The 115,343-nt window shown below is 55.7% G+C and carries 100 protein-coding genes and 1 pseudogene (2 of these 101 only partly in view); 23 read left to right on the top strand and 78 right to left on the bottom strand.

Features of this window, described 5'->3' with window-relative positions; translation table 11 throughout:
* From E0E37_RS15970 to trmL, 17 genes are all read right to left on the bottom strand, one after another.
* Nucleotides 1–121, bottom strand: partial view of a branched-chain amino acid ABC transporter permease gene (locus E0E37_RS15970; protein ID WP_130863974.1) — the 5' end (the start) only. 836 nt of this gene lie to the left of the window's left edge; 121 of the gene's 957 nt are visible here — the first part of the coding sequence; the start codon lies at nt 119–121; its stop codon lies off the left edge, out of view.
* 3 nt (nt 122–124) lie between these two features.
* Entirely contained in the window at nt 125–1,003 is an 879-nt protein-coding gene (locus E0E37_RS15975) for a branched-chain amino acid ABC transporter permease (RefSeq protein ID WP_130863975.1), read from the bottom strand.
* Between the two features lie 82 nt (nt 1,004–1,085).
* Nucleotides 1,086–2,303 carry an ABC transporter substrate-binding protein gene (locus E0E37_RS15980; protein WP_130863976.1) on the bottom strand — a complete coding sequence of 406 codons (1,218 nt, stop codon included), beginning with the start codon at nt 2,301–2,303 and terminating at the stop codon, nt 1,086–1,088.
* A 283-nt stretch (nt 2,304–2,586) separates the two neighbouring features.
* A complete protein-coding gene (locus tag E0E37_RS15985; RefSeq protein WP_246019761.1) occupies nt 2,587–3,864 on the bottom strand; it encodes an aminotransferase class V-fold PLP-dependent enzyme in 1,278 nt (425 codons plus the stop codon).
* 17 nt (nt 3,865–3,881) lie between these two features.
* Nucleotides 3,882–5,183: a dicarboxylate/amino acid:cation symporter gene (locus E0E37_RS15990; RefSeq protein ID WP_130863978.1), complete on the bottom strand. Its 1,302-nt coding sequence runs from the start codon at nt 5,181–5,183 to the stop codon at nt 3,882–3,884.
* A gap of 18 nt (nt 5,184–5,201) precedes the next feature.
* Nucleotides 5,202–6,236, bottom strand: a complete 1,035-nt coding sequence (pdxA, locus tag E0E37_RS15995) for a 4-hydroxythreonine-4-phosphate dehydrogenase PdxA (RefSeq protein ID WP_130863979.1) — start codon at nt 6,234–6,236, stop codon at nt 5,202–5,204.
* Between the two features lie 18 nt (nt 6,237–6,254).
* Nucleotides 6,255–7,418 (bottom strand): iron-containing alcohol dehydrogenase, encoded by a 1,164-nt coding sequence (locus E0E37_RS16000; protein ID WP_130863980.1) that lies wholly within the window; start codon nt 7,416–7,418, stop codon nt 6,255–6,257.
* Nucleotides 7,405–8,667, bottom strand: a complete 1,263-nt coding sequence (locus tag E0E37_RS16005) for a four-carbon acid sugar kinase family protein (RefSeq protein ID WP_165445404.1) — start codon at nt 8,665–8,667, stop codon at nt 7,405–7,407. The genes E0E37_RS16000 and E0E37_RS16005 overlap by 14 nt, the downstream gene beginning before the upstream one ends.
* A gap of 240 nt (nt 8,668–8,907) precedes the next feature.
* Entirely contained in the window at nt 8,908–10,980 is a 2,073-nt protein-coding gene (locus E0E37_RS16010) for a sigma 54-interacting transcriptional regulator (protein WP_130863982.1), read from the bottom strand.
* Nucleotides 10,981–11,322: 342 nt separating this feature from the next.
* Nucleotides 11,323–13,350, bottom strand: a complete 2,028-nt coding sequence (locus tag E0E37_RS16015; protein ID WP_130863983.1) for a sodium-translocating pyrophosphatase — start codon at nt 13,348–13,350, stop codon at nt 11,323–11,325.
* 131 nt (nt 13,351–13,481) lie between these two features.
* A complete protein-coding gene (gene secG, locus E0E37_RS16020) occupies nt 13,482–13,712 on the bottom strand; it encodes a preprotein translocase subunit SecG (RefSeq protein ID WP_130863984.1) in 231 nt (76 codons plus the stop codon).
* Nucleotides 13,713–13,933: 221 nt separating this feature from the next.
* The gene (eno, locus tag E0E37_RS16025) at nt 13,934–15,226 is read right to left on the bottom strand and encodes a phosphopyruvate hydratase (protein WP_130863985.1); all 1,293 of its coding nucleotides are present in this window, start codon (nt 15,224–15,226) and stop codon (nt 13,934–13,936) included.
* A 176-nt stretch (nt 15,227–15,402) separates the two neighbouring features.
* Nucleotides 15,403–16,149, bottom strand: coding sequence for a triose-phosphate isomerase (tpiA, locus tag E0E37_RS16030; RefSeq protein WP_130863986.1), 747 nt, complete (start codon nt 16,147–16,149; stop codon nt 15,403–15,405).
* 11 nt (nt 16,150–16,160) lie between these two features.
* On the bottom strand, nt 16,161–17,348 hold the full coding sequence (locus tag E0E37_RS16035) for a phosphoglycerate kinase (RefSeq protein WP_130863987.1): 1,188 nt from the start codon (nt 17,346–17,348) through the stop codon (nt 16,161–16,163).
* A gap of 99 nt (nt 17,349–17,447) precedes the next feature.
* Nucleotides 17,448–18,935, bottom strand: a complete 1,488-nt coding sequence (gene rpoN, locus E0E37_RS16040) for an RNA polymerase factor sigma-54 (protein ID WP_130863988.1) — start codon at nt 18,933–18,935, stop codon at nt 17,448–17,450.
* A gap of 101 nt (nt 18,936–19,036) precedes the next feature.
* Nucleotides 19,037–20,674, bottom strand: coding sequence for a Na/Pi cotransporter family protein (locus E0E37_RS16045; protein ID WP_165445405.1), 1,638 nt, complete (start codon nt 20,672–20,674; stop codon nt 19,037–19,039).
* A 31-nt stretch (nt 20,675–20,705) separates the two neighbouring features.
* Nucleotides 20,706–21,176, bottom strand: coding sequence for a tRNA (uridine(34)/cytosine(34)/5-carboxymethylaminomethyluridine(34)-2'-O)-methyltransferase TrmL (gene trmL, locus E0E37_RS16050; RefSeq protein WP_130863990.1), 471 nt, complete (start codon nt 21,174–21,176; stop codon nt 20,706–20,708).
* A 345-nt stretch (nt 21,177–21,521) separates the two neighbouring features.
* On the opposite strand from trmL, the gene E0E37_RS16055 reads away from it, so the two are divergent.
* Both E0E37_RS16055 and E0E37_RS16060 read left to right on the top strand, forming a co-directional pair.
* Complete coding sequence (locus E0E37_RS16055; protein WP_130863991.1) at nt 21,522–22,829, top strand: homoserine dehydrogenase; 1,308 nt, start codon at nt 21,522–21,524, stop codon at nt 22,827–22,829.
* Nucleotides 22,830–22,984: 155 nt separating this feature from the next.
* Nucleotides 22,985–23,485, top strand: coding sequence for an SEC-C metal-binding domain-containing protein (locus E0E37_RS16060; RefSeq protein ID WP_130863992.1), 501 nt, complete (start codon nt 22,985–22,987; stop codon nt 23,483–23,485).
* A 92-nt stretch (nt 23,486–23,577) separates the two neighbouring features.
* On the opposite strand, the gene E0E37_RS16065 is transcribed toward E0E37_RS16060, so the two are convergent.
* From E0E37_RS16065 to E0E37_RS16170, 22 genes are all read right to left on the bottom strand, one after another.
* Nucleotides 23,578–23,841, bottom strand: a complete 264-nt coding sequence (locus tag E0E37_RS16065; RefSeq protein ID WP_130863993.1) for a hypothetical protein — start codon at nt 23,839–23,841, stop codon at nt 23,578–23,580.
* Between the two features lie 225 nt (nt 23,842–24,066).
* Nucleotides 24,067–24,483 (bottom strand): MaoC family dehydratase, encoded by a 417-nt coding sequence (locus E0E37_RS16070; RefSeq protein ID WP_130863994.1) that lies wholly within the window; start codon nt 24,481–24,483, stop codon nt 24,067–24,069.
* Between the two features lie 98 nt (nt 24,484–24,581).
* Entirely contained in the window at nt 24,582–24,830 is a 249-nt protein-coding gene (locus E0E37_RS16075) for a BMC domain-containing protein (protein ID WP_165445406.1), read from the bottom strand.
* Nucleotides 24,831–24,843: 13 nt separating this feature from the next.
* Nucleotides 24,844–25,341 carry a EutP/PduV family microcompartment system protein gene (locus E0E37_RS16080; protein ID WP_130863996.1) on the bottom strand — a complete coding sequence of 166 codons (498 nt, stop codon included), beginning with the start codon at nt 25,339–25,341 and terminating at the stop codon, nt 24,844–24,846.
* A gap of 4 nt (nt 25,342–25,345) precedes the next feature.
* Nucleotides 25,346–25,696: a BMC domain-containing protein gene (locus tag E0E37_RS16085; protein ID WP_130863997.1), complete on the bottom strand. Its 351-nt coding sequence runs from the start codon at nt 25,694–25,696 to the stop codon at nt 25,346–25,348.
* Nucleotides 25,697–25,710: 14 nt separating this feature from the next.
* Entirely contained in the window at nt 25,711–26,256 is a 546-nt protein-coding gene (locus E0E37_RS16090; RefSeq protein WP_130863998.1) for a BMC domain-containing protein, read from the bottom strand.
* A gap of 8 nt (nt 26,257–26,264) precedes the next feature.
* Nucleotides 26,265–27,605, bottom strand: a complete 1,341-nt coding sequence (locus tag E0E37_RS16095; RefSeq protein WP_130863999.1) for a 4Fe-4S dicluster domain-containing protein — start codon at nt 27,603–27,605, stop codon at nt 26,265–26,267.
* The gene (locus E0E37_RS16100; protein ID WP_130864000.1) at nt 27,602–27,895 is read right to left on the bottom strand and encodes a EutN/CcmL family microcompartment protein; all 294 of its coding nucleotides are present in this window, start codon (nt 27,893–27,895) and stop codon (nt 27,602–27,604) included. The genes E0E37_RS16095 and E0E37_RS16100 overlap by 4 nt, the downstream gene beginning before the upstream one ends.
* Before the next feature lie 22 nt (nt 27,896–27,917).
* On the bottom strand, nt 27,918–28,565 hold the full coding sequence (pduL, locus tag E0E37_RS16105; protein ID WP_130864001.1) for a phosphate propanoyltransferase: 648 nt from the start codon (nt 28,563–28,565) through the stop codon (nt 27,918–27,920).
* A 15-nt stretch (nt 28,566–28,580) separates the two neighbouring features.
* Nucleotides 28,581–30,014, bottom strand: coding sequence for an aldehyde dehydrogenase family protein (locus tag E0E37_RS16110; protein ID WP_130864002.1), 1,434 nt, complete (start codon nt 30,012–30,014; stop codon nt 28,581–28,583).
* Nucleotides 30,011–30,568: a cob(I)yrinic acid a,c-diamide adenosyltransferase gene (locus E0E37_RS16115; RefSeq protein WP_130864003.1), complete on the bottom strand. Its 558-nt coding sequence runs from the start codon at nt 30,566–30,568 to the stop codon at nt 30,011–30,013. Before E0E37_RS16115 ends, E0E37_RS16110 begins: the two co-directional genes overlap by 4 nt.
* Before the next feature lie 15 nt (nt 30,569–30,583).
* Nucleotides 30,584–31,234: a hypothetical protein gene (locus tag E0E37_RS16120; RefSeq protein ID WP_130864004.1), complete on the bottom strand. Its 651-nt coding sequence runs from the start codon at nt 31,232–31,234 to the stop codon at nt 30,584–30,586.
* A 62-nt stretch (nt 31,235–31,296) separates the two neighbouring features.
* The gene (locus E0E37_RS16125; RefSeq protein WP_130864005.1) at nt 31,297–31,566 is read right to left on the bottom strand and encodes a BMC domain-containing protein; all 270 of its coding nucleotides are present in this window, start codon (nt 31,564–31,566) and stop codon (nt 31,297–31,299) included.
* Complete coding sequence (locus E0E37_RS16130) at nt 31,563–32,132, bottom strand: BMC domain-containing protein (protein WP_165445407.1); 570 nt, start codon at nt 32,130–32,132, stop codon at nt 31,563–31,565. Before E0E37_RS16130 ends, E0E37_RS16125 begins: the two co-directional genes overlap by 4 nt.
* Nucleotides 32,133–32,171: 39 nt before the next feature.
* Nucleotides 32,172–32,447 (bottom strand): BMC domain-containing protein, encoded by a 276-nt coding sequence (locus E0E37_RS16135; RefSeq protein ID WP_130864007.1) that lies wholly within the window; start codon nt 32,445–32,447, stop codon nt 32,172–32,174.
* An 89-nt stretch (nt 32,448–32,536) separates the two neighbouring features.
* Nucleotides 32,537–32,989: a cupin domain-containing protein gene (locus E0E37_RS16140; RefSeq protein WP_130864008.1), complete on the bottom strand. Its 453-nt coding sequence runs from the start codon at nt 32,987–32,989 to the stop codon at nt 32,537–32,539.
* A 21-nt stretch (nt 32,990–33,010) separates the two neighbouring features.
* Complete coding sequence (eutL, locus tag E0E37_RS16145; RefSeq protein WP_130864009.1) at nt 33,011–33,670, bottom strand: ethanolamine utilization microcompartment protein EutL; 660 nt, start codon at nt 33,668–33,670, stop codon at nt 33,011–33,013.
* Nucleotides 33,671–33,693: 23 nt separating this feature from the next.
* Nucleotides 33,694–34,608 carry an ethanolamine ammonia-lyase subunit EutC gene (gene eutC, locus E0E37_RS16150; protein WP_130864010.1) on the bottom strand — a complete coding sequence of 305 codons (915 nt, stop codon included), beginning with the start codon at nt 34,606–34,608 and terminating at the stop codon, nt 33,694–33,696.
* Nucleotides 34,609–34,662: 54 nt separating this feature from the next.
* Nucleotides 34,663–36,027: an ethanolamine ammonia-lyase subunit EutB gene (gene eutB, locus E0E37_RS16155; protein ID WP_130864011.1), complete on the bottom strand. Its 1,365-nt coding sequence runs from the start codon at nt 36,025–36,027 to the stop codon at nt 34,663–34,665.
* A 19-nt stretch (nt 36,028–36,046) separates the two neighbouring features.
* Nucleotides 36,047–37,486: an ethanolamine ammonia-lyase reactivating factor EutA gene (locus tag E0E37_RS16160; RefSeq protein ID WP_165445408.1), complete on the bottom strand. Its 1,440-nt coding sequence runs from the start codon at nt 37,484–37,486 to the stop codon at nt 36,047–36,049.
* A gap of 155 nt (nt 37,487–37,641) precedes the next feature.
* Nucleotides 37,642–39,117 (bottom strand): sensor histidine kinase, encoded by a 1,476-nt coding sequence (locus E0E37_RS16165; protein WP_130864013.1) that lies wholly within the window; start codon nt 39,115–39,117, stop codon nt 37,642–37,644.
* Nucleotides 39,114–39,689 (bottom strand): ANTAR domain-containing response regulator, encoded by a 576-nt coding sequence (locus tag E0E37_RS16170; RefSeq protein ID WP_165445409.1) that lies wholly within the window; start codon nt 39,687–39,689, stop codon nt 39,114–39,116. Before E0E37_RS16170 ends, E0E37_RS16165 begins: the two co-directional genes overlap by 4 nt.
* Nucleotides 39,690–40,284: 595 nt before the next feature.
* Here E0E37_RS16170 and E0E37_RS16175 point away from each other — a divergent pair.
* Entirely contained in the window at nt 40,285–41,802 is a 1,518-nt protein-coding gene (locus tag E0E37_RS16175) for an MFS transporter (protein WP_130864015.1), read from the top strand.
* A gap of 102 nt (nt 41,803–41,904) precedes the next feature.
* Here E0E37_RS16175 and E0E37_RS16180 read toward each other — a convergent pair whose 3' ends face one another.
* A complete protein-coding gene (locus tag E0E37_RS16180) occupies nt 41,905–43,053 on the bottom strand; it encodes an ethanolamine utilization protein EutH (protein ID WP_165445410.1) in 1,149 nt (382 codons plus the stop codon).
* A gap of 837 nt (nt 43,054–43,890) precedes the next feature.
* Between E0E37_RS16180 and E0E37_RS19265 the strand changes: the two genes are divergently transcribed.
* Entirely contained in the window at nt 43,891–44,247 is a 357-nt protein-coding gene (locus E0E37_RS19265) for an SEC-C metal-binding domain-containing protein (protein ID WP_130864017.1), read from the top strand.
* A 139-nt stretch (nt 44,248–44,386) separates the two neighbouring features.
* Here the strand turns inward: E0E37_RS19265 and E0E37_RS16190 are convergent, their stop codons facing one another.
* The 12 genes and pseudogenes from E0E37_RS16190 to nth all read right to left on the bottom strand — a co-directional run bounded on the left by E0E37_RS16190 (nt 44,387) and on the right by nth (nt 60,527).
* On the bottom strand, nt 44,387–44,629 hold the full coding sequence (locus E0E37_RS16190) for a hotdog family protein (RefSeq protein WP_130864018.1): 243 nt from the start codon (nt 44,627–44,629) through the stop codon (nt 44,387–44,389).
* A gap of 181 nt (nt 44,630–44,810) precedes the next feature.
* A complete protein-coding gene (locus E0E37_RS16195) occupies nt 44,811–46,217 on the bottom strand; it encodes an amidohydrolase (RefSeq protein ID WP_130864019.1) in 1,407 nt (468 codons plus the stop codon).
* Nucleotides 46,218–46,233: 16 nt separating this feature from the next.
* A complete protein-coding gene (locus E0E37_RS16200) occupies nt 46,234–47,643 on the bottom strand; it encodes an amidohydrolase (protein ID WP_130864020.1) in 1,410 nt (469 codons plus the stop codon).
* A gap of 42 nt (nt 47,644–47,685) precedes the next feature.
* A pseudogene (locus E0E37_RS16205) lies at nt 47,686–49,305 on the bottom strand (sodium:solute symporter family protein); the annotation flags it as partial.
* A gap of 538 nt (nt 49,306–49,843) precedes the next feature.
* Entirely contained in the window at nt 49,844–51,361 is a 1,518-nt protein-coding gene (locus E0E37_RS16210; protein ID WP_165445411.1) for a sigma-54 interaction domain-containing protein, read from the bottom strand.
* A 336-nt stretch (nt 51,362–51,697) separates the two neighbouring features.
* Nucleotides 51,698–53,593: an S-layer homology domain-containing protein gene (locus E0E37_RS16215; RefSeq protein WP_165445412.1), complete on the bottom strand. Its 1,896-nt coding sequence runs from the start codon at nt 53,591–53,593 to the stop codon at nt 51,698–51,700.
* A 49-nt stretch (nt 53,594–53,642) separates the two neighbouring features.
* Complete coding sequence (locus E0E37_RS16220) at nt 53,643–54,818, bottom strand: ABC transporter permease (protein WP_130864024.1); 1,176 nt, start codon at nt 54,816–54,818, stop codon at nt 53,643–53,645.
* Nucleotides 54,815–55,612, bottom strand: a complete 798-nt coding sequence (locus E0E37_RS16225) for an ABC transporter ATP-binding protein (protein WP_330548595.1) — start codon at nt 55,610–55,612, stop codon at nt 54,815–54,817. Before E0E37_RS16225 ends, E0E37_RS16220 begins: the two co-directional genes overlap by 4 nt.
* Nucleotides 55,602–57,350: an efflux RND transporter periplasmic adaptor subunit gene (locus tag E0E37_RS16230; protein ID WP_130864025.1), complete on the bottom strand. Its 1,749-nt coding sequence runs from the start codon at nt 57,348–57,350 to the stop codon at nt 55,602–55,604. Before E0E37_RS16230 ends, E0E37_RS16225 begins: the two co-directional genes overlap by 11 nt.
* A gap of 53 nt (nt 57,351–57,403) precedes the next feature.
* The gene (locus E0E37_RS16235; RefSeq protein ID WP_130864026.1) at nt 57,404–58,837 is read right to left on the bottom strand and encodes a sensor histidine kinase; all 1,434 of its coding nucleotides are present in this window, start codon (nt 58,835–58,837) and stop codon (nt 57,404–57,406) included.
* Entirely contained in the window at nt 58,834–59,700 is an 867-nt protein-coding gene (locus E0E37_RS16240; RefSeq protein ID WP_130864027.1) for a response regulator transcription factor, read from the bottom strand. The genes E0E37_RS16235 and E0E37_RS16240 overlap by 4 nt, the downstream gene beginning before the upstream one ends.
* Before the next feature lie 188 nt (nt 59,701–59,888).
* Nucleotides 59,889–60,527 carry an endonuclease III gene (nth, locus tag E0E37_RS16245; protein WP_130864028.1) on the bottom strand — a complete coding sequence of 213 codons (639 nt, stop codon included), beginning with the start codon at nt 60,525–60,527 and terminating at the stop codon, nt 59,889–59,891.
* Between the two features lie 295 nt (nt 60,528–60,822).
* Here nth and E0E37_RS16250 point away from each other — a divergent pair, with 295 nt between their 5' ends.
* From E0E37_RS16250 to E0E37_RS16260, 3 genes are read left to right on the top strand one after another with little or no spacing between them, the layout of a single operon-like run.
* Nucleotides 60,823–62,004, top strand: a complete 1,182-nt coding sequence (locus E0E37_RS16250; protein ID WP_130864029.1) for an efflux RND transporter periplasmic adaptor subunit — start codon at nt 60,823–60,825, stop codon at nt 62,002–62,004.
* 15 nt (nt 62,005–62,019) lie between these two features.
* The gene (locus tag E0E37_RS16255) at nt 62,020–65,178 is read left to right on the top strand and encodes an efflux RND transporter permease subunit (protein ID WP_130864030.1); all 3,159 of its coding nucleotides are present in this window, start codon (nt 62,020–62,022) and stop codon (nt 65,176–65,178) included.
* A gap of 2 nt (nt 65,179–65,180) precedes the next feature.
* On the top strand, nt 65,181–65,861 hold the full coding sequence (locus tag E0E37_RS16260; RefSeq protein ID WP_165445413.1) for a TetR/AcrR family transcriptional regulator: 681 nt from the start codon (nt 65,181–65,183) through the stop codon (nt 65,859–65,861).
* A 294-nt stretch (nt 65,862–66,155) separates the two neighbouring features.
* Here E0E37_RS16260 and E0E37_RS16265 read toward each other — a convergent pair whose 3' ends face one another.
* Together E0E37_RS16265 and E0E37_RS16270 are read right to left on the bottom strand one after the other, a co-directional pair.
* Entirely contained in the window at nt 66,156–66,938 is a 783-nt protein-coding gene (locus E0E37_RS16265; RefSeq protein WP_130864032.1) for an MTAP family purine nucleoside phosphorylase, read from the bottom strand.
* 4 nt (nt 66,939–66,942) lie between these two features.
* Entirely contained in the window at nt 66,943–67,299 is a 357-nt protein-coding gene (locus E0E37_RS16270) for a hypothetical protein (protein ID WP_130864033.1), read from the bottom strand.
* A 542-nt stretch (nt 67,300–67,841) separates the two neighbouring features.
* Between E0E37_RS16270 and E0E37_RS16275 the strand changes: the two genes are divergently transcribed.
* Both E0E37_RS16275 and E0E37_RS16280 read left to right on the top strand, forming a co-directional pair.
* Nucleotides 67,842–69,389 (top strand): NCS1 family nucleobase:cation symporter-1, encoded by a 1,548-nt coding sequence (locus E0E37_RS16275; RefSeq protein ID WP_130864034.1) that lies wholly within the window; start codon nt 67,842–67,844, stop codon nt 69,387–69,389.
* A 152-nt stretch (nt 69,390–69,541) separates the two neighbouring features.
* A complete protein-coding gene (locus tag E0E37_RS16280) occupies nt 69,542–71,260 on the top strand; it encodes a DEAD/DEAH box helicase (RefSeq protein WP_130864035.1) in 1,719 nt (572 codons plus the stop codon).
* Between the two features lie 197 nt (nt 71,261–71,457).
* Here E0E37_RS16280 and E0E37_RS16285 read toward each other — a convergent pair whose 3' ends face one another.
* A complete protein-coding gene (locus E0E37_RS16285; RefSeq protein WP_130864036.1) occupies nt 71,458–72,321 on the bottom strand; it encodes a DMT family transporter in 864 nt (287 codons plus the stop codon).
* Nucleotides 72,322–72,545: 224 nt separating this feature from the next.
* Here E0E37_RS16285 and E0E37_RS16290 point away from each other — a divergent pair, with 224 nt between their 5' ends.
* On the top strand, nt 72,546–73,814 hold the full coding sequence (locus E0E37_RS16290) for an HD-GYP domain-containing protein (RefSeq protein WP_130864037.1): 1,269 nt from the start codon (nt 72,546–72,548) through the stop codon (nt 73,812–73,814).
* A gap of 208 nt (nt 73,815–74,022) precedes the next feature.
* Here E0E37_RS16290 and nrdJ read toward each other — a convergent pair whose 3' ends face one another.
* On the bottom strand, nt 74,023–76,377 hold the full coding sequence (nrdJ, locus tag E0E37_RS16295) for a ribonucleoside-triphosphate reductase, adenosylcobalamin-dependent (RefSeq protein ID WP_130864038.1): 2,355 nt from the start codon (nt 76,375–76,377) through the stop codon (nt 74,023–74,025).
* Nucleotides 76,378–76,791: 414 nt separating this feature from the next.
* Here nrdJ and E0E37_RS16300 point away from each other — a divergent pair, with 414 nt between their 5' ends.
* From E0E37_RS16300 to E0E37_RS16310, 3 genes are read left to right on the top strand one after another with little or no spacing between them, the layout of a single operon-like run.
* Entirely contained in the window at nt 76,792–78,714 is a 1,923-nt protein-coding gene (locus E0E37_RS16300) for an aconitate hydratase (protein ID WP_130864039.1), read from the top strand.
* Nucleotides 78,715–78,770: 56 nt separating this feature from the next.
* Nucleotides 78,771–79,922: an isocitrate/isopropylmalate family dehydrogenase gene (locus E0E37_RS16305; protein ID WP_246019763.1), complete on the top strand. Its 1,152-nt coding sequence runs from the start codon at nt 78,771–78,773 to the stop codon at nt 79,920–79,922.
* Between the two features lie 4 nt (nt 79,923–79,926).
* Nucleotides 79,927–80,595 carry a GntR family transcriptional regulator gene (locus E0E37_RS16310; RefSeq protein ID WP_130864041.1) on the top strand — a complete coding sequence of 223 codons (669 nt, stop codon included), beginning with the start codon at nt 79,927–79,929 and terminating at the stop codon, nt 80,593–80,595.
* Nucleotides 80,596–80,715: 120 nt separating this feature from the next.
* Here E0E37_RS16310 and E0E37_RS16315 read toward each other — a convergent pair whose 3' ends face one another.
* From E0E37_RS16315 to E0E37_RS16340, 6 genes are all read right to left on the bottom strand, one after another.
* On the bottom strand, nt 80,716–81,369 hold the full coding sequence (locus E0E37_RS16315; RefSeq protein ID WP_130864042.1) for a ribonuclease HII: 654 nt from the start codon (nt 81,367–81,369) through the stop codon (nt 80,716–80,718).
* 78 nt (nt 81,370–81,447) lie between these two features.
* Nucleotides 81,448–82,314, bottom strand: a complete 867-nt coding sequence (ylqF, locus tag E0E37_RS16320) for a ribosome biogenesis GTPase YlqF (protein WP_130864043.1) — start codon at nt 82,312–82,314, stop codon at nt 81,448–81,450.
* A gap of 282 nt (nt 82,315–82,596) precedes the next feature.
* A complete protein-coding gene (gene rplS / locus E0E37_RS16325; protein WP_130864044.1) occupies nt 82,597–82,944 on the bottom strand; it encodes a 50S ribosomal protein L19 in 348 nt (115 codons plus the stop codon).
* 192 nt (nt 82,945–83,136) lie between these two features.
* Nucleotides 83,137–85,251 (bottom strand): stalk domain-containing protein, encoded by a 2,115-nt coding sequence (locus E0E37_RS16330; protein ID WP_165445414.1) that lies wholly within the window; start codon nt 85,249–85,251, stop codon nt 83,137–83,139.
* 213 nt (nt 85,252–85,464) lie between these two features.
* On the bottom strand, nt 85,465–86,349 hold the full coding sequence (locus tag E0E37_RS16335) for a site-specific tyrosine recombinase (RefSeq protein WP_130864046.1): 885 nt from the start codon (nt 86,347–86,349) through the stop codon (nt 85,465–85,467).
* 320 nt (nt 86,350–86,669) lie between these two features.
* Entirely contained in the window at nt 86,670–88,094 is a 1,425-nt protein-coding gene (locus E0E37_RS16340) for a sigma-54 interaction domain-containing protein (RefSeq protein WP_165445415.1), read from the bottom strand.
* 347 nt (nt 88,095–88,441) lie between these two features.
* On the opposite strand from E0E37_RS16340, the gene E0E37_RS16345 reads away from it, so the two are divergent.
* Nucleotides 88,442–88,810, top strand: coding sequence for a cupin domain-containing protein (locus E0E37_RS16345; protein WP_165445416.1), 369 nt, complete (start codon nt 88,442–88,444; stop codon nt 88,808–88,810).
* Nucleotides 88,811–88,963: 153 nt separating this feature from the next.
* Nucleotides 88,964–89,584, top strand: a complete 621-nt coding sequence (spoIIM, locus tag E0E37_RS16350; RefSeq protein WP_130864049.1) for a stage II sporulation protein M — start codon at nt 88,964–88,966, stop codon at nt 89,582–89,584.
* On the opposite strand, the gene E0E37_RS16355 is transcribed toward spoIIM, so the two are convergent.
* From E0E37_RS16355 to purB, 4 genes are all read right to left on the bottom strand, one after another.
* On the bottom strand, nt 89,550–90,086 hold the full coding sequence (locus tag E0E37_RS16355) for an NUDIX domain-containing protein (RefSeq protein WP_130864050.1): 537 nt from the start codon (nt 90,084–90,086) through the stop codon (nt 89,550–89,552). The two genes, spoIIM and E0E37_RS16355, sit on opposite strands and share 35 nt — an antisense overlap.
* Nucleotides 90,087–90,153: 67 nt before the next feature.
* Complete coding sequence (gene proC, locus E0E37_RS16360) at nt 90,154–90,975, bottom strand: pyrroline-5-carboxylate reductase (RefSeq protein ID WP_130864051.1); 822 nt, start codon at nt 90,973–90,975, stop codon at nt 90,154–90,156.
* A gap of 148 nt (nt 90,976–91,123) precedes the next feature.
* On the bottom strand, nt 91,124–91,921 hold the full coding sequence (gene proB / locus E0E37_RS16365) for a glutamate 5-kinase (RefSeq protein ID WP_130864052.1): 798 nt from the start codon (nt 91,919–91,921) through the stop codon (nt 91,124–91,126).
* 34 nt (nt 91,922–91,955) lie between these two features.
* On the bottom strand, nt 91,956–93,389 hold the full coding sequence (purB, locus tag E0E37_RS16370) for an adenylosuccinate lyase (RefSeq protein ID WP_130864053.1): 1,434 nt from the start codon (nt 93,387–93,389) through the stop codon (nt 91,956–91,958).
* A gap of 416 nt (nt 93,390–93,805) precedes the next feature.
* Between purB and E0E37_RS16375 the strand changes: the two genes are divergently transcribed.
* Nucleotides 93,806–94,723, top strand: coding sequence for a DUF4300 family protein (locus E0E37_RS16375; RefSeq protein ID WP_130864054.1), 918 nt, complete (start codon nt 93,806–93,808; stop codon nt 94,721–94,723).
* Between the two features lie 1,234 nt (nt 94,724–95,957).
* On the opposite strand, the gene E0E37_RS16380 is transcribed toward E0E37_RS16375, so the two are convergent.
* From E0E37_RS16380 to E0E37_RS16390, 3 genes are read right to left on the bottom strand one after another with little or no spacing between them, the layout of a single operon-like run.
* Nucleotides 95,958–97,337 carry an FAD-binding oxidoreductase gene (locus E0E37_RS16380; RefSeq protein WP_130864055.1) on the bottom strand — a complete coding sequence of 460 codons (1,380 nt, stop codon included), beginning with the start codon at nt 97,335–97,337 and terminating at the stop codon, nt 95,958–95,960.
* Entirely contained in the window at nt 97,334–98,434 is a 1,101-nt protein-coding gene (locus E0E37_RS16385) for an electron transfer flavoprotein subunit alpha/FixB family protein (protein WP_246019764.1), read from the bottom strand. Before E0E37_RS16385 ends, E0E37_RS16380 begins: the two co-directional genes overlap by 4 nt.
* Nucleotides 98,431–99,318, bottom strand: coding sequence for an electron transfer flavoprotein subunit beta/FixA family protein (locus E0E37_RS16390; protein WP_130864056.1), 888 nt, complete (start codon nt 99,316–99,318; stop codon nt 98,431–98,433). Before E0E37_RS16390 ends, E0E37_RS16385 begins: the two co-directional genes overlap by 4 nt.
* Before the next feature lie 627 nt (nt 99,319–99,945).
* Between E0E37_RS16390 and E0E37_RS16395 the strand changes: the two genes are divergently transcribed.
* Nucleotides 99,946–100,647 (top strand): FadR/GntR family transcriptional regulator, encoded by a 702-nt coding sequence (locus tag E0E37_RS16395; protein WP_130864057.1) that lies wholly within the window; start codon nt 99,946–99,948, stop codon nt 100,645–100,647.
* A 412-nt stretch (nt 100,648–101,059) separates the two neighbouring features.
* On the opposite strand, the gene E0E37_RS16400 is transcribed toward E0E37_RS16395, so the two are convergent.
* Both E0E37_RS16400 and E0E37_RS16405 read right to left on the bottom strand, forming a co-directional pair.
* Complete coding sequence (locus E0E37_RS16400) at nt 101,060–102,049, bottom strand: NAD(P)-dependent oxidoreductase (RefSeq protein WP_130864058.1); 990 nt, start codon at nt 102,047–102,049, stop codon at nt 101,060–101,062.
* Nucleotides 102,050–102,639: 590 nt separating this feature from the next.
* Nucleotides 102,640–102,900 (bottom strand): stage V sporulation protein S, encoded by a 261-nt coding sequence (locus tag E0E37_RS16405; protein WP_130864059.1) that lies wholly within the window; start codon nt 102,898–102,900, stop codon nt 102,640–102,642.
* Nucleotides 102,901–103,439: 539 nt separating this feature from the next.
* Between E0E37_RS16405 and E0E37_RS16410 the strand changes: the two genes are divergently transcribed.
* The 4 genes from E0E37_RS16410 to E0E37_RS16425 all read left to right on the top strand — a co-directional run bounded on the left by E0E37_RS16410 (nt 103,440) and on the right by E0E37_RS16425 (nt 107,491).
* Nucleotides 103,440–104,432, top strand: a complete 993-nt coding sequence (locus E0E37_RS16410; RefSeq protein ID WP_130864060.1) for a ribonuclease H-like domain-containing protein — start codon at nt 103,440–103,442, stop codon at nt 104,430–104,432.
* A gap of 502 nt (nt 104,433–104,934) precedes the next feature.
* The gene (locus tag E0E37_RS16415; protein WP_130864061.1) at nt 104,935–105,915 is read left to right on the top strand and encodes a metallophosphoesterase; all 981 of its coding nucleotides are present in this window, start codon (nt 104,935–104,937) and stop codon (nt 105,913–105,915) included.
* Between the two features lie 12 nt (nt 105,916–105,927).
* Nucleotides 105,928–107,271: a glutamate-5-semialdehyde dehydrogenase gene (locus E0E37_RS16420; protein ID WP_130864062.1), complete on the top strand. Its 1,344-nt coding sequence runs from the start codon at nt 105,928–105,930 to the stop codon at nt 107,269–107,271.
* Between the two features lie 55 nt (nt 107,272–107,326).
* Nucleotides 107,327–107,491 carry a protein CrcB-like protein gene (locus E0E37_RS16425; RefSeq protein ID WP_130864063.1) on the top strand — a complete coding sequence of 55 codons (165 nt, stop codon included), beginning with the start codon at nt 107,327–107,329 and terminating at the stop codon, nt 107,489–107,491.
* 88 nt (nt 107,492–107,579) lie between these two features.
* Here E0E37_RS16425 and arcC read toward each other — a convergent pair whose 3' ends face one another.
* Genes arcC through argF form a run of 6 tightly spaced genes read right to left on the bottom strand, consistent with a single transcriptional unit; the run spans nt 107,580 to nt 112,762 of the window.
* Complete coding sequence (arcC, locus tag E0E37_RS16430) at nt 107,580–108,518, bottom strand: carbamate kinase (protein ID WP_130864064.1); 939 nt, start codon at nt 108,516–108,518, stop codon at nt 107,580–107,582.
* A 24-nt stretch (nt 108,519–108,542) separates the two neighbouring features.
* Nucleotides 108,543–108,887, bottom strand: coding sequence for a cupin domain-containing protein (locus E0E37_RS16435; protein WP_130864065.1), 345 nt, complete (start codon nt 108,885–108,887; stop codon nt 108,543–108,545).
* 43 nt (nt 108,888–108,930) lie between these two features.
* On the bottom strand, nt 108,931–110,211 hold the full coding sequence (locus E0E37_RS16440; RefSeq protein WP_130864066.1) for a TRAP transporter large permease: 1,281 nt from the start codon (nt 110,209–110,211) through the stop codon (nt 108,931–108,933).
* Nucleotides 110,208–110,687, bottom strand: coding sequence for a TRAP transporter small permease (locus tag E0E37_RS16445; RefSeq protein ID WP_207302978.1), 480 nt, complete (start codon nt 110,685–110,687; stop codon nt 110,208–110,210). The genes E0E37_RS16440 and E0E37_RS16445 overlap by 4 nt, the downstream gene beginning before the upstream one ends.
* A gap of 24 nt (nt 110,688–110,711) precedes the next feature.
* The gene (locus tag E0E37_RS16450; RefSeq protein ID WP_130864067.1) at nt 110,712–111,740 is read right to left on the bottom strand and encodes a TRAP transporter substrate-binding protein; all 1,029 of its coding nucleotides are present in this window, start codon (nt 111,738–111,740) and stop codon (nt 110,712–110,714) included.
* A 32-nt stretch (nt 111,741–111,772) separates the two neighbouring features.
* Nucleotides 111,773–112,762 carry an ornithine carbamoyltransferase gene (gene argF / locus E0E37_RS16455; protein ID WP_130863187.1) on the bottom strand — a complete coding sequence of 330 codons (990 nt, stop codon included), beginning with the start codon at nt 112,760–112,762 and terminating at the stop codon, nt 111,773–111,775.
* 497 nt (nt 112,763–113,259) lie between these two features.
* On the opposite strand from argF, the gene E0E37_RS16460 reads away from it, so the two are divergent.
* Nucleotides 113,260–113,982 carry a manganese efflux pump gene (locus E0E37_RS16460; protein ID WP_130864068.1) on the top strand — a complete coding sequence of 241 codons (723 nt, stop codon included), beginning with the start codon at nt 113,260–113,262 and terminating at the stop codon, nt 113,980–113,982.
* A gap of 28 nt (nt 113,983–114,010) precedes the next feature.
* Here E0E37_RS16460 and E0E37_RS16465 read toward each other — a convergent pair whose 3' ends face one another.
* Complete coding sequence (locus E0E37_RS16465) at nt 114,011–114,844, bottom strand: hypothetical protein (protein WP_130864069.1); 834 nt, start codon at nt 114,842–114,844, stop codon at nt 114,011–114,013.
* 258 nt (nt 114,845–115,102) lie between these two features.
* Here E0E37_RS16465 and E0E37_RS16470 point away from each other — a divergent pair, with 258 nt between their 5' ends.
* Nucleotides 115,103–115,343 carry the 5' end (the start) of a glycosyltransferase family 2 protein gene (locus E0E37_RS16470; RefSeq protein WP_130864070.1) on the top strand. It continues 560 nt past the right edge of the window, so only the first 241 of its 801 coding nucleotides appear in the window; the start codon lies at nt 115,103–115,105; its stop codon lies beyond the right edge, outside the window.

Genomic DNA, 115,343 nt, shown 5'->3' on the forward strand with positions numbered 1-115,343 from the left:
CCAGCGTGATCTGGTAGTAGGCTGTGATGATATTCGCCTGAATGAGGACCTCCACCACGACGAAGGATACCGCCATGAGGATCAGTGTAATCAATGCGTTTCTCGTAAACAGTTTCTTCATCTCTTACACCTTCTCTCTCGTATTCTTCCCCAGGATACCGGAAGGTTTCACAAGCAGCACGATGATCAGGATCGCAAATACCACGGCGTCCTTGATCAGCGACCCGCCGTAGCCGGATACCATGTTCTCGATGACGCCGATGGACATACCGCCGATCATGGCTCCCGGAATACTGCCGATCCCGCCCAGTACGGCGGCGACGAAAGCCTTCAGTCCGGGCATGATGCCCATCAGCGGATTGATGGAATTATAATAAATACCCACAAGAACGCCCGCGGCCCCGGCCAGAGCCGAGCCGATGGCAAAGGTGTAGGATATGGTCTGGTCTACCTTAATGCCCATAAGCTCCGCCGCGTCGCGGTCGATGGATACGGCCCGCATGGCCTTTCCAACCTTGGTCCTATGGACGATATACTGCAGAAAAACCATCAGCAGTACGGTGGTGATAAGTATGTAGATCTGCTGCATCTTTATAATAACGCCGCCGATCTCAAATGAAGCGTTTGACAGCACGTCCGGATAAGACCGGACATCGGCGGTGACAAAAAACATCATAACGTATTCCATTAACAGCGACACTCCGATGGCAGTGATCAGCACCGCGATCCTGGACGCGCTTCTCAATGGCTTGTAGGCCACTTTTTCCGTGACCACGCCCAGCGCCGAACAGGCGATCATGGCTATGATCAGGGCCGGAAAAAAGCCCAGATTTGTGTAAGTCACCACGGCAAATCCCGTGTAAGCGCCTATCATATAGATATCGCCGTGAGCAAAGTTTATCAGTTTGATGATACCGTATACCATCGTATACCCGAGAGCAATGAGCGCGTAGATACTACCCAGTGAGATTCCGTTTACGATCTGCTGCATCAATTGTTCCAAGGCATCCACCCCCCATCTATCAGATAAAACAGGCCGGAACCGAGTCCGGCCTGTTTCACTGTCTGCAATTTTTCAGTATCGATTACATGCTGACACGTTCGGAGGAAGCCTGAGCTCCGTTCTCCAGCTTGATCACCACAACGGCCTTCACAGGGTTGTGATTTTCGTCCATGTCGAAGGAGCCTGTTACTCCGGAGAATCCGGTAGTGGAAGCCAGGGCGTCCTTGATCTTTTCACCGTTCGCTTCGCCCGCTCTCTCGATGGCGTCGGCGATCAGGTAAGCGCAGTCGTAACCCAGAGCGTTGAACGCGTCCGGATCCTTTCCGTACTTGGTCTTGAACGCTTCGATGAACGCCGCTACGGATTCGTCCTTATCCAGCGCGGAGTAGTGATTGGAATAGTAAACGTCGTTCAGAGCGTCCGCTCCCGCCAGTTCGACCAGCTTGGGAGAGTCAAAACCGTCGGCTCCCAGGATAGGAGCGGTAATGCCCAGATCCCGCGCCTGCTTGATGATGAGGCCGGCTTCCTGATAATATCCGGGAAGGAAGATCACATCGAAATCCTTGCCCTTGATCTTTGTCAGGATCCCGCTGAAATCCGTGTCTTTCGCAGTGTAGGCCTGCTCGTCCACGATGGTTCCGCCGCCCGCCTCGAAGGTGGATCTGAAGTTCTTGGCAAGTCCCGCGGCGTAGTCGCTGGAATTATCCTTGATGATGACGGCCTTTGTCGCGCTCAGATTGTTGGCCGAATACTTGGCCATAGCCGTTCCCTGGAAGGAATCGCTGAAGCACAGACGGAAGGTGTAGTCCTTCACCGCCTTGACGTTTCCGTCTTTATCGAAGTCCACGGTCACGTCGTCAGCCGTGGCAGAGCCCGACAGGATCGGGATCTTGTACTGATCGGCCAGAGGTACCTGAGCCTTAAAGTCTCCCGACGTAGCAGGTCCCAGAACCGCGCATACGCCTGATTCGGACATGAGCTTGGTAGCCTGCAGAACGACCTCGGATACGTCGGACTTGTTGTCCACCTTCACCAGCTCCACCTGTTTGCCCAGCACGCCGCCGTTGGCGTTGATCTCTTCAAAAGCCAGCTCGATGCCGTCCACAGAGCTCTGTCCATACGTTGCCACATCTCCGGAAAGCTCGTAGTTGACTCCTACCTTGATGGTATCGCCGGAAGCTCCGCCGTTATCGGCACCGCCTGCATCGCCGCCGCTGCCGCTGTCTCCTCCGCAGCCTGTCAGCGCGCCTACCGCCATCAGAGACGCCAGAGCGACTGCCATCCACTTTGTCTTTTTCATTTCAATGCACCACCTTTTCTTTTTGCAATATAAAGCATTGATAATATCTTAATCCAGCCGACTGTTTATGTCAACATATTTTCCCATATTTTTTTGTTGCCAAGATACAATATACATTATTCTCCCTATTTTCATGTTTTCTCTATCTTTTCCGAGTAAACGGAACGTCGCGGACGGGTCGGACAGCGGCGGGATCCAGCCGCTTTTCCGCGCAAAAAAACGCCGGAGCGCAGCTTTCTTTCAAGCCCGCTCCGGCCCAAGCCGTTGTGGTATTTTTTCCTGTCTATCTCAGAGACTCCGCGATCTCTTTCGTGATCTTCAGGTATTCGTCAATATCCTCCGCTCCGTGACAGTGGAGCGGCGATACTCTCAGCGCGCCGTCCATGCCGAAAGATCCCAGGATGCGGTCAAAGAACATGCTGGACATGGGCGTCTCTCTCAGAATGACGCCCCGCCGCTCGTATTCTTTCACGATCTCCCCGTGATCCGCACCCTCGAAGACCACCGGCACGATCAGATCGCGGTTCGTCAGGTCCCTGCAGTCCGGGCACACCTTCACGCCGGAGATATGACGAAGTCCGGGAACGCTCTCCGTGCCGTCCAGCATCCGCTCCAGCAGTCCTTTCTCGTGAAGGCCGATCCGCTTCATCCCCTCCTCAAAAAGCTCCCGCCGTCCCTGGGACTGCGTAAACCGGCTCCCCAGCCAGCAGACGTAATTGACGATCTCCGTGATCGAGGCCATCTGCATGGGGACCGGGCTGCCCAGCCGCCACTCGTTTTGCGGCTTGCGGATCACCTTGTGGTGCGGCAGATTGGCCAGCCGGTCGGAGAGATACCCCACGCCGATGCCGCGGCATCCGAAAAATTTGTAGGGGCCGAAGTTCATGCCGTCCACCGGAGCTTTTTCCACGTCGAAGATCCCGTGGGCCGCGTGCTGGACGCCGTCCACCACAATGTACAGATCCGGTTTGATATCCCGTGCCATCCGGACGATCTTTTCGATATTCATAGCCGCGCCGCTGAAATTGGAGGCGTGCATGACGCTGAGCAGCACCGTGTCCCTGTCGATGAGCTTCACGATGTCCTCCGCCTCCACGCCGCCGGTCTCATTGCTGGTGTCCGCCACCCGCAGTTCCTTGCCGTACTTGTCGGCGTAGTAGTTCACCGCGTCGAAGGCGGAGGGGTGCTCCAGAGCCGTGGTGACCATGTTGGTCCCCTCCACGTTCTGAACGATGGTGCGGACCATGTTGAACATCACCTGAGTGGCTGTCAGATCCGTGGCGATGACGCCGCTCTTCGCGTTGAAGATCACGCGGATATCCTCCATGCCCCTGTTCAGGATATCGTTGAGCCACCTGGCCGAATGGTGATCCCGGTCGGGACAGTCGGGGTACGCGTCTTTGTCCGATCCCGCCTCCACCGCGGCCTTCAGGCGGTAGGAGCCGCCGGCGTTTTCAAAAAACAGCCGCTTCGCTCCGATGTGCGGATCGCAGTCTACATAATAGAAGCGATCTTTTATCTCCTTCTGCAGTTCTGCAGAAAACAATTCTTTTTCATACATATTCATTCATCCTTCCGTTAGTCATCCAGAGCCTTCATCGCCATGGGATCCACATCGCTGTAGCAGACGTCGTAATCCAGCTCTTTCTCGGTCTTGGCGATGACGATGCTACAGACGGAGTCGCCCATGACATTCAGCACGGTCTTAAACATATCCGTGAAGCGGTCGATGCCCACGATCAGCGCGATAGCCTCCAGCGGGAATCCAACAGACTGAAGAACCACCACCAGAGTGACCATGACCACCCCCGGCATACCCGGAGAACCGATGACGGCCAGAGTGGCCGTGATGCAGATGGTCAGCAGCATGGGGAAGGTCAGGTCGATATTGTAGAGCTGAGCCACGAAGACCGCGGTCATGCCCTGCATGATGGAACTGCCGTCCATGTTGATGGTGCAGCCCAGCGGGATGGTAAAGCCTGCGATCTTGTTGGACACGCCCATGCTGCGCAGGAACCCGATGGAATACGGGATCGTGGCGTTGGAAGAGGACGTGGAGAACGGGATGATGGCGATCTTTGAATACTTCTTCAGGAAGGCCGAGGGCTTCACGCCGGCTCCGAAGTAGAGCAGCGGCAGATAGATCACAGCGGCGAAGAATACGAACAGGCCGATCTCGCAGACTGCGTACTTGGCCAGAGCAAAGATGACCTCATAACCCAGGTTGACCACGGTCTTGGCCATCAGGCAGAACACGCCGTAGGGCGTCACTTCCATGACGATGTCCACGATGCGCAGCATCACGTGACCCAGGGAATCGATAAAGTTTCTCATGGGCTCCGCCTTCTTTCCCACAAGGCTGATGGCGATGCCGAAGAAAGTGGCGAAGATGACGATATGGATCATGCTGCCGTTTGCCATGGACTGCACGATGTTGGAGGGGATCATGGAGAGCAGCGTGTCGGCAACGGAAACGTCCGTAGCCTCAGCCACGCTCTCCAGTTCCATGGAACCCACGTCAAATCCCACGCCCGGTTTGAGGACCATTCCTCCCACGATGCCGATGATAGTCGCAAATACAGAAGTACATAAATAAATTCCGATTGATTTGGATCCGATCCTTCCCACCTGCTTCACATCCGAAGCGGAAGAAATACCCATGACCAGGGTGGCGAACACGAAGGGAACGATGGTCATTTTGATCAGTGTGAGATAACCGTCTCCCACAAAGTGAAACAGGCCGCCCACCAGCACGTCGTCACGGAAGCCTCCTTCCGGAACCAGCATCAGGATCACTAATCCGGCGATCAGTCCCAGCAGTACGCCTAAGATCGATTTTGCGCCCAGGGACATCTTTTTGTTGTTTTCCAGCGTTGTCATTTCAGATCTCCTTTCATTTTACTTCCCTTGATTTTCAGCGAGTGTTATCGCGTAGTCTATTGCGTTTACCAGGCTGATCTCGTTCTGCACTCCCTGTCCGGCGTGGCCGAAGGCCGTGCCGTGGTCCACGGAGCTTCTGATGATGGGCAGTCCCAGCGTGATGTTCACGCCGCTCACCGCCCCCCACTTTCCTTTTTCTTTATCGTATACAAAGCCCAGCACCTTCAGCGGAATGTGCCCCTGATCGTGGTACATGGCCACCACGATATCGTACCAGCCGCCCCGGGCTTTGGAAAACAGAGAATCAGGAGGGATCGGTCCCTCCGCTGCAATACCCTCGGCCCTGACCTGCTCCAGAGCGGGTATGATCTCCTCGATCTCCTCTCTGCCGAAGAGACCGTTCTCCCCTGCGTGGGGATTCAGACCGGCCACCCCGATCCGCGGCGACTGAATGCCCAGACGCAGGCAGGCGTCCCGGGCGATGCGGATCACGTCGCAGACCCGGTCCTTCTTCACTCTGTCGCAGGCTTCCCGCAGAGAAACGTGGGTGGAGACGTGGACCACCCGAAGATCTTCGTGGGCCAGCATCATGGTGTATTTGTCCGTCTTCGTAAGATCCGCATAGATCTCCGTGTGCCCCGAATAATGATGGCCAGCCAGGTTGATGGCTTCCTTGTTCAGCGCGTTCGTCACCGTGGCGTCGATCCTGCCGTCCATGGCCAGTCCGATGACGGTCTTCACACACTGAAAGGCCGCTTCCCCGCACATGGCGGAGACCCTGCCGTATTCAAATCTGCTCATGTCCACCAGATCCAGGTGATAGACGTCGATGGTACCCCACCGGTACGCTCCCTCTTCCGGATCGCTCACCCGGTTGACCTTCAGCTCCTGGGCGCCGAGGATGCGGATCGAGTCCTCGATCATCTTCGCGTCGCCTACCACCAGCGGCCTGCAGCGCCGGTACAGCTCCGGATCTCTCAGAGCCTTCACCGTGATCTCCGGCCCGCAGCCTGCTGGATCTCCCATGGTGATTCCAATTAACGGCCGTTTCATCGCCTTCCTCCTCTCTGTCTATATGACCTTTTCATAGATAGCCCTGATATCTTCCGCAGAGAGCTCTTTGCAGTTGTTCACCAGCAGTCTCTGCTGCTGTCCCGCCGCTTCCACCAGAAAATCCAGATCCCCGGGCGTAATGCCGAACTCCTGCAGACTTACAGGAATATTGGTGCCGCTGACGATCTCCGCGATCCGGTCGATCATACGCTGCGCTTTCTCTTCCACCGCTTTCTGTGAGAGTTCAGGTTCCACCGCGTCGCACAGCGCCGCCAGCCGATCCGCGCAGCCGTCCTTGTTGAACGCCATCACGTGAGCGAAAAGAATGGCGTTGGACACGCCGTGGGCGATGTGATACTTCCCTCCCAGCGGATAAGACAGCGCGTGAACCGCCGTAGTGCCGGAACCGGTGATGGCTGCTCCGCCGTAAAAGGCCCCCAGAAGCATGGCGTTTTTCGCCTCCATGTCGTCGGGATCCGAGTATGCCTTCTGAATGTTATTCATGATCAGCGCGGCGGAAGCCAGCGCGTAGGTATCGCTGAAGGGCGTGGCTTTCTTCGAGGTGTAGCACTCCACCGCGTGAGCCAGCGCGTCCACGCCGGTGGCCGCCACGATGGCTTTCGGAAGCCTGGCGATCATATCGCCGTCCAGGATGACGTAGTCGGGGATCATCTGCGCAGATACGATGCCTTTTTTCGTGTCCTCCTCGGGGATGGCCACGATAGCGTTGCAGGTAGCCTCCGATCCCGTTCCGCAGGTGGTGGGGATCATGACGGTCTTTCTCTGCTTTTTTGCCAGCTCCGGCGATTCCAGCAGATCCTTTACATCATATCCGGCCCCCAGAATGACGCTGCACAGCTTCGCCGCGTCCATGACGCTTCCGCCGCCCACAGCCAGTATCAGGCGCTGTCCCGCCCCCTCCGCCGTCCGGGCCTCATCTGCCACCCGCTGCACATCCGCTGCGGCGGGCTCGGCGGTGAGATCGTCGATGACGGCGCAGTCCGCCCCTTCTTCCCGTATCATGTCCAGGACGCCGTCGCACAATCCTGCTCCGCGCACGCCCCTGTCGGTAAACAGGAGGACGCCCTCCCGCCCGTGGGAGCGGACGAGCTCCCTGACTTTGGAAATACTTCCGCACCCGCCGTAGACCGCGGAGGGGATCTTTATCTCATACGTGCTCATTTTCCTTCTCCTTTTTCTGTCCTTCAATGTGATCCAATATTTCAAGCAGCGTCTCTTCGCCGCCGAAGCCGCCCGACTTCGTAATGATGCAGATGCCGGCTCCCTGACCGCCGATCAGTCTGCCTGCGGGCACCCCCGGCATGATCTCGTACAGGATCTCGATCCCCGCCGCGCCCACCGCCTGGCATATCTGCTGGGAGGTATCGCCGCCTACGGAGATGATCACATCGGCCCGGCGCCGGGAAAAGACCTTTCTGATCACATTTCCCAGACTGTCCGCGATCTGTTTCGCCCTGCCGTATTCCTGCTCCTTTTCCTTGAGCACGAATCCGCTCTCTCCAAAGAGACTGTCTACGGCAGTGATCACGGCGCAGCTTCCCTCCTGCCATTTGCGCAGGATCTGCTCCGCGCACCGGTCTTCTGCCTCCCGGGCTCCTCCCTGCAGGATCTCCTGCGTATCCAGCAGCACCAGAGGAAGCCCCTTTTCCACGGCTCTTCTTACCTGGGCCGCAGTCTCCTGACACCTGGACCCCACCACCGCCAGAACATCCGTTCCTGAGGGAATATCAGCCGCCGCCCGGTCCCGCTGGCGCGGCCGCAGCTGCTTGGCCAGTCCCGCGGAACCGCACATCACACAGCGCTCCCCCGCCGCCTCCGCCTCTTCCGCTGCCTCCGCCACGATCCTCAGATCCTCGTCTGTCTCAGAATCCAGCACGAATACCTGAACCCCGCTCTGCCTGCGGGCCTTTATGTAATCGTAAAGGCTTTCCGCACCGCTCCTCACCCGGCCGATGCTCACAGCTTCCACCTTTCGCTTCATCGTGGCGGAAAATAGCTCCGGTACGGAAAATTCACGATCCCCTACCCGCAGGATCCCATCTACGATCTTTCTGCCGGTCTCCGGAAAACTGGGAGCCGCCAGAGCTACGTCGAATCCCGCCGCGTCCATGACCGCCTCCAGCTCCGGCCCCGGGTTTCCCCGGAGCACCGAGTCCATTTTCTTATATATCTCAACTCCGGGCCGATACAGTTCCTTCGTGATCCGATAGACTTTGTCGTATGCCGATGGGCCGCACAGCGGCCGCGTGTCTGAATTCACCGATACTACGTCGTATTCCTCAGGCATGTGCTCATCGGCAGCGGGAACTGCTCCGGGACAGGAGACACACACCATAGCAGAATATCCGTTCTTTCTGTACTGCACCGCGGTGTCGCTGGCCCCCGTCAAATCATCCGCTATGATTAACAATACGATACCTCCTTTCAACCAAACTGATTGTTACTAACGCAAGAATCGCGCCAACTCTGCGCTCTTCGACATTATTTCGGGCAGTTTATGAATATACGGATATTTTGGCTGCGTCCCGCTTTTAGCGCAGAAAAAAAACAGGTGCTTTTCCTATTACACTTACAAAAGCTGATCACACCTGTTTTTCTCCGGCCAACACGTTTTATTTCATTATAGTTTCAAAAAGAAACTTTTGATGTATTACTTTGAAACATCAGTTTGATCCGTTCCAGTTTGCAACATATCAGATCTGTGCTCCGTCTCTTCGCTGCCTTCCTGCTCCCCCGCTCCGGCGGCGCCGCGGTACTTTCTCAGTTTCCTCCATAATGTGGATCGATTGATCTTCAATATGGCGCAAGTCTCTCCCGTGGATCCGCCGGTGGCTTCATACACTTTTAATATATAGCGGCTTTCCACCTCTTCCAGACTGGAAAGTCCGGATCTGCAGACTGCGCCGTTCTCTCCGCCGTCCCCGCCGGTCTCCCCCCGCTCAAGATCCCCGCCCCCTGCGGGTCCCGCCCCGGCCGGATCTCCGTCTTTTCTCCCCCGTCCCTGCGCGTCTGATTCCGCGCCTTCTCCTTTCCGGCTGATCTCCGCCAGCCGGATGGTCCTGTCGTCGCAGAGGATCACCGCCCGCTCGATCATTCCCTTCAGTTCCCGCGCGTTCCCCTCGTAATCATAGGAAGAGAGATAGGTCATGGCTTTTTCGCTGAATCCCTCGATCTGTTTGGAATAGCGCCGGCAGAAGATCCTCAGAAAATGAAATGCCAGGACCTCAATGTCCTCCCTGCGCTCATTCAGCGGCGGCACATAGAAAGACAGTGGATTGATCCGGTAAAGCAGATCCCGTCGGAACGTTCCCTCACGCACCATCTCCGTCAGTTCCCGGTTGGTGGCGCAGACGATGCGCACATCCAGAGGAATGATCTTGTCGTCCCCCAGCCTCATGATCTCCCGTTCCTGAATGACGCGGAGCAGCCGCCCCTGCAGCGTTGTAGGCAGCTCGCTGATCTCGTCCAGAAATATGGTGCCGCCGTGGGCCAGTTCAAACACGCCGGCCTTTCCGCCGGGCCGGCTTCCCGTAAACGCGCCCTCCACATAGCCGAACAGTTCGCTTTCTATGATGGTCTCAGGCAGGGCCGCACAGTTGATCGCCACAAAAGGCCCCGTTCGGCGGCGGCTTTCGTTGTGGATGCTCTGGGCAAAGAGCTCCTTTCCCACCCCGGACTGGCCCTGGATGAGAATGTCGGAGTCGTAACGGCTGAATTTCTTCGCCATGGCGATACAGCGCCCCACCTGTTCGCTGCGGTAGATGATCGAATCGAAGGTGTATTTTGCCACAAAGCCCTTTTCCATCAGCTTTGCGCGGACTTTCTTCTCCATGCTCTGCAGGGATGCCACTTCCTGAAAAACCGCCACCGTCCCCCTGTCTTCGTTGTTGACGGAGACGGGAACCAGACTCACCGTCGTCTGCCTGTTGTTCAGCTGCCGCAGCTCGTCGATCTGCGTCTGTTTCTCACGCAGCTTCGGAAACAGCGGCTTCAGCACTTCGATCTCATCCGCCCGGCGGTCGATGATCTCTTCCTTTTTTACCCCCAGTATCTTTTCGGCCACGGAATTGCAGACCAGGATCCGATTGCTCTCATCCGTGGATACCACGCCGTCGTGCACGTAGTCGATGACCGCCATGTTGCGCTTCGCCCGCTCCTGCTCCAGATTGGAGGCCATGAGAATACGCTGGGCTTCCTCGATGGCGTTGCGGATCACCTCTTCCCCGCTCTCAAGCAGATAACACGGATAGCCGGATCTTTCACAGATCCGTTCGACCACCGCGTCGCCCACAAAGGTACGGATCCCTTTGTCGACGCATTCCTGTATCCTGACCCGGGGATCCTCCCCCTGTTCCAGATTGACCTGCGTCACGTTCTTTCTGACGGCTTCGATCATCTTATATCCAAATATGACATTGTTATAGCCGATAATGGCCACAGGTTCGTCTCGCCCGATGATATTCTTCATATTGTCCAGAATATCGTAGGCGCTGATCTTTATCTCCACAGCCGGGGCTTTGACCGCGCTGCTGATCTCCGTGAAGGTCCCGCCCCGGGAGATCAGTACCCTCGCGCCTTCCTCCACCGCCTGGACGGCCAGCTGCACCCCTTCCTGCAGATCTCCCCGCACCACCTGGACATTCTCGTATTTTTCTTTCCCGATGATCTCGTTTGCCAGCAGCACCATAGCCTTATACGGCGCGATGAGAACGATATCTTTCATTTGAATTATCCTCTTATCTATTTTATTTCCTTACGTTCTGCAGACAGACTCCTATATCCTGTACGGCTGTGATCTCAGGGACGCCCGTGAACGCCTGTGAACGCCCCGCCGCGGATCCTGTTCTTTCATTTTACATCTCCGGGGCGCAGGCATCAAACAGTTTTCTCAAAATTTCAGCGCCCGCGCTCTTTTCCGCAGGAACCGCGATCAGAGGAACCGCGATTAGAGGAACCGCGTTGAAAATGCAAAGAGAGCGGGCTTGACGCCCGCTCTCTCAGATCTGTTTATACTGTTTTAACATAGCCTGACGGCCAGCCCTGATCCTCCGCGTCCCGCAGTGGATTACAGCAGTCCTCCGAACTGTACGAACAGAGGTGCGAATACCACGGCAACGATGGTCATGAGCTTGATCAGGATGTTGATGGAGGGACCGGAGGTATCCTTGAAGGGATCGCCCACCGTATCGCCTACAACGGCCGCCTTATGGGTCTCGCTGCCCTTGCCGCCGTACACGCCGCTCTCAACATACTTTTTCGCGTTGTCCCAGGCGCCGCCTGCGTTGGCCATCATGATAGCCAGCAGTACGCCGGAAGCCAGCGCTCCGGCCAGCATACCGCCCAGAGCTGCGGTTCCCATGATGAAACCGACGGCCAGCGGAGCGATAACGGCCAGGAGACCGGGAGCGACCATCTCGCGAAGAGCCGCGCCGGTGGAGATATCTACGCATCTGGCATAATCAGGCTTGGATGTACCAGCCATGATGCCTTTGTCTTCTCTGAACTGTCTTCTTACTTCTTCGATCATCTGGTTTGCCGCCTTGCCCACGGAGTTCATGGTCATCGCGGAGAACGCGAAGGGCAGCATGGCACCGATGAAGATACCCGCGATAACGGCCGGGTTCAGCAGATCGATGTTGGTCAGGTTCGCTACCTGGGAATAGGATGCGAACAGCGCCAGGGCCGTCAGAGCGGCGGAACCGATGGCAAATCCTTTTCCGATAGCAGCCGTGGTGTTTCCTACGGAGTCCAGCGTATCGGTGATGTTTCTCACTTCGTGGGGCAGCTCCGCCATCTCGGCGATGCCGCCGGCGTTGTCGGAGACCGGACCGTAAGCGTCCACGGCAACGGTCATACCGGCTGTGGAAAGCATACCCACCGCAGCCAGAGCGATCCCGTACAGACCCGCGGAAGCGTTAGCGATCAGAATACCCACTGCGATGATCAGGATCGGCCATACGGTGGAAAGCATGCCCACGCCCAGGCCGCTGATGATGGTGGTAGCGGCGCCGGTCTGAGACTGCTCCGCGATCCCTTTTACATATTTGTAATCGGCGGAAGTATAGATCTCCGTGATCTTTCCGATGGCAGTACCTACGATCAGACCGGAGATGACAGCCACCGCACAGTTAAAGTTCTTGAAGAACACGTTGCTCAGCACCAGAGATACCACGATGACCAGCGCTGCGCTCAGATAAGTTCCCATATTCAGCGCTTTCGCAGGGTTTGATTTCTCGTCGCCCTTGACGAACATGATCCCCACGATAGAAGCCAGAATGCCTACGGCGGAGAGAACCAGCGGGAATACGGAACCCTCCAGCGGGGGAAGCTCGAAAGCGTCTCCGAACATCGGCGTGATGTTGGGGATGATGACCGCCAGCGTGATGGCGGAGATGATGGAACCTACGTAGGACTCGAACAGGTCGGACCCCATGCCGGCGACGTCGCCTACATTGTCGCCCACGTTATCCGCGATAACGGCCGGATTTCTCGGGTCGTCCTCGGGGATCCCCGCTTCGACTTTACCAACCAGGTCTGCGCCCACATCGGCCGCCTTGGTATAGATACCGCCGCCCACACGGCCAAACAGCGCCATGGAGGAAGCTCCCAGTCCAAAACCGGTGATGTATTCCGCAGTCATTTCAACGCCCAGGAATGCAAACGCCGCGCCGACGCCCAACAGTCCCAGACCAACCACGCACAGACCCATAACGGCGCCGCTTCTGAAAGCAACTTTCAGCGCCTTGTTCATGCCGCCTTCTCTGGCTGCGTTGGCTGTTCTGACGTTGCCCTTTGTGGCAACTCTCATGCCGCAGTAGCCCGCCAGCACGGAGAACAGAGCTCCGACCAGATACAGAGCCGCGGTGATGGGATGGATCCCGATCGCCAGAATTACGACCAATACTACGATAACGATGATCATCGTCTTGTACTCTCTTCTCAGGAAGGCCATTGCACCTTCACGGATGTACCCGGAAATTTCTTTCATGCGATCATTTCCTTCGTCAACCTTCGTGATCCAGGACGAGAGTGCATAGGCGACGATCAGAGCAATTATGCCGACTACAGGTGCGACAAATGCCATACTTTCCATAATAGTTTTCGTCCTCCTTCGCATTTCCACCAATCAAATATTAAGAGGCGTATCCACAACACCTCTTAATCAATTAACCGGTTTTCAATTAATAAATGTATAAATCAGTTCATTGAGCATGGCGCGCCGCATTACTCAATAGCAACCAAAATCAGGGAGCAGATAATAAACACGATCGCTCCGCCGGCTGTGATCTTGCTCAGGATCGCCTCGTAACCCTGGCTCTTTTTCTTTCCGAACAGCTGCTCAGCGCCGCCGCTGATGGAACCGGACAGTCCCGCGCTGTTTCCGGACTGAAGCAGAATACTTGCGATCAGCACAAGGCTTGCAACAGCCAGCAATATCATTAACGCCATTTTCATCGTTACACCTCCTCTGCCGGACGAACGCGAAGCCGCAAACAACGCATCCGTTTAATTAACTTCTAGAGTTTACCACAATCATGTCCAAAAATCAAGAAAAATTTCAGCCTGCGGCTCCGAAAGGCCCTGAAATTTCGGGCCCTGAGGTTCCGCAGGCTGTGAAAGGCGCCCGGCGGGCGCCATCCATGTCTTCCCCCGTCTGACGCCGGAAGGATTCCACGCTATTTTCTGAGGTTATAGAACGCCTTTTCACCCGCGTACTGAGCGGAATCGCCCAGCAGTTCTTCCAGGCGGAGCAGCTGGTTGTACTTCGCGATACGGTCGGTTCTGGAAAGCGAACCGGTCTTGATCTGGCCCGCATTCAGACCTACGACGATGTCGGCGATGGTCACGTCCTCCGTCTCGCCGGAGCGGTGAGACACCACGGCGGTGTAACCGGCTTTCTTGGCCATCTCGATGGCGTCGAAAGTCTCGGTCAGCGTGCCGATCTGGTTCACTTTGATGAGAATGGAGTTGGCCACGCCCATCCGGATCCCCTCTTCCAGACGTTCGGTGTTGGTGACGAACAGATCGTCCCCCACCAGCTGGACCTTATGGCCCAGGCGTTCCGTCAGCAGCTTCCAGCCTTCCCAGTCGTCCTCCGCCAGACCGTCCTCAATGGAGATGACGGGATATTTTTCCGTCAGCATCTCGTAGTAGGCGACCATCTCTTCGGCCGTGCGGGAAACGCCCTCGCCCTTCAGATTATAGATCTTCTTTTCCCCGTCGTACATCTCGGACGCCGCCACGTCCAGCGCCAGTTTTATGTCCTCGCCGGCTTTGTAGCCCGCTTTTTCAATGGCTTCCAGGATCACGAGAATGGCCTCCTCGTTGGTGGCCAGATTCGGTGCGAAGCCGCCCTCGTCGCCCACCGCGGTGTTCAGTCCCTTGGCCTTGAGCACGGCTTTCAGGCTGTGGAACACTTCCGCGCCCATGCGCAGCCCTTCACGGAAGGATCCGGCTCCCACCGGCATCACCATGAATTCCTGAATATCCACGGTGTTGTCCGCGTGCTCGCCGCCGTTGAGAATATTCATCATGGGCGTGGGCAGCACCTTTCCGTTTACGCCGCCCAGATACTGAAACAGCGGAAGTCCCAGGCTGTCTGCCGCCGCGTGGGCCGTGGCCATGGATACGGCCAGAATGGCGTTGGCTCCCAGCTTCCCTTTGTTGGGCGTGCCGTCCAGCTCGATGAGGGTCTGATCCAGTCCCACCTGATCGAAAGCGTCCATTCCGATGATCTCCTCGGCGATGATATCGTTCACATTGTCCACCGCCTTTGTGACGCCCTTGCCCAGATAGCGGCCCTTATCGCCGTCCCGCAGCTCCACCGCCTCGTGAACGCCTGTGGACGCCCCGGACGGAACGATCGCTCTGCCGGACCCGCCGTCGTCCAGAAACACTTCCACCTCTACGGTGGGATTGCCCCTTGAATCAAGAACCTCTCTCGCCAGTACATCTTCAATAAAAGCCATTTCGTTTCCCATCCTTTCTCTATACCTTTTCCTAACGATTCCTTACCGAACAGTTCCAAACATTCCAAAATGCCGCCGAAGCTCTCTCAAAGCCCTGGATAGCCCTTATCCTTACTCCGATACGTCTCCCATGGACGCGCCTCCGACCGGGCCCGCCGGTCCGCCCCAGCGCGCTTTTAAAAATTCACGATCCGGATAAAGTCCTCCGGCTTGAGACTGGCGCCGCCCACCAGGGCCCCGTCGATCTCCTCCATGTTCATGATCTCTTCCGCATTGTCCGGCTTCACGCTGCCGCCGTACTGGATCACTACTTCTTCAGAGATCTCGTCCCCATAGATATCCTCCAGTACCTTGCGGATATAGCCGCACATCTCGTTGGCCTGCTCCGGCGTGGCTGTCCTGCCCGTGCCGATGGCCCACACGGGCTCATAGGCGATGACCAGCGATTTGATCTGATCCGGGCTCAGTCCCTTCACCGCAGCTTCCGTCTGCGCCTTCACTACCTGGGGAGCCTTTCCGGCGTCTCTCTGCTCAAGGACCTCGCCCACGCAGAGGATGGGGATGATCCCGTGCTCAAAGGCCTTGCGGAGCTTTTTATTTACGGTCTCGTCCGTCTCCGCAAAATACTGCCGGCGCTCGGAATGACCGATGATGCAGTAATCCACGCCGATCTCCTCCAGCATGCCGGCGGAGATCTCGCCTGTAAACGCTCCGCTCTCCTCGAAGTGCATGTTCTGAGCGCCCAGCTTCACGCCGCTGGTCCCGAAGGCTTCTTTCAGGGCCGCAAGCTGTGTAAAAGGCGCGCAGACGGCCACGTTCACGTCGGACTTTTCATAGAGCGCGAGAAACTCTCCCGCGAAAGCCCGGGCCTCCGACGTGTTCTTGAACATTTTCCAGTTCCCTGCGATGAATGGTTTACGCATTTTGTCCTCCTCTATTTATCCATCAATACCGCCACCCCCGGCAGCTCTTTTCCCTCCAGAAATTCCAGAGAAGCGCCGCCTCCGGTGGAGATGTGCGTCATTTTGTCCTCCAGCCCGAACTGCTTCACCGCAGCGGCGGAATCCCCGCCGCCGATGATCGTCACCCCGCTGCTGGCGGCCATGGCCTCCGCCACCGCTCTCGTTCCCTTCGCGAAATTCTCCATCTCAAAGACGCCTACAGGGCCGTTCCAGATAATGGTCTTCGCCTTGGCGATCTCGTCGCAGAACAGCCGGATGCTCTTGTCTCCGATGTCCAGTCCCTGCATGTCGGCAGGCATTTTATCCCTGTCGCAGACGAAGTTTTCCGTGTCGTTTTTAAATTCCTTTGCCACTCTGACGTCCACGGGCAGGATCAGATCTACGCCCTTTTCCCTGGCCTTTTCCAAAAGTCCCGCGGCCAGATCCGTCTTATCCGCCTCCAGAATGGAGGTCCCTACCTCCAGGCCCATGGATTTATAGAAGGTGTAGGCCATACCGCCGCCGATGATCAGACTGTCTACCTTTTCCAGCAGGCTTTCGATGACAGTGATCTTATCGCTGACCTTGGCTCCGCCCATAATGGCCAGGAAGGGACGCTGGGGAGCTTCCACCGCTTCGTCCAGAAATTTCAGCTCCTTCTCGATCAGAAAGCCCGATACCGCCGGCAGAAACGCCGCGATGCCCGCCGTAGAAGAATGGGCCCTGTGAGCCGTTCCGAACGCGTCGTTCACGAAGATCTCGGCCAGTTCCGCCAGTTCTCTGGAAAAACCTTCGCCGTTCTTCGTCTCTTCCTTTCTGAACCGCACGTTTTCCAGAAGCATGACCTGCCCCGGCTCCAGCGCTTTGGCCGCCGCCCTGACTTCGTCGTTCACCACTTCGGGAACGCTCTCGAAGATCACCGGTTTTCCCAGCAGGCAGCCAAGGCGGTCCGCCACCGGCTTCAGGCTGTACTTGGGATCCGGCTGGCCGTCCGGTCTGCCCAGATGGGACATGAGTATGATCTTGGCCTGATTGTCGATCAGATACCGGATCGTCGGCAGCGCCGAGGTGATGCGGATATCGTCGGTAATATTGCGGTCCGCGTCCAGCGGCACGTTAAAATCGCATCTGACGATAACGGTCTTCTGTTTCACGTCGATGTCTCTGACTGTCTTTTTCATAATAAACCTCCCTAAACTAACTCTCCAACGCAAGAAAGGCCGGCTGAGACATTTGTATTTTCACCGTCCGTCCGCGCGACCTCCCTGTACATTCTGTTATTAATACCGCTTCCTCTTTGAGGAAGACGGAACATTCATCTCATCCCGATATTTTGCCACCGTGCGCCGGGAAATATCGATCCCCCGCTCCGCCAGGATCTCGACCATGGCCTGGTCGCTCTTGGGCGCCTTGGGATCCTCGTGATCCACGATCTCTTTGATGATCGTCTTAATGCTCTCCGACGCGATGCCCTCGCCGGTGCTGCCTGAGACTCCGCTGGTGAAGAAATACTTGATCTCAAACACGCCCCGCGGACTCTGCATATACTTTCCGTTGATGGAACGGCTGACCGTGGATTCGTGGATCCCCACCTCGTCCGCGATCTGCTTCAGCGTCAGAGTTTTCAGATATTTCGGCCCGTAGTCGAAGAAGTCCGCCTGATATTTGACCACGGCGCTGACCACGTTGTAGATGGTCTGCCGCCGCTGCTCGATGCTTTTGATCAGCCACAGAGCGGAATTCAGCCTCCCTGTCAGGAATTTTGAGATATTGGACTCTTTATCCGCTTCGATGAGCACCTTCTGGTAATAGGGGCTCAGCGTCAGTCTCGGGGTGCTGCTCTCATTCACCATGACCACGTACTGACCGTCCACCTTTTCCACCGTCACATCCGGAATGATGTAACGCGTCTCCGAGGCGGAGCCGAACTGCCGGCCTGGCTTGGGCTCCAGAGAACGGATCAGGTCGCAGATCTCCTGGGCTTCCTTCACCGTGATATTCATCGCCCTGGCAATGCTGCTCAGACGATTGTTTGCCAGATCCTCCAGATGATGATCCACCACCTCCAGCACGACCTCGTCGTCCCGGCCGCTGTGGACCAGCTGGATCTTCAGGCATTCCCTGAGGTCCCGCGCCCCTACGCCGGTGGGGTCGAAACCCTGAATGATCTGCAGGACCTCCTCCGCCTTTTCCGGGGAGATGCCGAACTGCTTCGCCATCTCAGGAAGGGATTGAGTCAGATACCCGTTTTCATCCAGCGCCTCGATCATGTAGATGGCGACCTGCCTGCAGCTTCGCTTCATGGTCACGAACTGCAGCTGGAACATCAGGTGTTCGGTGAGCGTAATATCTGGGCTGACCACCTGCTCGTAGGAATAATCGTTCTGATTGGGATCGTACTGCCACTGCTTATAGCTGATGTCGTCGTACTCTCGCTCTTTGAAATGCTCCGCCCAGTCGAAGGGCTCGTCGGGCTTTTCCTTATTCGGCTCCAGCTTGTTGGCGTATTTTTCCTCGAAGCTTTCCTCCGACTTCGTATTATCGTACTTTTCTTCGAATTTGTCTTCGTACTTCTCGCCGTCTGAGGAACTCTGCTCTCCCTGTCCGCCGCTGTCGATATCCAGGATCGGATTCGTCAAAAGCTGTTCTTCTACATAGTTTTCCAGTTCCTGTGTGTTAAACTGCAGGATCTGGATCGCCTGGATCAACTCCGGCGTCATAACCAGTTTTTGTGATTGTTCGATTGTCAAATCATAACCAAGTCTCATAATCCTCGCCTCTCTGAACAATTGTCACTGCAGCACTCAAACACTAAGAGTAATTATAACACATTTTTGCCCACATCGAAAGCAGAATTCATTCGTGGAATTTAATATTTGTCGTTGTCGATCACATAGAAGCAGATGCGCCTCATGTAGTCCACCACTCGTTCCATGTGGCCCACCATATCCAGAAACAGCACGCCGGAACCGGGATTGCAGACTCCTTGATTCAGCCGTTCCACATGGGACTCCCGCAGGGTCTCCTCCATGTTGCCCAGCTTGATCTCCGCGGACAGAAGGCGGTTGGCCTTCTGCGCATCGCCGTTCCTGATGGTCGGGATCAGCCCTTCCGCCACATTCATGATGAGTTCCTGGAGATCCGTCAGTTCCTTCTTTGCGTCCTCGCTCAGATGGATGCCGTTCTTCTTCTTAAAGGTAGCCAGCTTGGATATGGTAAAAGCGGCGTCGCTGATCCGCTCCACGTCTCCCGTGACCCCCAGCATCAGATTGAGGCTCCTGTGCTGCGCTTCGGAGATATTTCTCCGGGACAGCTTCACCAGATAGACCTCGATCTCTTTCTGCATGCGGATCACGTTGCTCTCTTCCTCCTCCACCCGCGTCACATATTTTTCCGCCCCTGTGAGCACCGCTTTGCAGCTGCAGTCGAACAGCTCAAGAGAAAGTTCCGCCATCACGGCGATCTCGTTATTGGTCTGAGCCAGCGCCAGCCCCGGCGTCTCCAGCATCCGCACGTCCAGGCTGGACGTGTCCGCCTTGACCTCCTGTTTTCTGGCGGGAACGATTTTTCCCGACAGTCCCACCAGCCTGCCCACCAGCGGCAGACAGATGACGGCCGTGCCCAGGTTGAACAGCGTGTGGGCGTTGGCGATCTGCCTGCCCACGTTGACCGGAGACAGGAAAAACAGCAATTCCTCGAACCAGCCCCGGAAAAACAATACCACCAGCACTGCGCCGAAGGTGTTGAACAGCAGATGGATCACCGCCGCCCTCTTTCCGGTGCGGGTGGCGCCTCTGGCCGCCAGAACGGCCGTCAGGCACTTTCCGATATTGATGCCCAGGATCAGGGCCAGTCCCGCGTCCAGGTTCAGAAGACCTCTGGCCGACATGGCGATCATGATGCCCGTGATGACGCTGCTGCTTCTGAGCACCGCCGTCAGCAGGAATCCCACCAGAATGATGAGAATAAAACCGCCCTGGGAAAGATTTTCACTCCAGCGTATAAACTGCTGCACGGAAGGATATTGGAGCAGCGGCAGCAGAGCGGACTCGATGAAGATCATCCCCACGAACATTATGCCCGCTCCCACAAAAATTCCAGCTAATTCTTCGATTTTTTTGCTTTTGGTATATTTCCAGAAAAAAACTGCCACGCCTACGATGCAGGGTGCCAGCAGTTCAACGCGAAACGCCAGCAGCTGAGCCGTCACCGTGGTTCCGATATTGGCCCCCATGATGACTCCCGCAGCCTGGACCAGCGACATCATGCCCGCGTTTACCAGGCCCACCACCATGACTGTGGTCGCCGTGCTTTTCTGATTGATCATCGTCACGATCATACCCGCAAAAATGCTTTTCAGCGTGCTCTTTCTGGACATTTCCAGCAGCCGCAGGGTCTTTCCTTCTGTGACGAGCTCAAGGGAATCTTTCATCACTTCGATTCCGTAAAGAAGCAGACCGGATCCCCCCAGGATCTGAAACGCTATGAGCAGATTTGCAAACGACATTTGACTCATTCCTTCTTTCTTACTATATTAGCTATTCCAGATCAGGAAACCCCGCCTGACGCAGAGCTTCAAACAAAATAATATTTACCGAGTTGGCCAGATTCAGCGAGCGCAGCCTGGTGTCCGCGCTCATGGGGACCCGAACGGTCCGTTCCTGATGGGCCTGTACAAAGTCCCGGGGAAGTCCCGCCGTCTCTCTGCCGAACAGGATCATGCACTCGTCCTCATAACGCACATCCGTGTATTTCCGGGTGCCCTTCGTGGTGGCCAGATAGAGCGCCCTGTCCCCGTACTGTTCCATAAACGCTTCCAGACTCTCGTGTACTTCCAGTTTTACAAAGGGCCAGTAATCCAGACCTGCACGCTTCAGCTGCCTGTCCTCGATGGAAAAGCCCAGGGGCCTGACCAGATGGAGCACGCTGCCGGTGGCCGCGCAGGACCGGGCGATATTTCCGGTATTGGGCGGGATCTCCGGCTCCACCAACACGATGTGAAATGCCATGTCAAACTTCCTTTCTGTCATGCGCCTGTCACGCGCCTGTCGCGCCTGCCTCCTGCGCCGGCCTTACGGCCAGACCCACGGATGTGCGCGCCTGTTTCTTCCTCTTCTCAACAGGACGCCTGTCCGCCGCCCTTTCATTCTCTAATGTAATCATAACACAGAATGTCCGGATGCGTGAACAAAATCGGCCTGTGCCAGTGTCAGACGCTATTATAATAAATTTTTGCAACTTTAGGAAGACATTTTTTCAAGAATATTATATAATGTACCTACTATTGAATTTTTGCCTTCGCCTGTACATCTTTCGTCTGAAGGCAGTGAAAAAATCTCGGAGGTCAGATACAAATGAATAAACAGAAGATAAAGATCGGTATGCTGGGCTTTGGCACTGTAGGCGGCGGCACTTACCGCATGCTTGCCAGCAACGGCAAGATCATTGAAGACAGCACCGGCGTGGAATTGGAGATCTCCAGGATCCTCGTCCGGGACAAGTCCCGTAAGAGAGATGTGGACGCCCCTGCAGAGCTGTTCACGGAAGATCCCGACGACATCCTGAAAAATCCGGATATCGACGTGGTCGTGGAAGTGATGGGCGGGCTTCAGCCGGCCACGGACTATATCGCTGAGGCGATCCGGTCGAAAAAACACGTGGTGACGGCCAACAAAGCGGTCATAGCCAAGGACGGACCCGGCCTGACGGATCTGGCTGTCCAAAATAAAGTCATTCTCCGCTACGAAGCCAGCGTGGGCGGCGGCATCCCCATTTTGAACGCCCTCTCCACCTCTCTGCAGGCCAATGAGTTTACGGAGGTCACCGGCATCGTCAACGGAACCACCAACTACATTCTGTCTCAGATGACAGACAACGATATGAGTTATGAGGACGCCCTGAAGGACGCACAGGCCAGAGGCTTTGCGGAAGCCGACCCCACCGCTGACGTGGAAGGCTACGACGCCGTAAACAAACTGTCCATTCTGATCTCCACCGCTTTCGGCGTGCGCGTGGCTCCGGAAGATATTCCGCGGGAAGGCATCACCAATATTACAAAGGAAGACATCGGTTTCGCCACCCAGTTTGGATATAAGATCAAACTTCTGGCCCAGGCCAGAAGATACCGCTCTACCCTGGAATGCCACGTGCAGCCGGCCATGGTGCCTATGGGCCATCCTCTGGCCACGGTAAACAACGAGTTCAACGCTGTGTTTGCCAAAGGAAACGCCGTGGACGACGTCATGCTGTACGGCAAAGGCGCGGGAGCCATGCCCACGGCCAGCGCTGTTGTGGGCGACCTCTTCGAGATCGCCAGAGCTTACGCCACCGGCACCACGGAGCAGAGCATTCCCACCGCAGTCAACGACAATACCAGTCTCACCTTTGACGGGGAGGGACAAAACATGTATTATGTTAACCTGATCGCCGAGGATATGCCCGGCGTTCTGGGAACCATCGCCACCACCTTCGGCAACTACGGCATCGGCATCGACACCTTCCTGCAGCGCAGCAGAGGCAGAAAGACCGGCCGCCACGTGCCCCTGATCTACATCCTCCACGAAGTCACCCGCGACCGCCTGAACGAGGCGCTGGAGGAGATCGTGAAGTTTACCTTTGTAAAGGAAGTAAAAAGCATCATCAGCGTGGCCTGTCTCGACTGAGACCGGCCCAAGGGACGGAACCACCGGCCCGGCCGCGCCCAGAACGTTTGACTGCGCCCAGAATGTTTGACTGCGCCCAGAACGTTTGGCCGCGCCCAGAACGTTTGCCTGCGGCAGAGCCTTGTTAACAAATGAATTAAAGGAGCTAATAAGAAATGAGTTTATACGAACAGTGGCAGGAGCTTATCGGAAACCAGACCGAAGCCACCTTCCCCGAATTCTGGGAAAAGTACAGTTCTACAGAAAAAAACATCTACAGCGCCGTTCTGGACGATTACCAGACCCCTGTAAAGGGGAGCTTCCGGGAGCTGGCTGAGAAATACGAAGCGGACCCCGTGATCTTCATGGGCTTCCTGGACGGGATCAACAGCAGCATCGAGACAGAGCAGGATCTTGCTGAAATGTCGGAGGATTCCCCCGTGGAACTGGTCATCGACATGGAAAAGCTGTACTTCAACATGCTGTCCGCCGGCGCAGATTACCTCTACGGCCTGCCCCAGTGGGAGACCATCCTCACCGCCGAGAAGCGCCAGGAGATCGAAAAGGCGTACAAGCGTTCCAAGACCGTGGTCAAAGAAAAAGAACCCGGCAGAAACGACCCCTGCCCCTGCGGCAGCGGAAAGAAATACAAAAAGTGCTGCGGAAAAGATAAATAGAACGGCCTTGCCCCTATGCAAAAGAGAGACCGAAGACGCTTCACGTCTTCGGTCTCTCTTTATTACTATTTATTGCTATGCAATGCGGATCATCAGCCGGCCTGACACAACATTGGGACCCATTTTTTCTTTTTGGCTCCTATCAACACCTGAAAAAGAAAAAAACAGCGGATATCACAGGCATTTTCATCGCTCACCTTGTCGTTTTGTGTCGTTTTTTTCTTTATCAAACGATTCTGTGTTGAATACGGAAAAATATTTTCCATATTTTGATCAAAAGGTATATTCTGACCATTTATTTTTCGTTTTTGGTCGTCTTTTTCCGCCAAAAAGAAAAAATCCAGGAAAGGATCCATAGATCCATCCACAGGGCTATAGTGCCGCACAGCCATCGGGCTACGCAGCCATAGGGCCGCACGGCCATCGGGCTACGGCGGCTATACGGCCATCCGGCGCATACGCCGGGCGATGAGCCGGGCGGGACGCGCAGCGCAGGATGAGACTGGATCAGGAATCCGTGTGGGCCATCGTGCTGTCGGCGTGACGAGCCGGGCGGAACCCGCAGGAACCTCTCGGCATCCTTAACAACAGGGAGGGATCACCGTAGCCTCTCCGTCCACCACAACGACCCCCTCCTGATTCAGACAGGTCGTCTTCAGTGTGACGCGGTTTTTCCTCTCGTCTTTTCCCACCACCTCCACCACCGCTGTGATCGTATCCTCAAAGTGTACGGGGCGCAGAAATGTTACCTCCTGCCGCAGGTATATGGTCCCTTTGCCCGGCAGTTCCGTTCCCAGAACCGTGGAGATCAGGCTGGCCGAAAGCATGCCGTGGGCGATCCGCTTTTTGAATACGGTATCTTTTGCATATTCCGTATTCAGATGGGCCGGATTGGTATCCCCGGTGACCCCCGCGAACAGATAAACGTCGCACTCGCTTATGGTTTTGGAAAACCGGGCCTTCTGGCCGATCTTCAGTTGATCCATGGTGTAACTCATACAGTCTTCACTCCCCTCTGTATGGATGATGGATATGCCGGAGACCCGTCCGGTTTTCGGACAGGACAGTTCATAGGTCAGCCCCAAAGCAGGACGGCTCATCGAGCCGCCGCGATGGCCTCCATGGCCGCGGCCACGGCGGATGTTTTGCCCAGCACCACAAGACAGGTCATGTGCTGGGGGCAGCTGCCGTTCAATTCGCAGGCGGTCACGTCCGCTGTCTTTTCCGCGATGTCGCCTGCCACGATTATCTCAAGGACAGAACCCTGGCAGATCCCTATGGATTCGACGCCGCCATTGTTCAGCGCATCCCGCGCCGACTTATCGGAAATCCGTCTGGTTATCATCGATAAGACTGCCTCAGAGGGCCGGTGTATCGCAGCGAATTTCATTTTCATCCTCTTTTCCTGACCCTGCGGGTCCTCCATCCAGCTTTGCGATGTAGGCGAGAAGCTCTCCGATCCCCGTCCCGTCCGTGTTGGAGACTTCAAACACCCGCTCCGCCCCGGCGGAGAACAACGCGTCCGCCGCAGATTCGATCTGTCTTCTGTCTGCGAGATCGATCTTCGCCACAACGCCTATGACTCTGGCGTTGAACATGGACGCCTGGCCGGGAGAATACCACCGCTCTCCGCTGGCCGCGTCCTGCACGAAAACGATCACGTCGGCGTCGCAGGCGGTCACCGTGAGCGCCGACAGATACTGTCTGTTTTCCATGTATTCTCCGGGCGTGTCGATCACCGCGTCTTCAAACTCTACGGCCTGTGTTTTTCTGTAGCGCAGCTGCTCTCCCCTCATCCTCTGTATCAGGGAGGTCTTGCCAGAGGCCACAGGCCCCATCATCATCAGTCGTTTCATAGGATCACGTCCGCGTTATGCTTGTCTGGGCAAATCCCATCTGAGCGCACAACACATCCAAAACGCCGCTCAGCGCCGCCTCCACGCTGGTGACGTCGCCGCACACCACCAGAGAACCGGAAAACCGGTCCACGAAGACCAGCTGCACGTTTCCCGCCTTCGTGGCGATGTCCGCGGCGATAATAGCGCCCTCGGCAGGCGTGATGGTAAGGATGCCCAGCGCGCTCTCCCGGTCTGTGGCCGCTCCCAGCTTTTTATATAGCGTCGGGTCCGGATTGGCGATCAAATGGGCCAGCGTCACCTGCTTTCCCGGCACAAACTCCTGTATGATCCTCTGTTTTTCCTGCATTTCCATCCTCTCACCCCGTTTCAGTAAAGTGATTTCAACAGTTCGGCGTCGGGTCCGGGGATGACCGCGCTGTGGATCAGCATGCCCCCGGCGTTCTCCTCTGTGATCCCCGCCCTGACGGCTTCCTTCACGGCGGAAACCGTTCCCGTCAGCGTCACATAGGACTTGCCTCCGATCCCGATCCCCATCCTCACCTCGATCAAATGGACGTCAGCCGCCTTGGCCGCTGCGTCCGCCGCGTAAATCGCCGCCGTCACGCTGAAGAATTCCATCACGCCGAGAGCGCCTTCGAGAGAGACCTCGGTGGACATGGCCATGGCCCGGATCACATCCTCATGGATGCTTGGGATCAGGGTGCTGTCCACGATGTTTTCTTTTCCCGCTTCCGCGGCCGCTTTCATGGCGGCCTCCACCGCCGAGGTATATCCTCTGAACAGGAAGTAAAACTTTCCCGGACAGCCCGCGTGACAGGAGATCACCTCAATATCAGATGTTTTCAAAGCCGTGTCCGCGGCTTCATAGCCCCTGGCAATGCTGTTTAATTCAATAAATCCGATCGCATTCATGTTCAACCTCATCCCCTGATTCTAATGACGTCAGATACTTCCACTACGGTCCCTTCGATGCTGGCGTGGAGATTCGATCCCAGAGCGCCGGCGGGAATGGAGGCGATGAGCGTTCCGGGTGAGACCCTGTCGCCGGCCGCCACCACCGGCTGGGGAAGCACGCCCGGACCCTGTCTCAAAGCGATGGCCACTTCCTCCGGTCTGATCTCAATGAGGGCATCCTCCTTGGTTCCGCCGTAATCCGCCGTTCCCACCCTGCGGCTTATCCTGCCTGTGGGTACCTTTCTCCACTCTCTGTCAGGCAGCGGGACCGTGGTCTCCTTCCCGCTCCGCCGGATCCCCCGCCTGGCCATTTCCTCCTTCAGGAAGGCGTTTAATTTGCTGGGCTCAAGCCCCATGGGACAGGCGTATGCCGTGCACACCCCGCACAGGGAACAGAGAGAAGCGTTCCTGACGGGCCCGTCGCTCTCCAACAGCTGGTCCAGATCCTCGGAAAAGGCCGCGGCCCGCATGATGCGATGGGGTTCCAGGGGATGACCCAGCAAATGCCTCGGGCACAGCATGGTGCAGTAGCTGCACTGGATGCAGGCGGAACGCGCTCTCTTCTTCAGCGCCTCCAGATCCATATCCCCTTTATACTCTTCCATAAATCCGCCCTTTGGCAGGACCAGTATCCCCGAGGTGGTCTTTGTGACCCTGCCGCTTACTGCATCGCAGGCTATCTTTTTTCCCATCATCGGTCCGCCCGAGACGACGAAACAGTCGTCCGCCGCAGCGCCGCCCGCCGCCTCGACGCATTCCGAAACGGAGGTCCCCAGCGGCGCCCTTATGACGGCGGGGCTGTTGACCGCGCCGGCCACGGTGATATATTTCATGATAAACGGTTCTTCCTTCATGGCGTCAAAGGCGGCCGCAAGGGTGGCCACGTTGGATACCACCACGCCCACGTCAAGGGGGATCCCGCCGCAGGGAACCGTCTTTCCCGTCACCTCGTATACGATCACCTGCTCGTCTCCCGCGGGATAGAAACTGTCCATCCTGTGGATCCTGACCGCCGCGCCCGCCGTCTCCACCGCTTTCTCAAGAGCGGCGATCTCTTTTCCGTAGGCTCTCTTGACGGCGATGACCGCGTTCTGCGCGCCGATCATCTCCGCCGCCTGGCGGCAGGCGTATACGATATCGTCCGCCCTGTTTCTCATCAGATATTGATCCGTCTGCAGCAGGGGCTCGCACTCCACCGCGTTTACGATAAACCAGTCCGCCTTCGCGTTCCACTTTATATGCGTTGGAAAGCCGGCTCCGCCGCATCCTGTCACGCCGGCTTTCTCCACCAGTTCAAGAAGATTCATGCGTCAACCTCCGCCTCGTTTCCCATTTCATTTTTCGGCATCTCAATGGAATCGACGATTCCCACAATGGAAGCGTCGATGGGAGCGCCCTCCTTACCGGAGGCATATCTGGCCGTGCTTCCCGTGACGACCAGGACCTTCTCGCCGATCCCCGCTCCCACGTAGTCCGCCGCGACCATGGTCTCCTCTGCGTTTCCGTAGAGCGGCGCGACGATCATCAGCTTCGCTCCGGAAAGCTTCGCGTCTTTCTTCGTCGCCCAAACGCTTCCGACCACCTTGCAAATCTTCATAGTCAATCACCCCGTCGGCCGCTCACTTTCTGATCACGGCTTTCTTTACCCCTTCATATCCACTGGCGTTTGCTTCGTCCATATCGATGTGCATCATGGCGTGCATGCCCGGATCCACCCGCACCATCACATTGTTCATGGTCAGCGTCCGGGTCCCAAGCAGTTCTGCCTTCACGATGTCTCTGTTTGCAAACCCCATCTGCACGGCTTCCTCCGGGCTCATATGTATGTGCGCCTGAGCGATGATCGCGCTGTTCTCTGCACAGATCATGCCACGGGGGCCAACCAGATACACATCCTCGGCTCCCGTATAATCCCCGGAAATATTCACCGGCGGCCTGATCCCCAGGGAAAAAGCGTCCGTGGCGGAAAGCTCCACCTGGGTGTGGCCGCGCACCGGTCCCAGTACCGCTACGTTCTTGAAGCTGCCCTTCGCCGTCACGATGCTGACCCTCTCCTCCGCCAGAAATCCGGGGAGGGACAGACTGCGCTTGAAGGTAAGCTCCGCGCCCTTTCCAAAGAGAGCCTCCACATCCCCGGCGGTCAGATGGACGTGCCGGGCCGACATCTCCACCGGGACCGTCAGCTCCTCCGACCTCTCCACCACATCTCTGACGATCTCCGTCACGATACGTTCCAGATCCCTTTCTTCCGTATTTGTCGTATTCACCCAATCGTCCTCTCTTTACCTGATATTGAAGCTGTCGACCATGACGATCTTGCGCTTTCTCGTAAATGTTCTGGGCGTGGTCGGTCCCTCTCCCGTGGGCCCTGCAATGGTCAGGGCGTTTGGCCCGATACCGCCGTTAAAGCCCAGTCCGTTAAAACACGAACCGTTCACGACGAATATGGTGGTCTGGATCCTCCTGGCCAGCTCGGTGACCACATCCATATTTTTCGAATGACATAAAGCGGTGTGTCTTCTTCCGTGCTCCGCCTCGCAGGATACCGCTATGCCTTCCGCCGCGTCCTTCACCCTGACCACGGGAATGATCGGCATCATCTGCTCGTTCATCACCAGCATATGATCCGCCGGCGCCTCAAAGATGGCGATGCGCGTATCCTCCGGGATGCGGATCCCGATCTTGCTTAAGATGTACGCCGGGGACCTTCCGATCAGCTCTTTATTGGGGCTGTCTTCCTTTGGCATGCAGAGCCTGGTGAGTTTATCAACAGCGGCCTTGTCCTCGATGAGATACGCCCCTGCGTTTACCATATTGCGGATCAACTCGTCCGCTATGGAATCCACGGCTATGATCTCCTTTTCTGTGATACAGGGCGTGTTGTTTTCATAGCCCGCGCCGGCGACGATGTCTCTTGCGGCCTTGGGTATATCCGCGCAGGAATCCACGAATACGGGAGGATTTCCCGCTCCCGCTCCGATCCCCTTTTTTCCGCAGCTCAGGATGGACTTGACCACCCCCGGACCGCCGGTGGCGCAGAGCATCGTGACCCTGGGATGGTTCATCATTTCCTGTGTGCGCTCCATGGTGGGGTTGTTCAGCGAGACAACTAAGTTTCTGGGACCGCCCGCCGCTTCTATGGCCTCCGTCACAAGCTCCACAGCCCGGGCGGAAGACTGAAAGGCTCCGGGATGGGTGCTGAATACCACCGCGTTTCCCGCGGCGATCATCATGATCGAGTTGGCGATCACCGTCTCGGGAGGATTGGTAGACGGCGTGAGAGCGCCGATGACCCCAAAGGGCGCGTGCTCGTACATGGCCATGCCGCCGTCGTTGGCGTTGATGTCCGCCGTCAGGTCTTCCACAGAGGGCGTCATCGAAATGGCCCCCTTCATTTTCATGAGCTTGTCCGGATAGTTGCCATAGTGAGTTTCCTCAAGCTCCATTCTGGTCATCTCCTCCGCGTGGGCCATGCAGACGGTCTTTATGCTGTCGGTGATGCGCTTTCTGTCTTCCAGCTTAAATTTCAGGAATTCCTTCTGCGCTTCATAGGCGGCGTTTACCGCCTCGTCGATATCGTCGTACAGGTATTTGATCTCCCCATGAGCCGCCCCTGCCTTCCGGGGGGAAGGGGAACTGCCGTCTCCGGCTTTCCCGCCCAGCTCCTGCGCCACTTTTTGTACGATGCGTTCTATGATCTTTTCATCTACTGTCATAGGATCGATTCCTCCTCACCCTTTGTTTCTGCGAAAATATTCAATTCGTCCACCACTCTCGACAGGATAAACAGGAAGTCCGACAGACGATTCATGTAAATGCACACATCCTGACTGACTCTGGCTTCCTCTCTGATTCCCACGATCTGCCTTTCCGCTTTTCTGACCATGGCTCTGGCCACGTGCAGATAGGCGGATCTCGCCGACTTTCCAGGAATGAGAAATTCCCTGGACGCAGGCAATTTTGCGGCAAACACATCGATCAGCCGCTCAAGCTGGGCCGCGTCATTGGGAACGATCACCTCCGTCAGCGCCCGGCGTCCTCTGTCGTCGGAAGCCAGCTGCGCCCCGATTATGAACAGCTTTCTCTGACACAGGCGCAGGAGCGCTTCCAGGTCCTCGTTTCCGATGTGGGACGCAGCCAGTCCGATAAAGGAATTGGCCTCGTCCACCGTTCCGTACGCGCCCACGCGGCTGGAAGACTTCCGCACCTTGCTCCCGCCGTAAAGGGTGGTCATACCCTTGTCCCCGGTCTTTGTATATATTTTAGTCATTTCACCATCTCCAAATCACTGATTCTGACAGCGGACTACCTTTATCCCTCTCTTGTCCAGCAGATCCTTTGCCGTGGTGGTCACCACCGCGTCCTCTCTGATCGCAAGCTCCCCCGAATGCACATTCTTCAGATCCTGCTTTGCAATGACCCGCTTATCTATTCTGTTTTGATCCAAACAGCGGCCGTCTTTTTTGTTCTCCCTTTCGTCCACAAAGGCGATCCCGTAGGTACTCAGATCTTTCTTTATCTCATTTATCCTGCGGACGAAAGCCGGGGCGGCGCTCCTGGTATTCAGCCATTTTGACAGTACGCTCACCGGCTTTCCCATCCGCAGGGCTTCCGCGACCAGCTCCGCGGCGGGATCTTCCATCTGCAGGCCGTGTATGTTCATCAGCTGCTTTAAGGTCAGACCGGCCGCCAGCAGGGCGCAGTGCTCCTCCATCAGAGACTGGATATTGAACAGGGATCCGTCGATCTGCCCTTCGCCGTTCATCCATATCCGATCTATTGTATACGGCCCCTTTTCTGTTTCCCGCAGATGCCGCTGGACGGCCTCCTCATCCGCCGACGGGCCTGCGAGCACCAGGATCTTTTTCCCTGCGCCCGCCAGACCCATTCGTCTGATCACCTCTTTCACGATGCTCTGTATTTCATGTTCCATCATGGCGTTCTACCTCTGACCGAAGGAGACGCCGTCTCCTCCGGCCATCCTCTCAACAGTCGTTCTTACTTCTGAAGCAATTCGTCTACGCTGGGATTCGGTCTGGGGATCACGTGGGTGGATACCACTTCACCCACGTTTCCCGCGGCCACATTTCCGGCTTCCACCGCGGCCTTCACCGCGCCGACGTCGCCCCGCACCATCACGGTCACCAGTCCGGATCCGATCTTCTCATATCCGCACAGTTCCACGCTGGCGGCCTTTGTCATGGCGTCCGCCGCCTCGATCGCTCCGACTAAACCTCTTGTTTCGATCATTCCTAATGCTCCGCTCATCTTTCTTCCTCCTGTTTTCTAATGATATCTTTGTAATGCATACATTTCGTCCTTGCTTCTCCGCGGACCCTGGGGCACCGGGGATCCAGACAAAGATTGCAGACCGTTTGTTTTTCGATTCCTTCTTCTGCCGGCTCCTGGTCTTCCGCGGGGATCTGAGCAGCTTCCGCCCCATCGTCCTCTGCTTCTGCCGGCTCCACCTTCTCCGCTTCCTCTGCTTCCGCCGCTTCCATCACATCTTCTTCTGTTTTCCGCGGCGCGCGCCATCCTATGTCTCCCCGCCTGCCCATTGTCTGGGACAGCATGATCCCAAGCTCATCGCTGGGACTGGGAATGACCTTGACTGCAAAGACAGCTCCTCCCATATCTTCCACTGAGCGGACCGCCGCTTCCACAGCCATTTTGACCGCGCTGACCCCGCCCTGAAGCTTCACCGTCATGCGGCCGCCGCCCCGGGAGCTTTCCAGCCCCGCCAGCGCCACGTCCGCCGTCTTTATCGCCGTGTCCATCGCCACTACGGCAGCGGCCTTGCCGACCAGCTCAATGAGTCCCAACGCTTTTTCCATCCGCATCCCTCCCTTCGCGAATCGCCGGCCTCAGGGGTGTTATTCCGCGCCCAGCATCTGATTGACGCCTGTATGAGGTCTGGGGATCACGTGGCAGGATACCACCTCACCCACGCTTCCGGCGGCGGCGCCGCCGGCTTCCACAGCCGCCTTCACCGCGCCTACGTCCCCTCTGACCATTACGGTCACCAGTCCGGATCCGATTTTCTCCATGCTCTCCAGCTTTACGCTGGCCGCCTTGACCATGGCGTCGGCCGCTTCCACCGCCGCGATGAGTCCTCTTGTCTCGATCATTCCTAACGCTTCTGAATTCATAATCTACCTCTTTCTGAACGATTTAACGAGTGTACTGACCCGTTCATATTTGGATAAATAGCCTGCCGAATCGTAAGCGGGGCAGTACGCTAAAGCTCCGCGTTTGCCCAGTCCGCCGGATACGTATAATATACGGCCCGGCACGTTTCAGGCGATGAAAAGCAGATGGACGTGCCTTTTGGAATATGCATGATATCGCCCTTATAGCCCAGATTGTGTCTCCCCTCGACGATGATGTCTAAAACGCCGTCCACCACGTAGTAAAATTCGTCGTAGGTCAGCGTCCACGGATAGGTGCTGTGGTCGATTTCAAGGATGCCGCAGCCCAGTCTCGGGCTTTCCTCCAGTGTCACCACGTCCATCAGCCGGACCTTTGCCGGCACGCCCACGTCAAAGGGCTGACATTTTACCGTTTCCGTCTTGATACAGATCACGCCGGACGGATCGGTCCGCTTCTCAAAAACAGCTTCCTCATTCTTTTCCGCTCCTTCCTCCAGGACCTCCTTCACGATCCTGTAGATGAGCTCGCGATTCACTTCCATTTATAAACCTCCCTCACAAATTTATCGTCCGTAGATCGGATGATCCGCGATTTCCTGCACGGCCGCGCCGAAGGCTTCGCAGCAGATCACGCATTCCGACTGGCTGCCCGTAAAAATAGCTCCGCTGCAGTTGGTCTCCGTGGGCGGCGTGTAGAATTTGACCATCCTGGCGTTGGAAGCCTTGTCCGCCGCGTCCGCGCCGAAGATGGATTCGATGGGCGGTCCCACCAGATACGCCATGGCGCAGCCGGGAGGAATACCCATGGTACTGGAAAAATACGTGCCCACGCTGGCGGCCGTGTAGGTCAGGTACGCAATGCTGTCGTCGTCGTTGCAGCTGACCGCGTACACCTGCTTACTGTCGTAAAATTCGTTGATGGCGTCCATGGCCGCCTGGACGCTTGACACCGTTTTCCCGGCGAATATGCCGATGCCCTCGCCCTGCAATTTGGAAGAGGAATTGGCGTTGCCGCCGTAGAAGGACCCTGTGTAGGTCACGTCCACGTCCGCTTTCTTGGTGGCTTCATCCAGCGCCAGGAAGACAAAGTCGTCGATGGTGGCCGTCAATACGGCGCAGCTGGTATGCTCCGGAGAAAGCCGCAGTTCCTCTTTTAATACCTCGCTCACCTGAGATATGAGCACCATGCTCAGGATCTCAGGATATATCTTGTCGTTTCTCATTTCTGTCTCTCTTTCCGAAACCCTTAAATAATCAGATCCACGCCGCTTTTCTGTTCCTTGAGAATGCGGGCGATCAGATCTGAAATGTACGCGCCCGCCTCCGCGGGAGGCGTTCCTCCATTATCCTGAATGTTGGACACGCAGGTGCGCTTCGATTCCAGAATACCGACCTTCGGTCCATACGTGATATAGCATCCCAGGCCGTCCCAGGAAAGCAGTCCCGGCCGTTCCCCCAAAATGACGCACACTACCTTGGCGCCTACCTCCTGTCCGATCAGATCCCCGATCCCCACCCTGGTATATTCCACAAAGCACGGGGTGCCGTAATCGATCTTATTTGCCTGGAGTCCCTGGAGCAGCGCCGGCAGCAGCTCCGGCATGCTCTTCTCCAGGCCCTGATTGCTCTGTCCCTCGCCGATGACGATCTGCACATCCGGATTTTTCTTGAGCTGGGTCCTGACGATATTCATATTTGCGTCGTCCAGAAGGACTCCCAGGTCCGGCCTCATGAGATACTCCTCCTTGGAGGACGGCATGCTCTTCAAGACCGGATATCCCAGAGAGCCGACAAATTCTTTATTGAGCGGCGTCCACACCGCGTCCACCGCCGCCGAAAGGTTTGCCATCTTTCTGATGTTTATCATCGTCTTTTCTCTGTCTCCGGCCCTGCCCGTGGCCGTTCTGGCAGGCGTGGAACGTTTCAGTCTCATGAGAGCTTCTTTATTTTTCGGATTTTCAACGAGACAGATCTCTTCTTCCGGTATCATCGCGATATCCACCAGGCTTTCATCGCTTACCGAAGAACGGTCCGCCTGTCCTGCTCTCACCGCCGCCCCGCTGCCCGCCGTTGAAGATCCGTCCCCCGGCAGCTCCAGATCACCTAACGCTTTTATCACCGCCTGGATGATCGCTTCTTCATTTATATTCTGATTCGCCATTTCAAGCCTCCATTCTAAACAATCAAAACGTTACCATCGAGCGTGTCATTCCGCCTAGAGGAAGATCGACGCGTCGCCTGCATTTTCTCCCAGATTTCCCTCCTCGTCTAAAATGCCCCACTTCTGACACCATCTCTCGAATTCGGGAATGGTGCGGAGCCCCAGCATTCTGCGCATGGTCGCACAATCGTGGAAGGATGTGTCCATGTTGTACGTGGTGACGTCCTGAGCGCCGGGAACGCCGATCCAGAACTGCGTGCCCGCAAGACTGGCTGTCATCATGACCACGTCGTTGTCGTTGTAGTCCGCCTTCACATGACTGGAAAACGCAATGTCCGTTCCGATGGGGATCCCCGACATCTTGGCCATGAACACATCCTCCAGCATGGATCTGGTGCACTGCTTGGCGTCGTACTGCACCTCAGGCCCCACAAAGCCCACCACATCGTTTACGATAAAGGGAGCGAAGCGCTTGCCAAACCCGTAGGTACGGGCCTCAAGGGTAGCCATATCGGCTCCGTAATGCATATTGCCCGCGTTTTCCGGACCCTGTCCCGTTTCAAAGTACATGACGTTGGGCCCTGTGGAAGTCCCGTATCTCAGGGCGGTCTGCCTGGCCTCCTCCAGGATCTCCACGCTTACGCCGAAGGTCTCGTTGCACTTCTGCGTTCCCGCGATGCTGGCAAAGATCAGGTCGGAAGGCGATCCGCTCTTCATCGCTTCCATCATGGTGGTGACGTGGACCAGATAGCACACCTGGGTGGGAATTTCATATTTTTCCTTCAGTTCCTGCAGCATGTTCATGATCCTGCGGGTGGTATCCAGATTTGTGGTGGCCGGATTGATCCCGATCACGCAGTCGCCGCTGGCGTAGCTCAGTCCCTCGAAGATGGACATCCTGATCCCATTGGGATCGTCGCTGGGATGATTGGGCTGAAGTCTGGTGGCCAGGATCCCCGGCTGGCCGAGCGTGGTGTTGCAATGGGTGATGTTTCTTATTTTCCTCGCCGCGTAGACCAGGTCCATGTTTCCCATCAGCTTCGACACTCCTGAGATCGTCTCCGAGCTCAATCCCCGCATGATCCGCTTCAGATCATTTTCGCTGGTTTTGTCGCTGAGGATGTACTCTCTCAGCTCTGATATGGACCAGTTCCTGATGCTGTCGTAGATCTGTTCATTCAGATCGTCCTGGATCACCCGCGTCACTTCGTCCTCTTCATAGGGGACCACCGGATTTTCCCGCAGGTCCGACACCAGCAGGTCGCCCAGCACAATTTTTGCGGCCAGTCTTTCCTGCTCAGACTCGGCGGCGATCCCGCAGAGTACCTCGCCGCTCTTTAAATCGCCGGATTTGGCGAGGACCTCTTTGACAGAGTTAAATTGATACACTTTACCAAAAAGTTTTGATTTTAATAACATGTGTCTCTCCTCTCGACTCTCAATAATTAAATGCGATCGTTTTTATCACCACGGGCACCGAATCTGCAACGCCCACAGGTCTTCCAATATCGATGTAATCGCCGTCGCCCACGTCCACGGAATCAATGCAGATCACTTCCTTCCCCGGGGGCAGGCGCATGGAAAGACTCTGTCCCAGGACCTTTCCATAGTCCCCGTAAAGGATGACCACCAGCAGCTGCTGAGCCGCCATCAATTCTCTTGTTGCACCGATCACTCTCTCAGCCAGATCCACCACATCTTGAAACCCCATCTTTTTATCCACTTTCAGGTTCAGCGCTATGGTCTGATCTCCGTCCAGACCCTGCAGCCACTCTGTTTTCTTTTTCACCTGATCCGTGAATTCTTCCGGGGGCAGGTGAAGGGGATCTTCAATGGCCAGTATGGGAACATTCTTCAGCGGCAGCAGTTCCGGCCGGGTGACGGCGATGGTCCCGCCGCTCACATCCACGGAATGACTGCCGGCCCCGATCACGGTGGCGCTTATGGTCTCCTTCGGCTTCACCACCCGAAGGGAATGCTTCTCTATGGCTTTTTTCAGCGAATCCGCAAGGTATACGCCGATATCGCCGTATTTCAGCTTGTCTTTTTCTTCCGGCTCGTAGACCAGTTTCCCGACTCCGCCGGAAAACGACACCACGTCGATCTTTTTGACCGGACCCCGGTTTTCTCCCTTCTCCGTGCGGAGAAACAGGTAATGTTCATTGGTCTGCGACGGTTCCAGCTTTCCCATGACCGCCTCCGCCATGGCATCGGTGATCTGCGTGATCTCCGATGCGTTTAAAACGGCGCCCAGCTCTGCGGAGACGCCCAGCCGCCGCCCCATCTCCGCGATCTTCGGAAAGACGTATTCGATCCTCGTAGAGCCCCGGCTGAACCGGATCAGCCGTCCGCCCACATCCAGACAATCGGCGTCGATGCAGTTTCCATCGTAGAAGGCCGCCGTGTTGGTGGTCCCGCCTCCGATATCCATATTGCAGATGGTCTCTACCTGATCCACGGAATACTGCTGTGCTCCGCTGCCCTTGCCGGCCAAAATGCTCTCCAAACTGGGCCCCGCGGCGGCTACCACGAAGTCTCCCGCGAACCTGCTGATCTCCCCCAGGACTCTTTCGGCGTTGACCTTCCTTGCGGTATCCCCCGTTATGATAACGGCCCCTGTCTCAACGTCGCCCGGGTCTACGCCGGCGGCGCTGTATTCCTTTTCGACGATCTCTCTGATCCCCTCCGCGTCCAGCTCTACATTGGATCTCAGAGGCGTAAAATAGACGGGACTTCGATAGATCACACTTCTGTCTGTGATCTCCGTCCTCGGCATGTACATATCGCCTGTCATCTTTTCGATGGTCAGACTGCTAAAGACCAGCGAAGTCGTTGAGGTTCCAATGTCGATACCCACGCTCAATATTTTTTCCGCCACCTCCTGACGCTCCTTTCCCCGTTCTGCCGTCCCACAGAAGGCCGAATCAAACGCGGCCTTTCTGATCGAAAAAAAAAGCTTATCGACACAGAACACCACATGTTCCTTTACCGATAAGCTTCAGCGCTTACATACCTGCTTCTCTGCAGATAAACCTATATTGTATTATTTTCTATGCAGCGGAAGGTGAACACAACGGAGGTTCCCGTCGAGTCCGATAAATACGATATCTGACCCTTCAGCTTCTGCTTCACGATATTTTCCGCGATCTGATGTCCCAGACCTTCATCAGCCTTATCCATCTTCTCGCAGTCAAACCCTCTTCCGTCGTCCGTCACCATGATCTCCGAGTACAGCGGACGCTTCAGCACGACCACCCTCACCCGTCCGTAAACACGGCCGTAAAACGCGTGTTTAAATGTGTTCTGCAGGAGTTCGTTCACCACCAGGGAAATATCGGTGGCGTCGTCCATGGTGACGTACGCGTTATCCCCCATCACTTCTATTTGAAGTCCGATATCCGAACTGCTGTCCACTAATCTCTTGAAATTTACCGTGATCTTTCTCAGAAGATCCAGTAAATTCACGACCTCCGTTCCCTCCTCCGAAAGCAGCTCGTAAGCGCTGGCAATGCTTAAAATACGATTCATCGCCTCGCTGAGAGCCAGCTTGATCCGTTCCTCCGGCAGCCTTCTTCTCTGCATATCCAAAAGGTTGTATACCGTTTGCAGATTATTCTTTATGCGGTGATGGATCTCTCTCACCACCACGGATTTATGGATCAGGTTCTCTTCGTTCTCTTTTTCCTGGGTCACGTCCTTAATGACGATGATGTAGTAATATCCATTCTTGGAGTAGCAGTATTCTCCGATCTCAAAATAGTTGCCCGCGCACCGCAGCGCCGTGTGATTCTCCGAGTTCTCGATCCCCGGCCCGACGGTTATGGGCCCGTGGAAGGAAAGATCATCGTAATGCTTACCGTAGATATCGTGGATATAGCCATAGCCCTGATATACCCTCTGGGCCCGGTCGTTGCGGAAGATCACCGTCCTGCTCTCGTCCAGGACCACCACGGCGTCGTTGACGCATTCGGCCAATTCCGCAAGGTTGTTCAGAATGGGATATTTCTCCGTATCGATCTCGTGATAGACCACCTTTTTCCATTCTTCAGCGTCTTCCCGGGTCATATCCCGCTCCGAAACGATGGCGCCGATTATTTTTCCATTGTTTTCTATGGGAACGCAATCCTGGATGATGCTGTTTCCTTCTGTGGTCGTGTAGGACACGGCGTGGATCTCACTGGTGGGAAGACCGTATCGCAGGGTCCGCAGGACAGCCGGCTCGTCCACATCGCTGACAATGGCGCCTATGGTGATGTAATTATACAGCGAATTGTCCGCGTAAGCCGCCGCAACGGTTATCGTATCGTTTCCCGAGGCCCTCACGCAATTGATGAAGCAGTCCCTTTGCCGCTTCTTCGCCATATCCACCAGCTCGACGGCCTTCTTATGTATGAGCGCCACATCGCTTTCATCTAAGATCGTGTGTTTTTTGCAGATGGAATCGATATCCTCGCAGAATCCGATCCGTTTATCTCTCTTCTCTTTTATAAAATTTCCTTCTATTATCATTTTTCATCCAACAGGCAGTCGAGAAGGATCTCGGCTACAAACTCCATAGAGATACTGTTTTCCTTGCTGATTCCCCTGATATAATTGTAGGCTTCCTGCTCGCTCAGATTGAGCTTGTCCATGACCAGACCCTTGGTCCGCTCCAGCTTCTTTCTGGCCTCTATATTTTTGTTGACTTCGATGACCTCGCTTCTGAGACTTCTCAATTCCTTGCTTCTCACCGTGGCCACCTTTAAGGTGGACACCAGTGTTTTGGCGTCGATAGGCTTCACCATAAACGCGGACACCCCGTATTTTCCGGCCTTCTGGACGAATTCCTCGTCGTCGAAGGCGCTTTCGATCACGATGGTATCCACATAGCCGCCTTCGTGGATAAACTTGGCGGTCCGCAGCCCGTCCAGACCCGGCATGCGGATATCCAGTATCAGAATGTCCGGCCTGTGTTCTTTGCACAGATCGATGGCAGCAAACCCATTCGAGGCGGTGCCCACGATCTCATAGCCGCTGTCCTCCAGTATTTCTTTTAGATTCATTACAATGATAGGTTCGTCATCCGCTATAACAACTCTCATATCGCTTCTCCCGTTCATAAAAACCATAAAAAGCGGCTGCACCGTTCCGCCAGGGGACCTGAGGTCCCCTTCGGCGCCTGCTCTGCAGGCAGCGCCCGCCTGAATGCGGCGGGGCATACACTGCTCCCCCTTTTTATGTACCGGGATGATCAAAAGATATTTCCCTGTGCATAAAAAAAAGCAACAACAAAATATGTACTTATTACATATGCTTTGTTGTCACTTCAGCGTGGCAGGTTCTGCAATACCGTCTGCAGAACGGTTATCATGTAATTACATTATCATAAAGACGAGATACGTGTCAATAGGTAATTTAAAATGACGGCTTTTGAAATTTATCTTGACAAATCTTGTCGAATACGATAGCTTAAAAGATAATTAAACATATGGCCCATAGGTGCATTATGGACCCGTTGCGAAGCAGTGACGACAAAAATCGACATATTCGATTCTTGTCGTCTTTTGTTTTTTTGTCGGACATTTTCTTCTTCCGCGGCGATCACTGTACAGGTTTTCGTGATCCCGCGGGCAGCAGGCCGGTCGCACCTGAAGCCATAGCATCTATCTTGCTGTTTTAGAAAGGAGAGACATCAATATGTCAAAATTCGTAGAGCGTATTGTAATGGAAAGCAAAGAAAAGTACGATGCTGTCGACTTTTCGCCCACGGCAAAGCTGCCAAGGCTTGATTTCCATTTCAACTGCGCGGGCGCCAGTATCGGAACCATGCTTCCATTCAATGTGTTCGGGTATTATCTGCTGTATTTCTACACCGATATTTTAGGCATCAGCCCTTTGACCGCCGCAAATATCATCATCTTCGCCAGAGTCTTCGATACGTTTACGGACCTGATGATGGGACACGCCATCGACCGCTCACACTTCAAGGCCGGAAAATACCGGGGCTGGGTCCTCATCTCCATCCTGCCGCAGTTCATCATGTTCCTGGCGGTATTCTTCGTGTGGCCCACGGGACACAGCACGCTGCAGATCTTCTGGTGCTGGATCACCTACGGCGCGTACGGCGCGCTCTGCGCCACGCTGGGCTACATTCCGCAGAACTGCCAGACGCAGAATATGACCCGCAACGAGAGCGAACGTGCAAAAGCCGCTTCCTGGAAAGGGATCTACGAAAACATCTCGGTATTGATCGCAGCCACCTGTTTCCTTCCGGTCTCAAGGTTCTTCTGTGATATCACGGGAAACACGACCCTGGGATTTTTCGTATCCTGTCTGATCTTTGCAATCATTTCCTTCTTTGCGCCCACGCTTTCCGGACTTCGTTTCACCCGTAAGTACGAGCTTACCTATGAAGGTGAATACCGTCCGCAGCTTCTCGTGGAGGAGGCCCCGGAAAAGAAGGTGTCCATCTGGGTATCCCTGCGGGATTTCGTTACCTGCCGTCCCGCCATCTTCACCATTTCCGGCATCGCCATCATGTTCGCCCTTGCCAATGTGCGCAGCTCCATGGCGGTATATCTCTTTGAATACTATTTTGAGCTTCCCGAAATGACCTCGATCAGCCTGGGCTTTAACATTTCCCTCGCCATCGTGGGCGCCTTCCTGGTCCCGTACATCATCCGTCTATTTAAGGACACGGCCAGAGCGTTTATCATCATGGCTTTAGTGAACGGCTGTGCGTACGGTCTCCTGTTCCTGTGGATCAAGACTTCCCCCATCGAAGTGGTCCAGCAGTCCATGCACTTTGGTCCCATGTTCTTCCTCTACGCCGGGTGCGGATTGTTCCAGGGCATTTACGCCACCTTCCCCATGGCTATCGTGCCTCACACCGTAGACTATGCGCAGCTGCGGTATAACAGAAATATGTCCGGCTTCATCTATGGAATTTACGGCGTCATGCTCACTGCCGGCGGAGCCATTGGAAACTGGATCTCCGGCAAGATGCTCGCAAGCTCCGGCTATGTGGCGGGAGCCGTACAGAGCGAGACAACGCTGTCCACCATCCTCTTCTGCGGCATGGCCATCCCCGCTATCTTTGCAGCCGTGCACGCGGCTTTCCAGCTTCTTTCCGGCGTATCCGACAAGAAGCATCTGCAGTGGCTGGAAGCCATCGCCGCACGCGATCAGGCGGAATTGGAAGCGATCAAAAAATAATCGCAGACGGCCATTCATCTTCGTCAATATCGCTTTGCGATATATAAAAAACGGGCGGGAGGATCCACAGGGATCCCCCGCCCGTTTTTTTATGCGCGGCTATCAGGAACGGCCTTTCGTCGGATGCTTTACGGTGTATTTCCTCTTGCCTGAACTTTCTTCACAGACAGCAGGCAGCCGCATTTTTCTGCAGACGATCATGGCGATGGGGAGCGCCGCGGCGGCGGCGGTAATATTGGATACGATCATGGGCACGATCATGGTGGAGTCCACGCCCGCCACGAATCCCAGGAAATCTCCCAGCATGCTGTTTGCTCCCACACAGAAGGCCAGAGAAACCACGATCCCCGCCGGCGACATGCGATTGCACGAATGAAGCAGCGGCATCACATTGGCCGTACAGGAAAGCATGGACAGGACCGCCGTCTCGTCGATCCTCATCAGCCGCCCCATCCTCTTCAGCGTACCTGCGAAGAGCCTGCTGATGATATCCACCATGGGAAACGCTCCGCAAAGCACGATGGCGATACCGCCCACGATCCTGATTCCGTCCAGCACAGAGGGCAGGTCTTCAACGATCACCAGCGGCGTAAGCTCCTGAACGATGCCCAGGGCAAACCCGAGGGTAGAAAGGCCCACTACGATATAGCCCAGTATATTGAATATTTTAACGCAGGTATCCAGCGCTTTCCAGAGACCCAGGGCGACGACGGCGGAAAAGATCAGCACCGGCAGAGTATTGCGCGCCACCATGGACAGAGAGTATCCCGCCGCCAGTCCCCCCGCCATCAGCCCTACGGGGACCGATATGATACCTATCATGATGCCCAGAGCATAGTAGCCCCGGTATGCCCTCTTTACAAAGGTCATGCCCACCGGGATCATAAATGTTATGATGCTGCCCAGTAAGGTTCCCAGTATGCACCCGGCAAACTGAGCGCCCTGCTCCGTATCCGCTATGGCATAGGCCAGGGAATAGCCTCCCATGTCGCACGCCAGTATGGAAGTCGCGGCCATGGCCGGATCCGCGTGCAAAAGATGAAACAGGGGCGTTACGATGGGGGTCAGGATCTTCCCGATCAGGGGGGAAAGAACGATCATTCCCACCATTGGAATGCATAACGCGCCCATGGCGGCGATCCCCTGGTCCAGTTTATCCCCAAGACCCAGGGGCGAGCCTATGATCCGGTCCACCGCGGCTATGGTCATAAACAGCACCATTACGTAAATAATAATCTGATTCAAAGCCATTTGTATTCCTCCTTCTTTTCCCCCGGCGGGCCTCCGTATGGCCGCACCCCGACCTGTGTCCATCCAAGGGTTCTACGAGCTCTTTTCCCCCGGCGGGTCTCCGTATGGCCGCTGACCGGCTGCTGAAAGGCCGCTGTCCGACTGTCGAAAGGCCGCTGTCCGACTGCCAAAAGGCTGCTGTCCCGCTGCCGAAAGGCTGCTGTCCGACTGTCGAAAGACTGCTGTCCCGCTGCCGAAAGGCCGCTGTCCGACTGTCGAAAGACTGCTGTCCCGCTGCCGAAAGGCCGCTGTCTGTCAAAATCAGCTCCGCCGGCCGGACGTCACCGCGTAATAAAAGTGTCTCCTTCGAAAACTTATTCGCCCAGCGGGCGCACTCTCAAAATGTTGACTTTTTTGTTATTCCGTCCATATCGCTGGCGATATTTCCTTCATAATAAAAAAAACAACACAAAAAGAGATGTCTCAATTCATGTTGTCACTTCATCGTGATAAGCATTGCAATTCGTCTGCATGCGAAACTAAGATAAATTTATCACATTTTATCAGCGGAGGTCAATTAAAACTTTCCCGGCCTGCCGGACTGCTGCCTATCGGCAAGCTGCATACCCGCGACCTTCATGGCTTCCGGACCGGATCAACAGCAGCGTCGAGACAGAGCAGGATCTTTCTGAAATGCAGAAAGATCCCCCGTGAAACTGGCAATCCACATGGAAACGCTCCACTTCAACATGCTATCCGCCGGCGCCGGCTATCTCTACGGCCTGCCCTAGCGGGGGGGCCATCCGCACCGCTGAGAAACGACTGGAGATCAAGTAAGCATGCAAAGCTTCCAAGACCGTGGTCAAAGAAAAAGAACCCGTCAAAAACGTTCCCTGCCCCTGCGGCAGCGGAAAGAAATACCCATTTTTTCTTTTTGCCCTCTATCAACACCTGAAAAAGAAAAAAACAGCGAAATTAACAGGCGTTTTCATCATTCGTCTTGTCGATTTATGTCGCTTTTTTCTTTTTATAGCAATTTTGTATTGTAGACGAAAAAATAATTTCCATATTTTACTTAACGAGTATATTAAGACCATTTTCTTTTCGTTTTTGTCCCTCTTTTGCCGGCAAAAAGAAAAAATCCAGGAAACGGGCCATAGAGCCATACGCGATGGACGGCAGATCCACTCTGGTCCTCCCGCAGGACGAGACTAGATCAAAAATCCGTGTGGACCATCGTGCTGTCAGCGCGATGCGGCGGGCGGAACGCCCAGGACGAGACTGGATCAAAAATCCGTGTGGACCATCATACTGTCAGCGCGATGCGGCGGGCGGAACGCCCAGGACGAGACCCTTATCCTTGAGAATCAAAAGGGACCATCGTGGCCTCTCCGTCCACCACAACGATCCCCTCCTGATTCAGACAGGCCGTCTTCAGCGTGACACGGTTTTTCTTTTCGTCTTTTCCCACCACCTCCACCACCGCGGTGATGGTGTTCTGAAGTGAACGGGACGACGCAAAGTGACGCGGCAGCCATCCAGCCGGACAGCGCAAAGAGACGCCGCAGCCATCCAGCCGGACAGCGCAAAGAGACACGGCAGCCATCCAGCCGGACAGCGCAAAGAGACGCGGCAGCCATCCAGCCGGACAGCGCAAAGAGACACGGCAGCCATCCAGCCGGACGGCGCAAAGTGACGCGGCAGCCATCCAGCCGGACGGCGCAAAGAAACACGGCAGCCATCCAGCCGGCCGCCGCGTCTCTTTTTTGCCGCATCTTTTACTTATCCCGGTACCGTTTCATCGTCTCTTCGTTGACGTGCAGGGGAATGGGCGTGCCCTCTGGCAGCAGGCTCCTGTACACTCTGCCGGTCATCCGCTCCTTCCACTCTTCCCTGGCCTTCTTCAGGATCTCCGGATCGGCGATGAGATCCGCCGCTGAGGCGGACAGCACCTGGGCGGCTTTCGTCACGGCCTTTTCCCCGTGACTTCCGCCGGCGCAGGCCGCCACCATCCAGTTGTGCCAGCCGGGTCCCGGACCCAGACGCACCTGCAGGACCTCCGTGGGTGCGAACCAGCTGTATTCCGAGGAATCCGTCACGCCGAAGTCTTCTTCCCGGACCGGTTGGATACCCTCGCTCCAAAACGGTTCCTGCCCTTCGCACTCCTGCAGCTTCATCACAAATTCTTTTTCTTCTTCCGTAAACTCCACGTCGCCCTGCTCTACCAGATTGCGATGTACCAGTTCCGCCATGGTATGGTTGGGCAGCAGTTCGTGGGTGGCCGCGATGTACTCTTTCTCCACCTTCGTTTCCGTGGCCATGGCCGCGCCCTCCGCGATCTGATCCAGACGCCCGATCACCTCGGAAACCATCTCGCTGCTGTGGAACCTGCCCACTACCCACAGGGTGGCCCGGTCAGGCACCACGCTGGGAAACTCGGGACCCGTCTCGGAGAAGGTGTAGTTCAGCGTGTTGAAGGACAGCCCCGGCATGCCGGGAACCAGATGTTCCCGCAGCATTTCGATCCCGTATCCCTGCAGGATGGCTCCGTCCAGGGCGCTCCGTCCAAACCAGGGAGAATTGCCGTGGGACGTACGGCCTTTATAGTGGTATTTCACGTTGAAATACGCCAGACATTTCGAAGCGTGAGCCGCCGTCTGCATCAGCGGATGCCAGTCCAGCACCGCGTCCAGCCCCTCAAACAATCCTGCGGCGCCCATGACCGGCTTGCCGATGCACAGCTCCTCCGCCGGCGTTCCGAAGACCTTGATCGTACAGGAAAACCCGAAACGGTCCATGGCTGCCTTCAGCGCCGCGGCCGCCAGGCTGCCGCCGGTACCGATCAGATTGTGGCCGCAGCCCTCCCCCGGAGCGCCCAGTCTGACTGGATCCTTATATGGGACCACCTTCTGGGACAGCCCGGGAAGGGCGTCGTATTCGGCGGAAAACCCGATGACCGGCCTGCCGCTTCCATAGGTAGCCACAAAAGCCGTGGGCATCCCCGCCGCGTTTTTCTCTACGGTAAATCCCTTGGACCGCAGCATTTCCATGTGCAGCTTGCAGGCGTAGTGTTCTTCCATGCCCAGTTCAGGATTTTCCCAGATCTTTTTGGACATGACGAAGTACTCTTGCTGATGGGCCTCCACATATTTGGCCATAAATGTCTTTACTTCATTCCAATCCATCGATTCCGCCTCCCTCTCAGCGATATTTCTCCATGTTCTTTTTGTTGATGTTGACAGGCACCGGCGTTCCCTCGGGCAGCAGACTGGCGTGTCGTTTTTCTCCCAGCCGTTCCTTCAGTTCCGCTTTCGCCGCTTCGATGAGTCCGGGATCCTCCACCAGATCCACCGCGGAGGCCGCCAGCACCTGGGCCGCTTTCTTCAAAGCCTTTTCACCGTGGCTCCTGCCCGCGCAGGCCGCCACCATCCAGTTATGCCAGCTGGGACCCGGTCCCAGGCGGACGCCCAGCATAACGTAGGGAGCAAACCAGCTGTATTCCGACGAATCCGTCACCGCGGAATCGATCTGCCCAAAGGGCTCGATCCCCTGGGCCCAGTAAGGTTCCTGACCTTCGCATTCCTGCATCTTCATCACGAAATCCTTTTCTTCCTCTGTAAATTCCACATCTCCCTGTTCTTCCAGATTCCGATAGACCACCTCCGCCAGTGCTTTGTTTGGGATCATCTCGTGAGCGGCGGTTATGTATTCTTTCTCCATGGTCACGCCGGCGGCCAGCGCCGCTCCCTCTGCGCACCGATCTACCCGGCGGATGACATCCAGGACCATCTCGCTGTCCATGAATCTGCCCACCACCCAGAGATCGGCCCGGTCGGGCACCACGCTGGGAAATTCCGGACCTGTCTCAGAAAACGTATAGTTCAGCGTATTGGCGCTCATTCCGCAGCGTCCAGGCTTGATGTGTTCCCGCAGCATCTCGATCCCATGTCCGGTGAAGATCGCCGCATCCAGGGCGCTCCTGCCGTACCAGGGGGAATTCCCGTGGGACGTCTGCCCTCGAAAATGATATTTTACATTGAAATAGGCCAGACAATTCAGGTAAGAGGCCGCCGTATACATCATGGGATGCCAGTCAAGCACTGCATCCAGCCCTTCAAACAGCCCTGCATTGGCCATGACCGGCTTGCCGATGCACAGTTCCTCCGCCGGCGTGCCGAAAACCTTGACGGTACAGGAAAATCCAAAGTGATCCATGGCCGCCTTCAGCGCCGCGGCCGCCGCAGCGCCTCCCACGCCCAGAATATTGTGGCCGCAGCCCTCCCCGGGAGCGCCTTCGCTGACAGGATCCTTGCAGGGCACCGTCTTCTGCGAGAGCCCCGGCAGGGCGTCGTATTCGATGGAAAACCCGATCACCGGCCTGCCGCTGCCGTAAGTGGCCACGAACGCCGTAGGCATCCCCGCCGCGTTCTCTTCGATCTCAAAACCCTGCTCCCTCAGGAAATCCCTGTGGAGACGGCAGGCGTAATGCTCCTCCATGCCCAGCTCCGGTTTCTCCCAGATCTTATGAGCGATCTCAAAATACGCCGGGGAATTCTTCTCGATATAATCGAGCATGAAATCCTTCACTTCTTTTTTGTTCCATGTGGTCATAGCGTTCTTCCCTCCCTTTCACACGTTGACAGATTCTTTCTATCAATTCTTCTTCCCTGCGGTCCTGCCGAACATCTTCATCACGTCCTTGCCTCCGCAGACAGTGAAAATGACCAGCAGTACAGCGGAATATCCGATCGCCTCCACCACGGCCACATAGCCGATCCCATGGACCCGGAAGGCCAGCATGAAGATATAGTGGCAGATGATCATAGCGATCACCAGAGCCCATCCCAGCTTCCTGACAGAGGTCGTCGCTCCGAAACGGCCGAAGAATCCCGGGCCGTCCAGATCTCCCGTCAGACGGTTGTTCTCCTGCACCTTCAGCCCCAGCTCATGGTACGCGGTGCGCTCGGCCATTTTGTAATCCGCCTTTGTGGCCAGACTGACGATGATCATCAGCGGAATGGAGACCAGCAGTCCCACATGGGCGGCATGCAGCCCGAATACCAGTCCGCCGGGAGTCCCGGTGACCGACCAGGCATAGAGCGCCCAGCCGATGGCGGCCAGCCCCCCGCCGATGCAGGACAGCAGCGCGCCTGTGGTGGTGGACCGCTTCCAGAACCAGGCGCACATCACCGGCGCCAGCAGCCCGGAAATACAGATGGCCTGAGTCAGCACCCACAGCGGCACCAGATTCGGTACCCAGAGAGCGCCTACGGCGCCAACGGCGATAACGATGACCACAGAGCACCTGCTGGCAAAGAGCATCTGTTTCTCGCTGGCGTTCTTATTGATCACTTTGTTGTAAATATCGTTTGTCAGGATCGTCACGCCGTTCATGGCGAAGCCGGAACCGCAGGAGATGATGGTCATCAGAAGGCCCACGATCAGAACGGTTCCCAGGGTCATGGGCGCGTGATTCATAGATACAAAAGCATAGATCGCGTCGGGAGCCAGATCCGCCGGCAGCACCAGCGTTCCGTTGCCGGCCGCCACCGCCAGCGCCATTCCGCCGAAAAACACAGTGATGCCGAAGGCCATGCTGCCGGAGCTCAGAAGCTGAGCGTTCTGGCTGACCCGTGGCGTTTCCCCCAGATAGGCCTGCATGTAACAGTACGGATCTACCATAAAGAAGAGACACATGGTCAGGATCCAGACGCTGAAATCAGAAAACGTGACGCTGAGACAGTTGACGAACGTCTCCGGAAGCACGGTGTAAAATGCATCCACTGTCTCCGTGAAGCCGCCGGCCATTTTGAAGGCCAGGATCGTGAATATGATAATGCTGCCCGACTGAAGGATCGTCTGCAGCCACTGGGTCACCAGCGCGGAATACTGGCCGGCTGTGACCAGATAAGCGATAATAATGACCGCCGAGATAAATACGCCGATCTGGATCGACCAGCCGAAGGCCACGCGGAACACGATGGCGATGGCCAGAAGCTGCATCCCCACCAGAAATGCCGGCCGGAAAAAGGATATGATCGCCGCCGGAACCCTGATCTGTTCTCCGTAGCGGATGCACAGAAAGTCAGTGATGGTGACGGCTTTGTTCTCCCGTCCAAAATTATTCAGACGGCGGACGAACAGCATACAGAAGAAAACGACTCCCAAAATAGGAAAGATGGCAAGCCAGATAGAGGTCAGACCGCCTCCGTAGCCGTAACCCGTCCAGCCCGAAACGCTGGCGCCTCCCACGCCTCCGCCCACAGCAGCCGCCGCGGTGAGCCAGAAGGGCGCGCTTTCTAATCAAAAAAATGAAAGAGGGAAAAGGCACCCCCCCCCCCCCCCCCCCCACGGCGGGGGCCGCGGTGAGCCAGAAGGGCGCGCCGCGGCCCGCCAGCAGGAAATCCTCCGATGAAGTCGTCACCTTTTTAAATTTCATTCCTATGAATATAAATGCAATGATCAGAATGATGAGCAAGATACCGCTGAGCGTAATGATTGACATTGTATCACCTCTTTTTCTCACAGATAAATCGGAAGTAATTTAAATAAAACCTTGCGCAATTACTCTGATTAATTGCATGTTTTATGCCAAATATAAATAAATCGAATATTCCCACACTTCTCAACGGCTCCGGGGCCTTCTGACCACCCGCCCCAGATGACGGCAACGCAGGAATGACTTGCCCGACGGCGGCGTAATCCCGGGATCTCCCGGATCTGCGTACAAAAAATAAAACGACCCGAATTTGACTCATATTCAAATTCGGGTCACTCTCTGACCTGCATCTCGGTTCTCCGCCGGTCCCGGCTACTTTTTCTTCTCGTGCCAGCTCTCCAGCACATATTTCTGTATCCTGCGGCTGGCTCCCGACTGGCTGATCCCCAGCTGCTTCGCCACCTTGTAGCTGCTGCCCAGCTGCGCGTAAGCGGCCCGGACCAGCTGGCGCTCCACTTCCTCCAGCGCGTCCTGCAGCCTGATGGGGCTGTTGACGACGATGGGCTTCTGTTCCTTGGAAAAATAGACGCAGAATTCGGTGGGCAGCTCCGGTGCCGAGACCAGCCCGGAACGGTTGGTGACCACCAGCCGTTCCACCAGATTTTCAAGCTCCCTGATGTTGCCCGGCCACTGATAGTGGTAGAAACACTCCATCACCTCATAGGAAAATACCACGTTCTTCTGATACTTTTCATTGTTGTATTGGAGAAACGCCTCCGTCAGCGGCGCGATGTCCTCCGGTCTCTGCCGGAGGGCCGGGACCCGTACCGGCACCACATTCAGCCGGTAAAACAGGTCGCTTCGGAACCGGCCTTCTTCCATCATGCGTTCCAGGTTCTGATTGGTGGCGCTGATCACCCTGATATCCACGCGGATGGGCTCCTCCCCTCCGATGCGCTGGATCTCGCCGTACTGTATCACCTGCAGAAGCTTGGCCTGAAGCATCAGCGGCATATCGCCGATCTCATCCAGAAACAGAGTCCCGCCATTTGCCACCTCGATCAACCCTCGTTTTCCGCCCTGCTTCGCTCCGGTGAAGGCTCCGGACTCATAACCGAAGAGCTCCGACTCCAGCAGCGTCTCAGGGATCGCGGCACAGTTGATCTTCACGAATTTCCCGTCGGCCCGGCCGCTGTGGATGTGGATGTAATGGGCGAGAACGCTCTTGCCCGTCCCCGACTCCCCCGTCAGAAGTACGGCGGAGTCCACCGGCGCTACCCGATCCAGCAGGTCCATCAGCCCCGCCATCTGACCGCTCCGATAGATCAGCTGCGGTCTTCCGCCCGTCAGTTCATGGGGCTCTTCCCGCCGCTGGAAAAAATCGTGAAGCAGTTTCAGCTCCTCCACCGGCCTGGCGTTGCTCACCACCAGAACGATATTTCCCTCCTCGTCAAAGACAGGCGTGGAGGTGGTGATCGTCGTCGAGCCATGGGCCGCCTGTGTCATGGTCAGCTTCCTCTGCTCCTTGATCGCCAGGGCCACCACCGACGGATAGTACAGCTCTTCCTTTTCGATATCCTTCACATTGCGCTGCAGGATCTTTTCTCTGGGAATACCTACTCTCTCCTCAAATACCTTGTTCACAAACAGCGTGTTGCCTTTGCCGTCGGTGATGTGGATGCTGTCCGCCGAATACTCGCAGGCGGTGTGCAGGATCCAGTAATTCCCCTGCAGGGAACGGATCTGCCTACCCAGCCGTTCCAGCCCTTCGCGGCTCTCCGCATCCGAGGGGGCCGCTCCCACAGCCTCGCACACGGCCGCGGCAAACGCTCTGTAATCCGCCTCCCCTAGGCAGCAATCGTCAACACCTTCCCACTTCTCTTCTTCCATGTCCGTCACTCCCCGCTGCCACTGCACTTGCCCACCAGAAAAACCTGTTGCGCGCCTGAACCGCCATGCCCGCCCAAGGGGACTGAAAATTCCGGCTATTGTATTTATAATACCGTATTGCAAAGCAAATTTCAACCTGGGATAACGAAAGGGAGACCTTATGACCCGTCTCTGTTTCCGGTCCCCATACCCTTCGCTCCGCAAAAAAACAGAGACTGGATCTTCCCAGATACGGAAGCTCCGGTCCCTGCTGTGACAGATCTCTGCTGTGACAGATCTCTGCTGTGACAGATCTCTGTCATGTAACTCTGCCATAAGATCTTACTTGTTCTGCGGTCACTTCTTGGTCACGATGATCACCCGGATCTGCGCGCCGGAGGCTGCCGAGCGGTCGAAGTCGTAGTAGAATCCGGCGTTCTTCCCCGCCGCCGCTGCCGCGGACAGCGTGGTGAGCCTGTAATCTCCGCTGCTGTCCTTTTCATATACCTTGACGTCCGGCGAGAAGTTCCACGTGGTGCCGTCCGCCGTTACGGAATCCGAGGTGACGGCGGTGATCTTTGTCCCCACAGAAGTCAGATTGCGGATGTTGGTGATGGTGTTTCCGGCGCCGTAGAAGGCGGCTGGGCCTGTGTAGGCGCCCAGGCTGCTGTCCGGCGTGTTCAGGGTATGGACCACGCCGTCCACGTCGTAGGTGTAGCTGCCGGAGGTGCTCATGTCCCCGCTGCTGTTTACCGCGGACAGGACTACGCCGTATTCCAGCGAGTCGCCGGTCACATTGTCCAGGATCAGCTGCGTCACCTTTCCGTTCTCCGCCTTATAGTAGATCACATCGTCCGACTCCAGCTCCAGCCCCGATAATCGGGCCATGGAAGTGGCGGTGTACGCGCCTTCATAGGTATCCAGAATACTTGCCGACGGGGAAACGGAGGCGCCGCCGATGGTCATGAGATCGCCGTTCACCTTTCCATACAGGCCGGTCTCAGAGACCCGGTTCACCTTCATCGCAGTTCCGGAATACTGGATGGAGACCGTGTCTCCCACTTTGATCCACGTTACGCCCACCGTGTACTCCGCTTCGCTTCCCAGAGGCGTTACTCCTTTGATATAGATGGAAGAATATGTCTTTTTATTCCCGTCCTCGTAGCTCTTTGTCCCCGTCTCCGTCACATAGACTACGGCCTTCTCATTGACTTTGGAAGCGGAAACTGCGTCGGCCACGCCGCCGTCCCTGCCCATGAGCAGTGTCACCGCGTCGCCGATCTTCAGCGTGCCGCCGGAGGACAGCGCGGCGAAGGCCGCAGAGGATTCCAGCTCGTACTCTTTTCCGGACACCGTCACCGACGTGACCGTATCCTGGCTGGGAGAGGCTTTTTCATAGATGCCGGTCACCTTGTCACTGTAGGCCCAGACCATGGTCTTGTCTCCGGTATAATACAGGACGTCGTAGGGCTGCACGTCCGAGACGGAGGCCAGACTGCCGTTGCGGTACACCACAGCCGAGGAACCCACGCCCAGCGAACTCATCCAGCCCGTTCCGGTCGCGGTGTAGGGCCCGTTCATATTGTCGCTGATGATGCCGGCGTAATCCACCTCACCGCTGCTGTTCACCGTATAGCCCAGTGTTTCCGCATATTTCTGCGAACCGTCCTTCATATTTGTGCTCATAAGATTGTAAAGAAGATATACCGCCGCTTTTCGGGTGAGCGTGGTCCCCACGCCCCCGGATATGTTTTTGGAAAGTCCGATGCCCGCGTAAGTGTTCATCTGGGCATAGGGAAACGCCCCCTGAAAATCGCTCTGGGTATAGCCCAGCAGGATCAGCGCCGCGTTTACCGCCTGTTCCAGCGTCATGGTCCCTTCCGGCCGGAAAGTCCCGTCGCTGTAGCCGGACAGCAGCCCGCTGCTCACCGCCAATCGGATGTAAGGCGCGTAAACGTTGGTGGCGGCCACGTCTTTGAAGGGCGCCGAATACACCCCGGTGGCCACCAGATCCTTGTAGGGCGACGCCAGCACCAGCATCTTTGCAAATTCTCCACGGGTCACATTGCCGCTGAGGTTGTAATTTCCGCTGGAATCGGCGGAGATGATGCCCATGGACGCCATGAGCAGCGCAGCGCTGTCTTCCGTCCCGGCCGCGTCTGCTTTTACGGTACCCGCCGTCACCGTGCCCAGGGCCAGCAGCAGGCAGAGAATACCTGCCGCCGCACGCTTTTTGCATCTCTTATCAATCATATGTTTCTTCCTTTCCTTTGTCTTCAGCTGCCTTTCTGCCGCTGAAGGTCTAATCATAGCGCAGCGCGTCGATAGGATTCAGCTTCGCCGCTTTATTGGCCGGGAAATATCCGAAGATCATTCCGATCCCCACGGATACGGAAAAGGCCAGCAGAATGGCGCCCATGGAAGGCACCACGGTCATATCCATGATCACCCCCGCGGCGTAAGCCACCACAACGCCGAACAGGATCCCTGCCACCCCTCCCATGGAACTTGTGGTGGCGGCCTCGATGACGAACTGACGCATAATATCTTTTCTTTTGGCGCCCAGCGACTTGCGGATCCCGATCTCCCTGGTCCGCTCCGTCACGGATACCAGCATGATATTCATGATCCCGATCCCGCCCACCAGAAGGGAGATCCCTGCGATGCCTACCAGCACCATGGTCATGGAGCCGGTCATCTCATTGATGGTATCGATCATCTCCGACATGCTGGACACCCGGTAAGCGGAATCGTCGCTGAAGGTCTTGTACAGCGCATTTTCCACCAGCGTCTTGGCCTGCTCCGCCAGATTCCGGTCTGTGGCCGCCAGCGTATAGCTGCTCACCGTTCCTGTCCCCGATAGCTTCATCGCTGAAGTGTAGGGCATGTAGATGATATCGTCAGAAGAGCTCTCCTCTGAGTCCCCCGTCTCCTCCAGCACGCCGATCACCTTATAGTTCACGCCGTTGAGCTTGATGGATCTCCCCACGGGACTGCCGCCCCCGAAAAGTTCCTGCACCAGATACGTGCCGATGACACAGACCCGCTGTCTCCGTTCCACGTCAATATAGCTCATGAACCGCCCTTCGCTCAGCTCCAGACTTTGAATCTCCTGATACATTTCGTTCACTCCCGTGACGCTGGTGCTCACCGACTCCGTATCTGCCTTTGCCGTCACGGAAGCGCTGACCGTGGGGCTGAAGGACGACAGGTATTCAGGATTTTCCTCCACCAGCTCTTCCATCTGATCCACGCCGAAAGAACGGTTTCCGCCCCGCCCCATCACCATCACGGTCAGGGTATTGGTGCCCATGCTCTCAAACTGGGAGGTCATGTCGGAGGTCAGGCCGTTCATCAGGCTGACCAGCACGATGACGGATCCCACGCCGATGATGATTCCCAGCATGGTGAGAAAGGCCCGCATTTTGCTTCCTTTTATACTTTTGACCGCCATGCGGAAGGATTGTTTAAAATTCATGACGACCGCTCCTTTCCCTCAGAGCCGGCGCCGGTCATAAAATCTTCCACGATCCGCCCGTCGGCGATCCGTACGATGCGCTTTGCCTTCTTCGCCACCTCCATGTCGTGAGTGATCAGGACGATGGTGTTGCCCTCCGCATTCAGCCGCTGGAGAAAGCCGAGAACCTCCTGACTGGTGTGAGAATCCAGCGCTCCCGTAGGTTCGTCCGCCAGGATGATGGGCGGATCTCCCGCCAGCGCCCGGGCGATGGACACCCGCTGCTGCTGACCGCCTGAGAGCTGAGAAGGCATGTTGTGCATTTTGCTCAGAATGCCCACCCGGTCCAGCGCCGCTTTAGCCCTCTCATGCCGCTCCCGCTCGGAGATCCCCTTGTAAATTAGGGGAAGCTCCACGTTCTCCAGCACATCCAGCTTGGGAATGAGATTGTACTGCTGGAAGATAAAGCCCAGGCTGCGGTTGCGGATATCCGCCTGCTGATCGTCGGACATGCCGCTCACGTCCTCTCCCTCCAGATAGTATTTCCCCCGGGTGGGTACGTCCAGACAGCCTATGATATTCATACAGGTGGATTTGCCCGAGCCTGACTGCCCCACGATGGCCACCATCTCGTTTCTTCGGATCACCAGAGACACCCCGTCCGCCGCGTGGACGGTCTCCTCCCCCATCTGATAAATTTTGTATACATTGTCCAGGCGGATGAGTTCCTCGCCCTCAGACGGTCCGCGCAGCCCCGGAGCCGCTTCTTCCTTCAATGCCTCCGATGGGACAGCCTTCCGCGTTTTACATTCCACCGGGACCACCTCCTGCACGGCCTCCTCCGCCGCTTGGCATGCCTCCTCCAGGCGCGCCGCCGCTTCCGCCAGGCATGCCTCCTCCGCCGGGAACGCCGCCGCTTCCGCCGGGCATACCGCCCTCCGGCATCTGACCGCTGTTCTGGGAGGCGGCAGCCGCCTGCGGGACCAGAATGATATCTCCCTCAGACAGACCCCCGCTCACTTCGATGTAATCCTCGTCGCTGAGTCCCAGCTCCACCTTCTGCTGCGTATTGTCTTTCAGAAGCACTGTGTCGCCCCTCTGCACCGCCGCCGTGGGTATCCGGAGCACATCCTCCGCCGAATCCGTCACGATATCCGCCGTCACATTCATCCCCGGCCACAGATCTTCCGGTTCGTTGACCACGATCTTCACCGGATAGGTGGTCACGCCGTTTGATGACGTGCCGTTGATACTGATATTATCCACGTAGCCGGTGTACTGCCGCTCCGGCAGCGCATCCGCCGTAACAGCCACCTCCTGCCCTTTCTCAAGCCCTGCGATATCCAGCTCATCCACGTAGATCGTCACCGTCAGCTCCGACATATCCGCGATGATGGCCATGACCGTCTGCGCCGAAGTATTGTCGATGGTATCTCCCGCCTTCACCGATTTATCGATGATCGATCCGGAGATCGGCGCGGTGATCCTGTAGTCTTCCAGCTGCTTCGCTGTATTTTCATAGGAGAGCTGCGCCTCCCGCAGACTCAGACTGCTGTCTCTTAAAGAATCCGACGCGTCGTCGTTGGCCAGCTTTACGATGACGGTTCCACGGCTCACGTAGACGCCCTCGTCGGATATGATGCGCTCCACCGTACCTGCGGCCTGCGACTCCACGATCTTTTCCGAACTGTATTCCAGCTCGCCGCCGGACTGGCTGCTCACGCTCCCCGCTGTGACGCTGATATAAGTCCCTGCCTGCAGGGCTCCCGGATTGTTGACGGACACCGTCACGTCTGTGGCTTTCATATATCCCTCCAGGATCCGGCTGCCGTTGGAGATCGCCGTGATCGTCCCGCTGAGCTGCTCAAAGGTGTTTTCCACCGTCACAGTCACCGTCTGACCTACATAGAGCGCGCTGACGTCCGTCTCACTGAAGGGCACCTTCGCCGTCAGCAGGCTGTCGTCCACGACCCTGGCGATCTGCGCGCCCGCCTGCACTTTATCTCCCTTCTTGACATAGAGCTCCGCCACCTTGCCCGCCGTGGACGCCGTCACTGACAGACCCGTCACCGCCTTCTGGCTGTCCTGGTAGCTGATCGTCGATTTTTCCAGAGAAATATTCGCCCGCTCGATCGTATTTTCCACGTCGGTTGAGTCGATGGTGTACAGCAGCTGTCCCTTCTCCACCGTATCTCCTTCCTCAAAGGTGTCCGACAGCACGTCGCCCTGTACGGTGGCTTTGACCTCGTACTGATCTCTTGGCGTAATGCTCCCGGAACCGCTGATGGTCACCTGAATGTCTCCCCTGGACACTTCGTATTCCGTATATTCCGTGGCCTGGGAATTCCCCGTAAAGAGACCGCCCACCGTAAAATATCCGCCCACGGCCGCCGCCAGCACCAGAGCCACCAGGCTTCCGATCTGCTTTTTCCGGCTCATCGCCCGAAACCGCCGAGCCGCCCCTTTCAGCCTGACGCCTCCTGCGCTGCCAATGGCCTTCAGCTTCTCGCCCCACCGTTTTTTCTGATCCTGCTTAACATCCAACTCGTTCACTGTCTGCCCCTCCTTCTGGACCCTGCGTTTCCTATTCTATTTCCATGCCTCTGCTATCCGTCGCTTTCCGCGTTGAGAGAAAACCAGAACTCCACTCCGTCCGCCGTATTCCGCGCCCCATAGCTTCCGCCGTGGCTCCGTATGATCGTCTTCACTATATAGAGTCCCAGACCTACCCGGTGAGATTCCGTCTGCGTCCTTGCCTGATCCGCCCGGTAAAAGCTGTCCCAGATCCGTTCCAGATCTTTCTCACCCACAGGCTCCCCCTGATTGAACACGGAGAAATAGGCCTGACCGCCCCGGCGTTCAAGGAGGATGCGGACCTGACCGCCCTCCGCCGTGTGCGCCCGGGCGTTGACGATGTAATTGCGGATGGCCCGCTCCAGATACTTCTGATCGCCCAGGACCCGTATGCCGCCCTCGATGCTACGGGACACGCACTGCTCCGACAGCAGCACCGCCGCTTTTTCCGTCACGGAATCCGCAAAGGCGGAGAAATCGAAGGGAACCGGCTCGATGCGGGACAGACCGTTTTCCAGAGCCGAAATATCCAGCAGCTGCATCACCATGTCGTTCAGCCGGTCCGCTTCCTCCATGATCGTGTCCAGATAATAATTCCGGTCGATGCCCGGAATGTCGCTTCTCAGGCTCTCGCTGTACATCATCAGCATGGAGAGCGGCGTCTTCATCTCGTGGGAGACATTGGCGATAAATTCCCGGCGCATCTGCTCGGCCTGCTGCTGATAATCCACTTTATCCTTCAGTTTCTCATTGGCTGAGGACAGATCTCCGATCATCCCTTCCAGCCGGTCCGCCATGGTGTTGATGCTGCGGGCCAGACTGCACAGCTCCGCTGCGGAGACCTGTTCATCCGCCTTGGTCCCGAAATTCAGCTCAGACACTTCCTGGGCCACCGCCTCGATATTTCTGATAGGCCGGGACAGTTTCCCGGCGAAGATCAGCACGCCCGCGCCGCCCAGCGCCATGACTCCCAGAGAAATGATGATATTTGTCTTCGTAAACAGCGCCACGCTGTCGTCGATGGCCTGCACCGATGTGGTCAGCGTCACGTACCGCGGTTCGCCCCGGTAACGGATGGTCCCCGTCATCACGATCATTTTTTCTTCGTCATTCCAGGGGGCGGAAAACACGGTCAGCGTCGGCTCCTCCGTGCGCACCTCCCGTTCCGGTCCCCTCTCGAAAGGAGGGTTCTGGTAGATCACCTCTCTGTCGGAGGCGATCAGCACGCGGATATTCTGCACATTCTGCGCTTCTGTGACGATCTCCCAGATCTTCTCTTCGTCGTCGGTGTAGTTCGCCTCCAGCGAATAGAACAGCTGTTCGATCTGCTTCTGTTTTTCATTGAGAAAAACAGACTTGGAGATGCCGAGATTGAAGATGACCTGGCACAGCATGGAGGCTGCGATCAGAACGAGGAAAAAAGCAGCCAGCTGCACTTTGATACTTTTATTCCGCCCGCGTCTCATCGGCTTTCCCCCTGATCTCCGCCGGCCATTTCGTCTCCGCTGGACTCTTTCTTTCCGCCGGCCATTTCGTCTCCGCTGGACCCTCTATTTCCGCCGTGATCCCCGTCTCCGCCGGACTCTCTATTTCCGCCGCGATCCCCATCTCCGCTGGACTCTCTATTTCCGCCGCGGTCTTCGTCCCTGCAGACGTCAAACTGATACCCCACCCGGTAGACCGTCTTCAGTGCGGACGCATAACTGCCCAGCTTGCTCCGCAGCTGTTTGATATGAGTGTCCACCGTTCTTGCGTCGCCGTCAAAATCATAGCCCCACACGTTGTCGAGAAGCTGCTCCCGCGTCACCGTCTGTCCCCCGTTGACCGCAAAATAAAACAGCAGATCAAACTCCCTTCTCGTCAGCGACAGGGGGCATCCCGACAGCGATACGGTCCGTCTCATGGTATTCAGCGAGAGCTCCCCTATGGTCAGCTGGCAGGCCGTCCCTTTTCCCAGGCGCTTCAGAAGCGTCTCAATGCGCAGAAGCAGTACGGACTGTGAGAAAGGCTTGACGATGTAGTCGTCCGCTCCCGACTGAAACCCTTTTACCTGATCGTATTCCTCGCCTCTGGCCGTCAGCATGATGACCGGCACCAGAGACGTCTTCCGTATTTCCTGCAGTACGGAGATCCCGTCCCGCCCGGGCATCATGATGTCCAGCAGGATCAGATCGATCTCTCTATTGTGCCTGTAATATGTATCCAGCGCGGCTTCGCCGTCGCAGGCCACCAGTATATCGTAGCCCGCCGCCGTCAGAAAGTCGCGCAGGACCCGCGCGATCTTCACCTCATCGTCGGCGATCAGGATCGAAATTTTCTGTTCCCGCATGTGTCCTTCCTCCTTTTGTTACCATATTACCTCACAAATATGATGTAATTGTGAGGTAATTTCCTTTTATCTTCCATTTCAAAAAAACGTCACCAGACCAACAGATTCTTCACAGGATCATCAAAAAAGCGGAGGCGTCTCAACTTCGCCTCCGCCGGCCGATCAGTATTCCGATCTTTCAGCCTCTCTTATTTCAGCCCATTGCGCTTACAGATTCCCAGAAGTCCGCACTCTCCGCACTTGGGGCTTCTGGCCGTGCACACCAGCCGTCCGTGCCAGATCAGCGCGTGGTGCATCCGGCTCCAGGTCTCCTCAGGAAGAACCTTCATCAGCGCCAGCTCAGTCTTCAGTACGTCCTTCTCCGCCGTCAGCCCCATGCGGTTGGCCAGACGGAACACGTGGGTGTCCACGGCGATGCGCTGACGGCCGAAGCCCACGGATAACACCACATTGGCCGTCTTCCGCCCCACCCCGGGCAGTTCCACCAGCTTATCGTAGTCCTCAGGGACCTCCCCGTCGTATTTTTCAACCAGCATCAGCGAAAGATTCCGCACGTTCTTCGCTTTGGTCTTGTACATCCCGATCCTGCGCAGATATCCCTGCAGTTCTTCCTCCGTCAGCTCCGCCATGGATCTGGCGTCGGGACATCTGGCGAAAAGCGCCGGCGTCACCTCGTTTACGCTTTTATCCGTCGTCTGAGCCGAGAGCACCACCGCTACCAGCAGCTGAAAGATCGTGCCGAAGTGCAGTGCGCACTCCGCATCCGGATACATCTCCAGCATTTTCTCCCGGAGCTGCGCCGTTTCCGCTTTCTTCAATTTTGCCATGTCTGTCTCCTCATCTCTCACCATATTTTCCGTTTCCGCTCCATGTGGATTTATAACCATTCCTGGCCCCGGTAAACATACGAAACACGCTTAAAATTCAGAAAAATATTACTTTAACGTTTTTCCGACCGGCGGGTCGATTTTCTATTGACATATATATTAGTATTTTGTACAATACATATGTTGATCCGACCGGCGGGTCGGAAATGTTCATGATACCTGCATTCGATCGTCAAAAGCGCCGCTTTTTCGATCGAACAGCAATATTTACACACATATCAAGGGGGTTTATCGAATGGCTAAAACAGAAACAGAAGTGAAAGAGACAAAAGAGAAACAGCCGGGAAATGGGAAGAGAAAGAAGATCCTTCTCATCGTTCTGGCTGTATTGATCCTTTTCGTGGGATTCCGCATCTTCTCCGCAAAGAGCGGAGGCGGTGATTCCGACATGGACGAAAAGACGGCAGTCAACGTTCAGGTAGTCACGGCCCAGCGGGAAAACGTGGAGGTCCAGACGCCTCTCTCCGGCAAGATCGAACCGAAGGATCAGGTCTCCGTTCCTGCCATGATGCAGTCTGAGGTCAAGGCGGTCTACGTAGAGGTGGGCGACTACGTCAATGCAGGCGCCACGCTCTTTACGCAGGATACGGCTCAGATCCAGGGTTCTTACGATTCTGCGGCGGCTAATGTGAACATGGCCAAAGAAGCGCTGGCCAGCGCCAAGCTGAACTATGACCGCATGTCCCTGCTCTATCAGGAGGGCGCCACCTCTCAGCAGAACTACGACAGCGCCAAAACGCAGTACGCCACTGCTCAGCAGCAGCTGTCGGCGGCTCAGGCGGGGCTTTCCACAGCGGCGGAATCCCTGAAAAACGGCACCGCCACAGCGCCCATCAGCGGCTATGTGACGGAAGTCAACGTGACGCAGGGAGCTTATCCCAACGCCGCCCTGGCTGCGGTATCCATCGCCAATACCAGCGATCTGGAGATCAAAACATCCGTATCCGAGTATCTGATCGGAAAGATCAGCGTGGGACAGAAGGTCAACGTTGTTGTGAACTCCCTGTCCTCCGAGCCCTTTACGGCGACCATCACCAATATCGCCCCGGCTCCCTCTTCAGGAACGCTCACCTATCCTATCACGGTGAAGATCGACGACAGTCAGGCCAGCGTGGTAGCCGGTATGTTCGCCGAAGTGCAGATCGTTTCCGACAAGAGGGAAAATGTCATCGCCGTTCCCTCCGACGCTGTCCTCATCAAGGGCGGAGAGACGCAGGTGGTCGTGCTGGATAAAGAAAACAAGCCTTCCTATGTGCCTGTGGAGACCGGTCTGGACAACGGAGCCATCGTCGAGATCGTCAGCGGCCTGAAAGAAGGTCAGACAGTGGTCTGCGTAGGCCAGAACTATATTATAGAGGGTGAACCGGTAAACATTCTGAGCAATGCAGGCGATTCCGATAAGACAACTGATCAGTAAAGGAGGGCCTGCCGTATGAATTTATCACATTTGGCGGTAAAACGCCCTGTTACAACTATTATATGCCTGCTCATCGTACTGCTTTTGGGCGTCGTCTCCATCATGGGCCTGCCTCTCGACCTGTTTCCGGACATCGAGCTGCCCGTGGCGGCGGTCATCGTGACTTATCCCAACACCTCCCCTGAGGAAGTGGAATCCATGATAACCAAGCCCATCGAGCAGCAGCTGGCCACGGTAGAAGGTCTGGACTCATTGATGTCTATGTCGCTGGCCGGCAGTTCCATCGTCATCGTTCAATTCGACATGGAAACAGATATGAACTTTGCAACGCTGGATATGCGTGAGAAGATCGCGCTTGTCCAGGGCTTTCTGCCCGATGGGGCCAACGATCCCATCGTGATGAAGATGAATCCCAACTCTATGCCCATCATGGCTGTGTATATCTCCGGCGAAATGTCGCTGGCGGATCTGTACACCATGGTGGACGACGAGATCGGAGCGAACTTTGAACGGATCAACGGCGTCGCTTCCACCACGGTAGTGGGCGGGATCGAAAAAGAAGTCGCCGTCACCTTCCAGCAGGAACGGCTGGCCGGCTACGGTCTCTCTCTGGGCACCATCAGCCAGATGCTTTCCTCTGAAAACATCAACCTGCCCAGCGGCACCGTTGACAAGGGAAACCAGGAGATCATCGTGCGGACCATGGGCGAATTCCAGTCGGTGGACGAGATCGCCCAGTATCCCCTGACGCTGCCCACCCGCGAGATCATCCATCTTCAGGATATCGCCACCATCAAGGAGCAGTTCCAGGATCAGGACTCCATCAGCCGTATCGACAAGGTTCCGTCCATCGCTATCGCCATCACGAAGCAGTCCGGGGCCAACACCGTAAACGTGGCCGACGACGTGGATAAAACGCTGGAGTCCCTGCGGAATCAATATCCGGAACTCAGCTTTACCGTAGGTTTCGACCAGTCCGACTTTATCCGCAACGCGGTCTCCTCCGTGGCCAGTTCCGCCATACAGGGCGCCATACTGGCGGTCATCGTCATCTTCCTGTTCCTGCGGAACCTGAACTCGACGCTGATCATTGCCATTTCCATACCAACGTCGTTCCTGGCGACGTTCATCCTCATGAACGTCATGGGAATGTCGCTGAATATGATAACCCTCACCGGCCTGACGCTGGGCGTGGGTATGCTGGTCGACAACTCCGTCGTAGTACTGGAAAACATATTCCGGATCAACCAGAAGCTCGGAGATCCGAAAGAAGCGGCCGTCATGGGAAGCAAAGAGGTCTACATGGCCGTCATCGCTTCCACCCTGACCAGCGTGGTGGTCTATCTGCCCATCGCGCTGTCCGGCGGCATTTCCGGAGCCATGTTCAAAGACTTCTGCTTTACCATCGTCTTTGCGCTGGTCTCCTCTCTGGTAGTGTCCCTGACCGCCGTGCCCATGCTTTCTTCCCGCATCATGCAGAAGAGAGTCAATACAGATTATATCCGCGTGGGAAAAACGAGATACAAATACAAACTGGTCCCTAAATTCACCAAACTCATCAACTTCCTCACAGAGCGGTATGTAGTGGGCATCCGCTGGGCTCTGAAGAAGCGGAAAAAGACGTTGGTAGCCTGCGTGCTCATCTTCGCCCTCTCCATCTCTCTGGTGGGGATCGTCGGTATGGAGCTGATGCCGACTTCCGACGAAGGCAGCTTCTCCATCACCGCCGAGATGCCTTACGGCACCTCCCTTGAGGAAAAAGACAAGATCGCCACTCAGATGGAAGAATACATTATGACGATCCCGGAGCTGGAACACTGCACCGTTTCCATCTCCTCCACCAGTATGATGGGCGGGTCTTCCAACACGGCTGACCTTTCCGTCACTCTCGTGGATAAATCCAAGAGAGACAGAAGCACCCACGAGATCCTGAAAGAGACGAAAAAAGCGTTCAGTACCATCGCAGGAGCCGACATTACCTATTCCGAAGGCTCCACTTCCTCCAGTATGATGGGAGGCAGCGACATGGATCTGACCCTGCGGGGACAGGAACTGGATGTTCTCAACGACATCGCAGACGACCTGACCGCTCAGATCATGCAGGTCAAGGGCGTGGTTGAGGTGAGCAGCAGCGTGGAAGAAGGAAACCCTGAGATCCAGATCCGCCTGAACCGCACTGTAGCCGCCAATTACGGCATCACAGCCTACCAGCTGGCCAACGGCCTGTCCGCCGCATTGACGGGCAGCACCTCCACAGAACTGAAAGTGGACGGAGACGAGATCGACATCAACCTGTCCCTGACGGACAATTACCACGCCACAGTGGAAAACATGAAACAGATCATGATCACCTCTTCCACCGGTCAGTCGGTGCCCGTGGGACAGATCGCAGATATGACCTACGACAATTCGCCTTCCGTCATCAACCGCGACAATCAGGAGAGGATCATCACCCTGTCCCTGGATGTTGAAGGCCGCGACCTGGGTTCCGTTTCTCAGGACGTACTGAAACTTGCCAACAACTATCCTTACCCCGACGGCTATAACTACGACACCGGCGGACAGCAGGAACAGATGATGGAAGCCTTCGGCAGCCTGCTGCTGGCCCTGGTCGTATCCATCTGTCTGGTATACTTCCTGCTGGCGGCTCAATTTGAGTCCTTCGTCTATCCGTTCATCGTAATGATGTCCATACCCTTCGCCATGTCGGGCGCGTTCCTCGCTCTGTTCATCACAGGCAAGAGACTGTCCCTGACGGCCTTCATCGGCCTGATCATGCTGATCGGTATCGTAGTCAACAACGCGATCCTGCTCATCGAATTTATCACGCAGAACCGCGAGACCATGGAGAGAAACGAGGCTGTGGCGCTGGCCGGAAAGACCAGACTTCGTCCCATCCTCATGACTACCGTGACGACGGTGGTCGGTATGATCCCCATGGCTCTGGGGCTGGGCGACGGCGGAGAAATGCTCTCCCCCATGGCAGTGTCCATCATCGGCGGACTTTCCGCTTCCACGCTGGTCACGCTGATCCTCATCCCGGTCCTCTATACACTGGTGGACGACGTCACCACCAAGCGCGATAAGAAGCGCCGCATCAAGAAGGCCGCCATTGAAGCGCTGGAAGAAAAATGGGCGGAACAGGATGCTGCACTGCAGGTGAAAGGAGAGTAGCCATGGCAAGATCAGAAAAACGCGAACGCATTTTGGAAGCCGCGTTTCACCTTTTTATGACCAAGGGACTCTCCGATACGAAAATGATCGATATCGCAGTGGAGGCCGGCGTTGGAAAAGGCACCATCTACGAGTATTTCAGCAGTAAGGATGAGCTCTTTGAGATCCTGTTTGAGCGCAAAGTGATCAGTCTCTATAAAGGACTGGAAGACGTACTGCGCACGCAGACCACAGCCAAAGGCAAGCTGACCGCTTACCTCTCCTTCGACACCGGTCTGGCGGAGAAACTGGACATCAGCCGGGAGGTTATCTACAACCTCCTGCTGGAGTCCGCTCCCGGCAGGAACTGCTCCACACCGGCCAGAAAATGTATCCGGCAGCTGATGGATTATCGCTTTGCCACGCTGTACGGCATCGTCTCCGAAGGCGTAAAAAACGGCGAATTTGCCTGCATGGACCCCCTGATGGCTACGACAGCCCTCATGGGAGCCATGGCCTTCTACACGAGCTTCAACTTGAACCTCTTTGAGGAGAGCTCTCTGGTCGACTACAAAGAATATCAGGAATATCGGGAAAGTACGGGAGGAAAATGGAAAATGGATGAGTTTTTCAATCTCATCCTGCGGGGCCTTTGCAAATCCGACGAATTGGGCAAATCCAGTGAATCCGACGAATGCGCCTAACGGCTTCCCGTGTATCTCCTGCCGCGCCGCGCGATCTCCTGACCCAGGGTCTTCTGATCCGCGGTAAGAATTAACGAAAAAACAGGCGGGCCGCCTGAACCGCCCTCCCCCAACGTTAGACTTTGGTCTAACCTTTAAGGGTCGGCACAGTTCACTGCGTCCGCCTGTTTTTTTATGACATAGGAAATATCAAGTAAGTTATCTTGTGAAAGTGAGCCTCCAAAGGCAAATCTGGCTCCAAAGGAAACTTTTTTTAGTATCTATCTTAATTCCTGTTGACTTCTGCCGCCAGTTTTACTGTACCAGCATGGAATTCTCGCAGGTGCATTTGATGCTCTCATCTTCTTCCCTGGGATTCAGGAACAGATCCATAAAGGCCTCCACTACCTTCTCCTTATTCTTTTCCGCCGTATGCACGATCTCCTTGAACGCCCTGCCGTCTCCAAAGCCGGTGCACCAGTTGGTCACCAGCCCTACCGCTGCGTAATGCATGCCTGCCTCCCGCGCCAGCACGCATTCCGGAACCAGCGTCATGCCGGCCACATCTCCGCCGATATGGCGGTACATCTTCACCTCCGCCGCCGTCTCATAGCGCGGTCCCTCCGTGCAGACATAAAGCGCCCTTCCCCGCACCGTGATCCCGTGTCCGAAAGAGGCGGCGATAAAATTCTGCGTCATCCGTTTGCAGAAAGGCTCCGCCATCTGCACGTGACGGATCTTTCCGTCCTCTCCGTCGCAGAAAGTCTGAATGCGGTTCTTCGTCAGATCAAGAAAGTCCTCGATCACCACTACCTCGCCCACCGCATACCGGGGATTCATGGAGCCCACCGCGAAGGTCGCGTAAGCCTGATCCACCTCCAGTCCTTTCAGCGCCGCGATATTGGCTCTGTAGTTGATCAGGTGGGGAGGGATGCTGTTGTCCGCTCCGTGACGCGGCAGGAATACAATCTCTCCTTGATCCGAAGAAAAGATGCTTACCGAAACTGTCCCGTACCTCGTTTCCACCGTCGTTTCCTTCATTTCCTGATTTGGCCACAAGCTGCAGATGCCAGTGCCGCCGATAATCGCTTTCCTCATGGTGTCACCCCCGTTTTTGCTGTTCTTTATTTACATTAATTATAGCGCGTTTTTGTTCACGATTCCACAAATTTTCAGACATTTTATCTTTTGAAAGAACCAACGGAGTTCCGGCAGATTCGCCGAATACCCTAAGGTAGGGTGCGGTCGGAGGGCGGGTCGGAAGCCCTGGCACAAACTCTGGCACAAGCTGGAGCACATGCCCTGACACAAACTGGGGGCTGTCCTCATGGACGATCATGAGGATTGGAGCAACGGTCACCGGCTCTTTGACATGGAAAGTATTATGATAAAACCGCTGCGATTCAGCAAAAGCTCCAAATCGGAAAAGCAGCAGAACCAGGTGCGTAACGCCGATCACATTTTAACTATCATGAATTCACACACAAATTCATGACTTGACAGGATTTTTTCTTTTTGCTGGTGAAAAGCGCTCAAAAACGAAAAGAAAATGGATAAAATATATTTATTATAAAAAATATGGTAAATTTTTTTCGTTTTTCTAATAAAATTGCTATCAAAAAGAAAAAAGCGACATAAACCGACAAGACAAACGATCGAATTGCCTGTTATACCCTCTGTTTTTTTCTTTTCTGGGTGCTGATAGAGGGCAAAAAGAAAAATGGATCTCCTCATGTTTTCGATCAACCGCTGTTTTATGTTATTACATAAAAAGAAGGCGCCTCCGAGATCGCCGGCAGTGCCCTTCTTGATTTGTCTTCCCTCCCCCGCGGCCCATATTGCTGTGTATCCTTACCACACGGCGCATACTTGGTATCCTCCCCCAGCCGCAGCGGGCATTCCCCACATCAGAGGTTAAAAAAGAATAGAAGTCAGCGGCAAAATGATGTATAATAAAATGTCATGATATTTTTCATGAGAACGACGCTAATGGAGGTAAACATGTCTATCTATACACAGCGAGAGCACAATGGCCTGTACGAATTGACTGACGTGGCCCGTGCGGAACTGATTGACTCAAAATATTACAATTGGGACCTTGCGCCCACTTCTCTTGCCCAGCGCACGTGGACGACATATAATGTGGCGTCTCTCTGGGTGGGAATGTGCATCTGTCTTCCCTCCTACGTCCTGGCAGCCAGTCTGGTAAGCCTGGGGCTTTCCACCTGGGCCGCCGTTTTGAACGTGGCTCTGGGAAGTCTCATCCTGCTGGTACCCATGCAGCTGAATTCCCATGTGGGCACAAAGTACGGCGTGCCCTACCCCGTGTTCGCCCGGCTGTCCTTCGGACCCCGGGGCGCGCACATTGCCTCCATGGCCAGAGCCGTGGCCGGCTGCGGCTGGGTGGGGATCCAGACCTGGTACGGCGGCAATGCCCTTCATTTGATCCTCATGGCCATGATCCCGGACTATAATGGAAATCTGGCCACGCTTACCGTCGTTTGCCTGCTCTTCTGGGGCGCGAATCTGGCAATGGCCTACCGCGGCCCTGGCTGGCTGCGCAAACTGGAAGCCTTCGGCGCTCCTTTTCTGGGCTGCCTGACCGTCGCCCTCTTCATCTGGGCTACGGTGATGACCAGTCAGAAAGGCGTCGGTATGATGGATATCCTCAATCAGCCCATGGACTATGAGAAGCTGAACAGCCACAGTGTGGGAGGAATGGCGGCTGTCTTTGCCGCCGGCATCACCAGCAATCTGGCGTTCTGGTCCATGCTGGCCCTGAACATCCCGGATTTTTCCCGGTACGCAAAATCTCAGAAGGTCCAGTTCCGCGGTCAGCTCATCGGACTGCCCACCACCATGGTGCTGTTCGCTCTGATCGGCGCTTATGTCACCGCTGCCACGGGTCATCTGACTCCGGACGGAAGCCTGCTGAAAGATCCGGCGGAGGTCATCAGCATGATCGGCAATCCCTTCGCGATCGTCCTCGGCTGCGCTGGTATCGCCATCGCCACGCTGACCACCAACATCGCGGCCAATATTCTGGCCCCGGCCAACGGGTTTTCAAACCTCTGTCCCAAAAAGATCAGCTACAAGACGGGGGTCATTATCACCTGTATTCTGGCTCTGGCTCTGATCCCCATCCTGAAGCCCGCGGAATTCATGAAAAACGAGTATGTCTATATCTACGACTGGATGGGCAGTTTTGGTATCGCACTGGCTCCCATGGCCGGCATTTTTATCGCGGACTATTATTTTGTAAAAAAGAAAAACGTGGACGTCATGTCGCTGTTTGAAGGAGAGGACGGCCGTTACTGGTACCGCAGCGGCTTTAATATCCGCGCCTTCATCACCTGGGCGGCGGCCTGTATTCCTCCCTTCCTGGTGAGGCTTCCCTTCCTCAGTCACATGCTGTTTTTCCACGTGCTGTCCAACAACGGCTACATCGTCAGCTTTCTCATCGCGCTGGCACTGTATCCCATCCTGATGAAATCGAACACCACGTCTCTGGTACTGGACGACGAGATGGAGTCCATGACGGAACGCTGAGGGGCCCCGCCGCCGGGGAACTCCCGGGGAACTCCTGGGGAACTCCTGGGGAACTCCTGGGGAACTCCTGGCGAACTCCCGCTGATTTCACATAAACTATTTTCACCGGCGCCCTGAGGCCGCCGGCATCAAGAAAGGAACCAAACACATATATGGAAAATTTGATTTTTAAAGATCTTGACCTGTCTAAAGAAGTGCAGAAAGCACTGGATGAAATGGGCTTCGAGGAAGCCACTCCCATCCAGTCCATGGCCATTCCCCACGTCATCGAGGGAGAGGATATCATCGGTCAGGCCCAGACCGGAACGGGAAAGACCTGCGCCTTCGGCATTCCCGCCATCGAGCAGATCGACAAAAGCATACCCGGCATTCAGGTCCTGGCCCTCTGCCCTACCCGTGAACTGGCCATTCAGGTCGCCGAGGAACTGAAAAACGTCAGCAAGTATAAGCGCGGCGTTCAGATCCTCCCCATCTACGGCGGTCAGCCCATCGAGCGGCAGATCATGGCGCTGAAAAAGAAACCGCAGATCATCATCGGCACCCCCGGTCGGGTCATGGACCACATGCGCCGGCATACGCTGAAGCTGGAAAACCTGAAAATGCTCATTCTGGACGAGGCGGACGAAATGCTCAACATGGGCTTCCGCGAGGATATCGACACCATCGTGAAGGAACTGCCTGAACAGCGCCAGACCCTGCTCTTTTCCGCCACCATGCCCAAGGAGATCCTGGATCTGACCAGAGAATACCAGAAAGACGCCGTTCATCTGAAAGCGGTCCATAAGGAGCTGACGGTACCCAGTATCGAGCAGTATTACATCGAGGTACGCGAGCACTCCAAGCCGGAGCTGCTCTGCCGTCTCATCGACGCCAAAAATGTGGACCTGGGCATCGTCTTCTGCAACACCAAGCGCCGGGTGGACGAAGTGACTTCCATGCTGCAGGCGCGCGGTTACTCTGCCGACGCTCTTCACGGCGACATGAAGCAGTCGGAGCGCGACCGGGTGATGAACAAGTTCCGCAAAGGACTGATCGACATACTGGTGGCCACCGATGTGGCGGCCAGAGGGATCGACGTCAACAACATCGACGCTGTGTTCAACTACGATCTGCCCAGCGACGAAGAGTATTACGTGCACCGTATCGGCCGGACCGGCCGGGCGGGCAAATCCGGCGTCTCCTACTCCTTCGTCTTCGGCAAGGACTATTACAAGCTGAAAGACATTCAGCGCTATACCAAATCGGAGATCCACGCGATGAAAGCGCCCACCATCTCCGACGTGCAGGAAGTGCGCCTGGAGCAGGCGGCGGAAAAAGTCGTCGCCAGATTGGCAGAGGGCGGTTATTCCAAATACAACAATGTGATCGAGCGGATCCTGGAAGAATCTGAGGAGGCGACAACGCTGGATCTGGCTGCGGCCCTGTTCCAGATGGCCTTCGACGAGCTGGAATCCCGAAACTATGAGGCCGGCGACCTGGACGACGAGCGCAGCGCTTATTCCAAGAGCAACATGGCCCGCCTCTTCGTCAGCGCAGGCAGCATGGACGGCCTGCAGCCCCGCAATCTGGTGGCAGCTATCGCCGGAGGAGCCGGCATAGAAGGCCGTCTCGTGGGCGCCATCGAGATCCACAAAAACTTCTCCTTTGTGGAGGTCCCCCTCAACCAAGTGGACGAAGTCCTGGCCGCCATGCAGAATTTCTCTTTCCGCGGAAAATCCGTTCATCTGGAGCGGGCGGAAAAACGACAGCGCAGCAAGGGCTACAGCGGCAAGAGCAGCGGTTACTCCAGCGGCTACGGCGGCTATTCCAAAGGTTCCTCCGGATCCAGGCGCAGGGTCCCGGACAAGAAAAAGCATCCCAAGAAATATTAAAAAAGACCGTCCTTTCGACACGATGGACCGGCTTCCAGAAGTCAGATCAAAATCTGACGCTGGAGACCGGTCCATCCTGATATCGGGGGACGGTCCTTTTTCTGATGGGGCGTATTTTTTCCGATCCGCCGCTTTACGCTGCCGCCGGCTTTCCGGGCTTCCTGCTTCTGGCTTCGTGCTTCTGGCTTCCTCTCCCCTCACTCCGTTTTCGCCACGATGACCACAGAGATCAGGATCAGCACGCAGCCTACAGCTGTCTGCAGAGTGAAACTTTCATGAAAGAGGATCACTCCCATCAGCAGGCTGGTGATGGGCTCGAAGGTACTGAGGATCGCCGCGTTCTGAGGTCCGATGACGCCCATGCCCTTCTGAAACAGGCACACGCCGATGAAGGAAGCTCCCACCGCCAGCGCCATCATGGAGATCCAGGCCGTGGGGCTGAGGGCCACAGTAAAATAACCTGTGGCCAAATTCCCGATCAGCAGGATAACGGAGGCTATGCTGTTCATATAAAAAATCAGCTTCAGCGTGGGTATTTTCTGCAGGCCGCTGCGGTCCAGATAAATCACGTAAAACGCATAGGTAATGCCTGAGGCAAAGGCGATGAGCACGCCGATCACGCTGTCCCCGCTCTGTCCGTTGGAAAACAGCAAAATGCCTCCCATACAAAGCGCCACGCACAGCAGCTTCAGCGGTTCCGGTCTTACCTTGAGAAACAGGATGCTGCCCAGAATGACGAAGACCGGGTAGACAAAATGAATGGTGGTGGCCATGCCCGATGGGATAAAATCGTAGGACAGATACAGCAGAAACGCCGTTCCGCCATAACCGCAGACGGTGATCAGCGTGATCTGCCGCAGCTCTTTTCTGGAGAGAGAAAAAGAGATCTTTTTCACCTTCAGATAGATAAAAAGCGGAAGCAGCGATATAAAAAAGCGATAAAAGGCGATGCAGATAACGTTCCCGCCGCCCGCGCAGACTATTTTCGCAAACATCGGCATTAATCCAAAAAATATTGCTGAGATCATTACTGTACAGAACCCTTTCGTTCTGGCTGTCATAAAATTTCCTCCATCCTTACTGCTGTTCTGCCGCCCGGAAAAGCCGGGACGGCGGTTTCTCTATCGAATTGCCGTGTTTCATTATAGTACAACTTTACTCTCAGGTCCACCGCTTTCCTGCCATTGACTTTTACTTAAAATAAATTTATAATATTCTGTGTGTCTATAACAACTGAATACTATTATCTGTGTGGGGGATATGAATAATCTTTGCTGGAGGAAACATGATGCAAGGTGTTTTGTATTGCGCCCACTTTTTTAATTTCATACTTTTTATTATTTTGATCCTATCCCTGCGCAGCTGGGAGAAGGAACATTCCGATCACAGCCCTATGGCAGTTTTTCTCATGGCGGCCGCTGTTTTCGTTCCTGCGGCAGCCTGTCTTCTGCATTGCCTGCATTTGCTCCCCTTTTTCGTTGTGCCCTTCAGCATCACCGCAGCTGAATTGTGTCTCATCGGCGTCACAGCCGTATCGCGTGTTCGCGATCTTCAGAATGAGGCGAAAAACTACAGCTTCCAGCACTTGGAGGACGCTCTTGTCCTGCTGGACGCCAACGGTCTTTACAACGATTCCAATCAGCGCATGCGGCAGGTCTTTCCAGAGATAAGTTCCGCCTCCCGGGGCAGCGACCCAGCCTCCTGTCTTCCCTTTATCCGCCAGATCCTTCTGTCTGACGATCCGGTGGACGTGACCCGAAACGACAGGATCTACGAGGGCAAGAAACGGATCATCGACATGCACTCCATCTCCGGATACGTGATCTGGTTTTCCGACGTCACGCTGGCGCGGGGTCACGAGACCCTGCTCAATACATATCAGAAAACCCTGGAAACGCAGGTCCGCAGTAAATCCGACACGATCCGGGATCTTCAGATCCAGATGATCATCAATTTCGCCAATATCGTGGAGAGCCGGGACCTGACCACCGGAGGCCACATCAAGCGCACAAGTCAATACGTGCGCATGCTGATCCAGGCTCTGATCGAACACGATACCTGTCCGGAGCTGAGGGATCCGGAGTTTGCGGAGCATATCTGTCTGTCGGCGCCGCTGCACGACATCGGCAAGATCTCCATCCCCGATTCCATACTCAACAAAGAGACCGCCTACACTCCCGAGGAATTTGAGATCATGAAATCCCACACCTGGCTGGGCGGCCAGATCCTGGATAAGACCATGTCCTGCCTCAACGATCAGGCATATTATTGGCTGGCGCGCAATATGGCTGTTTACCATCACGAGAAATGGGACGGCTCCGGCTATCCCAAAGGTCTGAAAGGCTCCGACATTCCCCTGTGCGCGCGCATCATGGCCGTGGCCGACGTGTTTGACGCCCTCACCTCCACCCGGCCCTACAAAGGCGCCGTGACCTTTGATCAGGCCCTGGACATGATCCAGGCTGAGAGCGGAAAGCACTTTGACCCGAATATGGTGGAGGTATTCGTCGGTCTGCGGGAACAGCTCCGGCACCGCCGACTGTTTATATCTTAGAGCCTCCTCCCGCCGCCTCGGTCAGGAGCGCCCCGCTTTGTAAACTTTTGCATTTGTAAACTTCTGCAATGAAAGAAACTGCCCTTTCAGGCAGTTTCTTTTTGCGTTGTGTATAAATAAGGAAAGGATCTCCAGCCGGCGGATCTCAGACCTGCGGCCGGACCCTTTTTCCCCGATCTATCGTTGACTGTACCGCAAAGGATCGCTGTTACCGCACCGGGCACACGCCGCCCTCGCAGCCTTCGTTTCCGATGTCATACTGCACTTCTTCCTTCTCGTATTTGCTGATCAGAGAAGGTACGAAGGGATTCATGTTCTCCACCCGCCGTATGTATTCTTCCTCGCCGATCTCCTCAAAGGGCAGCAGATCGTAGAAGCTGTCGTCGAAGGACAGGAAGGACAGAGCCACCGTATCGTCCCAGTTGTCCCAGACCCACTGCTCCACGTCCTCCCACTCATTGTCGCGGACGTGAACGGTAATGGAACAGTTATGCTCCACATAGTAAGACATGAACATCTTATAGTTCTCCAGCTGTTCGATCGCCCCCACATCGGCCTTGAAACGGCCTTCCGGCGCTTTTACGGGAAATTCCACCACCTTGGTGACGCAGCTCTCCCGATCCTGGCCCACCTCCGGGAACACGGGGTAGCCCAGTTCCTCGCAGACCTTCACCAGCGGGTCGTCGCTGCTGATGCGGATCCTTCTCACGAAATACGGCGCGTGTGAATAGTGGATGCCGCTGGACACCACAGGCAGCAGAGACAGCGTTCCCTCGGGCTTGATCGTAGTGATCAGCAGAGGCTCCTGCATCCCCAGCTCTCTGGCGTATTCCACCGCGGCGTTTCTGGCCTCGCGCTTCAGGTCGGTCAAGAGCTCCTGCTGCTGCTCCGTGGTGTAATGCAGAGCGTTGACCATATCCTGCCATCCGGTCAGAGAACAGCCCAGCAGCTTGTCCCGCTGCTGAACGGCGTTCCACTGCGGCAGCTCCAGCTCGGTGCAGGTCATGCGGTATCCGGCTCTGGCGGAAAGCCGCTGGGCCTCCATCAGTCCCGCGTGGTCCAGGGTGCCGTCCTCCCGCACGAAAGCCATGACGTTGACTGTGGTCAGGTTGCACAGGCCCTTGGAATCCAGCAGGATCTCCGCGCAGGGATTGACTCCGTTAAAATTCGGCCGCCGCTTGGCGCCCGCGATCTCGTTGACCCAGCCGGGCTCCCCGGAATAGCGCATCTGCTGCAGATGCCAGTGCAGCTGCTCTCTGGACGGTCTCTCTCTATAGTAAATAGAATTATTGCTCATCTGCCGGTGAGCGATCTCCTGGTCGATGACCCATTTTTCATCAACCTTTTTATACAGTTCGCTCTTGGCCTGAATGCATTCCTTGTCGTCCGCGTCGATGAGGACGATCTCCGCCGTGCGGCGCACGCCGCCCACCACCACGTTTTCACCGATGACGTTGGCGATATCCAGACAATCGATGGGTTTCAGCTTGACGCGGCCTGTAGTGGAGCGGGCCCCCGCCTTCTCGATGACGCGGATGATCTTCAGGAACATGTTCTTCATGCTGCTGTGACCGCTGGCTGTGCCGCCGAAAGTCCTGAGCTTTTCGCCCTTCTCGCGCACGTTGTCGTAGTTGAGGATAACAGTCTTGATCTTTCTGTATTCCGTGCTGTAAAGCACTTTCAGATAATAATCCAGAGACTGGACCCAGCCCTCTTTGCTGTCTCCGATGGTGATCTTCACCGTGTCGTTATGGGTGAATTCAAGGGAGGTATTGTCCTGACGCAGAGCCTTCAGCACCGGCGTGTACGACTCGTGGATCACTTCCACGTCCGTTCTCACCATGGGCATTTTCTCCACGTCGGATTTCAGTATGCGGATGCCCACCCCCGAGCCTACCATCAGCAGATAGAACACATCCCGGAAGGAATCGAAGCTGTCGATGACCTGGAAGGAGCAGTTATAATTGGACATGGGATAGAATTTGGATACGTCCGTGCTGCCCACCCAGAAAGTACGGCCGGAGAGAAATTGCTTCATATGATAAACGTTGTCGTAGAGACGTTCCGCCTCTTCCTTGGACGTGGGCACCAGGCTGCAGTTGTACTCCACCGCTCTCCTGACAGTCTCCCACCAATACTCCCGGCGCAGTTCCTCCGGCAGCCAGCGGGAATAGGTCCTGTAATAAACGAAGCTGCCCAGCTGACTCATGGGGGAAGGCTGATGTTTGTAGCGGCTCACGAATTCTTCGGGAATAATGCGGCCGTCGCGGCGCTTTCTGGCGTCCCTGGTCTTGTCCCTCTCGTAGCGGTAAATGATGAATTTCTTCGCCGCATCCTTCCGCTCGCTGGCCATGAGGAAATCCTCCACCAGATCCTGCAGATCCTCCACGTTCACGGTGCGTTCGGAGCGCTCCACCTGCTTCTCGATCGCTGCAGCGATCCCGCCCGCCAGAGTGGAATCCACGCCCAGGCGCGTTTCCATCATGGCGTTCTCGATAGCGTTCTTGATCTTTTCGCTGTTGAAGCCCACTTCCGAGCCGTCTCGTTTGATTACTGTTTTCATACTTCTCCCTTCTGACTCTCAACTTACCCGTACATTTTTCTCTTACCTGTACACTCCCACTTGTGCACTCACCATACTCCATCTATGGGCCGTCCGTGGCGCGGAGGCCGTTAAAGTCCTGCAAAACGTTGCAATGACTGGCTTAGAGCAATAGATCACATTTGCGCAATATGTAGTTGCCTTGTTTAGTGCATTACCCATTATATAGTATTCACTGCGATGAATCAACCGGTTAAAAAAATATTTAAAGCGTTTTCTTTACTTTTTTCCGCATTAAATGTATAATTGTATACTGTAAAACAAATCGATCATTTTGCAGTTGTTTTTTCCGCCGGGACCCCGCCCCAACGGAGGGCTCAACAGGAAGACCGGCGGCGCTCTGAGTGTATCAGAGCGGTTAGAAAGGAGTATAGAATGGGGAAAACACTGGCTTATAAAATTCTGGAAAACCATCTTTTGGACGGATCGCTGACGCCGGGTTCGGAGATCACGATCAAGATCGATCAGACTCTGACCCAGGATTCCACCGGCACCATGGTGTACCTGCAGCTGGAAGCCATGGATGTGGATGAGATCAAAACAGAAGTTTCCGTAGCATATATCGATCATAACACCCTGCAGACAGGCTTTGAGAACGCAGACGACCACGCCTTCATCAAAAGCGTAGCCAAACGTCACGGCGTACTGTTCTCCAAACCCGGAAACGGGATCTGTCACCAGCTGCAGCTGGAGAGCTTCGGCATTCCCGGCAAAACGCTGCTGGGCTCCGACAGCCACACGCCTACCGGCGGCGGCCTGGGCATGATCGCCATCGGTGCCGGCGGCCTTGACGTGGCGGTGGCCATGGCGAAAGGGACCTATTCCCTCACCGTACCCAAAGTTCTGGGCGTAAAGCTCACCGGCAGGCTCCGCCCCTGGGTCTCCGCCAAGGACGTGATCCTCTGCGTTCTGCAGAAGCTCACCGTCAAGGGAGGCGTGGGCCGGATCGTGGAATACTTCGGCGAAGGCGTCTCCACCCTGTCCGTGACAGACCGGGCTACCATCACTAACATGGGCGCGGAGCTGGGCGCCACCACTTCCGTCTTCCCCAGCGATGAAAACACCAGAGAATATCTGAGATCTGAGGGCAGAGAGGACGTATGGGTCCCCCTGGCCGCCGACGCGGACGCTGTGTACGACGAGATCCTGGAAGTGGATCTCTCCGCCCTCACCCCGCTGGCAGCCAAGCCCCACAGCCCCGACAACGTCGACACGGTCAAAAATATCGGAACCATCAAAATAGATCAGGTGGCCATCGGAAGCTGCACCAACTCTTCCTTCTCCGACCTGATGAAGGTGGCTGCCATTCTGAAACAGGGCCGCGTTCACGAGGACGTGAGTCTGGTCATCTCCCCGGGATCCTCCAAGATACTGGAGAAGCTGGCTCAGAACGGCGCCCTGGCCGACATGATCGCCGCGGGGGCCAGGATCATTGAAAACGCCTGCGGTCCCTGCATTGGAATGGGACAGTCCCCCAAGTCCGGCGGCGTGTCTCTGCGCACCTTCAACCGCAATTTCAAGGGCAGAAGCGGGACAAAGGACGCCTCGGTCTATCTGGTCAGTCCTGAGACTGCGGCGATCTCCGCCATCACCGGCGTGCTCACCGACGGCTCAGAGAGCGGCTATTCCCTGCCGGAGATCCCTGCAGAGAATTTCCACCAGAACGAAAGCTTTATCGTATATCCGCCCAGGGGCAAAAAAGCGGATACCCCTGTGGAGATGGGTCCCAATATCAAACCCTTCCCTCAGAATGTGGCTCTGGGCGACGCGGTCAGCGGCACGGTGGTCCTGAAAGCCGGAAACAATATCACCACCGACGATATTATGCCCTCCGACTCCAGACTGCTGCCCTACCGCTCCAACATCCCTCATCTGTCCAACTACTGCTTTGAGGCCATCGACAAAGACTTTCCGGCCCGCTGCCGCGAGGCGGGAGCCGGCGTCATCGTAGGCGGAGAGAATTACGGACAGGGTTCCAGCCGCGAACACGCCGCTCTGGTTCCGCTGTATCTGGGCATAAAATTCGTGCTGGCCAAGTCTTTTGCCCGCATCCACCGCTCCAATCTCATCAACAGCGGCATCATTCCCCTGGTCTTTGAGGATCCGGCGGATTACGACGACTTCAAGCTGGGCGACGAACTGATCATCGAAAACGCCCGTCAGCAGGTGACGTCCCCTGTTCTGACTGTAAAAAATCAGACCAGCGGCAAAGAATACCGTGCGCTCACAGGGCTTAGCGGGCTGGAGACCGACATGATCCTCCACGGCGGCAAGATCAACCTCATCAAGAGTAAATAAAGATTTTCTGTACGGTCATATATGAAACAAGAATGAATAAGAGAGGAAAAGAAAACATGGAATACATGGAACAATTTCAAAAGATCGTGGAACAGCAGCTGGCCCGCGTGGAAAAGATGAAACAGGACACCCAGTTCCTGGACTATAAATCGCTGGACCGGATCATTATCGGCATCATCGGCGGGGACGGCATCGGCCCCGCCATCACGGCCAACGCCCGCCACGTGCTGGAGGAACTGCTGAAGGACGAGATCGCCTCCGGAAAGGTGGAGCTGCGGGACGTGGACGGTCTGACCATTGAGAACCGCGCAGCCTGCGGCAAGGCGATCCCCGACGATGTGCTTGACGAGATCAAAAAGTGCCACGTACTGCTGAAAGGCCCCACCACCACCCCCAGAAAGGGAGACAAGTGGGGAAATATCGAGAGCGCCAACGTGGCTATGAGAAAGGCGCTGGACCTGTTCGCCAACGTGCGGCCCGTCAAAGTCCCCGAGGACAACATCGACTGGACTTTCTTCCGTGAAAACACCGAGTGCCTGTACGCTATGGGCAGTCAGGGCGTCCATATCACCGATGATCTGGCCATCGACTTCCGCGTCATCACCAATCCCGGCACGGAACGGATCGCCCGTCAGGCTTTCGAGTACGCCAAAAACAACGGCAAGACCCGCGTGTCCATCGTTACAAAAGCTAACATCGTGAAGGCTACCGACGGCAAATTCCTGGAGATCTGCAAAAAGATCGGCGAGGAATACCCCGGTATCGAGGTGGACGACTGGTATATCGACATCATGACCGCCAAACTCATCGATCCCAAGCGCAGAAGTCAGTTTCAGGTCTTCATCCTGCCCAACCTCTACGGCGACATTCTCACCGACGAGGCCGCGGAGTTTCAGGGCGGCGTGGGCACGGCGGGCAGCGCCAACCTGGGCAGGCATTACGCCATGTTCGAGGCCATACACGGTTCCGCGCCCCGCATGGTGGAGGAAGGCAGAGAACAGTACGCCGACCCCTGCAGCGTCATGAGAGCCTCCGTCATGCTTCTCTCCCACATCGGCTTCCAGAATCAGGCCGATCTGCTGGAAAAAGCGCTGGACATCTGCACTGTTACAGAAAAGAAAATTGCCATCACCGGAAAGCAGGACGGCGCTACGGGCGCTCAGCTGGCTGATTACATCCTGGAGACCATTCAAAAGCTGGGGAGGTAATTCCATGTCCATCTACCGCAACAACGCTATCACCCAGGCCGCAGGCTCTTCCCTTTCCACAAACCTGTTCAATCAGCTGCGCACGGACATCCTGCAGGGAAAGCTGAAGCCCGGCGAAAAGCTGACGGAACAGCGGGTGTGCAATGAATATACGGTCAGCCGGACCCCCGTGCGTGAGGCCTTTCAGAAGCTGGAGATCGACGGTCTCATCGAGACCATCCCCAACCGGGGAGCTTTCGTCGTAGGCATCACCACCCGGGATATACAGGACATGTACGAACTGAGGAAAGCCTATGAAGCCATCGCCGTCCGCTGGGCCATCGAACGCATCACCAAAGAAGAGTTCGAGGAACTGCAGGAAGCTTACGAGTTCATGGAGTTTTACACCATGAAAAAAGACGCAGACAAGATGCTGAATATCAACATGCACTTTCACGAGCTGATCTACAACGCGGCTCACAACCGCATGCTGCTCCACGTCCTCACCTCATACCAGGTCTACACAAAGCAGACCAGGACCAACCACCGCTACGTGGACGGCTATCTGGAAGAGGTGCTGGCCGAGCATAAACAGATCTTCCAGGCCTTCGTGGATCAGGACCCGGAAGCCGGCACCCGGGCCATTATCACGCATCTGGACAACGCCAAGCGCCGGGCCGCCCTTTCCGATTAGCCGCTATCCTGCATTCAGCTGAAGGTACGGAAACTGAGAAAAAGAAAGAGGGAGGACGCCGCGGATAAAACACCGCGCGTCCTCCCTCTTTTGTTGTACTGTGATCTATCGCCGCCGTGCTCACAGAATATTTTTCAAAAAGGACCGTCTGTGGATGGGACACACGCCGCAGGCGGCGATGCCTTCATAGTGAGCCCTGGTTCCGTAGCCCTTGTTCCTGTCGAAGGCGTATCCGGGATATATCTTTTCATACTCCATCATCATGTGATCTCTGGTCACCTTCGCCAGTATGGAGGCCGCCGCGATCGATACGCTTTTCGCGTCCCCCTTGACGATCCCCGTCTGCGGAATATCCACACCGGGTATGGTCAGTGCGTCTACCAGCACGTGGTCCGGCTTCCGGGCCAGTCCTTCCACCGCCGCCCGCATGGCTTCCTTCGTGGCTTCCAGAATATTGATCTCGTCGATCCGCCGGTTATCCACCAGTCCCACGGCATAGCACACAGCCTTCTCTTTTATTTGTATGTAAAGCTCTTCCCTCTTCTTTTCCGAGAGTTTCTTGGAATCGTCCACCCCAAGCACGTCGAAGTCCGCAGGCAGGATCACCGCCGCCGTCACTACCGGACCGGCCAGCGGGCCGCGGCCCACCTCGTCCACGCCTGCGACCAGAGCGCAGCCGGACTCCCGCAGCTTGTCTTCATATTCCATCATGGCTTTCAGCTTATCACGCTGCAGCTGCAGCCGCTCTTCTTTCGTCATGTCCTTTCGCTCCATTTCATATCCGCACCTGTCCTTTTCCCATCCGGCGCCGCTCCGACTACCCGCAGCCGGTCCCTGCAGGAGAAAGACCTGTTATTCCGGTACATTCTCCAGCGTAATGTTTCCGATGATCCCCGCCCGAAATTCATCGATGACAGTGCGGGCCGTCCGCTCATAGTCGATGCGTTTCCCCGGCAGAATAAATCCCCGTTTCCGGGCGATGAGCTCCATGGTCTCAAGGGGCGTTTCGCATATCTCCTCCAGCTTGTACCGGGCGATGAGCAGCTGGGGATAATCGGCGGAGAGGACCTTGATCAATTCCAGTCCCAGCGTGGCCAGATCCAGTATTTCATCCTTGATCGAGCCGCAGAAGGCCAGATCCAGTCCCGCCTTCGGGTCCTCGAATTTGGGCCAGAGAATACCCGGCGTGTCCAGCAGCTGCATGTCGTCGCCCAGATTCAGCCACTGTTTTCCTCTGGTCACCCCCGGTTTGTTTCCTGTTCTGGCGCTCTTTTTTCCGGTGAGCCGGTTGATGAGAGAGGATTTTCCCACGTTGGGTACGCCCACGATCATCATGCGCAGAGGCTTTTTGCGCGCGGCCTCCCGATTCTTTTCGTCCCGCAGGCCGGCCAATAATTTCAGGAGCATGTTCGCCCCGCTGCCGCTGCTGCAGTTCATGATCAGCACGTCCATTCCCTGCTTCCTGAAAAATTCCGCCCAGCGGGCGTTTCTATCGGGATCGGAGAGATCGCTCTTATTCAATACTATGATCCGGTGCTTGCGGGCTACCAGTTCGTCGATGATGGGATTTCTGCTGGAAACAGGGATCCGCGCGTCGATCACCTCGATCACCGTGTCCACCATCCTGAGATTTTCCTGTATCAGTTCCCGGGTCTTTTTCATGTGTCCAGGGTACCAGTTGATATTCTCCAACGCATTTCCTCCTTCGCCTGTTTCCATTTCTGTCCTGTCTCTGCATGCGGGACCTCATGAGATCCCCACACAGGCGCTCTGCCGGCGGTCTGATGCGGCAGCCGGCCCGGCCGGTATCCAGTCTGCCTGCCCCGTCTGCAGCGCAGGCCGGCCTATCGCTTCGGCTTTCATACAATCTTTCTGTATTCTGTCCCCGTTTGTCCTGTCTCATGCCTGCAGCCCTGCATATGCGGCGGCAGAATGGCGCCGCCCTACGCCGTCCGCTTAAAACAAAAGCCGTCCCACCTGGGGACAGCTTCGTCTTTCCTCTTACAGAGTATCCTTGCTCTTGATCTTCGCGGCTTTGCCCGTTCTCTGACGCATGTAGAAGAGTTTCGCTCTTCTCACGTCTCCACGTCTGGTCACTTCGATCTTTTCGATTCTCGGTGAGTGCAGCGGGAACGTCTTTTCAACGCCTACGCCGGAAGCGATTCTTCTTACGGTGAAAGTCTCGTCCAGTCCGCCGTTCTGTCTCTTCAGAACAAAACCTTCGAAAATCTGAATTCTTTCTCTGGCGCCTTCCTTGATCTTGATGTGCACTTTTACGGTGTCACCAACGGAAAACTTCGGAATGTCATTTCTCACGTAATCCTGTGCGATGGCCTGCATAATATCCATTTTCGTATCCTCCTTCCTCCATAGACGTTCTTGGTATCCAAACGCGCATATCCCTTGATATGGCACTTTATCCAGCGGAGCGCCCGTAATACGTCAGCTAATACTATAGCACAGACAAGCATGAGAATGCAAGCTTTTTTTCCACTTTTTTGTCAGTCCCCTGCGTCTCTTCCTCCGCCCGGCCGTAGAAGATCAGATCCCCTTCACCGGCTTTTGGAAAAGGGTTTCGTCAAACAGGACGCCATTGTATTTTTGATTCTCCTTCAGCTCCTGATAGAGATCCACCCTCGTCCTGTACTCCGTACCCTCTGTCTCCGGGTCGGTCCGCGACCACCAGGCGAATCCATCCAGATAATTCTCATACGCCTCGTCCCAATTTGAAAAATTGCTGCGCAGTGCCTCTGCTGCCGGCTCCAGAAGAGACAGCGCTTCCTCCGCCGTCAGGTATTCGGCGCCGTATCCCCGGTTGACCAGCATAGCCACCCGGAAGAGATCCCAGTTCATGATCCCTCGTTCTCCCCATTTGGAGTCCAGCTCCCTGGTCAGCTTCCACATGTAGACGTCCGTAGGCGAGGACGCGTTCAACAGTTCCGCGTACTCCTGATCCGACAGAGATCTGACGTAGGCCGCATCCCTTTTAAATCCCGTATTGTGACCTTCGCTCATGAGCCAGTCCACCGTGGTCTTAAACTCCTCATAATTCGTACAATTCCAGCTGCCCACCAGCGCTTTTCTGTCCGCTTCCACGCCGGTATCGCCCTCGTTCATCAGCGCTCTGCGGGCGCCGAACAGATAGGGATCTCCGTTTCCCCGGGCCTCGATGACCGCGTTCATGGCCCTGCACCACTCATCCAGATTTGTGCCGGACAAATTTTCTTTTTTCGTGATCACATAGCTCTGGCGCTCTTCATCAAAGGAGATGTTCTCCCCCAGGATATCGGTAATAAAGCACATCGGAACGGCGACCTGGCCCATATATACATCTTTCGCCTCAGAATGCTGTTTCATGCGCACAGTCTTCCCGTCCACTTTTACCACATCGCTTCCCACCGTGACCACGATCTCCCTGTCGTATCTCCGAAGGACGGCGGGAAATCCTGTGATATCCACCGCTTTGGGCAGCAGCGTAATAAACGGCTGATCGCTCAGATCCTCGTTTCTCTGCAGATTGTCGAATTCATAGTCATAACCCAGCCCCCTCGCCAGCTGAGAGAGATCGAACATGACAGTTCCCTGGCTCTCGTAAGGCTGAAACAGAGGCCTGCGAAGCAAATAATCAATATATACCTGATTCCCCGTGGCGTTTTTCCACTCCTCCGTTCCGCGGAATGGATCGAAGCAGCTCTCAGCCAAAAAAGTCTCGTTATCGTAGTACTGAGTCCAGGGACGCTTATAAGTGAACGGATTGACCTTGTAATAGCGGTAACTGTTGTCGGTATCCAGCAGTGTCTGAAACCCCCGCTCATACAGTTCGCCCCTGTTGGCCGACCGCCTGATCAGCCATTGATAACAGCTCAGCGATTGCTGGGGGGACCGCTCTAATCCTCCACCCATGGGCCAGTGGCCCGACTTGTACCCGTGTTTTGCCATTTCCGCCTCGATCAGCAGCGCCTCATAGGAAATGCCCGGATCATCCTTATTCTCCTTCAGAAACGCGGAAAGTTCTTCCCATACATCTTCTCCTGCAGCCGCCCGCTTCCGAAAATCTACAATGCGGTTCCAGTTCTCCGGCTTATACGCCACGGTGTTGAACTCCGGCGCATAATCATGCCCGGCCCAGTCCGGCGCCGTCGGCGTCACGTTTCCCCAGGTGGTATAAATTCTCAGCGTATATGTCTCTCCGTTGGCAAACCGCTGTGCGCCAACGTCCATGACAGCGCCGCTTCCATCCACGATAAAGCGGACAGGCACGTGGGCCCTTCCCTGAATCATCACCGGAGCCGTGTCCATGGAGTAACTGGAAGAGCCAGCCTTGTACGACTTCTGTCCCTCTGCGAACACCATCGTTCCCGAAGCGCCGCCGTTTATGAGGATCTCGCCGGTCCTGTCATTCCAGTCCACCTTTAATTTCATGGCCTCTGCCAGAGCGCGAAGGGGCGCCATAGTCCGTCCGTTAGCATCCACGTAAAAATAACCCTGCTCCGGCTCTACGCTGAGCTTTACCCCATCCACATAGATCGCCGTCACCGACCATCGTTCAGCCCTGTCCGGCGCTTCTGCTGCCCACGCCCTGTCCGCGCCCACGCTCATGGACAGAAGAAAACAGCATAAAAGAAACGCTGCTATTCCCATCCTTCTTCCCGTCATATCACACCTCCATCGCTTTCGCATGTCTCCCGGAATGCGCTCCGCCAGAAAACAGCGAAAGCCCCACACTATTCGAACTATTCTATCAATTTACTTTAGTATACCTTCCGAAGAAGAAAAATTCAATGGATCTGCCCGATCTCTGCATAAAAAAGATGACCTATCCTCAGATAAGTCATCCATTCCAAAATCATATTCATCCTGTCCGCCTGCCTACGCCCGCGGATGGGTATTGTCGTAAACTTCCTTGATCCTGTTTTTCGTCACCGACAGATAGATCTGCGTGGCTGTTATATCCTCGTGTCCCAGCAGTTCCTGCAGCGTTTTCAGGTCCGCTCCGTTCTGTATCATGTGGACCGCGAAGGAGTTGCGCAGGATCTGCGGCGACAGCTCGTGCTCAAAGCCCGCCTGTTTTCCGTAGTCCTTCATGACCTTCCAGACGCCCTGCCGCGTCAGCCGTTCCCCGTAATAATTCAGAAACAAGGCTCCCTGATCTTCCTTTTCGCGCAGCAGCTTGGCGCGTCCCTCATAGATGTAATTCTCCATGGCCGCCCGCGCCGGCCGGCCCAGCGGAATGATGCGCGCTTTTCCATGCTCGCCGCTGCAGGTGATGAAGCCGATGCGCAGGTTGATGTCCTCCACGTTGGCCGCCGCCGCCTCGCTGACCCTGACTCCGGCCGCGTAAAGCAATTCCAGCAGAGCCCTGTCGCGGACGCCCTTCACTGAATCGTCCGGCATGGACAGCAGCTTCTCCACCTCTCCTATAGAAAGATACTCGATCTCTTTGCGCTGGATCTTCGGGGATTTTATGTTTACCGTAGGATTCTCCCCTACCACGCCCCGGACGATCAAAAAGTTATAAAAAGCCCGGATGGAAGCCACCTTCCGATTGACCGTGGCCCCGGAACGGCCCTCGTTTTTCAGCGCCAGAAGATAAGCGACCACTTCCGTGTTGCTGGCGTCCGCGGCCTGCATCATTCCCCGCTCTCTGAGAAAGGAGAGAAAATCCTTCACGTCCCGCTGATACGCGGCGAAGGAATTCTCGCTCATATGCTTCTCCGACTTCAAATAATCTGCAAAACTTTCTACGTAATCCATCTTGACTGCCTCTTCTTCTAAATTCAATACACATTCGTTCTTCCATACACGACCCTTGTCCAACCGTGCGCCGGCCGACCGTTCAAGCAGAACACCGCCCCGTTTCCCATGGAAAGCGCCGGATCCGGACTGCTGCCCGGCTGGCCATGGCCCTGCAGGCTTATGGCCCCGGCAGGCTATGATCCCGCAGGCCACAAGCTAAATGTTATGTCAACCGATAGCACTACCCAGTATACCGCAGACCGCTCTGTTTCGCAATACCTTTCTGCGTTCCGGCGCTGTTCCGCCCCGTTTTCATCGCCCATTCACCGCTGTTTCATTCATTTCAGCAGCCGGTAGATCCCCGATCTGTGGATGCCCAGCTGCCGGGCCGCCTCGGAAATATTTCCGCCGCATCTGCCCACCGTCTCTCTGATATAACGGCGCTGGAACTCCTGCTGCGCCTCTTTCAGCGTCATGGCTCCTTGGGTCTGTTCCCCGCTGTCTGACGGAGTGGGAGTTTCCGTCTCTCCATGGTTCCCGGGAGATCCCTGCTGATCCGGTCCGCCGCCCGCGTCCAGACAGTCCGAAGACGAGAGGATGGTCATCCGCTCGACGAAATTTTTCAGCTCTCTTATGTTTCCCGGCCAGAAATAGCGTTCCAGCCCACGTCTCATATCCGGCGAAAAATATTTATTCATCTTATACTTCCGATTGTATTCCTGCAGAAAATGCTCCGCCAGGGGCATGATATCTTCTTTCCGCTCCCGCAGCGGGACCGTGGTGAGGGGGATGACGCTGAGCCGGTAGTAAAGATCTTCCCGGAACAGTCCTTCTCTGACCAGCTCCCGCAGATCCCGGTTGGTGGCGGCCAGAATTCGCACGTCGACGTGGATCGTCTTCCCGCCGCCGATGCGTCTCATTTCTCCCGTTTCCAGTACGCGCAGCAGCTTTGACTGCATGGAAAGGGGCATCTCGCCCACTTCGTCCAGAAACAGCGTGCTGTTGTCCGCCATCTCAAACAGGCCCGTTTTTCCTCTGGCGTCCGCGCCGGTAAAGGCTCCCTTTTCATAGCCGAAAAACTCCGATTCCATCAACTCTCTGGGAACCGCCGCGCAGTTGACGGGAATGAAGGGACGCCGTGCCCTGCCGCCGGTCCGATGGATATAACGGGCCAGTACTTCCTTCCCCGTCCCGGATTCTCCGTATATGATCACCGTACTGTCGGAGCCCGCGGCTTTTCCCGCCGTCTCATAAAGCGCCTGCACCGCCCCGTTGCGGGACTCTGTAAAAAACTCGCTGCTGTTTTCCAGATACTGCAGCGCGTTCTGCAGGTTGGCCTTCTCCTCGTTGATCCGTTCCAGAAAGGCGTGGTACATTTCCTCCGTCTGGCTGTATCCCACTACCATCTCCACCCGTCCCTCCCCGTCAAAGACCGGACGGCACTGGATCATCATCATTTTTCCGTTTTTGGTGGTAATATAACGCACGACCTCCCGGGCCGTGTTCAGACACTCGGCCGCCGCCGCAAAACGATTCAGAATACCGCCGCTGTGCATGGTGAACACGTTGTATTTCATATATTCTTCCACACTGCAGTCGAAAGTCTCCGCCATGGCCTTGTTGCAGAACAGTATATTTCCTTCGCGGTCCGCTACCGAAATGTTTCCCAATATGTGATCGGCGATCACCTGGAACAGCTCCGGCGTCATTTTCTCAGCTGATCCCTGCGTTTCCTCCCGCGCGCCTTCCTCTTTCCTCTCCATCTGTTTTCTGTGCCTCCCCTGATTCTGCTGTATTTCCATTTGCGCCGCCCTGGTCCGGCGCTCTTATTTCCGTCTCAAAATTACGACAGTCTTTTTCGCTTATCCGTCTTAATAATACTACATATCGTAAAAATACAACAGTATAAATGTTTTATTTTACGGCGGGAAACCGCAAAAGAAGGCTCCGCACCTGCCAACTCCCCCATGGAAAGGGATTTTTTCCTCATTTCACGCAGATCTTTTCAGCGCCATCACTTTCGGCATGAAAATTGTATGATTGTCAAGTGCTGAAAAGTCATGTCTTCAGCATTCGCTATATGAAACATTCAAAACAAAGGAGTAAAAACATGAGCAAAGCAAAGATTTTTGATATCAATGAAGTTCAGTGGAAAAACTGGGGAGAAGGCATTGACGCCTGCGTATTCAAGCCCACTCCCCAGGCAACCATGCAGTACTGGGAGATCAAGCCCGGAACCGGCGGCGCTCCCCACTCCCATCCGGCGGAACAGCTCACCTATGTGCAGACCGGCATCATGGAACTGACCGTAGACGGCGAGACTCACGTGCTGACCCCCGGGTGTTTCGCCCTGATCCCATCGGAGGCGGTCCACTCTACGAAAAACATCGGCAGCAGTCTGGTGGTCAACGTGGATATCTTCCTGCCTGCGCGGGATGACCGGGAGGAAAGCCCCAAGATCCGCAGTCTGGGAAAATAGGCCGGAGACGGGAAGGGGGGGCAGCCGTTCGATCACTCCTGTGTACACTTTTCTGTAATAGATCGCAGAGGTTGTACATATTGATATAGAGACAGAATCAATCAGGCGGTCCGCCATGCCGGACCGCCGTCTAATAAAGGAGTGAATACATACATGAGAAAAGGATATACTGCCTCCCCGTCGTCTCTTCTGTGCCAAAGTCAGGGAACTGTCATGGCAACGCTTTTCTTCTTTGCCGCCGGTCTGTCCTCCGGCGTCTTTGTAGAGCTTTTCATGGGGCAGGACAGCACGAACCAGATCGCGGATTATCTGACCAGCAATCTCCTCTCGGGCAACGTTTCCGGAGCTTCCCTGCCCTCCGTATTCCTCCGGTCCGCGGCAAACAATTTCGGACTGCTGCTGATCATTCTGCTCGCCGGCATTACTGTCATAGGTTTTCCCGCAGCGCTTCTCGCCGTGGCTTATAAAGGCATGGCGCTGGGCTTTTCCTCCGCTCTGCTCATCGATTCCATGGGCGGCAAAGGCGCTGTGGTCATCCTGCTGTCCATGGTACCTCAGAATCTCTTTCTGATGCCCGCACTGCTGGTCGCCTCCGTGGCCGCCGTCAATCTGTCCGCACAGGTCTTCTCGGGCAGACAAAAGGGCATAAAAAAGAGCCTGGAATTCAGCGCAGGCCCTTATCTTTCCATATTTGTGGTTCTGGCCGCCGCCCTGCTGGCCGGCTGCCTGATCGAGGCGTTTATAGCCCCAGCCTTGCTGCAGTTAGCAGGATAGCCGTGATGGTCTTTCCGTCGATGATCTCCCCGTCCTTGACCATCTGCACCAGCTCCTCGATGGGAAATTCATACAGGTCGATGGCCTCGTTGTCGTCGAAATCCGTCTCCCCCGGCGTCAGCCCCTCCGCCATGTAGAGATAGATCATCTCCGTCGAATATCCGATGGAGGAATAGAAGGACGCCAGAAATGAAAACTTTTCCGCGGAAAATCCAGTCTCCTCCCTCAGCTCACGGATCCCCGTGATCATCGGATCTTCCCCCGGCTCTCTGGTCCCCGCAGGTATCTCCAGCACGACCTCTTCCGCCGTCTTGCGGAACTGTTTGACCATGAGAAGGCCTCTGTTCTCCGTGACAGCCGCGATGCCCACGCCGCCCGGATGTTCGACGATCTCCCGGTAGGAGGTATTATCGTCCTTTACCGTCACCTTGTCTTTTCTGAGATTCAGTATTTTCCCTTCGTATATCATTTCCGAAGAAATGGTTTTTTCCTCGTAGGTCATTTTCGATCCTCCCCCAGCCCTTTGCTGCGTATTTTATATTCAATGGCATTGGCCGCCCTTCAGGCGGTTATTTTGTTTTCGCCATGCTTCTGGTTTTGGCCGCGGCCGCGCGCATTGCTTTGATGACGGAAGCCCGCATGCCCTCCTGCTCCAGCACCTCCACCGCTTCGATGGTGCTGCCGCCGGGCGAGCAGACCTGATCTTTCAGTTCGCCCGGATGAAGTCCGGTCTCCAGGACCATCTTCGCTGAGCCCAATACGGCCTGCGCGGCAAATTCGTACGCCTGCTGGCGCTTCATCCCCTCCGCCACAGCTCCGTCGGCCAGAGCTTCGATAAACATGTAGACGTAAGCCGGGCTGCTGCCGCTGACCGCGCCCACAGCGTCGATGAGCCGCTCTTCTACCACGGAAGCCTTGCCCACGGCGGAAAACAGCTCCATTATGACATTCAGCGAAGCTTCATCCGTATATTCGTTGGGACTGACAGACGCCATTCCCTCGCCCACCATGGCCGGCGTGTTTGGCATGATCCGCACTACTTTCGTGCCCTCGGCAAAGAATCCCTCGATCACTTCCATGGGCACTCCCGCCGCAATGGATACGATCACCTTGTCTGCAACCTCTCCAGCCTGTTTCACGCCCTCCGCCACCTGCGGAAGGACCTCCCCAAACTGATAGGGCTTTACGGCCAGCAGGATCATCTCCGCCTTTTCCGCCAATTCCTCCGCGGACCCGCAGGCCTTGATGCCCAGCTCTGCCGCAAGAGCCTCCGCCTTCTCCACGTGATGGTTGTAGGCGTAAATATCAGCTGCCCTGTCGGGCCAGACCTTCAGATAACCTCTCAGAATAGCCTGCCCCATATTTCCTGTTCCTATAAATCCGATTTTCATCGCTCTCCACCCGCCTTTCCCGCCTCCGCTGCTGTCATTGTTTTGAGGCAAAACAGTCCCTTGCAACCTCCCGGATCCGGCCCCCTCCGGACCGGCTGTGTCCGCCCTGCCCAGATTTCTCCGCCTGGTCCGGCTTTCTCCGCCCGGTTTATTTTCCAAAGAATACGGTTCCCCGCTCCTGGCCGCTCACAGCCTTTCTCAGAATATCTTCCTTCTTGCCGTTGAGCAGCAGCATGGGAATGCCGAATTCATTCACCCGCCTGGCCGCCTCCATCTTCGTGGCGATGCCTCCCGTGCCAAATTTGTTGGTTCCGTTCATATCGATCTCAGCTTTGATGCCGTCTATATCGTAAATTTCCTCGATCAGCTCCGCGTTGGGATGGATCTTGGGATTTTTATCATAGACGCCGTCGATGTCCGACAGCAGGATCAGCAGGTCCGCGCCCCACAGATTTGCAGTCAGCGCGCCCAGCGTATCGTTGTCGCCGATCCGGATCTCATCCACGCTGACGCTGTCGTTTTCATTGACGATGGGTACCACTCCCTCGTCCACCAGAGTAAACAGCGTATTTCTGATGTGGAGATTCCTCGTGTGATCGCCGAAGTCGCCTCTGGTCAAAAGCAGCTGCGCCACGTGATAATCGCATTCTTTAAACAGTTCCTTGTATGCCATCATCAGCTCTACCTGACCGATGGCGCACAATGCCTGCTTATAGTTCATGTCGCTTTTTCGGCTCCATTTGTTGATAGCCGCCACGCCGCAGATGCCGGCTCCGGAGGACACGATGATGATCTGCTTGCCGTCTTTCATCAGCTCCACCAGCTGCTCCACGATATTGTGCATGGCCTTCCGGTTCACGTTTCCCGTCTCGTCGGACAGCGTATTGCTTCCGATCTTGACCACGATCTTCCGGCAGTCCGATACTAAGTCTCCTATTCTGCTCATTTCTTCTTCTCACCTTTACACGGATCGATACGTATTATACGTAAAGTTCCACCACGCGGTCCAGCACGTCTCTATGTTCTTCAAATACCGGTTCCAGATAATCGCTGACAAACTCCTCCGTCTGCTGCGCGGAACGGCCGATATAATCGGCGGGATCCATCAGCTTCTGCACATCCTCCAGACTCAGTCCAAAGGACGGGTCTTTGGCGATACGCTCCAACAGGTCGTTGTTCAGCCCCTCGTCCTTCACCCGGCTTCCGGCCTCCATGGACAGCTGACGGATCTTTTCGTGAAGCTCCTGACGGTCTCCGCCCCGCTTTACGGCCTCCATGAGAATGTTCTCCGTAGCCATGAACGGGATCTCACTCATGATGCGCTGACGGATGACCTTGTCATGCACCACCAGCCCTGTGCTGATATTCGTGCATATGTCCAGAATGGCGTCGCAGGCCATGAAGCTCTCCGGTATGCACAATCTGCGGTTGGCGGAATCGTCCAGCGTCCGCTCAAACCACTGAGCGCTCTCGGTAAACGCCGGATTCTGGGCCAGATTGATGGCGTATCTGGCCAGAGAAGCCGCCCGCTCGCTTCTCATGGGATTTCTCTTGTACGCCATGGCAGAGGAGCCGATCTGATTCTTCTCGAAGGGCTCTTCCACTTCCTTCAGATGCTGAAGAAGGCGGATGTCGTTGGTCATCTTGTGCACGCTCTGACCGATGCCGGACAAGGCCGCCAGCACAGTGTAATCGAGTTTTCTCGTATAGGTCTGGCCGGACAGCGGCACTGCTTTTTCAAAGCCCATCTTATTGACCACCAGACGGTCCAGAGCCTTGACCTTATCCATGTCGCCGTCAAAGAGATCCACAAAGCTGGCCTGGGTCCCCGTAGTTCCTTTTACGCCCAGCATCGGCAGCTCTCCGATCAGGCGGCTGACCTCCAGATAATCGTAATAAAAATCCTGCATCCACAGGCTGGCCCGTTTCCCCACCGTGGTCAGCTGCGCCGCCTGAAAATGGGTGAAGCCCAGCGTGGGAAGATCCCTGTATTCCAGCGCAAAACGGCTTAGGCGATAAAGCAGTCCCACGAGTTTATCTCTCAGAAGAATGAGTCCTTCCCGCATCACGATGATATCCGTATTATCCCCCACGTAGGCGCTGGTGGCGCCCAGATGGATGATGGGCCGGGCCTTGGGACACAGCAGCCCGAAAGCGTAAACGTGGGCCATGACGTCGTGGCGCACTTCCTTTTCGCGCTTCTTGGCTTCCTCATAATTGATATCCGTAATATGTTCCTTCATCTCCGCGATCTGTTCGTCGGTGATGGGCAGTCCCAGCTCCTGCTCCGCCTCCGCCAGAGCGATCCAGAGCCGTCTCCACGTGGAAAACTTCACGTCGGAAGAGAAGATGTGCGCCATCTCTCTGCTGGTATATCTGGTAATCAGCGGATTTTCGTACACGTTCGTGGCCATATAGTCCCTCCGTATCCTTCCTTTACTGCACTCAGTTATTGTATTCTGCGCGGTTCCGCCGGCAGGCGCGCAGCCCCTGCAAAACCCATGGGCTGCTAATGCAGAGCCGGCTGATCATTTACCTTCATTAACTTATATAATATACTACGAAAAGGCTGTTTTTTCAAGGAAAAGTAAAGTTTATTCACAGCCTTCCAAGGAAACGTCCCGTCCCCTTCCCACGCGGGCAGCCCCTGCAGGCTGCGGCACTTCCCGCAAACCGCGCTTTATCTTTTCTTCGGCGGTCTTGTACAGAAAAGTTATACATCGTTATCATTTTCTGCAACTAAATGAACCTCCGGCACGTCAATACACTGTAAAAGTTACGGAATCCAGTAAATGGATCTGTGAACGTTCGGGGTAAAGGAGAAGAAATAATGAAAAAAATGATGGTGTTTGTACTTTGCACGATAATGACCGTTTCTCTGCTCACCGGCTGCGTCGGAAAACCGCAGCAAAGCGGCTCCGGCAGCGCCGGAAACGGCGGAGGGTCCGGCGCCGAATCCGGCCTGGACGGGGGCGGAAGCCTGGGTACGGGAAAACTGAATTATTCCAATATGGCGGATCAGGACATCCGGGATCGTCTGGCCGACCGCATGACCGCCGCAGGGATCCGGCAGGAATACGCCGACGACTTTTTCGCCATGGTCGTGGATTATAACGGGCTGATGGGCGACCTGAGCGAATTTCACGACGGATTTACTTCAGTGGACGCGTCCGCTGTCGAATACGCAGAAGATACTTATACGCTCTGGATGGACCAGAGAAACTACGCCGATGCCAACTGCAGGATCACAGCGTTTATGCTGATGCAGGGCCTTATCACGACCGGCGCTTCCCAGGACGCGGACTCTTTCCTCGCCGCGGATACGGACGCCCTGGACAATTACGCGCCGTGCAAGTTCTCAGCGGAACAGCGGGGCCGGTTTGCCGCCCTGTTCAACCCCGTCTCTGTGGAACCCACGCTGGATTCTCAGGCAGTGCTGAGCGCCCTGCAGAATCAGTGGAAGACCCGGGGTATCAGCTTTGATGAGGGACCGGTGTCACTGGTCAGCGTCCTCATGCACAGCGAACTGGACAATATCGGATATATCGGCCACACCGGCGTCATGATCGAGGACAGCCAGGGCGTGCTCTTTATCGAGAAACTGGCCCCCACAAGCCCTTATCAGGCGCTGTCCTTCTCTTCAAAGGAGGAAGTCCGTGATTACCTTCTCAACAACTATGGTACATACTACACAGAAGGCGTATCCGCAAAGCCGGTGATCCTTCTGAACGATCAGGCGTTTCAATAAGGCGGCCGTCGCTTCAATCCAGCCGCGCGCTGAGAACAGCTAGGAGCAAATCACTTTCAATTTGTGGATGGCTGTCGCTTCAATCCAGCCGCTTGACAAGAACAGAGGTGCTTGCCGCAGAATAAAAATCTGCGGCAAGCACCTCTTCTCTGTTTCTTCAGCTGATCTTCCCGTGTATCATCCACATTGGATCTATCGTGGCGGGCATCGAGGATCTGCGGGTGGGCGGAAGATTGTGGGGGCGGAAGATCTGCAAGACCGGCGGGCGGACTGATCCACGGGCGCGGGATCGCAGGCTGTGAAATAGATGGCCGCGGCGTGGATGGACTGTGTGATCCCCGTCGATGGACGGAGGGATCGGCAGTTCTGCAAAACCGGCGGGCGGACTGATCCACGGGCGCGGGATCGCAGGCTGTGAAATAGATGGCCGCGGCGTCGATGGACTGTGTGATCCCCATCGATGGACGGAGGGATCGGCAGTTCTGAAAGACCGGCGGGCGGGCTGATCCACGAGCGCGGGATCGCAGGCTGTGAAATAGATGGCCGCGGCGTCGATGGACTGTGTGATCCCCATCGATGGACGGAGGGATCGGAAGATCTGCAAGACCGGCGGGCGGACTGATCCACGGGCGCGGGATCGCAGGCTGTGCGATAGATGGCCGCGGCGTCGATGGACTGTATGATCCCCATCGATGGACGGAGGGATCGGCAGTTCTGCAAGACCGGCGGGCGGACTGATCCACAGGCGCGGGATCGCAGGCTGTGAAATAGGTGAAAACAGCAAAAAAAATCGATTATCACCGAAAAACATGGAAAAATCGGTGCTGATCTCTCAATAATCGATGCCAAATATGTGAGAACTTAATAAAAAATTGATTTTCACCTATTTGACAGCCCTTTTTCGGTGAGATCGGGAAAAAAATCTAGATCTCACCTAATTACCTTCAGCGTATGCCGCTGTATGCCGCTGAATCGGCTGCCGACGGCTCAAAAAGACCGGTATCGCTCCGGGGACCCGCACCCATCCACCCCGGTAATCAAGACCAGCCCCGGTGAAGGCGCAACATCGAAAAATATCAGCGCCCTATCCGGCTCTGCAGATCCGGAAAGGGCGCTTCATGCAGTTGCTGACACAGACCTATGGCGCAGCGTTTCCTTAACTTCCTTGATTTCCTCGCTTTCCTTACTTTATATGACGTCCATTAGACCTGGACTGATCGCTGTAAGCATCCGGTCAGATCACCGTGCCGGGGTTCATGATGTTGTCCGGGTCGAACACCTTCTTGATGCCCCGCATCAACTCCAGCTCCGCGGGATCTTTCTGCCGCAGCAGATCATTTACCCGTATTTTTCCCACCCCGTGCTCGCCTGTGATGGTACCGCCGTGGCTGAAGCAGGCGTCGTACATCCGCTGTTTCAGCTCCGCCGCATAGTTCGGTATTTTTCCGTCCACATAGAGGATATCGTTATGCACATTGCCGTCGGCGATGTGAGCGATCACATTAGTCCCAGTGTGGTATTCTTCCGCCAAATGTTTCAGATCCCCGATAAACGCCGGCACCTGCGACACGGGCACCGCCATGTCGAAGGAATCGCAGATGTCATTTTTGATGTATTCATAGTGCTGGCTGCGGACCAGAAGCAGCTCGTCCTGCTCCCGTTTCTTGCCTGCGAAGAGGGTTTCCAGGCAGCTGTTTTTCCTGCAGATCTCGTTGATCTCCCTCACTGAATTATAAAGCTGCTCCTCCGTCTTCTCCGACAGGATGATAAGCAGATCCGAATCCCCTTCCTTCGCCTGCCACTCCAGCCCCAGCATCTCCGCCGTACCTACGAAAAGACGTTTATCCATATACTCCACTGCCAGCGGAACGGAGCCGCTTTTCAGAATATCCATGACCGCCCGGCAGGCGTTTTCAAAGTGTGGAAACGGCGCTACAATAGTGGCGGAATATTTGTCCTTCGGATAGATCTTCAGGATCACTCTCGTTATCACGGCCAGTGTTCCCTCACTGCCAAGAAGCAGCTGGGTCAGATTGTAACCGGCGTTGTTCTTGATCAGTTTGCCTCCCAGCTCCAAAACCTCTCCACTGGGCAGAACAGCCTCCACACCCATGATGTGCTTGCGCATGACTCCGTGTCTCACCGCCCGGGCGCCCCCGGCGTTGGTGACCGCCATGCCGCCCATCTGAGCGCCTTCGTCTCCGGGATGCACGGGAAAGCTCAGTCCCTCGTATTTTTCCAGCTCCGTCAGCAGTTCCATCAGCGTGACGCCGGCCTCCAGCACCGCCATCATGTTGTCCGCGTCGATCTCCACAATACGATTCATTCGTTCCATAGAGATGACGATGCTCGAATAGATGGGCGTGCATCCGCCGGCCAGCCCTGTTCCGCCGCCCCGCACCACAACGGGGATCTTTTCCCGGCTGGCCAGCTTCATGATCTGAGACACTTCCTCTGTACGCCCCGGCTTTACTACCACGAAATCTCTGCTCGGCTCCGGCCGGTAAGTCTCCTCCACCTGATCAAAAATGTAAGACTGGATCTGTTCCCGATCCGCCGTCACATAGTCCGGACCTGTAATATCGATCAGTTCCCGTATGATCTGCTCTCTCATTGCTCCAGCCCCCCTTCCGCCGATTCCACAGGACGTTCTCCATCCGCTGTCCCTTCATCATCTGCCGGCCTGCCTGATCTGTCCGCCTGCCGGCCGCCTTTTCCCCAGGCCGCGATCATCTGCGGCACGATCTCGTACAGATCTCCCACAAAACCATAATCCGCCAAACGGAAAATCGGCGCCGAGGGATCTGTGTTCACCGCCACGATCATGTCGGACTCTTTCATTCCCGCCAGATGCTGCGGCGCTCCCGATATGCCGCAGGCGATATAGACCTTTGGCTTCACCCGGTTCCCGCTGTATCCCACCTGTCTGGCCGACGGCGCCATCCCCGCGTCCACCAACGCTCTCGATACGCCCAGCTGACCGCCCAGGGCCTGGGCCAGTTCTGACAGCATCTCCAGATCCTCTTTTCTGCGGACGCCGCGGCCGGCCGCCACGATGACCTCAGCCTCTGAAATGTCCAGGTCGCCCAGCGGAATATTCTCCACCACCTGACTGAGGACATCCGCGCTGCGGCAGGGTCTTCTCACTTCGATCTTTACGGGAAGCTTTTCATCCCGCTTTGCCTCGCGGAACTCCTTGTAGCGGACTGTCGCCATCTGGGGATCCGCTGCAGTTCTGATATGAGCAAAAATATTGTCGCTGAACGCCGGGCGGATCTGGATCAGCCTGCCGTCCTCATCCAGCTGAAGATCCGTACAGTCAGCCGTCAGCCCTGTGCCAAGAGCAGCCGCCACTCTGGGGGCCAAAGATCTGCCGAAGGCGGTGGCGCCCATGAGCACTGTCTCCGGCTTTTTTTCCCGGATAAAATCTACGATATTTTCTTTATAAAACAGTTCTTCCTGCTGCTCAAATTCCTCTCCCTGTATGTAATACACCGTGTCGGCGCCGCGGAAATTCAATTCCTGGGCCGCCAGGCCCGCCGGCCCCAGAAGGAGACAGTCAAGCGCCGTGTCCGGCCTGCGCTTCAGCCCGGAAGCCTTGTTTAAAAGCTCGTAGCTCACTCTGTGAATTTCGCCTCCGCACTGTTCCGCAATAACCAGAATACCGCCGAATCCGTTTTCATTTTTCATGCTGTTCTCACCGCCCATCATCTGCAGCCCTCCTGAATGATCCCTCTTTCCACCAGCTTTTCACCTACCACTCGGATAAACCGGTCCGCATCTTCCCGGATCAGAAGATTTTCCTTCTGCAATTCTTCCGGCACCCGTATCTTCGCCACCTTTGTGGGCGACCCCTTAAAACCGGTCTCATCTGCCGTGAGAAGTCCGTTCAGATCCTCCAGGCCTATGGTTTCTATGGAAATTTCCAGCGATTCCAGTTTTCTTCTCACTGTGGGCAGTTTCGGCGACGCGATGTTTTTCGTGACTCCCACCACCGCCGGCAGTGTCAATCGCCTGATCTGTTTCCTTCCTCCCAGATTCTCGACGGTGACGAAGGCCTCCGCCACTGACAGGCTGATCTTCTCCGCATAATACGCGTGTGGCAGGCCCAGGAACTCCGCTGTCTCGGCACCCACCTGCGCCGTGTCGCCGTCCACGGATTTCTCTCCGCAGAGGATCAGATCGAATCCGCCCAGCCTGCGGACAGCCGCCGCCAGCGTTCTGGCAGTAGCGCAGGTGTCCGACCCTCCAAAGGCGCGGTCGGTGAGCAGCACACAGCGGTCAGCGCCTCTGGCGTACGCGTCCCGCAGGGATTTTTCCGCCCGTGGCGGCCCCATAGTCAGTACCGTGATCTCCGCCGGTTCTTCAGTTTCCGCGTGAGATCCCGCTTCTGTGTCCCCTTCCGGCCGCGTCCCTGCCCGCGCTCCCTCCTGCGTGCGCAGTTGCTCCTTCAGATCCACGGCGGCCTGCAGCGCACTCTCATCGAAGGGATTGATCTCAGCCTCCGCGGAAGACCGGTCCACTACGCCCCTCTCGCTGTCGAATTTCACTCGCTCCATATCGGGTACTTCTTTCACCAAAACAAGTATCTTCATTTTCCTCTCCTCGCCGCGCGTTATGCGGACAGCTGTGTTTCGATTTGTCTCGGCAGGCGACCGTCAGCCCTTCCGCCCCCTGCTTCAATTCAGTATCAGATCCATGATTGAGTCCTGCAAACGGCCAGAGCCCTTTGGTCCGGTTCAAATCCTTCCCTTCAGTTCCGGTCACTCAGACCTGCCTCTATCCATTCATGTCCCCACGCCTTATTTGTTCTGTGGTCTTACCACTTAAACTGTAACACACCATTTATCGTTTTGCAACCGCTTTTCATTTGATTTTTTCTGATATGATTCTTCTCCGCAACTCGCTTGCCGCCGGAGCTTTGAATCAAAATGACGATTCTGAGCGTTCCGGTGCTGCATTGCATTTCTCACGCACACAGATACGCTCGGCCTGAGACCCCTATGCCATTCTCAATTGAATCTGACGGAACAATATAGTACAATATTCATATCGCAGCTGGCGCGCTAAAGGCAAAGATAGAGCTTAGCGTTTATGGTACAATGTTCCTACCCCGCGACTGGCGAGCCAAAGGCGAAGACAGAGCTTAGCGTTTATGGTACAATAAAGCCAGAAAACACTTTGTACGCGGGCAGACGACCGTGAAGATAAAGAGGTAGCGAATGTTTACAGCAGTGGAAAATAAAAAAATATCACAGATCGTCATCGAACAGATCCAGGACATGATCATGGACGGACGGCTGAAAGCCGGCGACCGTCTTCCTCCCGAACGCGAGCTGACGGAAATGTTTCAGATCGGCAGGCCGGCCCTTCGCGAGGCGCTGAAAGCCCTTGAGGTTCTGGGTCTTGTGGAATGCCGTCACGGTCTGGGAAATTATATCGTGAACCACGTGGAGAACAACTTCTTCAAACCGCTCTCCCTGGCTTTCAAGCTCAGCGGCGGCAATGTACGGGAGATCCTGGAACTGCGTTTCCTCATAGAGACCTTCGCCGCGCGCACAGCGGCCCGCGTTTCCACCCCTGAAGATATCGCCGTTCTCAGAGGTATTCTGGAAAGCATGATCAAAGCGCCTACTCCCGCGGAAAAATCCAGCTTTGATCAGGCCATGCACGACCAGATCGTACACATGTGCAGAAACAGCCTTATTTTAAACACCTATGAAAACGTCTCTCACCTGATGAAAAACTTTATCGCCCAGGCGGTGGACATCTCCTATTTTGCTGAAAATGATTCCGTGGAGCACATTTATGCGGAGCACCGCAACATCATTGACGCCATCGAAAAGCATCAGGAAGACCTGGCTGTCTCCTATATGAACATCCATCTGGGTAAAATCGACGAATACAGACTGCACTCCATCTGAGCTCATCATCCGCAATTTGATTCCCGCACCAACGGGCCCCCCTTCGGAACATCATGCCGGCCGGCAAATCTTTTTTTCTATAGTAATAAAAATAGGTGAGAAACGATTAAAAAATCCTTTCTCACCTATTTTTTGTGAAACGCAGCGCTAATTCTCTGTATTTCTCAGTTCAAATAGGCGAACTCCACTTTTTTATGGAGCATTCGCCTAATGATCCGTATTTATCAGGCGAAATGAGAAAATTTTCCCCGATCTCCCCCAAAACAGGCCAACTCTGTCAGCAGCATTGACTCTGTCACTGGTACCGGCACTGATCCAGGCGCTGATCCGGCCAATGTTCCCCAGCGCTGATCCCGGCGCTGATCCCGCTACTGATACCAGCCCCTGCTCCGCCGCCAGTCCTGCTCCGGATTCAGACCAGCCCATTTACCACACGAAAAGCCTCGCTTCTGCGGCCGGTCAGACAGCGGACCAGATTCATGCAGGAGACGTCCTGCAGATCGCGGAAGGCCTGCTTTGAGTAAAACGCCGAATGAGGCGTGATCAGCACATTATCTCTGCCAAGAAGAGGACAGTTCTGAAGATCCGGACTTTCCGCTTCCAGCACGTCCAGCCCGGCGGCACTGACATCTCCCCGATCCAGCGCTTCGACCAGATCTTTTTCCACCATGCAGATGCCCCGGGACAGATTCAGAAAAATGGGCTTCTTTTTCATCTTTGAAAACTTGCTCCTGTCAAAATAGCCGGTGTTCGTCTCGTTGGCGTCCATGTGGTTGGAGATAATATCCGACTGTTCCAATATCGTATCCACGTCCGCTATGGTCACGCCGTATTCCGCCGCCGTCTCTGGCGTCAGGAGCGGGTCGTTTGCCAGTATCCTCAGGCCGAAGGCCGCCGCGCGTCTGGCCACGGCTTTTCCGATCTTTCCCAGGCCGATGATCCCCAGCGTCTGTCCCTCCAGACGGTCCGGGGGAGGTATGAAATAGCATCTCCACTCTCTGCGCACCTCCACATCCCGCTGGTAATCTTTCAGCCTGCGGGACAGGGCCAGCAACATGGCCATGGTGTGGTCGGCCACCTCTCTGGTACAGTATTCTCCGATCGCGCACACGGCCACGTCCCGCCTGATGGTTTCTTCCAGGTCGATAAAATTGTAGCCGGTGGCATTGATGGAGATCGCCTTCAGTCTGCGGCAGCGGGACAGCAATTCCCTGTCAAACGGTATGTAGGCGGTCAGAACGCCGTCGGCGTCCTCTAAATGCCGGATCAGTTCCTCCTGATCCCGGTACGCATAGACCTCCACCCTCGCGTCTTCTCCCAGCTCCCGCTGAAACAGCCGGCGCTCATACTCTGTGTCCCGCCCTTTGATCTCATCTGGATAATCCGTTATCACAATTTTCATCCTCCGACCCCTTTCCCCGCTGTCCTGCAGCACGATTCTTTATTATTAGTCTGCCCTCCAAAGAGCTGTACTCTCCCGACATACGCAGTCCGGCCGCCGGCTCGGACAACGACTCATTCAGTGCCAATGGCGGCTTCGCTGTCCCCGACCCTACCTGCGCGGCCTGCTCTTCCAGCTGCGGCGACCGCCGCCTCGAACAATGACTCATTCAGTGTCTATGGCTGCTTCGCTCTCTCCGACCCTTCCTTAGCGGCCTGCTCTTCCAGCTGCGGCGGCCCTTCCGGGGACGGCAGCTCAGCGGCACGCTGCCGCTGTTCTATGTCCTCCTCACATCTACGCCGTCTCTGTCGCTGCCGGCGCGCCGCACTGGTCAGACCACGTTTCCTTTATGGTATCATATGTAACTGATGATTACAACCGAAAAAGAACGAAAAACTCCACGGCCGCGGCCGGAACAAAAACAGAAAACCGGACGCGGCTGCAAACTCTGAGTTTGTCTGACGCGTCCGGCCGTTCGTTCACTTATATAACTGAGCGGCGCTCAATCATTCACTTCTTTACTTCGGTATATTACAGTTTTCAATGGATTCTTACCGCGGCTCAATGATCAACTTGATCGCCGTCCGTTCTTCGCCGTCGATCATGATGTCGGTAAAAGCAGGTATACAGATCAGATCAATACCGCTCGGCGCCACGAACCCCCTTGCAATGGCCACCGCTTTTACTGCCTGGTTCAGCGCCCCCGCGCCGATCGCCTGAATTTCCGCTCCCCCTTTTTCTCTCAAAACTCCTGCCAAAGCTCCTGCAACAGAGTTGGGATTTGACTTTGCTGATACTTTTAAAACTTCCATTACTGTTTCCTCCCTTAAATACTTGTTTGAAAACCCTTTTGAATTAATTTTCACTTATTATATACGTCATTTCCCTGTTTATTCCTCTATTTTGGATACACGTTTTTACTATGAAACGTTCGACAAAATCTTCGTTTTTGAATATTTTGCGGTTTTTTTTCGTCGAACCCTTGCATTTCTTATCATAATTGATTATAATAACGTTGTGGTTATCCCCCTGATAACCTCATTAATCTCTAATCCCAATACCCCTTTTGAACAAAACAAACTGCTCCCCTGCAGTTTGTTTTGTTTTTTGTACAAACCTGAGCAACGGTCTGCGGCGCTGCGGGGCCGCACTTTCCTTCAGATTTGTAGGGTTTTCGGCATTTTCCGTCCCGGCCGGGCAGCTGAAGGGTGATACTCGCTTTTTTTCGGCTCCGTTCATCCTCTCGCTCGGCGGGCTTGCAAAAAATCTTTTTTCTGTTTCAAATTATATGTTACAAATGATAAAATAATGTCAGTAAAATTTGTTGTCCCTTTGATAAGGAGAAACGCACATGCGTCGAATCAGTGAACAAGTGATGCTGCCGGCCTATGACCGAAACAGCTGGCGGCTTTATACAGACGGTCTTTCGGCGGCCGTCTTCGACATAGAGACCACAGGTCTGTCCTCTTCGCGGGACGCTCTCATTCTGGGCGGCGTTCTCAATGCCGGCGAACCAGGCAGCCTGCGGCAGTATCTGGCGTCTTCCCGGAGAGAGGAACCGGAGCTGCTGGCCGCCTATATGGAGGATCTGTCCGCCGCCGACATCTGGATCAGTTATAACGGCGATACCTTCGACCGGCCGTTTCTGGCCCAGCGGCTTTTCAAAAACGGTATGGGCTCCGCTCTCCCGCTACATCAGTCAGTGGATCTTTACCGGCTGTTCCGGCGCTATTCGCCCATGGCCAGGATGCTGCCTGATCTGAAGCAGACCACAGTGGAAGAAGCGCTGGGACTGGCGGATCATCGCCGAGACGTCATCACAGGCAGAGAGAGCGCCGCTCTGTATGCAGATTATGTCCGCACGGAAGATCCCGATCTGGAACGCAGGATCCTGCTCCACAATCACGATGATCTGCTCATGCTGTCCCGCCTCATCCGTGTTCTGGACAAGATGGATCTGCACCGCATCATGTTTCGCCGCGGCTTTATGACCGGCTGGGAAAACCGGCGCGCTCTGGCGGAAAAGATCACGCTGGGCAAAAACTTTGTGCGTCTGGAAGGCCATACTCGCAATGTTGAAGGCGACTATGACATTTTCAGCGACGCATTTCACTGGTCCCATCGAAAAGACGACGGGAGCTTTTCTTTGACGATCCACTGTATCTATGAAAAAAACGCCACATTTGTAGACCTGGAGAGCTTCGATGTGGATTTCGGCCCACTGACGGTCTATCCCTGCTTTATCAACGGCTATCTCCTGCTCCACGACGGACGTACGGCCTACTGCCGGGAGATCAACCACCTGGCGAAGCTGGTCCTCCAAAAGCTGCTGTCCCGGTGCTGAGCGCTGATACTGCGCCCCGCTCCGGCAGTCTCAGTCACACCGGGACCGCCGTATAAAAACGTCGGTCTCCGCGCATAACCGGGTCTTCCATACCGGATAAGAAAATTGAAAGAAAATCTCCGTAAATTTGACAGCCGGTTTGTGGTATACTTAATTATATCACTTGATCGGCAGTTCTGCAGGCTGATTCGTTCAGCGGCAGATGTCATGCACGGAATAGTTTCTCCGCAGAAGGAAATCTTAACTATGAAAAAGTACTCTTCGCCCTGCTGTTCCGCGCTGCCGTATTCCCCATATCCGGATACAGCGCCTGCCGCGTTCTCCTGCCAGACAGGAAAAACCGGGACAGGCCTGCTTTTATGCAGGAGGACAACGGCGCCGGAAGCCTGCATATCAGGGAGATCTGCGCCGGATCTAGGACTTCGGATCCGCGCCGGGGGAACTGTTCGGAAGGCTGCTGCCTTTTCAGTAAAAACATCTGCAAACAATCGAGGTGAAAACGTTGCGCACCAATTCAAGACTAGATCAGGTATTCAAAGAGGCTTTTCCCGTTCCCTTTGACGACCGCTCCCGCTTTGTATTTTTCAGCGATATTCACAGAGGAGACGACAGCCTTTCCGACGAGTTCGGGCGAAATCGGCACATCTATGAACACGCTCTGGATTATTATTACCGCCACGACTGCACTTACGTCGAGGTGGGCGACGGGGACGAGCTCTGGGAACATTCCAATTACCGGCACATCAAAACGGCCCACGCCACCACATTCGATCTGCTTCGGAAGTTCTATCAGGAAGACAGATTGTATATGCTGTTCGGAAACCACAATATGGCTCTCCGGGATCCGGAATTCGTAAAGGAGAATCTGAGCACGATCTACGACGAACTGCTGGAAAAGAACCTGGACCTGTTCCCGGATCTGGTGGTCCACGAAGCTCTCATATTAAAACACCGGATCACCCAGCAGGAGATCTTCGTGGTGCACGGAAACCAGGGCGACATGCTCAACGATCAGCTCTGGAGGATCTCTTCGTTTCTGATCCGGTATTTCTGGCGTTTCATGCACGTGGTGGGCGTAAAATATGCGGCCAGTCCCGCCAAAAACCGCGATAAGCGTCACAAGGTGGAGCGAAACTATAATAAATGGAACGAACAGCACGGCATCATGCTGATCTGCGGCCACACCCACCGGCCGCGCTTTCCGAAAACCGGCGAGCCGGCTTATTTCAATACCGGCTGCTGCATGCATCCCCGGGGCATCACCTGTCTCGAACTCATTGACGGGGAGATCAGCCTGGTGAACTGGCGGGTCCACAGCAAGCCCGACGGATCCATGTACATCAAGCGCACGATCATGCAGGGCCCTAAGCCCATCGAATGTTTCCGCTCCGATCACGAGAACCGCAAGGGGATCGGCGAGGAGGAAGCGGAGGAGACCACGGAGATCAACGAGATCTACAATCTGGTGGATCCGATAGAATAAAGGAGGACATTTATGAGCGTCAACAACACCCAACAGATCCGCGGCGCGCAGACATCCGGCGCCGCTGCAAACGCCCCCGCCATGAAAGACATCGCCGCCCGTGTGAAGGCGGACAGCTTCCGCATGGCCGCTCTTTCCAACGAGCTGAGAAATAAGGCCCTGAATGCGGTCTCCTGCGCTCTGGAGGAACACAGAGAAGAGATCCGGCGGGCTAACGAACTGGATCTCGCCAGAGCAGAAGAAGCCCAGATCCCGGCTCCTGTGCTGAAGCGTCTCCGATTTGACGAACATAAACTGGCCGATGTAAAGGCGGGCATCGAAAGTCTTATCTCTCTGCCCGATCCGCTTTTCCGTCCGCTTCTGACCCGGCAGCTGGATCAGGATCTGATCCTGAAAAAGGTCACCTGCCCCATCGGCGTCATCGGCGTCATCTTCGAATCCCGGCCGGACGCGCTGGTGCAGATCGCCGCCCTCTGCCTGAAAAGCGGCAACTGCGCCATTCTCAAAGGCGGCAGCGAGGCGGCGAATACCAACCGGGCCCTGTTTGACGTCATCTACGCGGCCGGGACCGGCGCCGGCGTCCCCGAAGGCTTCCTGACGCTGGTGGAGAGCCGGTCGGAGATCGACGAGCTGCTCACCTGCGACGGTTCCATCGATCTGCTGATCCCCCGGGGCTCCAACGCTTTTGTTCAGTATATTATGGACCACTCGAAGATCCCCGTCATGGGCCACGCGGACGGCGTCTGCCATATCTATGTTGACAAAGACGCCGACGTGGACAAGGCGGTGCCTATCATCGCCGACGCCAAGACCCAGTATGCGGTGGCCTGCAACGCGGTGGAGACCATCCTGGTACATAAGGATATCGCTCCCGCTCTGCTCCCCGCTCTGAAAAAGGCTCTGGACGACAGATCGGTAAAGATCCGGGGCACAGCCGGGATACGCGCCTTCATCGACTGCGAATCCGCCGGCGACGAAGATTTTGGCCATGAATTTTCCGATTACATTCTGGCCATGAAAACGGTGGATGGGCTTGACGAGGCCATCTATCATATTAACCGTTTTGGCTCCCATCACACGGACTGCATCGTCACGGAAGATGCGGAGGCGGCGGAACGCTTCATGCTGCTGGTGGACTCCGCCGGCGTCTATCAGAACTGCTCCACCCGGTTTGCCGACGGCTTCCGGTACGGCTTTGGAGCCGAAGTGGGTATCAGTACCGGCAAGCTTCATGCCAGAGGCCCTGTCGGGCTGGACGGGCTGGTCACTTACAAGTATAAGCTCTTCGGAAACGGCCAGATCGTGGCAGATTACGCGGAAGGACGCCGTTCCTTCCACTTTGAGGATATAAAATGAGATCCGGCAGTGATGAGCCGGAACGCTGTCAGTTGACAAGAAGGGAGGCCTGCAAATGACCTATTGGATTTTTCTTATAGCCGCCGTCGTCGTAGCCATCTTTTCAAATAAGATCGAGCAGGCGGCTCAGTGCGACGGCAAGTTGAGAAATTTACTGCTGATCCTGTGCGCCGGCGTCCTGATCACCATCAATATACCGCCGCTTTTCCGGCTTTTCTGATCCCATGGATAAAAAAACGCTTCCCGACAGCGCTCTGCAGCGCAGCGGGAAGCGTTTTTCATTGCTTTTTCCTTGCAGATCTTATTGCTTACAGCTTTATAACAGTGCCGGTCTTTCCGTCCAGAGCGTCCACCGCGCTGTACAGCGATGTGATGATCGCTTTCTTTCCGGGATTGGCTCTTGCGAATTTGATGGCGGCCTGTACCTTGGGCAGCATGCTGCCGGGGGCAAAATGCCCTTCCTCGCAGTACTTTTCCGCTTCCGCCACGGTCATCTCCGCCAGATCCTTCTGATCCGGTTTATTGAAGTTGATCGCCACACGGTCTACTTCCGTCAGGATCATCAGGATATCCGCTCCTGTCTTTTCCGCCAGCAGCTCTGCGGCGAAATCCTTGTCGATCACCGCAGCCACGCCTTCCAGCTCTCCGTTGTCCTTCTTGATCACCGGAATGCCTCCGCCTCCGCAGGTGATCACGATGGTGGAATCCCACAGTCTGTTCACAGAATCGATCTCATAGATCTCCGTGGGGATGGGGGACGCTACCACGCGGCGGAAGCCTCTGCCGGCGTCCTCTTTCATGGCGTAGCCCTTGGCTTCCATCTCTTTCGCTTCTTCCGCGCTGTAGAAGGGGCCGATGGGCTTGGTGGGATTCTTGAATCCCGGATCGTCCTTATCCACCACCATCTGGGTCACCAGAGTGACGACAGGAATGTCTCCTCTTCCGATGCCCGCCAGCGCCGGCTTCATACCCTGCTGGATGTGATAGCCGATATAGCCCTGACTCATGGCGCCGCAGACGTCAAAAGGCATGGCCGGAGTGGTCTCCCTGGCTGTCTCGGAAGCCAGCAGGATCCTTCCCACCTGGGGTCCGTTGCCGTGGACGATGGCGATCTCATGGCCTCTCTTCACGATCTCCGCGATATATCCGCAGGTTTTCTTTACTACTTCCAGCTGCGCATCGGCCGTCGCCGGTCCTTTGGCGTCCTGAAGCGCATTACCGCCTAAGGCGATCACGATTTTTTCCATCTCTTAACCTTTCTTTCATTCTGTTTATTTTTCGATGACCAGAGCGATGAGCTCCATCTCCCGGTCTTCCGTGTTGATCATGCCGTGGCTCTGCCCTTCGTCTATGGTGCAGATGTCTCCGGGCTTTACCTCCGTTCTCTCGCCGTCGCCGCCCTGAAAGACGCCGCGGCCGGATAAAACATAATAGGCTTCCGTCTCGCCCACGTGCTGATGGTAGCCGATCTCCGACCAGGGCTGCAGCACTACCTTTGCGAAAAGCGTGACGCGGCCCGCAAGTTCTTCCTGATCCATGATCTCATGAAGCTCCAGGCTGCCCTTCCCGCCTCTGGGGCGTTCCACCCGTTTCATCTGTTCCGTATCTCTTACCATATTCCGCTCCTCATACGCCTGCCCCCGCTGTATCTTCCAACCGCTACACCAACAGCGCAGGAAGCACCGTAGATATCTGCGGCACGAATATGATGACCAGTACGGCCACCGCAACGATGCTTATGACATACAGCGTATAGGGGAAGGTATCTTCGATCCCCATGTTTTTATCTGTGATGCTGCACCCGGCAATGGTGGAAAGTCCCACCGGCGGCGTAATGTTGGCCAATGCAAAGTTCATGATCAGCACCATGCCGAAGTGGATCGGATCGATGCCGAAATCCAGCGCGATGGGCATGAAGATCGGTCCCAGCAGGATGATCAGAGAGGTCACCTCCGTCAGGCACCCCAGAACCAGCAGGATCGCGGACACGATGAGCAGGAACTGGGTCTGCGTATGCGCGTACTGCATGAAGAAGTCGCTGATCATAGCGGGGATCTTCTCCATAGTCAGGACCCAGCTGAACGCGTTGCAGACGGCGATAACGATCAGGATCGTGGCCGATGTGACCGCCGTATCGACCATGATAGTCTTGAACCGTTCAAATTTCAGTTCGCCGTAGGCGATGGACAAGATCAGTCCATAGATCACGGCTCCCACCGCGGCTTCCGTAGCGGTCATCAGTCCGCTGAAGATGCCTCCCAGGATGATGACCGGAGTCATCAGCGGCAGAAACGCCTCTCCGAAGATCTTCATGAATTCCCTGCCGGAGAGCTTTTCTTTGTTGATGGTACCGAAATGATGTCTGTGTGAGATGATGCCTGCGTAAACGCACAGCAGCAGCGTCAGGAGGATGCCGGGAATGAATCCGGCCACGAACAGCTTTCCGATGGAAATGTTCGTAGTGATCCCCAATACTACCATGGTAATGCTGGGAGGTATAATGAGTCCCAGTACCCCGGAAGGTCCGATGAGACTGGCGATGAATGCATTGCTGTACTTCTGTTCCTTCATTTCAGGCACCAGTACGGAACCTACCGCAAAGGTAGTGGCCACTGTGGAACCGGATACCGCGCCGAACAGAGCGCAGGTCGTGACGCCGGTCATGGCCAGACCGCCGGGCAGCCAGCCCACCAGCACGTTTGCCAGACGCATAAGCCGCTTGGTCAATCCGCCCTCCCCCATGATATTTCCCGCCAGAATGAACAGCGGAAGAGCCAGCAGAGAGAAGGAATTGGCTCCTGCAAACATGCGCTGGACCATCATTTCCAGGGAAAAGCCCTTCATGATCATGACGCCGCTGGTGACGGTCCCCATGGTAAACGCGATGGGAAGTCCCATGAACAACAGAGCGAAGAAGGAAATTAAAATGCCTATGATCATGCGATCTTTCCTCCTTTCGTCTTCATAAAACGGATCAGGTCAATGATCACGTAAACTACGGACGCCACTCCGCTGAGCGGCAGCACGCTGTAGACCAGCCCCATAGGCCACTGCAGCGACGAGGAAGTCGTGGCCATGGACAGCGATGACAATTTGATCCCAAAGATCACCAGTACTCCAAAGAAGAGGATCATCAGGATATGTATGAACACGCCCAGCACCATTCTGATCTTGTCAGGCGCCATGTTCACAAAGAAGTTGACGGAGAGATGGCTTTTTCTTTCCAGCGCCAGACTGCAGCCCAGAAAGGTCAGCCAGATCATGAAGAACCGCGCCAGCTCCTCCGCCCAGGGCAGTGAGATGTGCAGCATACGGGTCCCCACCTGCAGCGCCACGATGACCGTCAGCCCTACCATGGTGATCATACAGCACCACACCAGAACGGTAGTGATACCTTTTGATATTTTTGTTAACATAGTCGAAAGCTCCTTTTCCGCAGTTTACTGCCAGCCGGACGCTTCTCTGTAAATGTCCATGAGCTCCTGCCCGAAGACATCCTTTTCCCACTTGTCGTATACCGGCATCATGGCTTTGCGGAACGCTTCCTTATCCACGTCGTCGTTGATGATCATGCCTCTGTCTTCCAGCGTCTTCAGGTTTTCCGACTCGACAGCGTCGTTGGCCGCTCTCACATCTTTCGAAAGAACAGCGGCTTCATCCAGGATGATCTGCTGATCTTCCGGGCTGATCTTATCCCAAACGTTGTTGCTGACCACCATCATGACAGTGTTGTAGAAGTGGCCGCTGAGGGACAGGTATTTCTGTACTTCGTTCAGATTTGCGGAAACGATGGTGGGCAGAGGATTTTCCTGAGCGTCCACCACGCCCTGCTGAAGCGCTCCGTACAATTCGCTGAACGCCATGATCGTGGGCAGCGCTCCCACCTGCTCGAAAGCGTCTACCCGCAGCTTTGTCTGTGCCACGCGGATCTTCATTCCCTTCAGGTCTTCCGGCTTTACGATCGGTTTGGTGTTGTTGGTAATGTGACGATAGCCCCATTCCACGTAGCCGATCTCTTTCATTCCTTTATCGCTCATAATATTCGCCAGATATTCTCCGAACGCACCGTCGTAAGCGGCGCGGGCATGGTCGATATCTTTCCACATATAGGGCAGGTCCTCGATGGCCATTTTCATGTCGAGCGATTGCATGGAACCGCACATGATAGCGCCCGCTTCCAGCGATCCGATCTGGATCTGCTCCAGCATCTCCGTCTCTGAACCCAGCTGGCTGTTGGGAAATACCTCGATGGTGACTCTTCCCTCGGTCTTTTCTCCGATGGTATCCGCAAATTCCGCGATGAGATCGCAGGCAGGCGTTCCCTCGGCCAGAGCGTGACCCATTCTGATCGCTACGGTCTCGCCGCCGCCTCCGCCGCTTCCTCCACTGTTTCCGTCTCCGCCTCCGCAGGCTGACAGGCCGACCACCAGCGTCAATCCGACGATCAGTGCGATTATCCTCTTTTTCATACCTTCTCCTCCTTTTTCCGCGTCGCCGCGCGTTATGCCATGGTAGCTACGATGACTGCTTTGATGGTGTGCATTCTGTTTTCCGCTTCGTCAAATACCACAGAGTGCTTGCTTCTGAATACTTCGTCCGTTACCTCGCGGATGTCGTAGCCCGCTTCCTTCTGCGTCTTTGCCATGGTCGTCTCGAAATCGTGGAACGCCGGCAGACAGTGCATGAAGATCACGTCCTTGTTCTCCGTCTTCGCGATCATCTCTTCCGTTACCTTGTACGGCGTCAGCAGCTTTACTCTCTCCGGGATCTGCGCTTCTTCTCCCATGGACGCCCATACGTCCGTGTACAGCACGTCCGCTCCCTTCAGGCAGCTGTCGTCGTGGCACACTTCGATGGTCGCTCCCGTCTCCGCCGCTACCGCTTTCGCTCCTGCCAGTACTTTCTCGTCCACTTTCAGCGCTTCCGGTCCGTACGCTACGAAGTGCATTCCCATCTTCGCGCATCCGTACATCCAGGCGTAGCTCATGTTGTTTCTGATATCTCCGCAGAATACCACCTTTACCTGATTCAGCGGCTTCGACACATGCTCCTCGATGGTCAGCAGGTCCGCCAGGATCTGCGTCGGGTGATCCACGTCCGTCAGGCCGTTCCACACCGGTACGCCGGAGAATTTAGCCAGGTCTTCTACCACCTTCTGGTCGAAGCCTCTGTACTCGATCCCGTCATAGAATCTGCCCAGCACTCTCGCCGTATCTTCCAGCGATTCCTTCTTGCCCATCTGGGAGCTTCCGCTGTCCAGGAACGTTACGCCCGCTCCTTCTTCCATGGCCGCCACTTCAAACGCACATCTGGTTCTCGTGGATCCCTTTTCAAACAGCAGGACAATGGTCTTTCCTCTCAGCACGTGATTTACGATCCCCGCTCTCTTTTTCGCCTTCAGATCGTGGGCCAGGTCCAGCATGTAACGGATCTCCGCCGGTGTAAAGTCCATCAGTGTCAAGAAGCTTCTTCCTTTTAGGTTTACTGCCATCTTTCCATACCTCTCTTTTCTTTTCCGCATGAGCTCCCGGATGCGGCGCCCTGCTGCAGGCAGCTCCGGCGGCGGCAGGTTCCCGGTCACTGAAGGTTCCTGTCCGCATCGATCCGCATTCGCCCCGCGGGCGCGCCTCCGGTACCGCGTCCCCGCGCACGTCATGGCAGCGGCGCAGGTCGCAGTCTGTACTTTTGATCCAAGTATCATGGATTTATTTTTAATAATACGCATATTTCGTGCCAACAGGATTTCCGGGAAAAAACGGTAAAAAACCGATGAATTAGACGAATGATTCGCAAAACTTTAAAAAAAAGAAGCAACAGCTCTTGCACCTCTTGCGCAAAAGCTGTTGCTTTCCTTCCGCCTTCCAGCCGGATACCGGACGCGGAACCGGTCCCGGTATCCCCACAGTATACTGTGCAGACAAACACAAGAAACTCCCGCCGCTCATATACTGACTCAGAGTCGTATATTTCAGCAACGGGAGTTAATTTATGGAATCTATCATATCAGTACACTTGGTATCCGCGATTTTGTTCGCGCTTTCCGCCAACATGGATAATGTGGCCATCGGCCTGGCTTACGGGATCAGAGGCGTAAACGTCCGTCTCCGCAGCAATCTGCTCATCGCCTTTATCACCAGCCTTGGCACCCTGGCTTCCATGTCCGCAGGCGCTACCCTTTCGGCCCTTCTTCCGGAAAATGTCACCGGCAATCTGGGCTGTCTCATTCTGATCGGCATGGGTCTCTGGTTCATCGTCTCATCCCTGCGCAGGAGACTGCGCCCGGCCGGTTCCGCCCAGTCAGCCGGAACCACTGAAGATTTGGCCGGCATGGAGGCTGTCATCGACAGCAGCATCACCGTAGCAGAGACAGGAGATATCGACGCCGGATCTGACCGCCCGCCCCTTCTCACCGCCGACAGCCAGACGGCCGCGGAGCCAAAGGCGGACAAAAAACTCTACATAAGCCCGAGAGAGACACTGATCCTGGCTCTTGCGCTCATGGTCAACAATCTGGGCTTCGGCGTAGGCGCCGAGATCGCAGGACTTCCGGTCCTTCTCACCTCCGCCTGCACCCTGGTATGCAGCATGCTGCTGCTCTCCGGCGGCGTTCTGCTGGGAAAGCACTTCGGAAACACCTTCGTGGGCAGATACACCGATCTGATCTCCGGATTCATCATCGTCGCTCTGGGGATCTACGAGTTTCTCATCTGAGCAAGCCCCTGTTCCCCCGCCGTATCTGCTAGAACCGGATCTTTTTCTCCAGCTCTTCCTCCAGCGTGGGCTGATCCTTCATCAGCGACTCCATGGTCAGTTCCGGTTCCGTCAAAGGCCCGGACTCAGGCATGGTCTCATTCGAGTCCGCCGCCGGTCTCTCGCTCTCAGCCCGTTCCGCCCCTGACCGCTCAGCTGGGAACGCCGCCGCTGCCGGTCCGGCCCCAACATTCAGGCTGTCAGCGTCTGTCAACGCCGCCCCGCCGCCAAGGTTCTCCGCGCCTGTCAGGGCCGCCGCCCCATCAGCGCCGCAGACTTCCCCATGCCCGCAGGCCTCATGCCCGGTATCACGACCGGTCTCATGCCCGGTATCGTTTCCGGCCGCACTTTCCCGCTCTCCGGGCGTTTCTTTCTGCTCTTCGCTGTCTGTACCGTCGATCTTGATAGCGCCCACCGTGAGCAGGCCTACCACCATCATCCTGCCCAGCGTCTGTACTCCTCTGCACACGCGCTTTTTGTCCTTGTCCTTTACGCCCTCCAGGATCTCGCCGCTCTGCTCCGCCACGTTCTTCACGTTGGTGACAACGTTCTCCACCACCCGGCCTCCGGCGTCTCCCAGTTCTTTCCTTCCCCTGCGGATCTTCCCCGGCTTCTTTTGGACTTTGCCCGCAATGAGATTCGCGGCTCCGCTGGCCGCGCCCCCAACGATCTCGCCGGTCAGGATCGTAGAATCCATAATATTCTCGCCCAGTTCGTCGATCACTTTCTTATCCGCCATCTTGCCGATCATGGAAACCGTTCCCCCAACGATGCTTCCCACGGCGATACCGGCGCACACGCCGGCTTTCTTAATCTTACCCATTCAAATCCCTCTTTATCTGATACCGACCCGTAAAATGCGGCGATCCTGCCGCCCCTACTATTTTTTTCATTGTATCACTTTTCATGCGGCTTTGCCACGGAAAATCAGCAACTTTCCTGTCGATCGGAGTCGAACCGCATTTTCCTTGCAACAATTCCCGCGCTCCTTTATAATTGAAGAAAAAGCGGGGCTCATTCCCGCCGGCCCGGCTGTAAAAAACAGCCCGGGAACAACAGGAAAAGAAAGGAATCCTCATCCATGGCGGAGCCACTAGTCAGCGTGATCGTTCCCGTCTACAACGCGGGACCCTATCTGGTAAACTGCATCAAAAGCATCCAGGAGCAGCGTTATAAAAATCTCGAAATCTTTTTAGTCGACGACGACAGCAAGGACGTCAGTCCCCTGATCTGCGATATGTACGCCAGAAACGACAGCCGGATCCGCGTCATCCGCAAACAGAACAGCGGCGTGTCCGCCACCCGAAATCTGGCCATCGATA

Source organism: Bacilliculturomica massiliensis (assembly GCF_900605495.1).
Taxonomy (GTDB): Bacteria; Bacillota; Clostridia; order Peptostreptococcales; family Anaerovoracaceae; genus Bacilliculturomica; species Bacilliculturomica massiliensis.

What these genes read in the sequence shown, in the direction of transcription:
- E0E37_RS16125 (WP_130864005.1), bottom strand. Translation starts at nt 31,566, where the DNA reads ATGAGCGGAGCATTAGGAATGATCGAAACAAGAGGTTTAGTCGGAGCG.
- E0E37_RS16000 (WP_130863980.1), bottom strand. Translation starts at nt 7,418, where the DNA reads ATGAGCACGTATGAGATAAAGATCCCCTCCGCGGTCTACGGCGGGTGC.
- E0E37_RS16275 (WP_130864034.1), top strand. Translation starts at nt 67,842, where the DNA reads ATGTCTATCTATACACAGCGAGAGCACAATGGCCTGTACGAATTGACT.
- E0E37_RS16080 (WP_130863996.1), bottom strand. Translation starts at nt 25,341, where the DNA reads ATGAAACGACTGATGATGATGGGGCCTGTGGCCTCTGGCAAGACCTCC.
- E0E37_RS16070 (WP_130863994.1), bottom strand. Translation starts at nt 24,483, where the DNA reads ATGAGTTACACCATGGATCAACTGAAGATCGGCCAGAAGGCCCGGTTT.
- ylqF (WP_130864043.1), bottom strand. Translation starts at nt 82,314, where the DNA reads ATGGAAACAGGCGAAGGAGGAAATGCGTTGGAGAATATCAACTGGTAC.
- E0E37_RS16180 (WP_165445410.1), bottom strand. Translation starts at nt 43,053, where the DNA reads ATGGCTTTGAATCAGATTATTATTTACGTAATGGTGCTGTTTATGACC.
- pdxA (WP_130863979.1), bottom strand. Translation starts at nt 6,236, where the DNA reads ATGAAACGGCCGTTAATTGGAATCACCATGGGAGATCCAGCAGGCTGC.
- E0E37_RS16385 (WP_246019764.1), bottom strand. Translation starts at nt 98,434, where the DNA reads ATGATGGGCGGTGAGAACAGCATGAAAAATGAAAACGGATTCGGCGGT.
- E0E37_RS16075 (WP_165445406.1), bottom strand. Translation starts at nt 24,830, where the DNA reads ATGATAACCAGACGGATTTCCGATAAGTCGGCGCGGGATGCGCTGAAC.
- nrdJ (WP_130864038.1), bottom strand. Translation starts at nt 76,377, where the DNA reads ATGAAAACAGTAATCAAACGAGACGGCTCGGAAGTGGGCTTCAACAGC.
- E0E37_RS16010 (WP_130863982.1), bottom strand. Translation starts at nt 10,980, where the DNA reads ATGAAAGATATCGTTCTCATCGCGCCGTATAAGGCTATGGTGCTGCTG.
- argF (WP_130863187.1), bottom strand. Translation starts at nt 112,762, where the DNA reads ATGGCAGTAAACCTAAAAGGAAGAAGCTTCTTGACACTGATGGACTTT.
- E0E37_RS16345 (WP_165445416.1), top strand. Translation starts at nt 88,442, where the DNA reads ATGAGCAAAGCAAAGATTTTTGATATCAATGAAGTTCAGTGGAAAAAC.
- E0E37_RS16300 (WP_130864039.1), top strand. Translation starts at nt 76,792, where the DNA reads ATGGGGAAAACACTGGCTTATAAAATTCTGGAAAACCATCTTTTGGAC.
- E0E37_RS16260 (WP_165445413.1), top strand. Translation starts at nt 65,181, where the DNA reads ATGGCAAGATCAGAAAAACGCGAACGCATTTTGGAAGCCGCGTTTCAC.
- spoIIM (WP_130864049.1), top strand. Translation starts at nt 88,964, where the DNA reads ATGAGAAAAGGATATACTGCCTCCCCGTCGTCTCTTCTGTGCCAAAGT.
- E0E37_RS16200 (WP_130864020.1), bottom strand. Translation starts at nt 47,643, where the DNA reads ATGACCACATGGAACAAAAAAGAAGTGAAGGATTTCATGCTCGATTAT.
- E0E37_RS16285 (WP_130864036.1), bottom strand. Translation starts at nt 72,321, where the DNA reads ATGACAGCCAGAACGAAAGGGTTCTGTACAGTAATGATCTCAGCAATA.
- E0E37_RS16045 (WP_165445405.1), bottom strand. Translation starts at nt 20,674, where the DNA reads ATGTCGTTTGCAAATCTGCTCATAGCGTTTCAGATCCTGGGGGGATCC.
- rplS (WP_130864044.1), bottom strand. Translation starts at nt 82,944, where the DNA reads ATGGATATTATGCAGGCCATCGCACAGGATTACGTGAGAAATGACATT.
- E0E37_RS16140 (WP_130864008.1), bottom strand. Translation starts at nt 32,989, where the DNA reads ATGGAAGTGAATCGCGAGCTCATCTACAGGATCGTGAAGGAGGTCCTG.
- E0E37_RS16335 (WP_130864046.1), bottom strand. Translation starts at nt 86,349, where the DNA reads ATGGATTACGTAGAAAGTTTTGCAGATTATTTGAAGTCGGAGAAGCAT.
- E0E37_RS16395 (WP_130864057.1), top strand. Translation starts at nt 99,946, where the DNA reads ATGTTTACAGCAGTGGAAAATAAAAAAATATCACAGATCGTCATCGAA.
- E0E37_RS16095 (WP_130863999.1), bottom strand. Translation starts at nt 27,605, where the DNA reads ATGAATCTTCTTGAACTGGTGGAGAAAGCCGGCGTGACAGGATGCGGC.
- E0E37_RS16330 (WP_165445414.1), bottom strand. Translation starts at nt 85,251, where the DNA reads ATGACGGGAAGAAGGATGGGAATAGCAGCGTTTCTTTTATGCTGTTTT.
- eutL (WP_130864009.1), bottom strand. Translation starts at nt 33,670, where the DNA reads ATGAGAAACGACAAGATATATCCTGAGATCCTGAGCATGGTGCTCATA.
- E0E37_RS16460 (WP_130864068.1), top strand. Translation starts at nt 113,260, where the DNA reads ATGGAATCTATCATATCAGTACACTTGGTATCCGCGATTTTGTTCGCG.
- rpoN (WP_130863988.1), bottom strand. Translation starts at nt 18,935, where the DNA reads ATGAGACTTGGTTATGATTTGACAATCGAACAATCACAAAAACTGGTT.
- E0E37_RS16135 (WP_130864007.1), bottom strand. Translation starts at nt 32,447, where the DNA reads ATGAATTCAGAAGCGTTAGGAATGATCGAGACAAGAGGACTCATCGCG.
- E0E37_RS16235 (WP_130864026.1), bottom strand. Translation starts at nt 58,837, where the DNA reads ATGAGACGCGGGCGGAATAAAAGTATCAAAGTGCAGCTGGCTGCTTTT.
- E0E37_RS16175 (WP_130864015.1), top strand. Translation starts at nt 40,285, where the DNA reads ATGTCAAAATTCGTAGAGCGTATTGTAATGGAAAGCAAAGAAAAGTAC.
- tpiA (WP_130863986.1), bottom strand. Translation starts at nt 16,149, where the DNA reads ATGCGTAAACCATTCATCGCAGGGAACTGGAAAATGTTCAAGAACACG.
- E0E37_RS16090 (WP_130863998.1), bottom strand. Translation starts at nt 26,256, where the DNA reads ATGAATGCGATCGGATTTATTGAATTAAACAGCATTGCCAGGGGCTAT.
- E0E37_RS16120 (WP_130864004.1), bottom strand. Translation starts at nt 31,234, where the DNA reads ATGATGGAACATGAAATACAGAGCATCGTGAAAGAGGTGATCAGACGA.
- E0E37_RS16465 (WP_130864069.1), bottom strand. Translation starts at nt 114,844, where the DNA reads ATGGGTAAGATTAAGAAAGCCGGCGTGTGCGCCGGTATCGCCGTGGGA.
- E0E37_RS16130 (WP_165445407.1), bottom strand. Translation starts at nt 32,132, where the DNA reads ATGGAAAAAGCGTTGGGACTCATTGAGCTGGTCGGCAAGGCCGCTGCC.
- E0E37_RS15990 (WP_130863978.1), bottom strand. Translation starts at nt 5,183, where the DNA reads ATGACAACGCTGGAAAACAACAAAAAGATGTCCCTGGGCGCAAAATCG.
- E0E37_RS16055 (WP_130863991.1), top strand. Translation starts at nt 21,522, where the DNA reads ATGAATAAACAGAAGATAAAGATCGGTATGCTGGGCTTTGGCACTGTA.
- E0E37_RS16210 (WP_165445411.1), bottom strand. Translation starts at nt 51,361, where the DNA reads ATGGAAGAAGAGAAGTGGGAAGGTGTTGACGATTGCTGCCTAGGGGAG.
- E0E37_RS16220 (WP_130864024.1), bottom strand. Translation starts at nt 54,818, where the DNA reads ATGAATTTTAAACAATCCTTCCGCATGGCGGTCAAAAGTATAAAAGGA.
- E0E37_RS16035 (WP_130863987.1), bottom strand. Translation starts at nt 17,348, where the DNA reads ATGAAAAAGACAGTCAGAGACATCGACGTGAAACAGAAGACCGTTATC.
- E0E37_RS15985 (WP_246019761.1), bottom strand. Translation starts at nt 3,864, where the DNA reads ATGTATGAAAAAGAATTGTTTTCTGCAGAACTGCAGAAGGAGATAAAA.
- purB (WP_130864053.1), bottom strand. Translation starts at nt 93,389, where the DNA reads ATGGCCACGAACGTGTACGAAAATCCGCTGATTACCAGATATACCAGC.
- nth (WP_130864028.1), bottom strand. Translation starts at nt 60,527, where the DNA reads ATGGCAAAATTGAAGAAAGCGGAAACGGCGCAGCTCCGGGAGAAAATG.
- eutB (WP_130864011.1), bottom strand. Translation starts at nt 36,027, where the DNA reads ATGTTATTAAAATCAAAACTTTTTGGTAAAGTGTATCAATTTAACTCT.
- E0E37_RS16015 (WP_130863983.1), bottom strand. Translation starts at nt 13,350, where the DNA reads ATGGAAAGTATGGCATTTGTCGCACCTGTAGTCGGCATAATTGCTCTG.
- eutC (WP_130864010.1), bottom strand. Translation starts at nt 34,608, where the DNA reads ATGGCGAATCAGAATATAAATGAAGAAGCGATCATCCAGGCGGTGATA.
- E0E37_RS16170 (WP_165445409.1), bottom strand. Translation starts at nt 39,689, where the DNA reads ATGAGAGTTGTTATAGCGGATGACGAACCTATCATTGTAATGAATCTA.
- E0E37_RS16165 (WP_130864013.1), bottom strand. Translation starts at nt 39,117, where the DNA reads ATGATAATAGAAGGAAATTTTATAAAAGAGAAGAGAGATAAACGGATC.
- E0E37_RS16305 (WP_246019763.1), top strand. Translation starts at nt 78,771, where the DNA reads ATGGAATACATGGAACAATTTCAAAAGATCGTGGAACAGCAGCTGGCC.
- E0E37_RS16445 (WP_207302978.1), bottom strand. Translation starts at nt 110,687, where the DNA reads ATGTTAACAAAAATATCAAAAGGTATCACTACCGTTCTGGTGTGGTGC.
- E0E37_RS16240 (WP_130864027.1), bottom strand. Translation starts at nt 59,700, where the DNA reads ATGCGGGAACAGAAAATTTCGATCCTGATCGCCGACGATGAGGTGAAG.
- E0E37_RS16400 (WP_130864058.1), bottom strand. Translation starts at nt 102,049, where the DNA reads ATGAAAATTGTGATAACGGATTATCCAGATGAGATCAAAGGGCGGGAC.
- E0E37_RS16380 (WP_130864055.1), bottom strand. Translation starts at nt 97,337, where the DNA reads ATGAGAGAGCAGATCATACGGGAACTGATCGATATTACAGGTCCGGAC.
- E0E37_RS16410 (WP_130864060.1), top strand. Translation starts at nt 103,440, where the DNA reads ATGCGTCGAATCAGTGAACAAGTGATGCTGCCGGCCTATGACCGAAAC.
- secG (WP_130863984.1), bottom strand. Translation starts at nt 13,712, where the DNA reads ATGAAAATGGCGTTAATGATATTGCTGGCTGTTGCAAGCCTTGTGCTG.
- E0E37_RS16420 (WP_130864062.1), top strand. Translation starts at nt 105,928, where the DNA reads ATGAGCGTCAACAACACCCAACAGATCCGCGGCGCGCAGACATCCGGC.
- E0E37_RS16355 (WP_130864050.1), bottom strand. Translation starts at nt 90,086, where the DNA reads ATGACCTACGAGGAAAAAACCATTTCTTCGGAAATGATATACGAAGGG.
- E0E37_RS16060 (WP_130863992.1), top strand. Translation starts at nt 22,985, where the DNA reads ATGAGTTTATACGAACAGTGGCAGGAGCTTATCGGAAACCAGACCGAA.
- E0E37_RS16065 (WP_130863993.1), bottom strand. Translation starts at nt 23,841, where the DNA reads ATGGATCCTTTCCTGGATTTTTTCTTTTTGGCGGAAAAAGACGACCAA.
- E0E37_RS16440 (WP_130864066.1), bottom strand. Translation starts at nt 110,211, where the DNA reads ATGATCATAGGCATTTTAATTTCCTTCTTCGCTCTGTTGTTCATGGGA.
- E0E37_RS16255 (WP_130864030.1), top strand. Translation starts at nt 62,020, where the DNA reads ATGAATTTATCACATTTGGCGGTAAAACGCCCTGTTACAACTATTATA.
- E0E37_RS16340 (WP_165445415.1), bottom strand. Translation starts at nt 88,094, where the DNA reads ATGGAGAGGAAAGAGGAAGGCGCGCGGGAGGAAACGCAGGGATCAGCT.
- E0E37_RS16280 (WP_130864035.1), top strand. Translation starts at nt 69,542, where the DNA reads ATGGAAAATTTGATTTTTAAAGATCTTGACCTGTCTAAAGAAGTGCAG.
- E0E37_RS16315 (WP_130864042.1), bottom strand. Translation starts at nt 81,369, where the DNA reads ATGGAGCGAAAGGACATGACGAAAGAAGAGCGGCTGCAGCTGCAGCGT.
- E0E37_RS16310 (WP_130864041.1), top strand. Translation starts at nt 79,927, where the DNA reads ATGTCCATCTACCGCAACAACGCTATCACCCAGGCCGCAGGCTCTTCC.
- proB (WP_130864052.1), bottom strand. Translation starts at nt 91,921, where the DNA reads ATGAGCAGAATAGGAGACTTAGTATCGGACTGCCGGAAGATCGTGGTC.
- E0E37_RS16115 (WP_130864003.1), bottom strand. Translation starts at nt 30,568, where the DNA reads ATGACTAAAATATATACAAAGACCGGGGACAAGGGTATGACCACCCTT.
- E0E37_RS16405 (WP_130864059.1), bottom strand. Translation starts at nt 102,900, where the DNA reads ATGGAAGTTTTAAAAGTATCAGCAAAGTCAAATCCCAACTCTGTTGCA.
- trmL (WP_130863990.1), bottom strand. Translation starts at nt 21,176, where the DNA reads ATGGCATTTCACATCGTGTTGGTGGAGCCGGAGATCCCGCCCAATACC.
- eno (WP_130863985.1), bottom strand. Translation starts at nt 15,226, where the DNA reads ATGGCTTTTATTGAAGATGTACTGGCGAGAGAGGTTCTTGATTCAAGG.
- E0E37_RS16375 (WP_130864054.1), top strand. Translation starts at nt 93,806, where the DNA reads ATGAAAAAAATGATGGTGTTTGTACTTTGCACGATAATGACCGTTTCT.
- E0E37_RS15980 (WP_130863976.1), bottom strand. Translation starts at nt 2,303, where the DNA reads ATGAAAAAGACAAAGTGGATGGCAGTCGCTCTGGCGTCTCTGATGGCG.
- E0E37_RS16195 (WP_130864019.1), bottom strand. Translation starts at nt 46,217, where the DNA reads ATGGATTGGAATGAAGTAAAGACATTTATGGCCAAATATGTGGAGGCC.
- E0E37_RS16100 (WP_130864000.1), bottom strand. Translation starts at nt 27,895, where the DNA reads ATGAAGATTTGCAAGGTGGTCGGAAGCGTTTGGGCGACGAAGAAAGAC.
- E0E37_RS16265 (WP_130864032.1), bottom strand. Translation starts at nt 66,938, where the DNA reads ATGAGGAAAGCGATTATCGGCGGCACTGGCATCTGCAGCTTGTGGCCA.
- arcC (WP_130864064.1), bottom strand. Translation starts at nt 108,518, where the DNA reads ATGGAAAAAATCGTGATCGCCTTAGGCGGTAATGCGCTTCAGGACGCC.
- E0E37_RS16110 (WP_130864002.1), bottom strand. Translation starts at nt 30,014, where the DNA reads ATGACAGTAGATGAAAAGATCATAGAACGCATCGTACAAAAAGTGGCG.
- E0E37_RS16450 (WP_130864067.1), bottom strand. Translation starts at nt 111,740, where the DNA reads ATGAAAAAGAGGATAATCGCACTGATCGTCGGATTGACGCTGGTGGTC.
- proC (WP_130864051.1), bottom strand. Translation starts at nt 90,975, where the DNA reads ATGAAAATCGGATTTATAGGAACAGGAAATATGGGGCAGGCTATTCTG.
- E0E37_RS16425 (WP_130864063.1), top strand. Translation starts at nt 107,327, where the DNA reads ATGACCTATTGGATTTTTCTTATAGCCGCCGTCGTCGTAGCCATCTTT.
- E0E37_RS16085 (WP_130863997.1), bottom strand. Translation starts at nt 25,696, where the DNA reads ATGGAAATGCAGGAAAAACAGAGGATCATACAGGAGTTTGTGCCGGGA.
- E0E37_RS16290 (WP_130864037.1), top strand. Translation starts at nt 72,546, where the DNA reads ATGATGCAAGGTGTTTTGTATTGCGCCCACTTTTTTAATTTCATACTT.
- E0E37_RS16390 (WP_130864056.1), bottom strand. Translation starts at nt 99,318, where the DNA reads ATGAAGATACTTGTTTTGGTGAAAGAAGTACCCGATATGGAGCGAGTG.
- E0E37_RS16250 (WP_130864029.1), top strand. Translation starts at nt 60,823, where the DNA reads ATGGCTAAAACAGAAACAGAAGTGAAAGAGACAAAAGAGAAACAGCCG.
- E0E37_RS16435 (WP_130864065.1), bottom strand. Translation starts at nt 108,887, where the DNA reads ATGGTAAGAGATACGGAACAGATGAAACGGGTGGAACGCCCCAGAGGC.
- E0E37_RS16215 (WP_165445412.1), bottom strand. Translation starts at nt 53,593, where the DNA reads ATGATTGATAAGAGATGCAAAAAGCGTGCGGCGGCAGGTATTCTCTGC.